Raw genomic sequence first — 113,376 nt, forward strand, 5'->3', positions numbered from 1 at the left:
ACCTTCGGGTGAGCCGGGGTTCGGCGTATGGCGGAGTCTTTCGGCTCCGGGATTGTCGGCCCGCGTGCTCCCCGCTAAGCTGAAAGCAATCAGACAACAAGCGTTATCAGAATGGGTGGGGTCATGACGCAATCCGATGAGCGGATGTCGCGGGTGGAGATGGACAACATCGACAGCAGCTTCTTCGCGCGTTCCCTGCTCTCGATGGGGCAGACGATGAGCACGACGAACGTCATCATGCAGCTCGCCAATCCGGCGGTCGGCTACGGTGTCGCGCACAGCAAGGTCGAGAACGGGCGGCTCGACAAACATCCGGTCAAACGCGCACGGACCACCGCGTCGTATCTGGCGGTCGCGATTCTCGGCAACGCCGACGACCGGCGCCGGTACCGGCACGCCGTCAACCGCCAGCACGCGCAGGTGCGCTCCGACGAGAACAGTCCCGTGGAGTACAACGCGATGAACACCGACCTGCAGCTCTGGGTCGCGGCGTGCCTCTACCTCGGGTGGGAGGACATCTACGAGCGTGTCCACGGACCGCTGCAGGGCGCGGATCGCGAGAAGTTCTACCAGCAGGGCAAGGTCTGCGGGACGACGCTGCAGATGCCGGCCGAGGCGTGGCCCGCCACGCGCGACGAGTTCACCACCTACTGGGACGACCAGGTCTCGCGCATCGAGATCAGCGACGAGATCCGGGACTTCCTCCTCGACATCGCCAATTTCGGTTACGCGCCGGAACGCATCCAGGAGAAGTACGGTCCGGTCAAACTGCGGCGGACCATCGGCTATCTGCCGCAGCCGTTCCGCGACGCACTCCGGGTCGAGTGGACCGACGAGGATCAGGCGTGGTTCGACGGCTACGTCGGCCGGTTGGTGGAGAAAGAGCGTCGCACTCCGCTGTGGGTGTCGCAGTTGGGTTTCCGGCTCCTGCTGGCCGATGTCCGGCTTCGGGTCAAGATGGGGCGGCCGCTCGTCTAGGAGGCGCCGGCGCCGCTCCGGCGCGCGGCCAGGAAGGCGAGTGTTCCGGCGCCCAGGCACGCAACGGCGCCGACCGCGAGACCGACGCGCGCGCCGAATGTCTCGATGATCGGGCCGACGATCGGACCACCGATCGGCGTCGAGCCCATGAACGCCACCGACCACAGCGCCATGACCCGGCCCCGCATCCGCGGTTCGGAATTGAGCTGCAGGGTCGCGTTTCCCGTCGACATGAAGGTGACACTCAACCAGCCGACCCCGAAGAGTGCGCAGATCGCCGTCGGGAGGTTCGGGGCGAGTGCGGTCGCCGCGACGGCGACCCCGAAGCCGAAGGCCGCCAGCGTGAGTGGGCGCAGTCCGGTGTTCCCGCGAGCCGCGACCACGAGTCCGCCGACGACCGCACCCACTCCCATCGCCGACGTCATGAAACCGAGGGCTTGCGGCCCGCCGTCGAACACGAAGTCCGCGGCGGCGGGCAGCGTGACCGGGAAGTTGTACGTCAGGGTGCCGACGAGCGCCATCGTGGCGAGCGGGATCCACAGCACAGGACGACTCCGCACGTATCGAAGACCCTCGCGCAGCTGGCCTTTGGCGCGCGGAACCGGTGATTCGGCGGTGATCTTCGACGAGTCGAGCGCAAGCAGCGACGCGACCACGGCGATGAAGCTGACCGCGTTGATCGCGAAGCACAGACCGGAACCGACGAGGGCCAGGATCACCCCGGCCACCGCCGGGCCCACGGCGCGAGCGGCGTTCACCATGACCGAGTTGAGGGTGACCGCGTTGCGGATGAGGTCCTTGCCGACGATCTGATGGATGAACGCCTGTCGCGCCGGCTGTTCGAAGGCGTGGCCGAGCCCGAGCATCACCGCCAGCACGCCGACGTGCCAGACCTGCACCACCCCGGTGAGGGTGACGGCGGCGAGCGCCGCGGCCAGCAGCCCCATCATCGACTGCAGGACGATGAGCAGGCGTCGGCGGTCGACGCGATCGGCGATAACGCCCGCGTACGGCCCGAAGAGCAGAACCGGTAGCGCCTGCAGAGCGACGATGAGTCCCAGGACGGACGCCGATCCGCTGAGCGTCAGCACGAGCCACGCCTGCGCCGTCGCCTGCATCCACGAACCCGTCATCGAGACGGCCATGCCGGCGTAGAACAGGCGGTAGTTGGGGATGCGCAACGACGCGAACATGCTCGTCCGGTCGGCGTCGTCAGGGCGACGACCGCCCGGTTCGCGCTCCCGCGGCACGTCTCCGATCTCGGGAACACGGTCGTCGGTCATCGACGACCATCGTAGGCGCGTGCGCCTCCACCCAGGGGCCCGCCTCCAGTAGGGTCGGCGGGATGACGCAGACGGTGATCGTGTCGGGCGGGACGGGCGGCCTGGGGTCGGCGGTCACCCGCACGTTGCTCGACGACGGATGGCGCGTGGTGGTGCCCGGGCGCACCGAAGCCGGGTTGTTCCGCCTCCCGGAATCGGACCGGCTGGTCGGTGTGCACGCCGACCTCTTCGACGAGGAGTCGGTCGCCGAGGTCGTGGCGATCGCCGCGAGCGACGCGTCGGCGCCGGTGACCGCGGTGGTGAACCTGGTGGGCGGGTTCGCGATGGGGGAGCGGGTCGACGCGACGCCGGTCGACGAGTTCGAGCGACTGCTCCGGCTCAACCTGCGGCCGCTGTATCTGCTGTCCGCGGCGGCCATTCCGAGGATCATCGAGGCCGGCGGCGGGTCGATCGTCGGGGTGTCGGCGAAGGCGGCGTTCGCACCCTTCTCCGGTGCGGCCGGGTACATCACGTCGAAAGCTGCGGTGTGGGCGTTCATCAGTGCGCTCGCCGCCGAGTACAAGTCCGACGGCATCCGGGCCAATGCGATCCTGCCGTCGGTGATCGACACCCCGGGCAACCGCGCTAGTCAGCCGGATTCGTCGCGGGCGGGCTGGGTGTCGCCGGAATCGATCGCGCAGACGATCTCGTTCCTGGTCTCCGACGCCTCGAGTGCGATCACCGGCGCGCAGGTCCCGGTGCCGGGCGTCGGCTGAGTTCCACGCGATCAGCGGATCGGACGCACAGTCGACGGGTTGTGAAAGCTGTTGGGGTGCTGATGATCAGGTGCCGGTGGTCGCGCGACCCGGCCGCGCGTGCACATAGGCTTCGACGACGGTGCGCATCACCGGTTTTCCGTCACCGTTGCGCAGCTCCGCCGACGAGGTGACCAGAGCGCGGGCACGGTCGTCGAACTCGATCGCGTCGATGACAGTCGATCCGGTGAGGGTGTCGCCGGGGCGGACGGGACGCAGGAACTCCACGTCGCCCAGTCGCTTGCCCGCGATCACCCGCCAATTATTCAGCACGCCGGTGACATTGAGCCTCTGGTAGATCGACATCGTGTGCAACCCACTGGCGATCAGCCCGCCGTAGGGGCCGCGTTCGGCAACGGCCTTGTCCACGTGAAAGTCCTGCGGATCCCATGCGCGGGCGAAGTCGAGCAGTTCGTCTTCGCTGACGTGATGCGTGCCGAACTCGAAGATCTGGCCCACGGACAGGTCATCGGCCCACAAGCGGTCCGATGCGTCGCTCACCTCAGGTCTGCCGCGATCTTCGGCCAGGTGGTCTCGAGGTCGCGTTCCCAGTAACCCCAGGAGTGGGTGCCGCTCGGCCGGAAGGTGACCTCGTGCGGCACCTTGAGCGCCCGCATGCGCGACACCATCTGCTTGGTGCACTCGTTGACCGCGGCCTCGATGATGCCGCCGATGACCATCTGGTTGGCCAATGTCAGCGGATCGCCGGCGACCAGCGGTGCCTCGAGCCGGTCGAACTGTCCGGGCATGCCGGTGCCGCTGGTCATGTAGACCTTGGTGCCGCGCAGCTTGTCCGCGTGGATGTACGGGTCGTTGTCCCGCCACCCGGCCGAATTGACCGGTCCCCACATGTTGTTCAGGTTGCCCTGCCCGCGGTCGGCGACGACCATCCGGATGTAGGCCTGTCCCACCGGGTCGCTGGTACGCGCGCACCCGCTGTAGGCGGCGGCTGACCGGTAGAGCTTCGGTGCGGCGATCGCGAGGTTGAGCACCGACGTCCCGGCCATCGAGATCCCGGCGATCGCGTTGACCTTGGTGGTGTCGAATTCCTTGTCCACCAGCGGCGGGAGCTCCTTGGTGAGGAACGTCGTCCACTTGTTGCGGCCGAGTACCGGATCGTCGTGCTGCCAGTCGGTGTAGTAGGAGAACGCGCCGCCGATCGGTGTGACGACGTTGACCTCTTTGTCGGAGAAGAACTTCGCATACTGGGTCTTGGCCGCCCAGGTAGCCGAGTCCTCGCCGCCGCCGGCGCCGTTGAGCAGGTAGAGCGTGGGGCGCGGCTTGGTGGTGTCCTTGGGGCGCAACACGTTGACGGGGATGAGTTTGCGCATCGCCGCCGAGTAGACGATGAGTGTCGACTGCTGGGCGGAGTCGTGGACCACGGTGTCGATGCGAGCGCGATCGGGATCGGGGGTGGGCTCGGCCAGCGCGGCCGGAGCCCATCCGGCGGTCGCGACCGCAACGGCACATCCGACGACGCACAGTCGTCGCAACCAGGAGGATCGCACCACTAGCCCCTTCTGTTAACAGAATTCTCAGACGTAACAAAGGTAGCCGAGTTCGAGTGGCGCTCCCAAGTCGAGAAGGTGCTCGTCACCCAGTTGTGACGTCACGTTCGAGGGGAGAACCCGATTACTTGACGCGATCCTTGAGCAGGAGCCGGACGGTGAGTTCGAGCCGGTTCGTGACGTCGGTCGCCGACGCGCGACGGGTCAGCCACTGCACCAGGTTCGACATCCACACATCGGAGAGGACGCGCGCGATCGCGAGATCTTCCTCGGTGGGTTCGCCGTCGTCGACGATCGCTCCGGCGAGGAGCCGGTCGATGATCCCGGCGACCTGGTCGACCTCGGCGGTCGCCGACGCGTCGGCGAACATGAACGCACGCGTCATCGCCTCGGTGAGGAGCGGATCGCGCTGCATGGCGAAGGTGATCATGTCCAGGACGTGACGGAGGCGGTCGATCGCGGTGTCGCCGCGCAACTGCGAACGATCGACCTTCGACTCGACTCGCTCGAACTCGCGGGCGAGCGCGGTGACGAGAAGGTGGACCTTCGACGGGAAGTAGCGGTACAGCGTCCCGACGGCGACGTCGGCCTTGTCGGCGACGGTGCGCATCTGCACGGCGTCGTATCCGCCCTTGGACGCCAGCGCGAGGGTGGCGTCGAGGATGCGGCGGCGGCGTTCGCGCTGCGCGGTGGAGCCGGCTTCGGGCGAGGCGGCCGACGCCGCAGCCCCGTTGGGGGCGTCGACCGCGGCGTTGCCGGGTGCAGAACGGGCCATGTGCTCTCGAACATCCTCACGTGATCAAACGTCTCAATGGGTGGATCGTGGGTGGCTACCCGATCCAAGTACACCCATGGCATATTAGAACAGGTTCTAATTATTCGTCACAACTCGACATACAGGGATTGCCAGTGACAATCGCCACGTCTTCCGAGCAGATCGCGGTCCGTGACAGCATCGCGTCCTGGGCGCGCTCCACCAGTGTGACCGACATCGTGCGGTCCGACCTCGACAAGCCGAGCGACCAGTGGACCGGTCTATTTTCGCAGATCGCCGATCTGGGCGTGTTCGCCGCAGCGGTCCCCGAGGCGTCCGACGGTCTCGGTGCGAGTTTCCTCGACGTGGCCGCCATGCTCGAGCAGTGCGGGGTCGATCTCGTCCCCGGCCCGCTCGGTCCGACGGTGACCGCGGCGATCGCGCTGGCGGTTCGCCGTTCAGATTCGGCGAAGGGTGACGACGACCCGGGTGCCGCGCTGTTGGCGGAGGTGCTGGCCGGATCGGTGCCGGTGGTGACGCCCGCGACGAGCCACGCCGGGACGGGTCTCGTCCTGGCCGACGGCGAACTCGACCTCGGGCTCGTCGCCGGCTACGTCGAGGGCTGTGCCGTGCTGGTCGAATTCGGGACCGACGATCGGGAACGGTCCTGGTGGATCATCCCGCCGGGTGCGGGAGTCGCCGACGTCACGCCGCAGACCCCGCTCGACGGAACCGCGTCGGTCAGCCACGTGACCCTGTCCGGGGTCGCCGTCGAGGACCTCGTCGAACTGGGCGACGGGACGTTCGTCGCGGGCCTCTTGTCGGCGACGCTGGCCGCCTATCAGAGCGGCGTCACCCGGTGGGCCCTCGACGCCGCCGTCGACTACGCGAAGGTCCGCACCCAGTTCGGCGTGCCGATCGGATCGTTCCAGGCGATCAAGCACATCTGCGCCGAGATGCTGTGCCGCAGCGAACGCGTCACCGCGGTCGCGTGGGATGTCGCCGGCGCGGTCGACGACGTGCTCGCGGCCGGGACGGGGGACGAGCTCGCTCCGGCGCTCGAGCAACTCGAGATCAGCAGGCTGGCGGCCGACGTCGTGGTGGGCCGCGACCCGGTCGCCAACACCAAGGACTGCGTTCAGGTCCTCGGCGGCATCGGGTTCACCTTCGAGCACGACGCTCACCTGTATCTGCGCGCCGCACTCGCCGCGCAGGCGTCGCTCGCGAACGCGTCGTCGCACGCCGCCACCCTCGCCCGGCGCGGGCTCGCGGGGGCGCGACGGCGCTTCCGTCTGGACCTCTCGCAGGTCGAGGACCGGCGCGACGAGGTCCGCACCACCGTCGCGAGGATCGCCGACGCCGAACCCGACGATCGTCGCCGTCTCCTCGCCGAGACCGGCTACCTGACCCCGCATTGGCCTGCACCGCACGGTCTGGGGGCGGATGCTGCGATGCAGCTGCTGATCGACACCGAGCTCGAGGCGGCCGGGATCGACCGGCCCGACCTGGTGATCGGCGCATGGGCGATCCCGACGATCCTGGAACACGGCACCGACGCGCAGCGCGAGCGGTTCGTCGCCCCGACGCTGGCCGGCGACATCGTGTGGTGCCAGCTGTTCTCCGAACCCGAGGCCGGCTCGGACCTGGCCGCGTTGCGCACACGGGCGGAACGGGTCGACGGTGGCTGGCGCCTGGACGGCCAGAAGATCTGGACCTCGCAGGCGCACAACGCCCGGTGGGCGATCTGCCTCGCGCGCACCGATCCCGAAGCGCCGAAGAACAAGGGCATCACCTACTTCCTCGTCGACATGGGTTCGCCGGGCATCGACATCCGGCCGCTGCGCGAGCTCTCCGGGCGGGCCAACTTCAACGAGGTCTTCCTCGACGGTGTGGTCGTGCCGGATGACTGTGTCGTCGGCGAGATCAACGGCGGCTGGCGGCTGGCCCGCACCACCCTCGCGAACGAGCGGGTGGCGATGGGCGGTACCGGCCTCGGCAAGGAGATGGAGTCGCTGCTCTCGCAGGTGCGGTCGATGGATCGGGAGCTGACCGCCGAGGAGCTAGCGTCGCTCGGCACCCAGCTCGCCGACGCCCACGTCGGCCGGGTCCTCGACGCGAGGGCGGCGACCAGGCAACTGGCCGGGCTCGACCCCGGTGCGTTGTCGAGCGTGCGCAAGCTGATCGGCGTCGAACATCGCCAATCGGTACCCGATCTCGCGCTGCGGCTCCTGGGGGTCGCGGGTCTGGCGGCGACCGAGGCGTCCGATGCGGTCCTGCAGAACCGCTGCCTCTCGATCGCGGGCGGCACCACTCAGATCCTGCGCACGGCCGCGGCGGAACGCATTCTCGGTTTGCCGCGGTAACCGGCTGCGGCGAAAGTGCCGAAACCGCAGATAAGCGCCGATTCCGACACCCTTGCGCGCGGACTCTGATACAACTAGAACAGGTTCTAGTTCTTGACGGGTTCATGGTGAGGGAGGCACAGGGTGGACTTTGCCCTGGACGGCACGGCGATCGCGGTTCGCGATGTCGCCGAGGACGTGTTCGCGCGACGACAGCCCGACTGGGAGTCGACGTTCGGTGGGCGTCATTCCGGTGGGACGGCAGCGGCCGAGCAGGAGGCGACCCGCGGCGGGTTCGAGGCCGATGGCTGGCAGGCGCTCGTCGACGCCGGACTGCTCGCCCTGCCCCTGCCGGCCTCGCTCGACGGTGACGAGGTCGACGAGTCGGGTCTGCTCCCGTTGTTCCGCCGGATGGGCCGGGCCGCGGCGGTGACGCCGGCGCTCGGATCGCTGACCGCGGCGCTAGTGTTCGCCAGGGCCGACGCCCAGGACGGCGAGGGATCGGTGTGGTCGCGGTTCGGGGGTTCGCTCACCGGCGGCAGTTGGGTGTCGGTGGCGATCGGCGAACACGGCGACGCCCTGACGGCGCATCCGCGGACCTCGGTCCGTGACGGGCGGCTCACCGGCACGAAGGTCGGCGTCCTGCACGCCGACGGTGCCTCGCTGTTCCTGGTGGCCGCCGATGCCGGTGTCGTCGCCGTCTCGCCCGCCGCCGACGGGGTCACCATCACGCGCACGCCGACCTCGAGCGGCTGGGGTGAGTACACGGTGGCCTTCGACGACGTACCCGTCGACGACGCCGACATCGTGGTCCGCGACCTCGCGATCCTCCGTGATCGCTACCGCCTGGCGCTGTGCGCCTACGCCGACGGCCTGGTCGCCGGCGCCACCCGACTGACCGCCGACCACGTCTCCACGCGCGAGCAGTTCGGCAAGCCGATCGCCTTGTTCCAGGCGGTGGGCCAGCAGCTCGCCGACATCTACGTCGTCGGCCGGTCGATGGAACTCGCGACCACCTCGGCGGCCTGGCGGTTGTCCGAAGGTCTGGACGCCGCAACCGATCTCGCGATCGCCGCCTACTGGCTGGCCGAGGAGGTCCCGCCGACCACGCGGACGATGACCCACCTGCACGGCGGCATCGGCGTCGACATCACCTATCCGCTTCACCGCTACTTCTCGCTCACCAAAGACCTCGCGCGTCTGGTGGGCGGAGCGCACGTGCGGCTCGACGAGCTCGCCGACATCACCGACGTCCCCGCCGACGACACCCGTATCGCAGAGGTGCCCGATGTTCATTGATCTCACCCCCGAACAGCGCGCGCTGCGCGCGGAACTGCGCGAGTACTTCGCCGACCTCGTCACTCCCGACGAGGCAGCGGTGATGCTGACCGAACGCCACGGCCCGACCTACCGCAAGGTCATCAAGCGGATGGGTGACGACGGCTGGTTGGGCGTCGGCTGGCCGACGGAGTTCGGCGGCAAGGGTTTCGGTGAGATCGAACAGCAGATCTTCACCAACGAGGCCGTGCGCGCCGACGTCCCGCTGCCGGCGGTGACGCTGCAGACCGTCGGGCCGACGCTGCAGGTCCACGGCACCGAGGAGCAGAAGCAGAAGTTCCTGCCCGCGATCCTGGCCGGTGATGTGCACTTCGCCATCGGGTACACCGAACCCGAGGCCGGCACCGACCTGGCGTCGTTGACCACCACCGCCGTCCGCGACGGCGACCACTATGTGGTCAACGGCCAGAAGATCTTCACGACCGGCGGTCACGACGCCGACTACATCTGGCTCGCCGTCCGCACCGATCGGGATGCTCCCAAGCACAAGGGCATCTCGATCCTCATCGTCGACACCTCCGACCCCGGTTTCACGTGGACGCCGATCATCACCGCCGACGGCGCGCACCACGTGAATGCCACCTACTACCAGGATGTTCGGGTTCCGGTGTCGATGCGGGTCGGCGAGGAGGGGGGCGGGTGGAAGCTGATCACCACCCAGCTCAATCACGAGCGCGTCATGCTCGGCCCCGCCGGTCGTATCGACGGACTCGCGGCCCGGGTGCGTGCCTGGGCGCAGCGGCCGGGCCCCGACGGGACGGTCATCGCCAAGCATCCCGACGTCCGTCGCGCGCTCGCGACCATCGACGCCTACGGCCGCATCAACGAGTTGCTTAACTGGCAGGTGGCCGCGACAGGTGAGGCCATCTCGATGGCCGACGCGGCGGCCACCAAGGTGTTCTCGACCGAACGCATCCAGACCGTCTGCCGGATGGTCGACGAGATCATCGGGCGCTACGGCGATTTCGCCGATCCGGAGACCGCGGCGCTGGTGAACTGGCTCGACGTCCAGGAGAAGCGTCACGTCGTCATCACGTTCGGCGGTGGCGTCAACGAGGTCATGCGCGACATGATCGCGACCGCCGGCCTCGGACTCCCGCGGGCCAAGCGGTGAGCGCGCCCGAGCTCGCCCGCGACGGCGTCGCCGGAGACGAGGCGATCCGAGCCGCCGCGCAGGAGATCATCGACGCCGGACCGAGCGCACCGGTCGCCGGGCGGGACCCGATCAATCAGCCCATGATCAACAACTGGGTCGAGGCGATGGGCGACACGAACCCCGTCTACACCGACGACGCGGCGGCCCGGGATGCCGGCCATCCCGGCATCGTCGCGCCGCCCGCGATGGCGCAGGTGTGGACGATGCGCGGCCTTCACGGGGTGCGGACCGCGGACGATCCGCTGGGTCGCGCGAGCGAACTCTTCGACGAGGCCGGCTTCACCTCGGTGGTGGCCACCAACTGCGACACCGTCTATCACCGCTACACCCGCCCGGGCGAGGAGGTCGCGCTGTCGGCCGAACTCGTCGAGGTCGTCGGGCCGAAGAACACCGCGCTCGGCGAGGGCTGGTTCTTCACCACCCGCAACGTCTGGTCGGTCGGCGGAGACGACGGGGCGCGTGAGGTCGTCGCCGAGATGCGGTTCCGCATCCTGAAGTTCCGCCCCGCCGCACGCGCTGCCGCCGAGCCGGTTTCCGACGCCGGGGTGCCCGACGATCTCGACCCGGCTCGCTTGCTCAAGCCGAGCGCGTCGAGAGACACCGCCTTCTTCTGGGAGGGCGTCGCCGCCCACGAGTTGCGCATCCAGCGCGACGGCGACGGTGCACTGCGGCATCCGCCGGTCCCGGCGACCTGGAAGCCGCGCGAGGCCGACGGAACCGTCCCGCCAACGGATTACGTGGTCGCGGCCGGTACCGGCACCGTCTACAGCTATGTCGTGCATCGAGCGCCGAAGGTGCCCGGGCGGCGGTTGCCGTTCGTCGTGGCCCTCGTCGAACTCGACGAGGGAATCCGTATGCTCGGTGAGCTCCGGGGCGTCGAACCGGAGGAGGTGGCCATCGGCATGCCGGTGCGCGCCACCTATCTGGATTTTCCGGCCGATGACGAGGCCGGGACCCCGGCCTGGACCCTGCACGCGTGGGAGCCGGCCGTGCCTACCGAAGGGGAGCCCGCATGACGAGCGTTGCCACCGACCCCGCTGCCGTCGGAACGACGCTGCCGGCGTTGACGATCGAGGCGACCCCGACGTTCGTCGTGGCGACCGCGCTCGCCACACGCGACTTCCAGGACGTGCACCATGATCGCGATCTCGCGCAGGCGAAGGGGTCCAAGGACATCTTCGTCAACATCCTCACCGACACCGGGCTGGTCGAGCGGTTCGTGACCGATTGGGCTGGCCCGACCGCCCGAATCCGCTCCATCGCGCTGAAACTCGGTGTGCCCTGGTACGCCTACGACACGGTCACCTTCACCGGCGAGGTCACCGCGGTCGACGCCGGGGTCATCACCGTCGCCGTGACCGGGACGAATTCGCTGGGCAAGCACGTCATCTCGACCGTCACGCTCACGATCGGTGCGACCGAACCCGACACGGTCGGTTCGCCCGCGGGTCGAGGGGAGGGACTCTGATGGGATCACTGTCCGGTCAGGCGGTCATCGCCGGCATCGGTGCCACGGAGTTCTCCAAGGATTCCGGGCGCAGCGAACTCCGGCTCGCCGCGGAGGCGGTGTCGGCGGCGATCGCCGACGCCGGTCTCACACCCGCCGACGTCGACGGTCTCGTCACGTTCACGATGGACACCAACAGCGAGATCTCCGTCGCCCGGGCAGTGGGGATCGGGGATCTGACCTACTTCTCGCGGATCCACTACGGCGGTGGTGCGGCGTGTGCCACGGTGCAGCAGGCCGCGATGGCGGTGGCCACGGGTGTCGCCGACGTCGTGGTGGCCTACCGCGCATTCAACGAACGGTCGGGACTGCGCTTCGGGCAGGTCAATTCGGCGGTGGCGAACCAGGAGAACTCCTCGGGTACTGAGAACGCCTTCACCTATCCGCACGGGTTGTCGACACCGGCCGCGTTCGTCGCGATGATCGCGCAGCGCTACATGCACGACTTCGGTGCCACCAGTGAGGATTTCGGGCGGATCGCCGTCGTCGACCGCAAACACGCGGCGGTGAACCCGGACGCGTTCTTCTACGACAAGCCGATCACCCTGGAAGACCACCAGAACTCGCGGTACATCGCCGAGCCGCTGCACCTCCTCGACTGCTGCCAGGAATCCGACGGCGGTGTCGCGCTGGTGATCGTGTCCCCGGAACGCGCGAAAGACCTGCCGCACAAGCCCGCCGTGATCGCGGCCGCCGCGGCCGGCAGTGCTGCCGACCAGTACATCATGACCAGCTATTACCGGGACGAGCTCGCCGGTCTGCCGGAGATGGGGCTCGTCGGCCGGCAGCTGTGGTCGCAGTCGGGTCTGAACCCCGACGACATGGACATGGCGATCCTCTACGACCACTTCACCCCGTACACACTCCTGCAGCTCGAGGAGCTGGGATTCTGCGGTCGGGGCGAGGCCAAGGACTTCGTCCGGGAACCGGGTGCCCTCGAGGTGGGTGGCCGGTTGCCGCTGAACACGCACGGCGGCCAGCTGGGCGAGGCCTACATCCACGGCATGAACGGGATCGCCGAAGGGGTCCGGCAGATCCGCGGGACCTCGGGCAACCAGGTCGAGGCGGCCGAGAAGGTCGTCGTGACCGCCGGAACCGGCGTTCCCACAAGTGGATTGGTGCTGACCGCATGACAGCTGCCGATCCGACGCACTTGCACTCGAATTCACTCCGTATGACCAAGGAGCGCGCACGATGAAGTTCAACCTCGCGAATGTCTTCGAGACCGTCGCCGACTCGGTGCCCGAGCGGATCGCGCTCAGCTACCAGGGTCGCCAGATCAGCTATGCCGAACTCGACACCCTCTCCAATCAGGTGGCGCATCTGTTCGCCGGCGCGGGGATCGGTGCGTTCGACAACGTCGCGCTGTTCCTGAAGAACAGCATCGAACACGTGACTAGCCTGCTGGGACTGCTGAAGGTGCGCGCGGTCCCGGTCAACGTGAACTACCGCTACACCAACGCCGAACTGCAGTACATCTTCGACAACTCCGACTCCCGCGCGATCATCGTCGAACTGCCGGAGCACCAGCGCAGCGTCGCCGCGCTGCTCGGCGAGACCCCCACCGTGCGAACGGTGTTCGTCATCGGCGACATCGTCGAGGAACTCCGTGCGGCGGTCGCCGACCTGCCCGACGGGCGCGTCGTGGAGATCGTGTCGTTCGCCGACGCGGAGTCCAAGCCGGACGGCCGGGACTTCGAGCCGCGCACCGGCGAAGAGCTCTACCTGCTCTACACCGGCGGTACCACCGGGTACCCGAAGGGTGTCATGTGGCAGCACGACGACTTCTTCCGCAAGCCGCTGTCGGGGGGCAACCCGTACGGCGAGGCCCGCAAGGATCTCGCGGAGATCGGCACGGCGGTCAAGGATTTCCCGCCGATCGCGTTCCTGCTCGCGGCTCCGCTCATGCACGGCGCGGCGTCGTACTCGTTGTTCACGTTCTTCACCCTCGGTGGCCGGCTGGTCATCCAGCGCGACTTCGACCCCGAGGCGATCGTGACCGAGATCGAGAAGGAGAAGGTCAACATCGTCCTCATCGTCGGCGACGCCATGGGCATGCCGCTCGTCGAGGAGCTCGAGAGGCGCAAGGACTCCGTCGATCTGTCGTCGATGTTCTCGATCACCTCCGGCGGCGCGATCTGGTCTCAGCACGTGCGGGACCGGATGCTCGCGGTGAAACCGGATCTGGTGCTGCGCGACAACTTCGGCGCCTCGGAGTCGGGTAACGACGGCGAGATCATGATGGACGAGAACGGGAATCTGAAGGTCCCGCCGACGGACCGGATGATGGTCGTCGACGAACGGCACAACAAGATCGAGCCCGGCTCGGGCGAGGTCGGTTACATCGCGCGCATCGGCAACGTCCCGCTCGGCTACTACAAGGACGAGGAGAAGACGGCGAAGACCTTTCCGACGCTGGCCGACGGCACCCGGATCTCGATCCTGGGCGACATGGGCACCGTGGAGGCCGACGGTTCGATCGTGTTCCTCGGACGTGGTTCGCAGTGCATCAACACCGGCGGCGAGAAGGTCTACGCCGAGGAGGTCGAGGCGGTGCTGCACGCGCATCCGGCGATCGCCGACGCACTCGTCGTCCCGGTTCCCGACGAGAAGTACGGCCAGCGGGTCGCGGCGGTGGTCAACGTCGCCGACGGGGTCGACGAGCCCTCGTTGGAGGAGATCCAGGACCACTGCCGGGAGACCCTCGCCCGCTACAAGGTGCCCCGCACGGTCGTCTTCGTCGACGAGGTCAAGCGGACCCCGGCCGGCAAGGCCGACTACCGCTGGGCCAAGGCCGCGGCCGCAGCGAACGAGGCCGCCCCGGTCTGATCAGCCCTCGAGTGCCAGGCGCACTCCGAGCCCGATCAACGCGACTCCGCCGATCGCTTCGACGCGACGGCGGATTCGTGCGCTCTGCAGCCATCCGGCGATACGGCCCGCGGCGCCCACCAGCACGGTGAAGTACGCGGCGGTCAGCGCGATGTAGATGGCCCCCAACCCTAGGGTCGTCCATCCCGTCGAGTAGCCGTCCGGCACGAAGCCTGGCAAGAGACTGATGAACAGGATGCCGATCTTCGGGTTGAGGATGTTGGTGAGCAGGCCGGCGGTGAAACCGGAGAACAGCAGTCCCGCCTTCCGGCCCGCGGGCGGCTCGACCACGTCCTGCGATGCCGCGAGATCAGGTGCGGCGCGCAGCAGCGCGCGGACCGAGCTGATACCCATCCACACGAGGTAGCATGCCCCGACGATCTTGAGGATCTCGTAACCGGTCTCGCTGGCCTGCAGCAATGCCGACAGGCCCAGGACCGCGGCGGTGACCCAGACCATCAGTCCGCACACGATGCCGGCGGCGGTCCGGAAGGCTTCGCCGCGTCCACCACGGACCACTCCGCGCAGGACCACCAGGGTGTCCGGACCCGGCAGCAGCACGATCAGCGTCGCGGTGACGATGAAGGACAGGAGCGCGGCGAGCATGAAGGTCATGGTAGGAACCGGGGCGCGGGCGAGCGCGCCGGGGCCGGTGGCCCCCACTGCTGGTCGAGCACCGTCGACTGAGCTGCAGCGAGGCCGCGTCCCGTTCTGCTGGCCGAGCAGCGTCGACCGAGCGCAGCGAGGCCGCGGCGTCCCGTTCTGCTGGCCGAGCAGCGTCGACCGAGCGCAGCGAGGCCGCCGCGTCCGTCGAGGTCACCTGGGTCAAGCCACGGACGTCAGCCGCACCACCGCCCACAGTGCGACCACCGCGACGACGAGCGTGGCGGGAACGGTGAGTGCGCCGAGGCGTAGGTACTCGCGGGAGGTCGGGGCGCCCGTGCCCCCGCCGGAGCCGTCGCGGTGCATGATGTCGCGCCACAGCAGGTTGGCCAGCGACCCGAAGTAGGCGAGGTTGGGTCCGAGGTTGACGCCGAGGAGCATCGCCAGGACCAGGCCGGGCTCGTGGGCGACGAGCGGGATGAGCAGCAGGGTGGCGGGCAGGTTGTTCACCAGGTTGGCGAGGACCGCGGCCAGCGCGGCGACCGCGAGCAGCGCGAGGAGTGATGAGTCATCCGGGATGAGGTTGCCGATCCAGTCGCCGATCGGGCCGGTTCGCACCGGGAGGATGACGACACCGAGCACGGCGACGAATCCGAGGAACGGGATGTTCAGGGCCTGCACCGTCTCCCACACAGTGGGCAGCGGTGCGTCGAGCAACCGCGGCACCGTGAAGGCGACCGCGCCCACGCCGGCCACCGCGGCCAACGGGACGCCCAGCGGTTCGGTCACGACGAAGGCGAGCAGCAGCAAGCCGAGCATCACCAGCATGAGGGTGGGGCGGGGCGGCGCATCCACCGGAGCCGGATCGCCGGCGGTCGAATCGGCTGCCGGGGCAGCGCGCGCGAGCGAGTCGGCGAAGTACATCCGGAAGATGAGGTATTCGACGACGATCGCGGCGATCCAGGGTGCCAGCATGACGCCGGTGAAGCCGAGGAAGGTCAGCCCGGTCGCGGAGAACGCCAGGAGGTTGGTCAGGTTCGACACCGGCATGAGGGTCGACGCGGTGTTGGCCAGGTGGGCGTTCGCGAACGCGACCGGGGTCACCGGCGCCCCGATCCGCCGCGCGGTGGCGACGGCGACCGGCGTCAGCAGGACGATCGTGGTGTCGATACTGAGGACCGCGGTCGTCGTCGCCGCGGCCAGGAAGACGATGCGCAACAACCGATGTGGCGAGGCCCGACTCCACCGGGCCAGGAGGGCGCCGATCCAGGTGAAGACCCCGGCGCGGGCACAGGCGTCGGCGATCACCAGCATCGCGGCCAGGAAGCCGATGGTCGGCGCCATCGTGGCGATATCGTCGGCGGCCTGCTCGACGTCGGCCAGGCCGAGCGCGAGGAGCAGCGCGGCGACCGGTGCGGCCACCACAACGGCCGGAACACGCTGGGCGACAACGGTCGCGACGATCACCACGAGCAGGGCGGCGACTCCGACCAGGGTGCCGGCGATGCTGTCCGCGGTGAGTACCACCGGGACAGGCTACTCAGTCGCGGGCGTAGGTGTCGTCGCGGTCCTGGTCGGGGTCGGACTCGATGGTCGGCGGCACCTCGACGATGCGTCGCGGCGTGAGCCACAGCAGCGCGACCGAACTGACGAGCATGATCCCGCCCAGGACGAGGCAGGCGTACTCGAACGGCACGTAGAACGCCTCTTGACTGCCGTCGGCGATCTTCTCCGCGAGCGATGCGGCCTGACCGGACAACCGGTCCACGACGACCGTCGCCTCGGCGAGGGATCGCTCGATCAGCGTCCCGGCCTGGTCGGCCTGGGCGACCATGGCCTGGCCGCCGGCGGTGTCGCCGGTGGCGATGCGCTGCTCACCGGCGGCGGTCAGTTGATCGCGGGCCAGTTGTGCGGTCTCGCCGATGCGCGACTGGTATCCCGCGGCGACGATGCTGCCCGCGATCGCGATACCGATCGCCGCGCCGATCTCCCGGGCGGTGTCGTTCACGGCCGAGCCGACGCCCTGGTTGTCGAGCGGGGTGTTGGACATGATGGCCGTCGTGGCGGGCGCCGACGCCAGACCGATCCCGACCGCTATCAATGCGACCACGCCGGCGAGCGTCCAATACGTCTCGTACCGGAACGATCCGAGGAGGATCAGCCCGACGCCGGACAGCAGGGCGCCGGCGGCGATGACGAACTTGAGCGAATCCAGTCGTACGGCAAGCCAGTTCGCGATGAGCGTGGTGAGGCCGACGCCGGCCACGAACGGCATCAGCGCGACCGCCGACTGCAGCGGGGTGTAATCGAAGACCAGCTGCAGCAACTGCAGCAGCAGGTAGAACATGCCGAACGAGGCGAGGAACTGGACCGCGACCGACAGCGCCCCGGACCCGAAGGCGCGGTTGCCGAGCAACCGGACGTCGAACAGCGGCGACGTCGAACGCAGTTCCACGGCGACGAACCCGCCCGCGAGCAGGACGCCGCCCACGATGCAGATCAGGACAACGGGATCCGCCCAGCCCCGATGAGGTGCCTCGAGCAGACCGAGGACGACGCCGGTGATGGCCAGGACCGAACAGACGGTCCCCGGGATGTCGAAGCGACCGGGGTCGCTGTCCTTGGAGGTGCCGATCGTCAGGCACAGCGCGGCCGCGACGGCTGACGCCGCGGCGAAGGTGATGAAGATCGAGTGCCAGGAGAAGAACTCCAGGAGAAGCCCGGTGACCAGGAAGCCGGCGATGGCGCCGCCGCCGGCGATCGCCGACCAGATGCTGATCCCGACCGCGCGTTGACCTTCCGGCATCCCGGACGTGATGAGGGACAACGTGGTGGGCATGATCAGCGCCGCAGCGGCGCCGGCGAGACACCGCGCCAGGATCAGTTGGGTCGGGCCGTCCACCCAGATCGCGACCAGGGACGCGAGACCGAACAGCAGGAGACCCACGATCAGGACCTCGCGGCGCCCCAAGCGATCGCCGATCGCGCCCGCCGGGAGCAGGAGCGCCGCGAGCGCCAGGGTGTAGCCGTCGACGATCCAGGTCATCTGACCGGCGTCGGCGCCGGTGTCGATCGCGATGTCGGGGAGGGCGGTGTTGAGGGCGGCCATCGCCGCGACGACCATGCTGACCGACAGGCAGGCGACCAGAACCAGCCAGGCGGATTTCGCATCGAGGCGGATGGCGGACGGTAATCTCATTCGGCGTCCTGCACTTTCGGGGTCGGCATGCGGAACCGGTTCGGTCGGCACGTTCGCCGCCACCGCGGTGTTGCGGTTTCGTTATCGCGACACGCTATGTGGGCGCCGACGCTACTCGAGTAACTTGTGACACATTTATCACTGCAGTATCGATACCGGGCGAACGCGAGACCGCGCCGGTCCCCGTTGGCCCCGGACAACCGAAAGTGGTGACAGGTCATGGCCTCACCCCGAATCGCACGAACCCCCGCCGCTGCTACTCCCGCTGCCGCGACCGCGACCGCGGCCGCATCGCCCGACGTCGCCCCGAACGGGACCGAGATCTCGCCCGCCCGCGTCCATGTGTGGCGTGTGCTGTCGATGCTCGCCGCACTCATCGGCGTCGTCGTGGCACTCGTGGCCATCGCGTCGTCAGCGGTCTGACCGACCCTCTGGGGAGGTCGATGCGACCGCCGACGACGCGCGCGCCGACTCCTAGGCGGCGTGCCGCTCGATGGCGGCACCCAGACGCGGCAGTGCCGCGATCACGTACTTCTTCCCCTTGCCGCGCAGCGAGTTGTACGCCTTCGCGAGTGCGGGCTTGGCGGTCTCGGCCTGCTGGTCGGTCACCGACAGCAGGGCCTCGGCCGCGGCATCTCCGTTGGCCGAGAGGTGATCGCCGAAGGCGACACCGGCAGGCTTGGAGTCCCAGAACGGCGCCAGCGCCTTCAGGAAGTCCTCGGCCATCTGATCGGTGGCGCTGCGCACAACACCGGGCTTCACCTTCTGCACCGCGGAGTAGGCGGTCTTCACAGCGGCGCCGCTCAGACCCGACTGGTCGGCCACCTCGGCGTCGATGACACCGACGAGGTCGGTCACCAGTGCACTGCGGTTGTCGGCGAGTAGGGGCGTCAGCGAATCGCTCATGGGCGTCTCCTCGGGGATATGCGACGTGGAACCTGCGGGCCGCCTCGCGGTCCGCGTGTGTAGCGTACTGGCCCCACGCGACCGCGTCTCCGGGCTGCGGCCCCGCCGTCGCGACGGCGGTTCTACTGGCGACGTTCGCAGACCACATTGCCGAGGGCCTTCGCGCCGTCGCGTTCGACGACGGTCGCGGTGGCCAGCAACCGGGAGCCGTCCTCCCAGACCTCGACCGCGAGGGTCTCGCCCGGGAACACCACGCCCGCGAACGACGCCGAGTAGTCGGCGACCGCGGTCACGTCGCCGCCGAGGACCTCGTCGACGATCACGCGGCAGACCGTGCCGTACGTGCACAGGCCGTGCAGGATCGGCCGGGGAAAGCCTGCGCGGGAAGCGAATCCGGGGTCGGAGTGCAGCGGGTTGCGGTCTCCGCACAAGCGGTAGAGCAGTGCCTGCTGGGGGAGCGTCGAAACGGTGAGGCGATGATCCGGCGCGCGGTCGGGGTAGTCGACCTTGGCCGACGAACCGCGTTCGCCGCCGAACCCGCCCTCGCCCTTCGCGAAGATCGATGAGCGGGACGTCCAGAGGGTCTGCCCGCCGTCGTCGGTGGTCACCGACTCCTGCACGATCACCGCGGCCGAACCCTTGTCCTGGATCTCGGCGATCCGGGTGCGGGTGGTCGCCTTGCCGGCGGCCGGCAGCGGCCGGTAGGCGGTCACCTGCTGGCTGCCGTGGACGACCTTCGCGAGGTCGATGTCGATGCCGGGGAACGAGACCTTCGGGGGCTCGGTGGTGTGGAACCCGGCGGCCACGGTGGCGAAGGTGGGCAGCACCTTAGGCGTCGCGTCGTGGATGTACTCGAGCCCGGTGGTGTCCATCGGGTCCGCAGCGGCACCCACCGCGAGGTTGTAGAGGGCGGCGTCGGAGGCCGACCATTCGAAACTCACCTCGGGCAGTTCGGCACCGAGGGCGACGGAGAGGTCGATGGGCATCGGGTCAGGCTCCTGTCGATGTCGGGGTGGCGGCCTTGGCGGCGATGTCGGTGGCGGCCAGGTATCCGAAGACCATGGCCGGACCGATCGTCGCGCCCGGGCCGGCGTACGTGTGCCCCATGACCGGCGCGCTGGTGTTGCCCGCCGCGTAGAGACCCTCGATGACGGAGCCGTCGGCCCGCAGTGCGCGACCCGAGGCGTCGGCGTTGATCCCGCCCTTGGTGCCGAGATCGCCCGGGACCATCTTGACCGCGTAGAACGGACCCTTGCTGACCTCGCCGAGGCTCGGGTTGGGCTTGTTGGTGATGTCGCCGTAGTAGTGGTCGTAACCGCTTGTGCCACGGCCGAAGTCTTCGTCGACACCCTTGCGAGCAAAGCCGTTGAACCGCTCGGTGGTCGCGGTGAGCGCGTCGGCCGGGACGCCGATCTTGTCGGCGAGTTCGCAGATGCTGTCGGCCTTCACGACGACGCCCGACTCGAACCACTTCTTGGGCAACGGCTGTCGCGCGTTGATCCCGGCGAAGAGGTAGCGGTTTCGGCACCGCTGGTCGAAGATGAGCCACGACGGCACGTTCTCGCCGGGGCCCTCGCCCTGGCCGAACTCGCCGCCGTACATCTGGTGTACCGCTTCGACATACGGCAGCGACTCGTTCATGTAGCGCTGCCCGCGCGTGTTCACCATGAAGGTGCCCGGTACCGCCCGCTCCGACAGCGCGAACCACGGACCGCGTGGCAGCGGGATCGTCGGACCCCACCAGGCGTCGTCCATGAGCGACACCGCGGCGCCGATCTTGAGGCCGGCGTTGATGCCGTCGCCGGTGTTGCTGGGGGCGCCGGTGGTCCACTCGGAGCCGATCGGGTCGCGCTGGTACTTCTTGCGCATCTCGTCGTTGTGCTCGAATCCGCCGCAGGCGAGGATCACGCCGTGGCGGGCCCGGATCTCGACGCGCTTGCCGTCGGATTCGGCGATCACGCCGACCACGCGGCCGTCTTCGGTGATGAGGTCGGCGAGGCCGGTGTTCAGCCGGACCGGGACGCCCGCCTCGCGGACGCCGAGAAGGAGCTCGGCCGCGAGTGCTGCGCCCATGGCGATGAGCTTCTTGCCGCGGCTGCGCGCCCAGAAGAACCGGCTGCCGACCTTCGCCATCCGCAGCGGACCGCGCCAGTGACGCAGGCCGGTGTTGAGCCAGCGGTAGTCCGACTGCAGAACGACCATGTTCAGCGGCGCCTTGGTGTACTGCGGGTGCAGCGTCTTCAGGTCGTCACCGAGGCGGCGCGCGTCGAACGGGCGCGGCTCGATCGACCGTCCGGCGAGCCGGCCGCCGGGCGCCTCCGGGTAGTAGTCGGAGTAGTTCTTGACCCACTCGAGGTCGAGGGGGGCGTGCGCCATCAGGAAGTCCAGCGCCTCGGGTCCGCGGTCGATGTAGGCGTCGATGCGGTCGGCGGGCGCGTGTTCGCCGATGATCGCGTGGACGTACTCGCGGGCCTTGTCCGGGGTGTCGGTCACGCCGTCGCGGCGGAGGACCGAGTTGTTCGGGATCCAGACCCCGCCCCCCGAGCGCGACGTCGAGCCGCCCCAGTACGGCGATTTCTCGATCAGGACCGTCGACAAGCCCTTCTGAGCTGCGGTGATCGCCGCGCTCAGGCCCGCAGCTCCGGCCCCGACGACGACGACGTCGAAGGTCTCGGGTCCAGGGGTCTCGGGTTGGGTACTGGTCTGTTCTGGTTCGGTCGAGCCGGCCATGGGGTCCCCTTCGTGCGCGCAGCTGGAACGTGTTCTACCTGAATTAGAACACGTTGCAGAAATGGGGCGCCAGGGGTGCTCCCGTTCCCGTCGACTGTGCGTCTGAACTCGTTCACTGTGCGTCTGTTCTCGTCGACTGTGCGACGGGATCGGACGCGCCGGTGATCACGTGCCACGGGTCGAGGCCGTCGTCGAGCATGCGCGCCGCCAACTGCTCAGACCAGTCGTGCTCGGTCCCGTACCGGTCGCGCCAGGTCCACAACGCCGTGGTGAACCGGCCGAGGGAATGTTCGGCGGTGAACCCGATGGCCCCGTGGATCTGATGGGCCGCGGCCGCGACGTCGTGTGCGTGGCGCGACGTGACGATCTTCGCGGCGGCGATCGCGTCACGGGCCGTAACGATGTCTTCCGACGCCGCGGCGGTCGCCGCTCGTGCGGCGGTCTCCATCAGCGTGGTCTGCGCGGCCATCTGCGCGAGCCTCTGCTGAATGGCCTGGAACCTGCCCAGCGGCCGGCCGAACTGGACCCGCTCGGCGGCGTAGCGGACCGTGCGGTTGCGGACTGCCCGCGCTGCGGCTGCCAAGGCGACCGCGTAGACGAGTGCCCCACGCGTACGCAGATCGTCGACCGTGACCGGCGACGGGGCGGAGAACGTGACCTCGGCATCGTCGAAGACGATGTCGCTGTAGTCCAACCCCATCAAGTCAGTGCCAGGCTCGACCCGAAGCCCAGCTTCGCGACGATCGACGACCGCGATCACCGCGCCGTCGGTGGTCGAGGCCAGGATCACGATGACGTCGGCCGACGCGGCGTACGGGACTCCGATCGCGGTGCCGCTGAGTCGGATTCGCTCGTCATCTCCTCGGACGGTTGCCTCGTCGACGACCGCGACGGTCGCGCTCAGCCCGTCGAGTACGTGATCGACGCGTCCCGCGAGCCACGCAGCCAGCAATGCGTGTTCGACATACGGGGTGATCGCGCCGGCCTCGGTGAGAGTGTCGAGGACGGCAAGAGCGTCGCCGAGCTCGGCGCCCTGACCTCCTGCCGGCTCCGGGACGTCGAGAGCGGTGAACCCGGCGTCGACGAGGGCCATCCACAACGTGAGGTCGGCTTCGGTGGCCGGGGTCCGCAGGTCGACGGGAAACCGTGTCACCATCGCGGCCGTCGCCGCAGCGAGTTCTGCTGCCAGTTCGGTCATCGCATCCCCAGTCCGCGCGCGACGATGCCGCGCAAGATCTCGTTGGTTCCCCCACGCAGGGTGAAAGCCGGTGTGTGCAGGACTGATTGAGCCAGCAGGCGGTCGAAGTCCGACCCGCCGGTGCGCCGCGGGGTCGCGCCGGACGCGTCCCGGATCGCGGTGACGAGGTCTCCTTCGAAGGTCGAACCGAGGTCCTTGACCATCGCCGCCAGTACGTCGGGTTTGCCGCCGGATTGAAGTTCACGCGCCACCTGCATCGACATCTGGCGCAGCGCCCAGGCCTGTGCGGTCAGCTCGCCCAGTGTTTTTCGCTGCTGCGGCGTCGCGCCGTGCTGTCGAAGCAGGTCGGTCCAGGTGCGGAGCAACGGCAGCGTGGAGAGGTAGCGTTCCGGCCCCGACCGTTCGAAGGCCAACTCGCTCATCACCTGTCGCCATCCCTCTCCGCGCACGCCGAGCAGTGCCGAGGAGTCGACGACGGCGTCGTGGAAGATCACCTCGTTGAAGTGCGCGTCGCCGTCGATGCTCGCGAGTGGACGGATCTCGATGTCGGGGTGCGGGAGGTCGACGACGAACTGCGACAGTCCCTGCTGGCGGTCCTCGGTGGTGCCGTCGGTGCGTGCGAGGAGCACCATGGCGTGCGCGATGTGAGCACCGGTGGTCCAGACCTTGGTGCCGCTGATGGTCCACGAGTCCCCGTTGTCGGTGGCCCGGGTGCGGACCGCGGCCAGATCGGAGCCGGCGTCGGGTTCGCTCATCCCGATCGCGAAGAACATCGTGCCCGCCGAGATCCGCGGGATGTAGTGCAGCCTTTGCGCCTGCGTCCCGTTGGCGAGGATGCCGGGGGCCATCTGCCGATCGGCGATCCAGTGCGCCGCGACCGGTGCGCCGTGCGCGAGGAGTTCCTCGGTGATCACGAAACGCTCGACCGGCGTACGACCCTGCCCTCCGTACTCGACGGGCATGGTCGTACCCAGCCAGCCCCGATCGCCGAGTCGTCGACTGAAGTCGGGATCGAAACCCGTCATCCAGCTGTCGACGTCGGGACGGAAAGCGCCCTCGGCGAGTTCGGTCCGGAGGAACTCGCGCACCTCGGACCGCAGGGCGCGCAGGACGTCGTCGGAAACATCCACGGCTTCCTGGCTCATGACCGGCCGGGACCGCGGGACGACCAGTTCTGCCCCTTGCGGGCCATCGACCACATCTGCATGCCACGCTCGATCTCGATCGCCGAATCCCAGGTCACCGCCGGCGGGCCCAGTTCGAGTCGTACACTGGCCATCACCCGGCGCGTCAGCTCCGGGTCGCGCGAGGCGGGTCCGGTCAGATCGGCGACGATCGCCGGGATGTCCGGAACCGGTGCGGCCGCGTACGCCAGGCCACGTTCGACCGCCTGCGCACCGGACAGCGACTGACCGCAGACGGCGAGCGCGATCGTGTCGGCCCGCCCCACCGCACGGTTCAGCAGGGTGAGGTGCCCGCCCCCGGGATGGATGCCGCGGGCGAGGAATCCGCTGTCGAGGACGGCGTCGGGCGTGGTGACGAGCAGGTCGACGGCGAGCGCGAGGTTGAGGCCCGCCCCCACGGCCCCGCCGACGACGACCCCGACCGTGGGGACCGGCAGGGACCCGACCCGGACGAACGCGCGGTAGACCGCGGACAGCTGCGCCACCGATTCCGGTGCCGCCGGATCGGCCGACGCGCCGGCCAGGATCCGCGTGTCGGCCCCGCTGCAGAAGTACGAACCGGCTGCGTCGACGACGACCGCGCCGATGTTGTCGTCCGCGGTGACCCGGTCGCAGAACTCCTCGATCGCCGCGGCAATCTCGAGGGTGATGGCGTTCTTGCGGCGTGGGTTGTTGAGCGTCAGCCGTCCCACGCCGTCGTCGAAGGAGGTCAGAACGGCCTCGCCGGTGTCGTCGGTGTCCGGCGAGACTGGATTCGGGGACTCGGAACTCATGACGAGAACCGTAGTCGTCCGGTGCGCGCGTGATGGCCGATCTCGGTCACGCCTCGGAATGCGCGACGATCGGACCGAGGACTGCCCGCAGACTGCAACGTGTTCTAAACTAGAACACGTTCACATGCGGAAGGCGAGGGCACGATGACGGTTGAGCAGGGGATTCGCGAGCAGATCGCTGCAGATCTGGCGCGGGCGGAGGCGTCGGCGACCGCCATCGACCGCCCCACCGACGCCCATCCCGACCTCGATGTGGTCGACGCGTACGAGATCCAGCTGATCAACATCCGCAAGCGGCTCGACGCCGGCGCGAAGGTTGCGGGGCACAAGGTCGGCCTGGCCTCTGAGGCCATGCAGAAGATGATGGGCGTCGACGAACCGGATTACGGCCATCTGCTCGACGACATGCAGTACTTCGAGCACACCCCGATCGATGCCAAGAAGCTCTGCTTCCCGCGCGTCGAGGTCGAGGTCGGTTTCATCTTGGGCGAGGACCTGCCGGGCGAGGGCTGCACCAATGAGGACGTGATCGACGCGGTCGCGTGGGTGGTGCCCTCGATCGAGCTGATCGACTCGCGGATCAAGGACTGGCAGATCACCCTGTGCGACACGATCGCCGACAACGCGTCGTCGTGTGGCTGGATTCTCGGTCAGCAACGCGTCCCGATCTCCGAGATCGACACCGGTGACATCGAGGCGACGCTGACGCGCAACGGCGAGATCGTCGCGAAGGGCAACTCGTCTGCGGTGCTCGGTCATCCGCTCAATGCCGTGAGTTGGCTCGCGCGCAAGGTCGAGGGCTTCGGGGTGCGTCTGCGCAAAGGTGACGTCATCCTCCCGGGCACCGCGACGCGGGCGATCGACATCTCGTCGGGTGATCACTTCGTGGCCGATTTCGCCGGTCTGGGCAGCGTCACCCTCGACTTCACCTGACCCGACGTGTCCCTCGATTCCACCGAGTCCTGAACAACTTTCACACCGAGCAAGAGGAGGAACCCGTGGCAGCCAAGCTGACCGCAGCGATCATCGGGTCGGGCAACATCGGCACCGACCTGATGTACAAGCTGGAGCGCTCCGAGGTGATCGAGCCGCGCTGGATGGTCGGCATCGATGCCGCCTCCGAGGGTATGAAGCGTGCGGCCGATCATGGCCTCATCACGATGAGTGGTGGTGCCGACGAACTGCTGGCGTCCTCGGAACGCCCGGATCTGATCTTCGAGGCGACCTCGGCCTATGTGCACCGCGAGTACGCGCCGAAGTACGAAGAGGCGGGCATCATCGCCGTCGATCTCACCCCGGCCGCCGTCGGCCCCGCGGTGGTGCCGCCGGCCAATCTCCGCGAGCATCTCGATGCGCCGAACACCAACATGATCACGTGCGGCGGTCAGGCGACCATCCCGATGGTGCATGCGGTGAGTTCGGTTGTGCCGGTGCCGTATGCCGAGATCGTCGCGTCGGTCGCCTCGGTGTCGGCCGGGCCGGGCACCCGCGCGAACATCGACGAGTTCACCGCGACGACGTCGGCAGGTGTGGAGACGATCGGCGGCGCGCAGCGCGGCAAGGCGATCATCATCCTGAATCCGGCCGACCCGCCGATGATCATGCGCGACACCATCTTCTGTGCCATCCCCGAGGATGCGGACACCGATGCGATCGCCGAGTCGATCCACCGCCGGGAGAAGGAGATCCAGGCCTATGTGCCGGGATACCGGTTGCTGCAGGATCCCCAGTTCGACCCGCCGAGCGTCCTGAACGGCGGGCACGCCCGGGTGTCGATCTTCGTCGAGGTCGAGGGTGCGGGGGACTTCCTCCCGCCGTACGCCGGGAACCTGGACATCATGACCGCTGCCGCCACGAAGGTCGGCGAAGAGATCGCGAAAACCAAGTTGGGAGTCCCCGCATGAGCACCAATGTGGTTCTGACACCGCGCGACCCGAAGCTGATGGCGAACGCGCGCAAGTACTCTGACACCCTCGACATCCGCATCACGGACTCGTCGCTGCGTGACGGCAGCCACCACAAACGTCACCAGTTCACCGAGGACGAGGTGCGTGCGATCGTCGGCGCGCTCGACGAGGCCGGTGTGCCGGTCATCGAGGTGACCCACGGTGACGGTCTGGGCGGGTCGTCGTTCAACTACGGTTTCTCCAAAACCCCTGAGCAGCAGCTGATCAAGGCCGCCGCGGAGACGGCGAAGCGAGCCAAGATCGCCTTCCTGATGCTGCCGGGGCTGGGCACCAAGGACGACATCCGCGCGGCGCAGGACAACGGCGGTCAGATCTGCCGCATCGCGACGCATTGCACCGAGGCCGATGTCTCGATCCAGCACTTCGGGCTCGCGCGCGATCTCGGTCTGGAGACCGTCGGGTTCCTGATGATGAGCCACAGCCAGCCGCCGGAGGTCATCGCCAAGCAGGCCCGCATCATGGCCGATGCCGGGTGTCAGTGTGTGTACGTCGTCGACTCCGCCGGTGCGCTCGTCCTCGAGGACGTGACCGTTCGGGTCCAGGCCCTGGTGGCCGAACTCGGCAACGACGCGCAGGTCGGGTTCCACGGGCACGAGAACCTCGACATCGCGGTTGCCAACTCGGTCAACGCGATTCGAGCGGGTGCCCAGCAGATCGACGGCTCGATCCGGCGTTTCGGCGCGGGGGCCGGCAACACGCCCACCGAGGCCTTCGTGGGTGTGTGCGACAAGCTCGGCATCACCACGGGCGTCGATTTCATGAAGATCGCCGACGCCGCACAGGATGTCGTCCGACCGGCGATGCCGTCGGAGTGCCTCGTCGACCGCTCGGCCATGATGATGGGCTACGCCGGCTGTTACAGCTCGTTCCTCAAGCACGCCGAGGGCCACGCCGAACGCTACGGCGTCTCGGCCGCGGAGATCCTCCTCGAGGCGGGTAGCCGCAAGCTGGTCGGCGGCCAGGAGGACCAGCTCATCGACATCGCCCTCGAGCTCAAGAAGAAGCAGGACGCGAACGCCGGGGTCTGAGCAGCGATCCGCTGGGCCGCTTGCCGGTTGCCGCTCAGCTTCGGCTGATATGCGCGAGGAAGTCGCGCGCGGCGCCGGCACTCGGTTGCGGGCCCGACAACCAGACCGCGCGTAGCGGCCGGGCGAGGTCGAGGTCGGCTATCGGGACGTGGGTGAGCCGGTGACCGAGGTCGTCGGCCACCGAGAGGTCACTGAGGACCGCCGGACCGGCTCCTGCGATGACCGCCGCCCGCACCGACGCCGTCGTGGACAGTTCCAGGACGGGTGGCGCGGCCTCGCGTCCGGGGCCGAGGGTCCTGGTCAGGGCGCGCTCGAGAAACTCCCGGGTGCCCGAGCCCTCCTCACGCGTCACCAATGGAGTGCGGGCGAGATCGGCGGCCGTGACCGGCCGCCGCAGCCGCGTCCACGGATGACCCGGTGGTACGACGAGGATCAGCTTGTCGCGCGCGACGGCCCGGCTGCGCAGACCGGTCTGGACGCGGGACCCTTCCACGAAGCCGAGTTCGATGTCGCCGGCACGGATTAGGTCGTACACGTGATCGGAGTTGGTCGCGGTGAACGACACCTTGGGGGCGGGCTGATGCTGGGCGGCGAACGTGACGAGCCAGCGGGGCAGGAGGTGCTCGGCGACGGTCAGGCTGGCGGCCAGGCGCAGCTGATCACGTCGTTCGAGGCGTAGGGCGGCCAGACCGGCGTCGAATTCGCCGGCCAGGGTCAGCAGGCGGTCGGCCCATTCGGCGACGAGTCGTCCGGACTGGGTCGGCACCGAACCGCGCGGCGTGCGCGTCAGCAGGGCGACGCCGAGCTGCGTCTCCATGGCGCGGATGCGCGCCGACACCGCCTGCTGGGTGACGCCGAGTTGGGTCGCGGCGGCGTTGAGGCTGCCCGTCCCGACCACCGCCTGCAGGGTCTCGAGGGACGCGAGGTCGGGCATCCGCGGACTCAGCACCATCGCTCGAGGGTACAAGCGCCGGTGGTACCCGGGATACAAACGGCGGTTGTATCCTGCCAAGGATTCGGGTCCTACCGGCGTCGTGGGTTTCGCGGGAACGTGATGGACATGACCACGACCACTGCCTCCGCCGGACTCGCAGCACCGGACCTCGGGACCGCAACAGCCCGCGCGGTGGGGCGGCGTCGCGCCTCCTACGTGCCGCCCAACTGGTTCGCCGCGGTGATGGGCACGGGGATCATCGCGATCGCCGCGCACAGCCTGCCCTGGCAGCCCACGGGTCTGGCTGAGGTGGCAACCGTTTTCTGGCTGTTGGCCTGCGCGGTGTTCGGCGTCGTGCTGGTCGCCACGGTCCGGCACTGGGTCCGCGACCCGGAGGTCGCCCGCGGTCATCACGCCCACCCCGTCGTCGCCCACTTCTACGGTGCGGTGCCGATGGCGATCATGACGGTCGGGACCAGCACGATGGTCGTCGGAGCGACGGTGATCGGCCGGGATCTGGCGCTGGGGATCGACCTCGTGTGCTGGGTCGTCGGCACGATCGGCGGGGTCGTCACCGCGGTGGTCATCCCGTATCGGCATCTCATCGTCGGCCGCTCGTCGGTCGGCGACGCGTTCGGCGGCTGGCTGATGCCCGTCGTCCCCCCGATGGTCTCGGCGTCGGCGGCCGCGGTGCTCACCCCGCAGTTGTCCGCTGGTTGGGCGTCGCATGTGGTGATGGGGATCGGTTGCGCGATGTTCGTGCTGGCCGCGCTCGCCTCGCTCCCCATTCTGTGGGTGCTGGCGTCGCGGCTGCGCACCGGCGACGTCGGCGCCGCGCACATGGTCCCCACCTGGTGGATCGTCCTCGGACCGCTCGGCCAATCGGTCACCGCGGCGTGCCTGCTGGCCCACGTCGCACCCCATGTCGTCGACGCGCCCATGGCTGAGACCTTGCATTCGTTTACGGTCGGTTATGGCCTCACCGTCTGGGTGGCGGCAACCCTGTGGATCGCCGTCGCAACACGGCTCACCGCGCGGACCCTGAGGTCGGGAATGCCGTTCGCGATGACCTGGTGGGCGTTCACCTTCCCCCTCGGCACCTACGTCACGGGTTCGAGTGCGCTGGCCCTCACCGTCGGTGGGACGGTCTTCGAGGTCGTGGCCGTCGCCGGATTCACGGTCCTCGTCCTGGCATGGAGCGGCGTGGCGGTCCGCACGATTCGCGGGGTCGTCACCGGCGAACTCCTCCGGGCACCCGGGGTGCGGTGAGGAGCCGCATCCGCAAACCCACCCCTTTTCCGTAAACCCACCACGCTCGGACCGGGTGGGTTTACGGAAAACGGGTGGGTTTGTCGGAAGGGCGGGGCTACGAGATCCCGGCAGTAGCGGGTTGCGGAGTGTGCGCGGGCGGGTGTGCCGTCTCGCCAGGTGGGGACCTCGTCGAGGTAGCTCTGCACGGAGGCGGGAGGGACGGCCGAATCGTGTGCCGACATGCGAATCCTGTTCTACGCCGACGAGTTCCACGCGATATGACGGTGAATCGTGTCTGTGGAAGTCGGACGCTACAGGGTGCCGTCGGCCATCGCGTTGCGGCGGGATGAACGTTTGACGCCGCCGATGACCTGCGCGGTAGGACTCGGTGCGCACCGAGCCCTACCGCGGCCGCGCGTCACATGCCGGCGGGCGGATGTCCCAGACAGATCAGGGCGCCCATCGGATCCTTGATCGCGGCCAGCGTCCCGTACGGGGTGTCCTCGCCGGCCATGAGGATCTCCGCGCCCAGCGATTCGGCCTGCTTCACCGTGGCGGCGACATCGTCGACGGTGATGTAGACCTGCCAGAACGACGGCACCCCGGCCGGGAAGAGCTTGACCGAGTCCATGATCCCCGCGTACGACGCCTCACCGTAGAAGATCTGGCCGTAGCTGTCGGGGCCGACGGCGTCCGGGTCGCCACCGGTGCCGACCTCCTCGATGCGCGCGCCGAGCACGGTCCGGTAGAACTCGACGGACTTGGCGTAGTCCATGCTTTGACACTCGAACCAGTAGGGCGTGCCGTGCTCGCCGAACTCGGTGTACCCCTTGTGATTCTTCGGTTGCCAGAATCCGATCGCCGCCCCCGCGGTGTCGAAGGCCATCAACATCGTGCCCTCCTCGCCGATGGCCATCGGCGGCACCATGATCGAGCCCCCGGCCGACTCGACGGCCTTCACCGTGGCGTCGGCATCCTCGGTGTGGAGGTACACCGTCCAGATGTCGGGCGGCCCGGCGCCTTCCATCACCGGGCTCAGCCCGGCCACCCGCTTGCCGTTCTTGTGGAAGTTGCGATAACCGCCCATCTTCTCGTCGGGGGCCTCGGCCTCCCAGCCGAAGATCGCGCCGTAGAACTCCTCGGCCTTCGCGGTGTCACTGCTCATCAGGTCGAACCAGATCGGTGCCCCGGAGGGGGCTGCATACTCGGCCATTGCTGGGTCCTCTTCCTTGCTCCGCGTGAACTGGTGGACGACTGCCCGTCGGAACTTCTGACTGACAGGGTCGCGCAAACTCATCGGTCGCGGACGGCGTTGCGCAGAGTCCGACTCATATCCACCGACGTCGGCTCATGGCACCCTGATCGGATGACCAAGCATGAAGGGACGGGCGAACGACTCCGCGGCCTCGCGTGGCCGACGATGCTGGCGGGTGGTCTGCTGCTGGTGCTCCTGGCACAGGTGCAGTGGGGCAGTACCGATGAGGGCGTGGAGCCGTCGATTACCGGGTTGGGACGCGTCACGATCCTGGGCGCCAGCGACGACGATGTCGCGTTCTTCTTCGAGGACAACACCGGCCGCCCGGGCCTGAGCGTGGTGGTGCTCGGTGCCGTGATCGCGGTGGTCGCCGCCCTCGGCTGGTGGCGCCCACGTCTGCGCCCGTCCGCCATCGGCCTCATCGGGCTGGCGTCGGTCATCGTGCTCGTCGTCGGCATCCGCACGCTGAGCGACCCCGCCGCGCATCTGTTCTCCGACCGCGTGTCCGAGGCGCTCGACGCCGACCTCCCCGACATGCAGGCGGGTTACGGACTGATCGGGACCGTCGTGGTCGCGATCCTGCTCCTCGTCGTCGTCGGATTCTGGGTGCTGAGCACCGTATGGCCGCGTGCGGGTGCCGCCGACCGAGTCGAGATCAACCGAACCGACGAATCGTCTTGATGTAGCCCATGTCCTTCAGCTTCGTGAATCCGATGGGGACGCCGTTGGGGCCGTAGGCGTTGAACACCCGACCGGCGCCCGCGTAGATGCCGACGTGCCCGGCGTCGCGACCGAAGATGATGATGTCGCCCGGTGCGAGGGCGCGAAACGGGATCGCGTGTCCGACCTTCGCCTGCTGCTGGCTGGTCCGGGGGAGCTGGACGCCGGTCGTGTAGAACGCCCACCGCACCAGCCCGGAGCAGTCCCACGAATGCGGGCCGACGCCGGCCCACTTGTACGGCTTGCCGATCTGGGTGATCGCCGCCCCGAGCGCGTTGAGGCCGACGGTGGTCGGGATCGGCAGATAGATCGGGACCGAACCGGAGGAATCCGACGACCCCGCGCCCGCGGCGTGACCGGTGTCGAGGAGTGGGGAGCCGGCAAGGGGAACGCCGACCGACAACGCGGCAGTGAGTGCGATGGTGCAGGTCACGCGCCTGGCGCGCGTCATCGAAACGGACATGACGACAGCTTGGCCGAGGCGGAACGACGTGTCGTCGGTCGTTCCCCAGGTGTGACGAACGTGTGACCGGTGTGATGCCTGGGACTTGTGTTATCTAATGGTGCTGCAATTCCGGTTAACCGATCACCAGTAGCCGTCGGGATCGGTGGCGGGCGACTCGGCCGGGATGATGCCCTCGGTGACCCCGTGGTCGATGCTGGCCGACAACCGGGCGCACGTCGGCATCATCGCTCCGGGCAGCAGCGGGCCGTTCCCGTCGTCGCCGCCGGCGGGCATCTGCTCGAGGCCGAGGCAGCGGTCCCGGGCGTCGGCGTTCCACTGCACGCTGGTGTGGAATGAACTGGTCTTCTTCACCAGCACGCAGGCGTGGCATGCCCGGCACTCGATCTCGCGCATCCCGCCCTGCAGGTAGTGCTCGCGGTCGCGGCGGGTGGCCTCGTGAACCCGGGCGAGCCGGTCCGGATCGTTCTGGAAGTCGGGCGCCTTCGCCCAACGGTCGGAACCCCCGGGAGCCCCTGCCATCCGAACCCCTGCCGCCCGGGTCACGTCAGACCTCGGCCTTCTCCGTGGATTCCGACGCCGTGGATTCCGCAGCCTTCTCGGCCTCCTGGCGGCGCAGGTTCTCCTGGATCTCCTCGTTCCAGCTCTCGAGGGCCTTGGAGGTGTCGATCTCGTACTCGAACCGGCCGGTCATCTCGTCGGTGACGTCGGCCTTGTCGACGTAGAACTGGTCGTACCAGCGGCGGAGCTGGTAGACCGGGCCGTCCTCCTCGACGAGGAGCGGGTTGTCGATCCGGGTCTTGTTCTTCCAGATCTCGACGTCCTGCAGGAAGCCCACCTCGACGCCGGCGCTGATCTTGGTGGCCATCTTCGACGCCTGTTCGGCGGTCAGGCCGTCCGGGACCTTGGCCATCACGCCGTACATCAGGACGAAGGAGTTCTCGTCGATCGGGTAGTGGCAGTTGGTGAGGATGGTCTCGACCGCGTAGCCGCCGTAGTACTGGATCATCGGGTTCAACATGTACGACGGGCCGTAATACGCCGCGATCGATTCGAGGCGGCTGTCGCCGTAATTGGTGCCGAGGGTGACGTCGGGCCGGCCGTGCGAATTCATGTACTGCGCGGCGATCTCACCCTCGAAGACGTTCTTGAAGTAATCCGGAAGAGCGAAATGCACGTAGTAGAAGTGCGCCATGTCGACGACGTTGTCGATGATCTCGCGACAGTTGGACCCCTCGATGACGATGCGGTTCCAGGTCCAGGGCGTCCACTCGTCGGACCCGAATTCCTCGAGTTCGGGGATGATGCACTCCTCCGGGGGCGGATTGCCCTCAGGATCGTTGTAGACGAAGATCTGGCCGTTGCGGACCATCGACGGCCACGAACGGGTCTTCGCGAGCTTCGGGTTGCGCTTGGCGTAGGGCACGCCGGCGCAGCGTCCGTTGCCCTTCCACAGCCAGCCGTGGAACGGGCACGCCACGTTGTCGCCCGAGAGCTTGCCCTGGGAGAGGTCACCGCCCATGTGCCGGCAGAACGCGTCGAGCACGTTCACCTCGCCCTTGGTGTCGACCCAGACCACCAGCTTGGTGCCGAAGATCGTGACGGAGTGGGGCTTGCCGTCGTCGAACTCCTCGTGCAGGCCGAGGCAGTGCCAGCCGCGCGCGAACCGGGTGGGCGGCGCACCCGTGTCGATCTCCCGGATACCCACATCGGCCCCGTCGGAGGCGACGGCTGCGCTCGGCGCGCCGGGGCTGCTCGGGGTCATCGTCTCGGGTCCTGAAGACATGTGCCCTCTCCTGTCTGTGGCTGGTGTCGCGTCGAAGAACTGTACCCAATACTAGAACACGTTTCAGATTTGTCAGCCCGATCGTCGTCCCGAACGCCGATCGGGCCTGTACATGGGCATAAAGTCCGAGTCCTCGACAGAAATGAGAACGTGTTCTAATCTCGAACTCGATGGGTACAGCGGCCGGCTCGTCCGGCCGAGGAGAGACGAGTAGGAGCAGGCGAGATGCCAGCACAACGGAGCGAAGCCGCCGAGCAGGTCCTGGAGAAGATCAACGTCCTGCTCCCGGAACTCGAGCAGCGTGCGCAGTCGACCGAGGATCTGCGTCGAATCCCCGACGAGACCGTCTCGAGCCTCGAGACCGCCGGCTTCTTCCGGCTGTTGCAGCCCGAGCAGTGGGGTGGCTACCAGGTCGACCCGGTCACCTTCTACGAAGCGGTCCGCCGGATCGCGTCGGCCTGCGGGTCCACCGGCTGGGTGTCGGGCATCATCGGCGTCCACAACTGGCACCTCGCCCTCTTCGACCAGCAGGCGCAGGAAGACGTGTGGGGTTCGGACACCAATGTCCGGATCTCGTCGTCGTACGCGCCGATGGGCATGGGTGAGGTCGTCGACGGCGGCTACAAGGTCAACGGTTCGTGGGCGTGGTCGTCGGGTTGCGAGACTGCTGACTGGGTCTTTGTCGGGGGTCCGGTCATCAAGAACGGCAAGCCCGTCGACTTCGTCAGCTTCCTGATCCCGCGTGAGGACTACACGATCAAGGACGTGTGGAACGTCGTCGGTCTGCGCGGCACCGGGTCCAACACCATCGAGGTCAAGGACGTGTTCGTGCCCCGGCACCGCATGCTCAGCATGCGCACGATGTCGATGGGGCAGAGCCCGGGCCTGGAGCGCAACACCGCGCCGGTCTACAAGATGCCCTGGGGCACCATCCATCCCAGCACCATCGCGACGCCGATCGTCGGCATGGCCTACGGCGCCTACCGCGCCCACGTCGAGCACCAGGGCAAGCGGGTCCGGGCCGCCTACGCGGGCGAGAAGGCCAAGGAGGATCCGTTCGCCAAGGTCCGGATCGCCGAGGCCGCCAGCGACATCGACGCCGCGTGGCGCCAGCTGTCGGGCAACCTGCAGGCCGAGTACGACCTCATCCTCGCCGGCGAGGAGGTCCCGATGGAACTGCGGCTGTCCGCTCGACGCGACCAGGTGCGTGCGACCGGACGTGCGATCGCCGCGATCGACCGGCTCTTCGAGAACTCGGGCGCCCACGCGCTCGAGAACGGGACACCGATCCAGCGCTTCTGGCGCGACGCCCACGCCGGCCGCGTGCACGCCGCGAACGACCCGGAGCGCGCCTACGTCGCATTCGGCAACGGCGAGTTCGGGATTCCCATCGGCGACACGATGGTGTGACCCTTCGTGACGCTCGCAAGCTCGCTCCTCAGGGAGCAAAGACAAAGTCTCGCAACGTGCCTCACCAGGCCCTTCGTGGCTCGTCGCTTGCGCTCCTCGCACCTCAGGGGGCAGGGGGGATTGGGCCCAGCAGGTGTGTGTGCCGCTGAGGAGCCCGGAGCTTGCGGAGGGCACGCCCCTCCGCTCCCTGAGGAGCCCGGAGCTTGCGAAGGGCACCCCTCTCCGCTCCCTGAGGAGCCCGGAGCTTGCGGAGGGCGTCACGAAGGGTCCGGCCAGCACCGTCGGCAAGAGCACAAAGAGGAGTAGCAGATGAGTGACAGTCCGATCCGCTCGTTGGGGTACATGAGGATCGAGGCCACCGACATCGAGGCGTGGCGCACCTACGGCCTCAAGGTTCTCGGCATGATCGAGGGCTCCGGTCTCACCGACGGTGCCCTGTATCTCCGGATGGACGATTTCCCGGCCCGTCTGGTCATCGTGCCGTCCGAGCACGACCGGCTCGCCTGCGCGGGCTGGGAGGTCGCGAATGCCGCTGAGTTGCAGAATGTCCGGGATCGGCTGTCGCGTGCGGGTGTGGTCTTCCGTGAGGGCAAGGACGAGGAGGTCGCCGACCGTCGGGTCGCCGAGATGATCGTCTTCGACGACCCGGCGGACAACACCCTCGAGGTCTTCCACGGCGCTGCACTCGAGCACCGCCGCGTCGTCAGCCCGTACGGGCATCGCTTCGTCACCGAGGAGCAGGGCCTGGGGCACGTCGTGCTGACCTGCTCCGACGACAAGGCCGCGCTCGAGTTCTACCGGGACGTACTGGGATTCAAGCTCCGCGACTCGATGCGTCTGCCGCCGCAGGTGGTCGGCCGCGAAGAGGGCGACGAGGTGCCGTGGTTGCGGTTCCTCGGCTGCAACCCCCGACATCATTCGCTGGCGTTCCTGCCGATCCCGAACAGCACCGGCATCGTCCACCTGATGGTGGAGGTGGAGAACGCCGACGACGTGGGTCTGTGCCTGGACCGGGCGTTGCGCAAGAAGGTGCCGATGTCGGCGACGCTCGGCCGACACGTCAACGACCTCATGCTGTCCTTCTACATGAAGACGCCGGGCGGCTTCGACATCGAATTCGGTTGTGAGGGGCGCACGGTGAAGGACGACGAGTGGATCGCCCGGGAGAGCACGGCAGTGAGTCTGTGGGGGCATGACTTCAGCGTCGGGTTCAAGGGCTGAGATGCCCTTGTCCGAGATGCCCTCCGGCGCCGCGACCCAGCAGTCCACGCGTTCGCCCTACGGGTCCGCCGACTTCGACTCCCGTCAGTTCCGAACGGCGATGGGCCAGTTCTGTACCGGGGTCACCGTCATCACGACCCTCGACGACGCGGCTAAGCCGGTCGGGTTCGCGTGCCAGTCGTTCGCCGCGTTGTCGCTCGACCCGCCGCTGGTCCTCTTCTGCCCGATGAAGACCTCCCGGAGCTGGAAGGTCATCGAGAAGACGGGCAAGTTCTGCGTGAACGTCCTGTCGAACCGCCAGCAGGACGTCAGCGCCGCCTTCGGCGCCCCCGGCGACGACAAGTTCGCGAACGTCACCTGGGACCCGTCACCGGCCGGCCTCCCCGTCATCCGGCACAGCCTGACCTGGGTCGAATGCGACGTGGAGACCGTCACCGACGGCGGCGACCATCACATCGTCATCGGCCGCGCACTGACTCTCGGAGAAGTGCTGCAGGACAAGCCGTTGCTGTTCTACCGTGGCGGCTACCTGTCGACCGAACACCCGCGGGTCACGCCCGCACAGGCAGAGTTGGAAAACTTCCTCACGTGGACGGGTGGGGACACCTGGCTATGACCGTCGACGACGCGACGAGCACCGAGACAGCGACGACCGAGACATCGTCAACCGAAACAACGAGTGACGCACCGCCGCTGGTCACTCAGCCCCTCCTGGATGCGATCGCGGAGGCCGAGACGCTGGTCGCATCGGCCGATTTCGCCGAGACCGACCAAGATCTCGCCGAAGGCTACGACTACCTCGCGGGGAGTATCGCCGCCATCGTCCAGCTGGTGCGCGCCCGGTCCATCTCCCACCCGAACTTCGTGACGTCCACCGGGCCGTCGACGAAGATGGGCCTGGACAATCCGGACACGCTCTACTATCACGCAGACGTCGAGCCCACCGGGACCTACCGGGTACGCGGGCGGCGCGGTACGACAACCGATCTCAGCTTCCAGGTCCTGCGCGGCGACTACACGGCCTCGTCGGTACCGGGCGGCGAGGATGCGTTCGACGACCGGCGGCTGACGATCGCCGACGACGGGTCGTTCGAGCTGACCTTCGGCCCACCCATCCCGGATGCGCCGGACGACTACTTCCCGCTCGGGGAGGGCGCGTCGATGCTCGCGGTGCGCGAGGTCTACTCCGACTGGTCCGAACGCAAGGGGTCGATCACCATCGAACGGGTCGACACCGTCGGGACCGCGCCGCCGGAGCCGGACCTGGCCCGGGTGTCCCGCCGGTACGCGACGGCCGGCAAGATGCTGACGGCTCGCATCAACACGTGGTTCAACTTCCCGAAGTGGTTCTACCTCGACGAGCCGGTCAACACGTTCACCGAACCGCGGCAGACCCCGGGCGGCCTCAGTACGCAGTTCTCCTCCGTCGGACACTTCCGGTTGGGGCCCGACGAGGCGATGGTGATCACCATTCCGCGGTCCGACGCCCCGTACCAGGGATTCCAGCTCGGCAGTATGTGGTACATCTCGCTGGACTACGTCAACCACCAGACCAGCCTGAACTCCGCTCAGGCGCAGGTGGATCCGGACGGCATGATCCGCATGGTGGTGTCCCACCGCGACCCGGGCGTCGCGAACTGGATCGAGACGACCGGCCGGTCGACGGGCATCCTGCAGTTCCGCTGGCAGCGCAGTGATTCGCCGATCGGCCCGGACCTGGGCCCGACCGCACAGGTCGTCGCGTTCGACGCGGTCGCCGACCATCTGCCGCACCTCGAGCACAACAGGATCGACGCCGACGGCTGGGCGGAGCGGATCGCGGCACGTCAGCGCGGGTTCGCCGAGAGGATGCTGGGATGAGCGCACAGGGGGGGCTGCTCGCCGACAAGGTCGTCGTGGTCTCGGGTGTCGGTCCGGGACTCGGGCGGTCGATCTGTCTGCGCGCCGCTGCGGAGGGGGCGCGGGTCGTCCTCGCCGCCCGCACGGAATCGCGTCTGAAAGAGGTCGCCGCCGAGATCGACGCCGCCGGCGGGACGAGTCTCGTCGTGCCGGCCGACATCACCGATGACGCCGCCGTCGACAGCCTGGTCGCCACCACCGTCGCCGAGTTCGGCCGGGCCGATGTACTGGTCAACAACGCCTTCGCCCTCCCGTCGATGAAACCGTTGTCCCGCACCGACTTCGATCAGATCGCGAGCAGCATCGACGTCACCGTGCTGGGCACGTTGCGGGTCATCCGAGCGTTCACCGACGCGCTGGCCGAGGCCGGCGGCTCGATCGTGAACATCAACTCGATGGTCATCCGTCATTCCGAACCCCGTTACGGCAGTTACAAGATCGCGAAGTCGGCGCTGCTGGCGATGTCGCAGTCGCTGGCCTCCGAACTCGGCGACAAGGGGATTCGCATCAACTCGGTCGCACCGGGTTACATCTGGGACGACCAGCTGAAGTGGTACTTCGGCGAGGTCGCCAAGAAATACGGGATCTCGCCCGACGACGTCTACGAGCAGACGGCGTCGAAGTCCGACCTCAAGCGATTGCCGGAGCCGGACGAGATCGCCGACGCCGTCGTGTTCCTCGCCTCGCCGATGGCGCGCGCCATCACCGGGCACACCCTGGACGTGAATTGCGGTGAATACCATGACTAGTGCGGCACGCACCGACGTCGGCACGATAGAGGACCTGCATTCCTCGGCCACTCGCGCCACCGGCCTCGACGACTTCGGGGACACCGACTACCTGGAGCCCCTGGGCATCCTGCTCGAGTCGTACCGGTCCGAGGCGGGACTGACCGAGATGGGCAGCAAGATGTTCCGCTTCTTCCTCAAGGGCGCGTTGGTCGCCCGGTTGCTCAGCGAGGCGTCGTGGAAGGCGAACCCGGGGTACGCCGACGTCGAGGTGACGCGGCCGATCTTCGTGACCGGCCTGCCGCGCACGGGAACGACTGCGCTGCACCGACTCCTGGCCGCCGATCCGGCGCACCAGGGCGTCGAGATGTGGCTCGCCGAGTTCCCGCAGCCCCGGCCGCCGCGCGACACCTGGTCCGACAACCCCGTCTACCAGCAGATCCAGGCCGGGTTCGAGCAACATCACGTCGAGAATCCCGAGTTCATGGGGTTGCACTACATGGACGCCGGCGAGGTCGAGGAGTGCTGGCAGCTGCTCCGCCAGAGCGTCATGTCGATCTCGTACGAATCCCTCGCGCACATCCCGACCTACTCGAGGTGGCTCGCCCAACAGGACTGGACGCCGGCGTATCTCCGACACCGCAAGAACCTGCAGCTGATCGGGCTCAACGATCCCGGCAAGCGGTGGGTGCTCAAGAACCCCAGCCATCTGTTCGCGCTCGACGCGCTCATGGCGGCGTACCCGGATGCCCTGGTGATCCAGACGCACCGGCCGCCCAGCACTCTCATCGCGTCGATGTGCAGCTTGGCCGAACACGCCACCCCGGGATGGTCGACGACGTTCACCGGCGAGCAGGTGGGCCAGGACCAGCTCGAGCTGTGGTCGCGCGGACTCCGTGAGTTCTCCACCGCACGGAAGCGGTACGACCCGGCCCAGTTCCTCGACATCGACTTCACCGATCTGCGCAACGACCCGATGGGCACCGTCGAGCGGGTGTACGCGGCGCTGGACACCCCGATGTCGGAGGATGCGCGCGCGGCGGTGACCGCGCTCGACGAGGAGAGCCGGTCGGGTGCGCGCAAACCGCAGCACCGATACCAGCTCGCCGATTACGGACTCGACGAGGCAACGGTCGAGGCGGCCTTCGCCGTCTGACCCACCGGCCGCCCGTCGGTCGTTCTACAGTGCATCGCATGGCAGAACCGGAGAACCGACAGTCGGCAGAGGGACTGAGCCGGCTCATCGCATTCGCCGACGCGGTGGTCGCGATCGCGCTGACCCTGCTGGTGCTCCCGCTCGTCGACATCGCCAACGACCTGCGCGAGGATTCGTCGGTCGCGGACGTGGTGTCCGACAACTCGATCGAACTGGTCAGCTTCATCATCAGTTTCGGCGTCATCTGGATCCTGTGGCGCCAGCACCAGCAGACGATGGAGTACTTCCGCGCCTACGACCGCACGCTGATCAACCTCCACTTCATCTGGTTACTCACGATCGTGGCGCTGCCCTTCGCGACGGCCCTCATCGACGGCGCCCACATCGAGCAGGCCAACATCCTCTACATCGGTGTGCTGGCCGTCTCGGTGGGCTCGCTCATCGCGATCGCCGAATGGGGTCGTCGGCACCGAGAACTGCTCGCCGACGACGACGCGACCGACCGATGGGTTGCCTCATCGAGCGGAGTCGCCACGTTCATCATCCTCGCGGTCGCACTGGGCGTCGCGATCGTGTTCCCGCGCAGCGGAAATCTGCCGCTGTTCCTACTGCTGCTGACCGACCCGGTCGAGCGGCTGCTCGCCCGGTGGCGGCCGCGGCGACACTGAGGTCGGTCAGCGCAGTGCGCGGGCCGCTTCGGTAACCGCGGTGTGCGGGGCACCGAACATCTGCGACGTGGCCTGTGCGCGTTTGAAATAGAGCTGGATGTCGTGCTCCCAGGTGATGCCGATGCCGCCGTGCAGCTGGATGGCCTCGCCCGCGACACGACGATTGGCATCGGAGCAGTACACGTGGGCGGCCAGCGCCAGGTCGGCGGTGTCCGGGTCGTCGGCGGCGAGGGCGGCCACGGCGGCGCGGGAGATCGACCGCGCCGTCTCGACCAGCACGTACATGTCGGCCATCCGATGCTTGAGGGCCTGGAACGAGCCGATGGTGCGCCCGAACTGCTTGCGGGACTTGGTGTACTCGACCGTGAGGTCGAGCGCTCGCTGCGCGCCCCCGACCTGCTCGGCGGACAGCAGGGCCCACGCGAGCGCGCGGAGCCGGGACGCGAGATCGTCCGGCGCCGGGATCGCCGCGGACGCGACCTCGTCGAAGCGCACCGAGGACAGCGCCCGGGTCGGGTCGAGGACGGGCATCGGCGACACCGAGACGCCGTCCGCATCGGCGGCCACCTCGTGCAGGGTCAGGTGCGTCCCCGGTTCGGCTGCGAGCACGAGGAGCACGTCGGCCGATTCGCCGTCGACGACGAAGTGGGCTGTCCCGGTGAGGAGTCCGGCATCGGCGCGCACACCGGGTGCCTGCCAGCCGCGTTCACCGGCCCAGCACACCGCCGCGGTCCGCTCGCCTGCGGCCAGGGCGGGCAGAAGTCGCGACGACGCGTCGTCGTCACCCGCGAGCAGGATCGTGCCGGTGGCGAGTGCGGAGCCGAGCGCGGGGACGGGACTCAGTGCGGCGCCCAGTTCTTCGAGCACCGCGGCCGACTCCATCCATGACGCCCCGGCACCGCCGAATCGCTCGGGGACAGCCAGCGCGGCGACGCCGATCTCGGTGCACAGCGTCTGCCACAGGTTCGAGTCGATGCGCCCCGTGGCGGACATGGCCGTGCGGACCGTCGTCGAATCGCCCCGGCGACGCAGGAGATCCCGCACCGCCTCGACGAGTGCCTCCCGTTCCTCCGCGCCGATGGCCGGGCTTTCGATGCCGGTACTGACGGTCACAGCGTCTCCAGGATGCGTTGGCGGTGTACGGCAGGGGAGCCCCAGGCGTTGAGCAGCGCCCGGGTCTTGGTGATGTACAGCGAGATGTCGTGCTCGGCGGTATACCCGATCGCCCCCATCACCTGCAGCGAGCGGCGGGCCGACAGGTCGGCGGCCTCGGCGGCCGAGACCTTCGCCGCCGAGATGTCGCGCGAGACGTCGGTGCCCTCCGGCACCTGGCCGTCGACGCCGAGGGCGGCCGCGTGAACGAGGGGGCGGGCCATCTCGATGGCGATCGCCACGTCGGCCAGATGATGTTTGACGGCCTGGAACGACCCGATCGGTCGGCCGAACTGCTTGCGCGACTGCGCGTAGTCCGAGGCGATGGACAGCATCGCCTGACCCAGGCCGAGCAGCTGAGCAGCCGTGGCCAGTGCGCCCGCGTCCGCGGCGTCGGACGCATCGACCCCGGTGGCCAGGACGTCGCCGGCGGTGACCCGCGACAACGTCCGGGTGCTGTCGACCGAGGGCTCGGTGCTCTGCACGGTGGCCCGCGAGAGCACTCCGTCCTCGACGAGGTAGACATCGGCGGAGGCGGTGTCGGCGGCCAACGGTTGGAGCGGTCCGATCGCGCAGGTCGCCAGCCGCCCCTCGGCGAGGTCGCTGAGCGGGCCCGACACGTCGGCGTCGTGCAGCAGGATCGGCAACACGGCGACGCTCTCGACGATCGGGCCCGGGGCACAGTGGCGTCCGAGTTGCTCGACGGCGACGACCATCTCGACGGCCCCGGCGCTGCTGCCGCCGTGTGACTCGTCGATCAGGAGTCCGCTGATGCCCGCGTCGGCCAGCTGTGAGTAGACCTTGGCGACGGCCGCGCGGTCACCGGCCGCCCAGGCGCGCGTGGCGGTCGGCATGTCGGCCTTGCCCAGCATGGCGTCCACCGTCGAGGCGAGGTCGGTGTGGATGTCGGAGAGTCGGAAGTCCATGATGATCACCGATCTCCACGGGGAAGGCCGAGCAGGCGCTCGGCGATGACATTGCGCTGGATCTCGTTGGTACCCGCGTAGATCGGCCCGGACAACGAGAAGAGGTAGCCGTCGGTCCACCGGTCGTCGAGCTCGGCGGCCGGGCCCTGCAGGTCGAGGGCGGTCTCGTGAGCGGCGATGTCCCACTGCGACCAGAACACCTTGTTGATCGACGACTCCATGCCGAGCGAACCACCGGCCGCGAGACGACTCACCGTCTGATACGTGGACAGCTCGTAGGCTCGTGACCCGATCCACGCATCCGCCACGCGCGCATCGGTGTTCGCCGTCGACGGGACGTCGTCCCGGTTCGACCGCCACAGTTCGACGAGGCGGTCGGTGGTGGCCAGGAACCGGCCGGGCGCGCGCAGCGACAGCCCGCGTTCGTTGGCGGCGGTGCTCATCGCGACCCGCCACCCGTTGTCCACCTCGCCGATGACACCTGACTCGCCCGGATTCGACGGATCGTCGGGGACGAAGACGTTCTCCAAGAACAGCTCTGCGAACCCGGCCTCGCCGTCGAGCTGTGCGATCGGCCGGACGGTCACGCCCTCGCTGCGCAGGTCGAACATGAAGTAGGTGAGACCTTTGTGGCGCTGCGCCTGTTTGTCGGTGCGGAACAGGCCGAAGGCGCGGTCGGCGAAGCTCGACCGCGAACTCCAGGTCTTCTGACCGTTGAGCAGCCAGCCGCCGTCGGTACGGACGGCGGTCGACCGCAGCGAGGCGAGGTCGCTCCCGGCCTCGGGTTCGCTCCACGCCTGACCCCAGATGTCGTCGGCGTTGGCCATCCGCGGCAGGATGCGTTCCAGCTGAGCAGGACTCGCGTGCTCGAACAGGGTGGGTGCGAGCAGGAAGATGCCGTTCTGGCTCACGCGTCCGGGAGCACCCGAACGGTAGTACTCCTCTTCGAAGATGACCCAGTGCAGCAGCGGGGCATCGCGGCCGCCGTATTCCTCCGGCCAGCTGACGACCGACATCCGGTCGGCGGCCATCGTCCGCTCCCATTCGCGGTGCGCCTCGAATCCCTCGGCGGTGTCCATCGACGGAAGCGGTTCGCGCGGAACATGATCGGCCAGCCAGGCGCGGACCTCGGCGCGGAAGGCGTCGGCGGCGTCGTCGAACAGCAGGTCCATGTCAGCTCCCCGATCCCGCGGCGGCGCCGGTCGACGCCGACGCCTTCATCGACTTCGCGTCCATCCCGCCGAGGGAGTCGCCACCCGCCTCGGAGTTCGCCGCGTGCGCGAAGTGGTGCCAGCCGAACACCGAATCCATCGAGTTGCGCAGTCCCATCTGGTCTTCGCAGATGTTGACGGCCTTCTTGCTCAGGAAGAGCCCCTGCATCGGCATGGCGACGGCCTTCTCGGCGATCTCGTTGACCTTGGTCTCGAGGGCGTCCCGGGGAACGACGTGGTTGACCATGCCCCAGTCGGCCGCCTGCGTCGCGGTGAAACGTTCACCGGTGAAGAGGATCTCCTTCGCCCGGCGCGGGCCGAGCACGAAGGCGTGGGCGAAGTACTCGACGCCGGGGATGCCCATGCGGGCGACCGGGTCCGAGAAGAACGCGTCATCGGAGGCGACGATGAAGTCGCAGATCCAGGCGAGCATGAGACCGCCGGCGATGCACGCGCCATGGACCTGGGCGATGAGGGGTTTGGGGATGTCGCGCCAGCGGCGGCACATCCCCATGTACACCTCCATCTCGCGGGCGAGACGCTGGTCGGCACCGGTCTTGTCGGTGTGGTCCCAGTGCAGGACGGCCGCGTTCTCGTAGTAGGTGTCGAAGTCGCGTTCGGGGGTGCCGATGTCGTGTCCGGCCGAGAAGTGCTTGCCGTTCGCCCGCAGCACGATCACCTTCACCGAGGCGTCGTCGACGGCCTTGCGGAACGCGGCGTCGAGCGAATAGGTCATCACCGAGTTCTGCGCGTTGCGGTACTCCGGGCGGTTCAGCGTCACATAGGCCACCGCGCCGTCGGGGCCGCCGGTCTCGTAGGCGACCGGTGAGGTATCCGGGCCCAGATCGTCGGGTCCGAGCGGAGGTGGGATGACGGCGTCACTCATGCCCCCGAGACTAACCTAGCAAGTGCTTGGTTGGTAGTCGGTGTGGGTGATCGCCGGGGTCAGAAGTGCGGTGTGGGGCGATAGGTGAGCTCCTGGATCCGGCCGTCGAGGAGGCGGCTGTCGTCGGCATCATCTCGGCGAACTCGCGAAACATGTTGGCGACGAACACCATTCGATGTTTCCTCTGCTGTTTAGCCCTAAAGAACACCATAACCCCTGCTCCCTGAGGTGTGAGGAGCGCAAGCGACGAGCCACGAAGGGCGGGCGAGCATCGAACATGGCCCTTCGTGGCTCGCTTCACTCGCACCTCAGGGAGCATGAACAGAACGCTCTCGAGCGTTGTCTGCCGGTCACATGTCGGGGCAGCGCAAGTTCCGTCGAAGTGGCGCCGTTGTGTCGGGCCGGCAGCGTTGCAGGTCTTGCGTGGACTACGAAAGAACACTCTTAAGCGTCCACATCTCTGCTCCCTGAGGTGCGAGCGAAGCGAGCCACGAAGGGCTCCGCAACCTGTCTCACCAGGCCCTTCGTGGCTCGTCGCTATCGCTCCTCACACCTCAGGGAGCAATGGGGTCGCTTCTTTCGGATTAGGGGGCGGTTGGGTGCCCCCGGAAGTCATCGGTGGCGGTCCGGCTCAGGGGATGACGATGCTCCCGCTGCAGCTCGTGGACGGCACGCTCCAGAGCGCGTTCCGGTTGACCGCGCTGAAGGTCACGTTCACCCGGCCCTTGCCGATCTGGTTGACGGGGATCACGAAGTAGTGGACGCCCTGGTACGGCGGGTTCACGCGGACGTTGCTGACCTTCGAGCCGCGCTTGCCGGTGGCCAGGTTGTGCCAGTCCAGGCGGGCCGAGGACTGGTAGCCGCCGGGAAAGTAGCTGGTGAAGTCGGCGGCGATGTAGGCGTTGCCGGCATACGTGCTCACGATCGTGCGTCGAGCCAGGAACGGGACGTCGACGACGTTCGGGCTCAGGCCCACGCAGGTCGACAGCGGATACTCGCGGGACACCGCGTTCGCGTCGCCGGTGGCCGCGACGCCGAGCCCGGCAGCCGAGGTCAGAGCGATGGCGGCGGCCAACCGGGTGATCGTCTTGGTGCTGGGCATATCTCGACTCCCTTGCTGGTGGCGACGGTGACGTGTCGTGATCACCGGCCAGTTTTCCGCAGGAAGTCCGTTTCGTGGGTATTTCCGGGCGCAGTGTTCATTCGTTCGGTCGACCCGCCCCTCAGCTGAGATGACTCGAGATCCCGTCGGCGGCAGCACGCGTGGCCTCGCCGAGTCGGCGCACTTCGTCCACGTCGAGGGTGGTGTTCGGGCAGACGACGATGGCCGCGACCACCCGACGGGCGGAGTCGAAGACGGGGGCGCCGATGGTGACCACGGGTACCCCCGTGCCGTCGGCCGCGCAGGCGTCGATCTCCTCGGGCAGGTAATCGATGACCGACAGCTCGGTGAGCAGGTCGCCGACCCGCGCGCGCAGGGTGTCCGACATGGTGTCGAGGGAGCTCAGGGCTTCGATCATCGCCACGTGGTCGTCGGTCATGCGCTCGATCGAGTAGCCGCGTTCGGCGACGACGTCGAGCACCATGCCCAGCCGGGTGCGGGTGGACTCGGCGGCCTGGCCGATCCAGTTCGACCGGGCGTCGTCCGGGTCGAAGGCGATGAACTCCCGACAGATCGGCGGGCGGAGCCGGATGCGGCTGCCGTTGCGCAACCAGGGATGCTGCGCGGTCTCCGGCGCGAGGTGGGGTGGAAAGGCGTGCGACGCCAGGCTCACCGCGTCCGCGGAGGTCCGCCGGGCGACGAAGCTCGGGACGGCGAACCGGTCGCAGAGATCCCGCGCTGCCGACGCCGCCCACCGTACGAGATGGTCGGCGCCGTCGGCGTTTCGGACGAGGCCGACGAAGGCCGGTCCGACGCCGAAGGTGCCTGCCGACGGGTCCCGGATCAGCCATCCGCAGTCGACGAGTTCCGAGACGACGGCGTGCGCGGTGGCGCGCGACATCGAGGTCTGACGGACGATCTCGGCCAGGGTCATCGACGGCTGCTCGGCGCCCGCGAGGAGCTCGACGATGCGGACGACCCGGGCGGTGGGCGGTGACGCCGCACGTGCCGGTTGACGCGCGGCAGAGAAGTCACCTACGGTTTGTGTCACATTGTCAACACTTAGTGTCGAATATTCGACATGTCAAGGGGGTTGCTCCGGTGGCCATCACCATCGATGCCGACGGCGAACGTCGTCTGGTTCGCTCCGAGTCCACAACCGGTGGTCGTCCGCACCATCGCGGGTACGAGCTCTCGCACCTCGCGGCGCTCGAGGCCGAATCGGTCCACATCTTCCGTGAGGTCGCCGCGACCTTCGAACGTCCGGTTCTGCTGTTCTCCGGCGGCAAGGACTCCGTGGTGATGTTCCATCTGGCGCGGAAGGCGTTCTGGCCGGCGCCGATCCCGTTCCCGCTCATGCACGTCGACACCGGGCACAACTTCGACGAGGTGATCGAGTACCGCGATCGCGTGGTCGCCGAGACCGGGGTTCGCCTTCTCGTCAGCTCGGTGCAGGACGACATCGATGCCGGGCGGGTCGTCGAGCAGACCGGCCCGGGTGCCAGCCGCAACCGGCTGCAGACCGCGGCGCTGTTGCGCGGGATCACCGAGAACCGTTTCGACGCCGTGTTCGGCGGGGCCCGGCGCGACGAGGAGAAGGCGCGGGCGAAGGAGCGCGTGTTCAGCTTCCGTGACGAGTTCGGCGCGTGGAATCCGCGCGAGCAGCGGCCCGAGCTGTGGCGGCTGTACAACGGACGGCACGCCAAGGGCGAGCACATCCGGGTCTTCCCGTTGTCGAACTGGACCGAACTCGACATCTGGCAGTACATCGCGGCGGAGGGCATCGATCTACCCGAGATCTACTACGCGCACCAGCGCGAGGTCATCCCGCGCGACGGCATGCTGCTCGCGAAAACCCGCTTCCTGCAGGAACTCCCGGGCGAGGAGGTGCGGACCGAGACGGTCCGGTTCCGCACGGTCGGCGACGCCACGTGCACCGGTTGTGTGCTGTCCGGCGCGGACGACGTGATGAAGGTGATCGAGGAGATCGAGGTCACCCGGTTGACCGAGCGGGGAGCCACGCGCGCCGACGACCGGATCTCCGAGTCGGGGATGGAAGACCGCAAGAAGGAAGGCTACTTCTGATGGGCGACCTCAACGCCGTCGGCGGCGCGACGGAGATGCTGCGTCTGGCGACCGCGGGCTCGGTGGACGACGGCAAGTCGACACTCATCGGCCGGCTGCTCTACGACTCGAAGGCGATCTTCACCGACCAGCTCGAATCGATCGAGCGCACCAGCGCCGAGCGCGGTGACGAGTACGCGAACCTCGCCCTGCTGACCGACGGGCTGCGTGCCGAACGCGAGCAGGGCATCACCATCGACGTCGCCTATCGGTACTTCGCCACGCCCAGGCGAAAGTTCATCATCGCCGACACGCCGGGCCACGTGCAGTACACGCGCAACATGGTGACCGGCGCCTCGACCGCCGATCTGGCGATGATCCTCATCGACGCGCGCAAGGGCGTGCTGGAACAGACGCGTCGGCATGCGTTCCTGTCGTCGTTGCTCGGCATCCCGCACCTGACGGTCTGCGTGAACAAGATGGACCTCGTCGACTGGTCGCAGGAGCGGTTCGACGAGATCTGCGCCGACTTCGTCGATTTCGCGACCAAGCTCAACGTCGTCGACCTGACGTTCATCCCGATGTCGGCGCTGCGGGGCGACAACGTCGTCGAACAGTCCGCGGCGATGCCGTGGTACGAGGGGCGTCCGCTGCTGAATCACCTCGAGCACGTCTACATCGCCTCCGACCGCAACCTGATCGACACCCGTCTGCCCGTCCAGTACGTGATCCGGCCGCAGCGCAGCGACGGCGCCGACCACCGCGCCTACGCGGGCACCGTCGCCGGCGGTGTACTCGCCAAGGGCGACGAGATCGTCGTCCTGCCCAGCGGTTTCAGCACCACCATCACCGAGATCTGGGCGCCCGGTGGCCAACCGGTCGACGAGGCCTTCGCGTCGATGGCCGTGTCCGTCGAACTCGCCGACGAGATCGACATCGTGCGCGGCGACATGCTGGCCCGCCCCAACAACCGGCCGTACGTGGGACGCGACCTGGACGCGATGGTGTGCTGGTTCGCCGACGACGCCGAACTGCGACCGGGCAACCGGTATCAGCTGCTCTGCGGAACCCGGTTGACCCGCGCGCAGGTCAACGGGCTCAACTATCGCCTCGACGTCAACTCGCTGCACCGCGACGAGGACGCGGAGGGATTGTCGCTCAACGAGATCGGGCGCGTCACCCTGCACACCCAGGAGCCGGTGACCTTCGACTCGTACCGGCGCAACCGCGACACGGGCAGCTTCATCCTGATCGACGAGGCGACCAACCGGACCGTCGGTGCGGGGATGATCACGGCGCCGGTGAGTCACGACAGTCATGTCGTCTGGCAGGCGACGAAGGTCGGGCGTGAGCACCGTGCGCACCGCGGCGCGACGATCTGGCTGACCGGTCTGTCCGGCTCCGGGAAATCGTCGCTGGCGGTCGAACTCGAGCGGCGCTTCGTCGCCGAGGGGCGTCCGGCGTACCTGATGGACGGGGACAACCTGCGGCACGGCCTGAACTCGGATCTGGGCTTCTCCGACGACGACCGCCGGGAGAACATCCGCCGGACCAGCGAGGTGGCGGCGCTGTTCGCCGATTCGGGTTCGGTGGCGATCGTCTCGCTCATCAGCCCGTTCGCCGAGGAACGGCAGCGGGCCCGGGAGATCCACGCCGAGCGCGGGCTGCCGTTCTACGAGATCTTCGTCGACACCCCGCTCGCCGAATGCGAACGACGCGACCCGAAGGGGCTGTACGACCGCGCGCGGCGGGGGGAGATCAGTCAGTTCACCGGCATCGACTCGCCCTACGAGCGTCCGTCCGACCCGGATCTGCACATCACCCCCGACGACGGCCCGCCGTCCGAGGTCGCCGACCTGGTGCTGCGTAACCTGGGTCTGTGAGCGCAGCCTCATAGCCGTCCGGCGCGAAGCGCCGCGTCCTGCCACCGGTATCCCGACCGAGAGGAAACCCCGTGACCGACGATCGTGCCCTGGCCGGTGAACTGGCCACCGCCGCAGGTGAACTCCTGCTCGACATTCGACGCTCCAGCGGCTTGACGGGCAAAGAGCTCGGTGAGGAGGGCGACCGGCGGTCCGACGAGTTCATCCTCGGGCGTCTCGCACAGGAGCGTCCGGACGACGCGGTGCTGTCCGAGGAGTCGGCCGACGACAAGTCGCGACTGTCGGCGTCGCGCGTGTGGATCATCGATCCGGTCGACGGCACGCGCGAGTACGGCACCTACGAACCCGGCGGGGGCCGCAGCGACTGGGCCGTGCACGTCGCGCTGTGGTCGGCCGATGACGGGCTGATCGCCGGTGCGGTCGCCCTGCCGGCCCTCGGGGTGACCTACCTCGACGACGGTTCCGCCGTCGAGCCCGTGGAAGGCCTGGCGTCCCGGCCCCGGACCGGGGTCCCGCGCGTCGTCGTGAGCAGTTCGCGCCCACCGGCCTTCGCCGACGAGGTGGCCGCGGCGATGGCCGGCGAGGTGCTGCCCATGGGGTCCGCCGGTGCCAAGGCGATGGCGGTGGTGCGCGGCGAGGCCGACGCCTATGTCCACGCCGGCGGCCAATACGAGTGGGATTCGGCCGCACCCGTCGCCGTCGCGAAGGCGAAGGGCCTGTGGTGCGGGCGGATCGACGGTTCGCCCCTCGTCTACAACAACGAGGACACCTACCTGCCCGACCTCGTCATCTGCCGGCCGGAATTCACCGAGGCGATCCTCACGGTCACCACCGAGGGTGCCGGCGGCTGACGTCCGAGCGCCTCAGTGCGTGACCACGACCTTGATCGCGACGATCACGGTCGCCACCAGCGTGACCGCGGCGGCACTGAGCAGCGTTGCCCGGCTGGGACGTTCGTTGTTGAGTCGGTCGATGACGAAGACCGTGCCGCCGATGCGGAGAAGGATCACGACCTCCGCGACGAGCTGGGCGGTCCGCGGCTCGAGCCAGCCGATCAGGCCGAGCAGGAGGATCGCGCACGGCAGGAGCGCCGAGGTCAGGATCGGCACCGAGTCGCGGAGATGAGCCAACACCTCCGACCGCGACGGCTGGACCTTGCCGTCGGAGACCCGGCGGGAGACCCCCTCGGCGAAGACGTGCGCGATGAAGGTCGACGCGGCGGTGCCCGCGAGGATCGCGATCCCGACGAAGTCGTCCTCGACGTGCAACGGGATGAGCACGGCGAGAATCAGGATGTTGCCGTAGATGTAGGCGCTGATCCGCGCAGCGGCGTGCCTGCGGTCGAGCGGGCTGTCCCGAGTGAACAGCGGCCCGTGCAGCAGGGCCCACGGACTGTTGCTCATAGCTGGTGAAACTATCAGCGCGGGAGGAGTTCGGCGACGACAGCGGCGATGGTGTCGTCGGGCCGCGTCAGGCAGACCGTCGCCGCCACCGTGGCCACCTGCTGGACATTGTCGGTCACGTCCAGATCGGTCAGGACCGCCGCCCGCCGGGCGTCGTCGAGTTCGCGGAACTCCGTGCACGTCATGGTCGACGCGGAGCCGGACCCGGCGTCGGAACCGGACTCGGAGACGCGCGACGGTGACGCACTGGCCCGGCTGCTGTCCGCAGATGTGGCGGAGCTGCTCGTCTCGGTGGCGCTCGTGGTCGGGACCGCGCTGTCGGATGAAGGCGCGGGCGCGGCGTCGTCGGACGAACACGCACCGATCGCCAGCATCATCATCGCGGCCATCGACAGGCCCGCGGCCAGCTCGGCGGGGCGGGATCGGCGGGCGGGAACAGACATCACGGAACTCCTCGGGAAGCGGTCCGGGTGGTGACCGGTGGTGCGGGATGGGATGGGGCGCGGTCAGCGCATGAGGCCGGAGAGCACGCCCGAGATGGCGGCCCGGACATCCGTGGTCTCGATGCGCATCAGGTCGTCCTGGCTGAGTGAATCGAAGTCGCCGGCGGTGCTGAGCCGGAACTCGCGCTCCTCCTCGGCCGCCTCGATGATGTTGCGGATGAAACGGCCGTTGCCGGCGAGATCGGTGGCGCGCCGCGCGGTGCCCTGATGCTCGCGGACGTCGTGGTACAGCGGAGCGCACGCCTGCTCGATCTCGAGCATCGCATCCCGGGTCAACGACGAATCACGTTTGCGCGCAATGAAATCGGCGATGCGGGCGAGCTCGTCAGGCGTGTAGGAGTCGAAGCGCACCCGGCGCGCGAAGCGCGACGCCAGTCCGTCGTTGGAGGCGAGGAACCGATCGATCTCGGCGTCGTAACCGGCGATGATCACGACCAGCCGGTCACGGTCGTCCTCCATCCGGGCCAACAGGGTGTCGACCGCCTCGCGACCGAACGCGTCGCCGCCGGACAGCCCCTGCTGGATGAGCGTGTACGCCTCGTCGATGAACAGGACGCCGTCCATCGCGGAGTCGATGAGCGCCGCGGTCTTGATGGCGGTGCTGCCGAGGTGTTCACCGACCATGTCGCGGCGGGTGGCCTCGACGACCTTGTCGGACTTGATGAAGCCGAGGCCGCAGTAGATCTTGGCGACGATGCGGGCCACGGTCGTCTTGCCGGTGCCGGGCGGTCCGGTGAAAGCCAGGTGCAGGCTGCGGGCCGACGTCGACAGCCCGCGGTCGGCGCGGACCTTCGCCAGGGTCGCGGTGGACTGCAGTTTGGCCACCTGCTGCTTGACCGACTCGAGCCCGATCTGTTCGGCCAGCTCCCGTTGCGCCTCGGTCACCAGCGAATTCTGTTCGGCGGGGTCCCCGGAGGTCGACGACACCAGGGACTCGGCGCGATCGGGCACCGACTTCGGGTCCCACCGGTCGGTGCGCTCGGCGATCTGCTCGGGCGTCGTGGGGGGCATCCGGTAGGAGGGCGACCGGATGGCGTCGGCCGCGCCGGTCAGCGACGGGTCCCGTGCGTAGGCCTGCTCGAACATCGACTTCGCCTTCTCCTCGTGGCCCTGCTCGCGCAGCGCGAGGCCGTAGACGAAGATCGCCTGCGTCGAACAGGACGGGATCGGGCCGTCGACCGCGTTCTGCAGGCGCCGCATGCCCTCGCCGTACATGCCGAGATGCACGCACGACGTCCCGGCCATGAAGTCGGCGACGGCCTGCATGTACGGGTCGTTCCACCGGTCGGACCTGGTCAGCGAGGTCAGGACGTCGGGCCAGCGCTGGGTGGCGAAGTGCAGGAACGCGCGGACGAAATCCACGATCGGCACGCGGTGCGCCGGGGGTACCTCGTCGAGGACCTCTTCCGCACCGGCGAAGTCCGCGCCGCGGACCAGACTGGCCGCGTAGGCCGCGGTCGCCTCGACGGCATTCGACGCCGGGAAGTCGATCAGCATCCCGGTGTACCAGCGCCCCGCGATCGTGCCGGGCGGGAGCCCGAGCCGGCGCTGCTCCGCGCCGATCGACCCGCGGGCACGATAGAGGCCCAGGAGGACCTCGTTGCTGCTGTCGCCGCAGGCCAGCCGGCCGATCCAGGCGTCGCCCAGGGCCGGGTCCCATTCGGTCGCACGGGTGAAGGCCTTGGCGGCCTGAGCGGGATTGTCGACCGGTTCCTGACCATCGACCGGGATGTTCAGGGACAGGACGCCGAGTTCGAAGAGTGCCCTCGCCTTGCGGACATCGGCCATCGTTTCCCCCTGTGTCGTCCCATCGGCGCACACCGACCCCGAACCGTTATCCCCGGGTACCACGACGACACACCCCGGGGGGCGGTCGCCGGAGACAGAGTATCGCTAGACCGGCGTGACATCCGTCGCAGATCTCCCAGGGCGCGCACCCGAGGCGCCCCGGCGGCCGCAACCGCCCGCGCACGCCTAGACTTGTCCGGGTGAGTGCCCAGGTGGATACCGTCTCAGCCGCTGCCCAGACCCCGGACCATCCGCAACCCTTCCGCGAACTCGGTCTCAAGGACGACGAGTACGCGCGCATCCGCGAGATCCTGGGTCGCCGGCCCACCGACGCGGAGCTCGCCATGTACTCGGTCATGTGGTCCGAGCACTGCAGCTACAAGTCGTCGAAAGTGCACCTGCGCTACTTCGGTGAGACCACCACCGACGAGATGCGCGCAAGCATGCTGGCCGGCATCGGCGAGAACGCCGGCGTCGTCGACATCGGTGACGGGTGGGCGGTGACCTTCAAGGTCGAATCGCACAACCACCCGAGCTATGTCGAGCCGTACCAGGGCGCCGCCACCGGAGTCGGTGGCATCGTGCGCGACATCATGGCCATGGGCGCACGCCCGATCGCGGTCATGGATCAGCTGCGCTTCGGCCCGGCCGACGCCCCGGACACCCGGCGCGTCGTCGACGGTGTGGTGCGCGGCGTGGGTGGCTACGGCAACTCCCTCGGCCTGCCCAATGTCGGCGGTGAGACCGTCTTCGACGCCAGCTACGCGGGCAACCCGCTCGTCAACGCGCTGTGCGCGGGCGTGCTGCGCACCGAGGACCTGCACCTGGCCTTCGCCTCGGGCGCGGGCAACAAGATCATCCTGTTCGGTGCGCGCACCGGTCTCGACGGCATCGGCGGTGTCTCGGTCCTGGCATCGGAGACCTTCGACGATTCCGAGGGCTCGGGTCCGAATCGCAAGAAGCTGCCCAGTGTCCAGGTCGGCGACCCGTTCACCGAGAAGGTGCTCATCGAGTGCTGCCTCGAGCTGTACCACGCCGGACTCGTCGTGGGCATCCAGGATCTCGGCGGTGCCGGATTGTCATGTGCCACGAGCGAACTCGCCGCGGCCGGCGACGGTGGCATGCACATCGACCTGGAGAAGGTGCCGATGCGCGCCGAGGGCATGACCCCGGCGGAGGTGCTCTCCAGCGAGTCGCAGGAACGCATGTGTGCCGTCGTGACCCCGGACAACGTCGAGAAATTCCTCGAGGTCTGCCGCAAGTGGGATGTGCTCGCGACCGTCATCGGCGAGGTCACCGACGGCGATCAGCTGGTCATCACCTGGCACGGTGAGACCGTCGTCGACGTGCCGCCGCGCACCGTCGCCCACGACGGTCCGGTGTACGAGCGTCCCGTCGCCCGGCCCGACTGGCAGGACACCGTCATCGCGTCGACCACCGAACCGCTGCAGCGCCCGAGCACACCCGACCAGCTGCGCGAGACGCTGCTGGCCATGCTCGCCTCGCCCGCGCTGTGCAGCCGCAAGTTCATCACCGACCAGTACGACCGCTACGTGCGCGGCAACACCGTCCTGGCCGAGCACGCCGATTCGGGGATGATCCGCATCGACGAGGAGTCCGGGCGAGGCATCGCACTGGCGACCGACGCGTCGGGCCGCTACACGTTCCTCGATCCCTACCGTGGCGCGCAGCTCGCGCTCGCCGAGGCCTACCGCAACGTCGCGGTGTCCGGGGCGACGCCGAAGGCCGTGACCAACTGCCTCAACTTCGGTTCCCCGGAGGACCCGGCGGTGATGTGGCAGTTCCAGCAGGCGGTCCGAGGGCTCGCCGACGGCTGCGCCCAGCTCGGCATCCCGGTCACCGGCGGCAACGTGAGCTTCTACAACCAGACGGGCGCGACGGCCATCCTGCCGACCCCGGTCGTGGGCGTCCTCGGTGTCATCGACGATGTGCACCGCCGCATCCCGACCGGCATCGGCACCGAACCCGGCGAGACACTCATCCTGCTCGGTGAGACCCGCGACGAATTCGACGGCTCGATCTGGGCCCAGGTCAGTCACGACCACCTCGGTGGCGTCCCGCCGCAGGTCGACCTCGAACGCGAACGTCTGCTCGCCGAGATCCTGTCCGCATCGTCCCGCGACGGATTGATCTCCGCGGCACACGATCTCAGCGAGGGTGGCCTCATCCAGACCGTCGTCGAGGCGGCCCTGGCCGGCGAGACCGGGTGCCGCGTCCTGCTGCCCGAGGACGCCGACCCGTTCGTCTGGCTGTTCTCCGAGTCGGCCGGGCGCGTGCTCGTGGCGGTCCCGCGCACCGAGGAATCGCGGTTCACCGCCATGCTCGACGCCCGTTCGATGCCGTGGACACGCATCGGTGTGGTCGACCAGGGCAGCGACGCCGTCGAGGTCCAGGACTACTTCTCGGTGCCCCTCGCCGAACTCCGTGAGGCGCACGAGGGCACCCTTCCGGGGTTGTTCGGCGACACGGTCTAGAGCACGGCCTAGTTGCATCACGCAACGGTCCGGCCTGCGAGGATTCCGTTGTATGTCAATGGAATCAATATCGTTTCCAGGCATGTCGCGCCCGGTGACGAACGGTTACGCTCCTGGAGTTCTCTGACCGAGTCGAAAGGGCGCAGATGAGCTACCCCAATGATCCGAACCAGCCGCCGAACTACGGCGCGGGTGGCTACGGACAGCAGCCGTACGGCGGGTTCCCGGGCGGGAACCCGGCCGGCCCGGAACCGGACAACAACCTCGTGTGGGCGATCCTGTCCACGGTGCTCTGCTGTCTACCGCTCGGGATCGTGTCGATCGTGAAGTCGACCTCGGTCAGCAAGCTGTGGGCCGCGGGCGACTACGCCGGTGCGCAGAAGGCGGCCGACGAGGCCAAGAAGTGGGCGATGTGGAGTGCCATCTCCGCCGTCATCATCTGGGTCCTGATCGTCATCGTCTACTTCGTCCTGTTCGCGCTGATCCTCGGTGCTTCAGCGTCGACGTCCACTTACTGAGCGTTTCGAGAGGGCCGTCCTCGGACGGGTGTCGGCCCTTTCGAAGCATCGGTACCTCGGTCCGGCGACGGTCGTCGCCGGGACCGGGATGGTCTGCGGGGCCGTGTGGTTCGCCGATCCGACGACACCGGGCGGTGCCCTGCCGGTCTGTCCGACCAAGCTGATCTTCGGGGTGACGTGTCCGGGGTGCGGGTCGCTACGGGCGATCTACTCGCTGCTGCACGGCGATGTCCCGGCGGCGCTGCACTACAACGCCGTCGGGGTGCTCGCAATGGGATTGCTGCTCTTCGCCTTCGGCGCCTATTGCCTGCGACTGTGGACCGGCCGCCGGGTTCGCAGCTGGCAGCACCTCCGCTACTCCGGGGTCGTCGTGTTGGTGGTCGTGCTGGCCTGGTTCGTCGTCCGCAACATCCCTGTCGAACCGTTCTGGTCACTGCACGTCTGAGCGTCGGCTGCTGCCGCGGATCCAGCGCACCAGCCGCGAACCGGAATCACGTGCGGGGGCATCGAGGTCGAGCGTCGCCAGGGCCTCGGGATCATCGGTCGTGATCTGGTCGACCCGTAACTCCAGCAGTCGCCTGATGTCCGGGATGACGCGCGGTCCGACCCGCGTCACCGTGTACCCGTCGACGAGCCGACCGCGCTCGTGGAACGCGCCGATCAGGTCGTGGCCGCGGTGGTCGGCCGCCAGTATCAGCCGGTTCTCCAGGTACACCATCTCGGCCTCCGGCGATGCCGCCACCGCGCGGTCGACGAAGCCGTCGAAGTCCCCGGAGCGGATCGCCGCGTCGGCGGCACCGTGATGGCAAGGGTCGTAACCGATCCGGATGCCCGGTGCGGCCGAGGTCAACGTGTCGACCGCCGCGGCGTCGCCGCACGACAAGATGTAGTGCCGAGCGTGGGATGCGACACTGCGGGCGAACACCGCCACGGCCTCGGGATCGAGCGCGGCGTCGTCCTCCTTGAAGTCGAGCTGGAGGGACGCGGTGGGCGCGATGTCGACGCCGTCGAAGAGTTCGGTCAGGTCCTCGAGCAGGAGGACGTGCTCGTCGACGGGCCGGCCGCGGTTGTCCCGCAGGGACAGTTCCCGCAGATACGACGCCGGGAGCGCCGACACCGCGCCGGTGCCTGTGGTGGCGTGGTCGACCGTGCGGTCGTGCAGGACGGCGAAACCGCGCTCGGCGTGGATCACCAGATCGATCTCGATACTCGCGCCGAGCCGCATGCCCTCGACGATCCGGGTCGCGGTGAACGCCGTGTCGTCGGCGCGCCGCCGGCCCCGGTGCCACTTGAGCATCGTCCGATGGCCGTCGTGGTCGATGTGGATCGGGGCGGCGGGGTCCGGGGGCGACGTGGCGGTCACAGCTCCCGACTCTAGCGAGGCGCATCTCGCCGAATCGGCACGGCGAAGTGGAACGTGTTCTAGTTTGGATCGCATGACATTGCGCGTGGTCGAGTGGTCGACCGGAACCGTCGGACGACATGCCATCGCCGGGATCGACGCCCGGCCCGACCTCGAACTCGTGGGTGTGTGGGTGTCCGACCCCGCCAAGGTCGGCAAGGACGCCGGCGAACTCGCCGGGCTCGACCGTGAGCTGGGTGTCGCGGCGACCGGCGACCGCGACGCGCTGATCGCCCTGAAACCCGACTGCATCGTGCACACCGCGATGACCGACGACCGCGTGCTGGAGTCGATCGAGGATCTGATCTTCTTCGTGGAGAACGGGATCAACGTGGTGTCGAGCGGACCGGTGGTCCTGCAGTTCCCGCATGGCATCCTGCCCGACTCGCTGCTGGATCGGATCGCCGCCGCGGGTGCGGCGGGTGGCGCGAGCCTCCACGTCAACGGCATCGACCCGGGTTTCGCGAATGACGCACTGCCGCTGGCGATGACGAGTCTCTCCCAGCGCATCGACGAGATCCGCTGTCAGGAGATCGCCGACTACTCGACCTACTACCAGCCGGTCGTCATGCGAGACCTGTTCGGCTTCGGGCAACCACTGGACACCACGCCGCTCCTGTTCTCCCCGGGCATCCTGTCGATGGGGTGGGGGAGTGTCGTGCGACAGATCGCCGCCGGACTCGACCTCGTGCTCGACGAACCTCTCGTGGAACGCGTCGAGCGGGTCGAGGCCGACCGCGACTACTCGACGGTGTCCGTCGAGATCCCCAAGGGCACGATGGCCGCGGTCCGCTTCGAGGTCGCCGGTCAGGTCGACGGCGTGGATCGCATTGTGCTGGAGCATTACACGCGCACCCACCCCGACCAGTGCCCGGACTGGCCGACCCCGAACGAGGGCGACGGCTGCTACCGCATCGCCATCTCCGGCGAACCGGAGATGACGGTCGAGTTCGGGCACCACGGTGAAAACGGCGACCACAACGTGTCCGGAATGATCGTCACCGCGATGAGACTGGTCAATTCCGTTGCGGCGGTGGTCGATGCGAAACCCGGCCTGGTAACCGCGCTCGACCTCCCGCTCGTGACGGGCCGGGGGCTCTGCGCGCAGAAGTAGCCGCACTCGGCGACGGCGGGCGATGTGATCCGCAAGCGCGAGTCATCGAGTGGCGAGTAACTCCATGAGGTGCGCTTCGACGAGGGACGGCCGGGGTGTGAGTGGTCCTGGGCGGGGTGGTCGGACGTCGATGACGTGGCTGGTTTTCAACCATGATCGGCGCGCGTCATGTGGGCGTGGCTCATCGCCGGACGTGGTGCGTCCGTGGATCTCTCGCCGAACCTGTTCCAGGTGGGCCTGCAACCGCTTGGGTATGTCGGGTCGGCGGTTGATGTGTTCGGGGTTGGGTGGTGCGCCGGGTTCGGCGTTGAGTCGCCAGGCGCAGCGGCCTTCGTCCGGTCCGTCGCGTACTACCCGGGTGGTGTATCGGCCGGGTTGGTCACCGACCATGCGGTTGTGTCGCGGGCAGGCGGGTGCGAGGTCGTCGATGTCGGTGAGACCGCCTTTTGCCCAGTCCTTCTGGGCGTGGTGGAGTTCGACGTGGGTGGCGGGTTGGTCGCAGCCGGGTGCCGAGCACACTTCCCCGTCGGGGCGGGCGAAGGAGACGAGGCGTTGTTCGCGGGTCGCGAGGCGTTTGCCGCGCCCGAAATGTAGGGGGACGGTGGTGGCGTCTTTGAAGATCGCCAACCACGGCTGGACCTCACCGGCCATCGCGATCAGGTCCCGGATGGGCAGCAGGGTTCCGGTGGCGGTGGTGGCGAGTCCGGCTTCGCGGATGAGGTCGTTGAGGTCGGTCTTGATGATCAGTTGCACGGGCAGGCCTCGGTGCGACGTGCCGAGTGTCCCGTCGGCGAAGCCCGCGGCCAGGGCGGCGTCGAGCGCATCATGATTCGTCTGGGCGAGAGTGCGACCGTCGCGGTCGACTGCCGCGGCCAGGGCGTCAGGGTCGGCGGCACCGGCCGGTCCGCTGGGCGAGTCGGGGTCGTCGGGGTTGTTGAGTCCGGGTTTGCCCCACACGGCGAACATCATCGACAACCGGGCGTGGAGTTCGGGAGTCAGCGTGCCCGAGATCTTCGCGGTGCCATCGGCGCGTTGCCGACCGATCCACAGGCCGCGGCGCCTCTTGCGTTCCGAATCGTCGGCCAGAGTGCCGTCAGGATCGAGATGAGCTAGCAACCGCGCACCGAGTTGAGTGATGTCAGCCGGGGTGTGGTCGGCGGCGATCTCGGCCATCTGCCGCTCAGCCGCGACCTTCACATCGTGGTCAGTTCCATGAGGGATCTGGTCGAGGACATCGAGGACGGCCTGCACATGCGCAGAGCCGACAGAACCTTGTGCGAAAGCCTCAGCGAGGCACGGATGTTCAGGTGGTAGGACCTCGCCGCCGAGGCTGGTGCGGTGGGCGGTGGCGTCCATCTGCTTGCGACGCCGCATCGGGTTCGAGACTCGTAGCCGGTGTGTCATGAATTGCATGAGGGTTCGGCACCCCGTCTTGCGGGGCAGGTCGCGGGCCTCGACCTGATCGATCTGCCGGTCTCCGGCGACGGTCAGACGCGCGATGGCGCGTTCGGTCTCCGCGGCCACCTCGGCCAGTTCGGCATCGGTACACGGCGACAAATCCACCGACTGCAGTTTGTCCAGGGTGCGATGCAGATCAGCCACCAACTCGACCACCCGGGGAGCCGGCACGGACGCGTCGTCGGTGTGTGTGATGCCGGACATGACGGTGACCTCCCCCCGAGAACCGTTGCAGCGAATGTACGTTCGAGTGTACACGAGTCCGGCGGGTCTAGCCACGAAAACAATTGCCCGGCAATATGAATCAGAGTCATTGCGTTGCGGGAACTTGTCGGTGGGCGCCGGTAGGATCTCGCGGGACGACGACCACGTTGTCTGGGTCGGGCGGCATCATCGCCACGACGGCAGGCCGCGCCTCGAGTTGAGCGCGCAGTTCCTGCCGTCTGTGTGACTACTCGACGCCGCCCGTCGACGCGGGGACCCTGATGCTGCAGTCGCAGCACGAATGTCGTTTCCAGCGGAGTTGCTCGGCCGCGACGATAGCATTCTGGGCGGCGAGTGCTCGACGATCAGCCCTGGCGCGCCTTGAATCTGGGGTTGCCCTTGTTGATCACGTAGATGCGCCCCTTGCGCTTGACCACTTGTGAACCGGGTTGGTTCTTCAACGACCGGATGGATGCACGGACCTTCAACGGAGCCTCCTTAATGGAAATTGTTTCCATTAAAGCAGGTCCGTCGACGAGCGCCGAGGCGGGTGTCAGACCTCCCAGGTGTGCACCGGCTCGCCCTCGTGCATCTGGGTCACGTAGTCGCGGAGCATCCCGTGCAGCGCCTGTGTCCGGCTCTCGCCCGCGCGTTCGCGGGCCGCGACCGCCTGGCGTTGCCAGACCGATCCCGTCTGGCGGGAGATGCAGCGGCCCTCGATGACCGACAGGTAGCGCTTGCGGGCCTTGTTGGAGACGCCGAACCGCTGCAAACCGTCCTCGGCGAGCACGAGCAGCCGGCGCAGGACGAGTTCGTCGGGTCGCACCCAGCCGACGTCGGGCCAGTAGAGCTGCGACTCCATGCCGGTGCGGGCGCCGGACTGCAGGTTCTCGGCGGCGGCGTTGAACGACATCCGCGACCACAGCGGCCGGTCGGATTCGACGAGGCCCCGGACGACGCCGTAGTAGAACGCGGCGTTGGCCATCGTGTCGACGACCGTGGGACCGGCGGGCAGCACGCGGTTCTCGACGCGCAGGTGGGCCTGTCCCTCGTGGATGTCGTAGACCGGACGGTTCCAGCGGTAGACGGTCCCGTTGTGCAGACGCAGTTCGTCGAGGGTGGGGATGCGTCCGTCGTCGAGCTCGGCGAGCGGGTCGGTGTCGGTGCAGACGGGGAGGAGTGCGGGGAAATAGCGCGTGTTCTCCTCGAAGAGGTCGAAGATCGTGTTGATCCACCGCTCTCCGAACCACACTCGCGGCCGGACACCCTGGTTCTTCAGCTCCAGCGGCCGGGTGTCGGTGGCCTGTTCGAAGACCGGGATGCGGCTCTCGTGCCACAACGCGGTCTCGGCGAGGAAGGGCGAGTTCCCGGCCAGGGCGACCTGCACCCCGGCGATGGCCTGTGCCGCATTCCAGTGCGAGGCGAAGTCTTCCGGCGCCACCCGCAGGTGCAGCTGTAGTGAGGTGCAGGCCGCTTCGGGCAGGATCGAATCGGTCGAGGTGCGCAGGTGCTCGGTGTGGTGTCCATCGGTCAGCGGGACACCGGTGATGTCGATCTCGAGATCCTCGCCGCGGGCGGCGAAGATCTGCTCGTTCAGCAGGTCGTAGCGCGGGTTCGCCGAGATCCAGTGATGCGCGAAGTGTTCGGACTTCAGTGTCGGCAACATGCCGATCATGACCAGGTGGCTCGACGTCTGTGCGGCCCGCTGCTCGGCCCGGTTGAGCGACGTCCGCAGCGCCTGCTCGAGCGAGATCGTGTCGTCGGTCGTGAACGGTCGCGGCGAGACGTTGATCTCGATGTTGAACTGGCCGAGTTCGGTCTGATAGTCCGGATCGGCGATCGCCTCGAGGACGGCGGCGTTCGCCATCGCGGGCTGCATGGACTCGTCGACGAGGTTCAGTTCGACCTCCATGCCGAGCAACGGCTTCGGCGGACGGCCCTGATCGGTGAACAGCCCGTCGGCGAGCATCCGCGCGATCGCTTCCGTGCCGCGACCCACCTGACGCCGGAAACGAACCCGGTCCTCGCCGGTGAACTGCTGTTTGGACACCTCGGCTCCCATGCGGTCAATACTGCCCGATCCGCATCGGCGCGAACCCTCTTGCGAAGATGGCCGGGTGCCACCACGCAGGCGAGTGGACCCCGCCGAGGTCCGGGCCGCGGTGCTGGCCGTCTCGGACTGGCTCGTCGACCCGACCGTGCCGACCCCGGGACGCGCCGCCCTCGCCGACGCCGTCCGTCGATCGGCCCGGACACTCGAGCAGCTCGCCCCCGGGAACTCGGTCGAGGTCCGGGTGCCCCCGTTCGTCGCGGTCCAGTGCATCGAAGGTCCCCGTCACACCCGCGGAACGCCGCCGAACGTCGTCGAGATGGCGCCGCGGACCTGGCTGCTCCTCGTCACCGGTGTCCTCACCTACGACGACGCCCTCGCCGCGCGCCTGGTGGATGCGTCCGGGCATCGCGCGGCACTCATCGCCGACCTGCTGCCGCTCATCCCGATCGGCCCGCCGGGCGACCGGGAGTAGGAGTGTGATGCATCACTCGACCGGGGCGTCGGGAATGACCCGCCGGTCGACACCGCTGGAAGATTCGCATCGGGAGCCGACCGACCCGTAAACTCACGCATGTCTCCCAGCCCACTCGACGGACCGATTCGCAGCCCCAGGGAGCTAGTCGATGCCTGATCATTCGATCGCCCACAAGAACCTGCTCGCTGCCACGACGCCGGCGGGCGGATGCTCCGCACGCGGCTCGGGTGCGATCAATCCGGCCCCGCTGGACGATCTCGAGAACGAACCGCGTGAGGAATGCGGTGTCTTCGGTGTCTGGGCGCCCGGCGAGGACGTCGCCAAGCTGAGTTACTACGGCCTCTACGCCCTGCAGCACCGCGGCCAGGAAGCCGCGGGCATCGCCGTCGGCGACGGCAGCCAGGTGGTCGTGTTCAAGGACCTCGGACTCGTCAGCCAGGTCTTCGACGAGCAGACCCTGGGTGCGATGAGCGGGCATGTGGCGATCGGCCACTGCCGGTACTCCACCACCGGCTCGACGACCTGGGAGAACTCGCAGCCGATCTTCCGCACCACCGACGCCGGGACCGGCGTCGCCCTGGGCCACAACGGCAACCTGGTCAACACCGCGGACCTCGCGGCGCGTGCACGCGAGCAGGGGATCAAGAGTTCGGCGGCGACGTCGGACTCCGATGTCGTCGGTGCGCTCCTCGCGCACGGCGCCGCGGACAGCTCTATCGAGCAGGCCGCGATGGAACTGCTGCCCACCCTCAAGGGCGCGTTCTGCCTGACCTTCATGGATGAGCACACGCTCTACGCCGCGCGCGATCCGCACGGTGTGCGCCCGCTCTCACTCGGCCGCCTCGACCGCGGCTGGGTCGTCGCCTCGGAGACCGCCGCCCTCGACATCGTGGGGGCGTCGTTCGTCCGCGACATCGAGCCGGGCGAGCTGCTGGCCATCGACGCCGACGGCGTGCGCAGCACGCGCTTCGCCGAGCCGACCCCCAGCGGCTGCGTCTTCGAATACGTCTATCTCGCCCGTCCCGACTCGGTCATCCACGGTCGTTCGGTGCATTCGACCCGCGTCGAGATCGGTCGCCGACTCGCCAAGGAACACCCCGCCGACGGTGACCTGGTCATCCCGGTACCGGAGTCGGGCGTGCCGGCGGCCGTCGGGTTCGCCCAGGAATCCGGGATTCCGTACGGCCAGGGACTGATGAAGAACGCCTACGTCGGCCGTACCTTCATCCAGCCGTCGCAGACGATCCGCCAGCTCGGTATCCGCCTGAAGCTCAATCCGTTACGCGAGGTGATCCGCGGCAAACGGCTCGTCGTCGTCGACGACTCGATCGTGCGCGGCAACACCCAGCGCGCGCTCATCCGGATGCTGCGCGAGGCCGGTGCCGCCGAGGTGCACGTCCGCATCGCGTCGAGCCCGGTCCGGTGGCCGTGCTTCTACGGGATCGACTTCGCGTCCCCGGCGGAACTGATCGCCAACGGCATGGAGTCCGAGGCCGGAATGGTCGAGGGGGTCCGGCAGGCCATCGGTGCCGATTCGCTGGGGTACATCAGCATCGACGAGATGATCAACTCCACCGGGCAGGCCGCGTCGAGCCTGTGCGCTGCGTGCTTCGACGGCAAGTACCCGATCGAGCTGCCCAAGGAAACCTCGATGGGCAAGGCGGTCCTCGAACAGATGCTGGCGAGCGCGGCCGGCGACCGCTCGGTGGACCCGCTGACCCAGCCGAACGACAACGTCAGCGCGGTCATGCGGCCCTGATTTCGTGCCGTAGGCCCTCCGGTACCGTATGACCCGTCGGCGAACACGCCGGAAACAACGTTCGACCGAGATTTTCTGGAACGGGAGTGCTGCGGTGATGACGGAGCGGGATGCTGCTGCCGACGAGACGGCCGGGAGCTCGACACCGGCGTCGTATGCGGCGGCCGGGGTCGACATCGACGCCGGTGAGCGGGCTGTGGAACTCATCGCGCCCCATGCCAAGCGTGCGTCTCGTCCGGAGGTTCTCGGCGGGATCGGCGGTTTCTCCGGTCTGTTCGCACTCAAGGGCAACTATCGGGAGCCGGTCCTGGCCGCTGCCAGCGACGGCGTCGGCACCAAGCTCGCCGTTGCGCAGGCCATCGACAAGCACGACACCGTCGGCCGCGATCTCGTCGCAATGTGTGTCGACGACCTGGTCGTCTGCGGCGCCGAGCCGCTGTTCCTGCAGGACTACATCGCGGTCGGCAAGGTGGTCCCCGAAACGGTGGCCCAGATCGTCGCCGGCATCGCCGACGGTTGTGTCGAAGCCGGTTGCGCCCTGCTCGGCGGCGAGACCGCCGAACACCCCGGCCTGATGCAGGACAACCACTACGACATGTCCGCCACCGCGGTCGGTGTCGTCGAAGCCGACAACGTGCTCACCCCGGACCGCGTCCGCGCCGGTGACGTCGTCATCGGCATGGGGTCGTCGGGATTGCACTCCAACGGGTATTCGCTCGCCCGCAAGGTGCTGCTCGAGTGGGGTCACATGGACCTGTTCGGTCACGTCGAGGAGTTCGGTCGCACCCTGGGCGAGGAGCTGCTCGAGCCGACCCGGATCTATGCCCGCGACTGCCTGGCCCTGATCGCCGAGGCTGACGTGCGTACATTCGCGCACATCACCGGCGGCGGCCTCGCCGAGAACCTTGCGCGTGTGATCCCGAACGGGCTGGTGGCCGAGCTCGAGCGCAACACGTGGACGCCGGCCCCGATCTTCGCGCTCATCGGTCAGCGCGGCCGGGTCGAACAGCTCGAGATGGAACGCACCTTCAACATGGGCGTCGGCATGGTGGCGGTCGTCGCGCCGGAGGACACCGACCGCGCGCAGGCCGTGCTGACGGCACGGCACGTCGACAACTGGGTCCTCGGCACCGTCAAACGCGCGAGTGACCGCTCGGACAACGACACTCGCGTCACCCTGCTCGGGGAGCACCCGCGCTTCTAGCGATCGGTGAATCCGCAACTCTCGCAGAGACATTGGAGCGGGGGAGCAGCTGCACACACAACATCGACGCCCGCCGGAGGGGATTCCCTCGGCGGGCGTCGGTGTCTGTTCATGACGGGATCACCCCGGAACGTGCGCATGAGCACGCACCACCCATCAGAAACGGGTGGTGCGTACGAAATCATGGTCCCGCGTCGCCGTGGGTCCGCTCATGCGGAGAAAATGTGGGGTGATCCCGGGCGTCGAGAGATCAACACCCGAAGAGTGTGCGCGTCAAGCGCGTCGCCACTCCTCTTCGTCCACCCAGTCGTCCACCGGATCCGGTCGTTCTACAACCGGATCGCCCTGTCCGGAGAGCTCACGCTGCAAGCTTTCCAGGTCGGTGTTCGGAGTGGAGTACTTCAGCTGACGTGCAACCTTCGTCTGCTTTGCCTTTGCCCGGCCGCGGCCCATATGGGACCCCCTCGCACAATGACGGGGCGGCCAAACAATTGGCGGCCCCGTTCTCTTGAAGTAATTCTGTCGTGGGGACCAGTCTAGCGCGCCTCTAGGATTTGTGTTGTCCACCCTGTGTTGCCGCGCCGACGCGTCTTTCCGACTTGTTCACCATCTTGGTCGCCTCGCGGCGGACCTTCGCGGGTAGATCGTCCTGCGCGAGCAACGACCGGATCGCCTCGACGTCACCGCCGGCGAGCAGATCACGTGATCGCACACCGTGACCGGGGCGGTGGACGACGGTGATCCGATCGCCCTGCGCCACCGTGCCGTTGCGGACAACGCGCAGGTAGGTGCCGAAATCTGCCTGCGCCAGGAACCGCTTCATCCACCGTGGCTCGCCCGCCCACACCGCGAAGGTCTTGCAGGGGACACGAGGGATGGTCACCTCGAGGACCAGCCCGTCGGTGCCGACTTCCCATCGCTCCCCGACGACCGCATCGGTGACCGCCATCCCGTCGATGCGCAGGTTCTCCCCGAACCATCCGTAAGGAAGCTCACGTCCGAGCTCGTCGGCCCATCGGCGCGCCTCGGGATCGGCGTAGGCGTACACCGCCTGATCGACGCCGCCGTGGTGTCGCTTGTTACCCACGTGGTCGTCGACGAGACCGAGTTCGTCGACGTCGAGGCGCCCTCTGCGGGGCCGCTTGTCGATGGCGGAGGGGCCGATGCCCTCGAGGATCACGTCGTCGCCGGCCGCGCACACGGCCAGCACCACACCCGTGCTCAACCGTTGCGTCCCGGCGCCGCCGAACCGCTGCGGAGTCGTTCCACGGCCGCGCGTCCCGCCTGGACCCGATCGTCGTCGCGGATCGAATCCGGATCGATCCGCGCGCTGACGGCGGACTCGGCCCCGACCGACAACTCCACGTCGGCGCCGACGTTGCGCTTGACGAGTGCCAGCGCGATGGGACCCCACTCATGGTGGTCGACGACCGTGCCCACCCGGCCGACGGTTCGTCCGCCGGCGGTGACCGGGTCGCCGGGGACGGGTCGCTCGTCGACGCTCCCGTCCAGATGCAGCAGGACCAGCCGTCGAGGCGACTTGCCGAGGTTGTGTACGCGGGCGACGGTCTCCTGGCCGCGGTAGCAACCCTTGTCCAGGTGGACCGCGCCGAACTCGTCCGGACCGCCGATCCAGTCGACCTCGTGCGGGATCGTGCGTTCGTCGGTGTCGGCGCCGAGCCGGGGTCGGCGGGCGGCCACGCGCAGGGCTTCGAAAGCCCAGCTGCCGGCCATTCGCGCGCCGGCCTCGGACAGCGTGTCCCACCAGCGGGTCAGCACGTACTCGGGCACCACGAGGTCGACGACCGGCAGGTCCCGGTCCTCGCCGAGCGGGGGCATGCGCCGCCAGAAGCCGAGCGGTTCGTCCTCGTGGTGCGACTCGGGCAACCCGCCCGCCTGGTACACGACGGCGTCCGCGCCGATCTCCAGGAGATCAGCGACCGGACCGTCGAGGGCCCCGGGCCCGATCAGCGTCAGGACCTTCATGTCCGCACGCGCGGCGGGTTCGGCCTTGGCCCAGAACACCATCTTGGTCAGGAAGTCGAGCAGCGGTCCGCCGCGGGAACCCTCGGTGTCGATCCACGCCACGCCGTCGATGTCGGTGAGGACGAAATGCTCTTCGACACGACCGTTGAGGTCGAGAGAGAGGTCTTCGGCGCTCGACCGGTCGGCGAGGGTGGCGATGTGCTGGCTGCTGATGGTGTGCAGCCAGGTCAGGCGTTCGGCGCCGGCGATCTCGAGAACGGCGCGGTCGGACCTGTCGACGATGATCACGCCACGTTGTGCGGCTCGTTGTTCGCCGAGGGGGTCGCCGTAGTGCCACGCGGTGTCGGCGGAGAGGAGGTCGCCGGGGCCGGGCACCGCCCCGCCCTCGGAATGCCTGGTCAGGATGGGTGAGCGGCTCACGCGTCGATTCTACGGGTCGATTCGGCGCGGGGCTGCGACGCATGACAACCTTCTATCCATGGCGGATTCGATCCTTGTCTCCCTCGACGGCACCCGACACGATGCCGACGCTCCCTTCCTCCACGCCGACGACCTGGCCGCGGTGCGCGGTGACGGCATCTTCGAGACGCTTCTCGTGCGCGGCGGCCGGGCGCGATGCGTCCGACTGCATCTCGAGCGACTGGCCCGGAGTGCGGCCGCGATGGAACTCGACAAGCCCGATCTCGACGAGTGGCGGGCGGTGATCGAGACCGCGACGCAGGCGTGGACGGAGAAGCACGGGTCGTCGGGTGAGGCACTGCTGCGGCTCGTCTACTCCCGCGGACGCGAGCACGGTTCGGCGCCGACCGCGTACGTCACCGTCGACGCGGTGCCCGACCGGGTGTCGGCGGCGCGTGCGGACGGTGTCCGGGTGGTCACCCTCGCTCGCGGCTTCTCGATCGACCTCGCCGCCACGGCGCCCTGGCAGCTCCTCGGCGCGAAGACCCTCAGCTACGCCACGAACATGGCGGCCCTGCGCCACGCGTCGGCCGAGGGCTTCGACGACGTGATCTTCGTCAGCAGCGAGGGCGCCGTCCTCGAAGGGCCCCGAGCCACGGTCGTCGCCGTGTACTCCGACACCCTGGTCACACCGCCGACCGAGATCGGGATTCTCGAATCGACCACCGTGCGTGCGGTTTTCGATGTCGCGGAACAGGAGGGTTGGACGACCAAGACCGACGTCCTACGGCCCGAGGATCTGGTGGCGGCCGACTCGGTCTGGCTGGTGAGCAGCGTGACCCTCGCGGCGCGGGTCACCCATCTCAACCGGTACGTGATGCCGGTCGCCGCGGACGCCGCGAAGTTCACCGATCTGGTCGACCGGGCCATCTCGGTGGACGACAATTGATCCCGGTCACCCCCACCTGATCTCGTCCGCCTGGGGCACACACCCGCGTGGGTGAGAGGGAAGACACCGCTTCGAACTGGTCGGCGGGACCTTTGGCGCTTGTAAGGGCCCGGTGACCAGGCGTAACGTCGCGCCTACGACCTACTACTACCGCTAGTAGTAGGTACCCGGCAGGTTTCGACCTTGCCCCCGCAGCCCGGGGGCCGGCAACTCGATTCGAGGCGATATGGACGCTCTGGACGTCTCCAGATGGCAATTCGGGATCACGACCGTCTACCACTTCATCCTGGTGCCGTTGACGATCGGCCTCGCGCCGATGATCGCGGTGATGCAGACGGTGTGGCATGTCACCGGCAACGAGCAGTGGCTGCGCGCCACGAAGTTCTTCGGCAAGCTCTTCCTGATCAACTTCGCGCTCGGTGTCGCGACCGGCATCGTCCAGGAGTTCCAGTTCGGCATGAACTGGAGCGAGTACAGCCGGTTCGTCGCCGATGTCTTCGGCGCGCCACTGGCCCTGGAGGGTCTCGTCGCCTTCTTCCTCGAATCGACGTTCATCGGGCTCTGGATCTTCGGCTGGGACCGCCTGCCGCGCCGCGTGCACCTGGCCTGTATCTGGTTGGCCGCAATCGGCGTGAACGCGTCGGCGTATTTCATCATCGCCGCGAACTCGTGGATGCAGCACCCCGTCGGCGTCACATGGGATGACGAACGCGGCCGGCCTGCCATGAACGACTTCGTCGCGGTGCTCACCAACAACACCACCCTGGCGGCCTTCCCGCACGTCATCGCCGGCGCCTTCCTCACCGCCGGCACCTTCGTCGCGGCCATCGGCATCTGGTGGATGGCGCGGAACTCATGGCGGGCCAGGAAGATCCGCGAGGCCGCGGACACCGGTGACCTGGCCGAGATCCCGGACAGCACCTCGCCGAGCCACGTCGACGCCACACCCGAGGACCTCGAGAAGGACGCCCGCGACCTCTGGCGGCCGGTCACGAGACTCGCGTTGTGGATCACCATCGTCTCCGGTGTCGCGCTGTTCATCACCGGGGACCTCCAGGCGCAGATCATGTTCAAACAGCAGCCGATGAAGATGGCGTCCGCGGAGTCGCTGTGCGAGACCGAGACGGGTCCGGGTTTCTCGGTCCTGTCGATCGGGCGCCAGAACAACTGCGAGAACATCGAACACGTCATCGAGATCCCGAAGATGCTGTCGTTCCTCGCGAACCATGACTTCGACTCCACCCTGCAGGGCGTGGAGGAACTGCAGGAGCAGTACACTCGGGCCTTCGCCGGACAGCCGAACGTGCCGGCGAACCAGAACTTCGCACCCAACCTGTTCGTGACCTACTGGGGCTTCCGGGCGATGATCACCTGGGCGCTCGGCTCGGTGGTCGTGGCCTTGGGCGGACTGTGGTTCACGCGCCGTAAGCGGGTGGTCGAATCCAGACGCTTCGGCTTCATCGCCCTGTTGATGATCCCGACGCCGTTCCTGGCCAACAGTTCCGGCTGGATCTTCACCGAGATGGGACGCCAGCCGTGGGTCGTGGCGCCCAACTGGGAGGACGACCTCGACCCGCTCCGGATCAGCATGCTGGTGCAGAACGGTGTCTCCAACCATTCGGCGAGCACCGTGCTCGTCACGCTGATCGGGTTCACGCTGCTCTACGGCGCCCTCGGCGTCGTGTGGTTCATGCTGCAGCGGCGCTATGTCATCGAGGGTCCGGCCGCACACGATGCGCGACCGCCGGGCCACACCGACGACGAGTCCGATTCCGATGAACCCAAACAGCTCTCGTTCGCATACTAGAGGAGCGTGCTCATGAGTCTCGAAGAAATCTGGTTCCTGGTCATCGCGTTCCTGTTCGTCGGGTATTTCGTCCTGGAGGGCTTCGATTTCGGCGTCGGCATGCTGATGCCGATCCTCGGTTCGAGTCACACCGGTGGCGACGACAAGGTCGCCGCCGACGATCCCGAAGCCGACCCCGACAAACGTCGCCGCGCGCTCCTCAACACCATCGGCCCGGTCTGGGACGGCAACGAGGTCTGGCTCATCACCGCGGGTGCGGCGTTGTTCGCGGCCTTCGGCGGTTGGTACGCAACCATGTTCAGTGCGTTCTACCTTCCGCTGTTCCTCATCCTCATCGGGCTCATCGTGCGGGTCTGCGCGATCGAGTGGCGGGGCAAGATCAACAACCCCCGCTGGCGCGTGTGGTGCGACGTCGGAATCGGGCTGGGTTCGTGGATTCCGGCGATCCTGTGGGGTGTGGCGTTCGCCAACATCGTGCGCGGGCTCCCGATCGACGCCGACGCCCAGTACACGGGTGGGTTCTTCAACCTCCTCAACCCGTATGCCCTGCTCGGCGGCGCCACGACCCTGCTCGCGTTCCTCACCCACGGGGCGGTGTTCATCTCGCTGAAGACCTCCGGTGTGCTGCAGGAGGATTCGGCTCGCTACGCTGCCCGGCTGGCCTGGCCGACACTGATCGTGGCCGCCGTGTTCCTGCTGTGGACCCAGTTCGCCTACGGCAGCTCGTGGACCTGGATTCCGGTGCTCATCGCCGCCGTCGCCGCGGTGGGCATGGTGGCCGCCACCCAGATCCGCCGCGAGGGTTACGCATTCATGTTCACCTGCATCGCGATCGCCGGCACGGTCGCCACGCTGTTCGCCGTGCTCTTCCCGAACACGATTCCGTCGACCCTGAATCCGCAGTGGAACCTCACCATCGAGAACACGTCGTCGAGCGATTACACCCTTACGATCATGACGTGGGCGGCCGTGCTCATCACCCCGGTGGTGATGGGCTACCAGGCCTGGACCTATTGGGTGTTCCGAAAGCGACTGTCGGTCGCGCACATCCCGGACCCGGCCGGACTTCCGTCGTTGCGAATCCCGAGCAAGTGAGACGCACCGCCCGGCCTCCGCTCGACCCCCGGCTGCTGCGGTATTCGCCGACGACGCGGCGGTATGTCGGGGTCACCGCGGCGTTCGCGGTGGCCGAGATGGTGGCGATCATCGTGGTGGCCGCGATGGTGGCGTCGATCGTCTCGGAACTGATCGTGTCGCCCGGGGCGCGGTCGTTCGCCGCGCAGGGCGTTCACCTGACCGTGCTGGCCGCAGCACTGGCGGCCCGGGCCGCGATGGCCTACGGACACGACCGATACGCGCACCGCGCCGCCGAGCGTGCGATCGCGGAGATGCGTGCTCAGGCCCTCGATGTCCTCACCGATCCGGCCCGCACGTCGCCGCGATCGCTGACGGCGATCCGCGAACACGCAAGCACTGTCCTCCTGCGCGGGCTGGACGCCCTCGGGCCGTATCTGTCGGGCTACCTGCCGGCCCTGGTGGCTGCGGCGGTTCTGACGCCGACCGTCACGGTGGTCATCGCGTTCGCCGACTGGCCGTCGGCGCTCATCATCCTCGTCACCCTGCCCCTCATCCCGCTGTTCATGGTGCTCGTCGGACTGATGACGCGGGATCGCACCACACGCAAGCTGGCGACGATGAGCCGGCTGAGTGCCCAGCTTCTCGACCTCATCGCCGGATTGCCGACGTTGCGCGCACTGAACCGGGCGGGCGCCCCGGCGGTTCGGGTCGGTGAACTCGGTGAAGCCCACCGCCGCAGCACGATGAGTTCGCTGCGGGTCGCGTTCCTGTCGGGCGCCGTCCTCGAGTTACTGGCCACGCTCTGCGTCGCACTGGTCGCCGTGGGGATCGGTCTCCGTCTCGTCTATGGCGAGATGTCCTTGTACGCGGGCGTTTTCGCGTTGATCCTGGCGCCGGAGGCCTACCTGCCGCTGCGTCGGGTCGGCATGCAGTTCCACAATTCCACCGACGGCCTCACCGCAGCCGAGCAGGTCCTCGAGCTCATCACACGGCCGTCTGACGCGGCCGCGCCGTCCGCCACCGGGAATCGCGGGGTCAGCGTCGCCGGCGAACCGATCACCGTGCTCGACGTCGGCATCCACGGGCGCGACGGATGGGCACCGGAGCGCCTCCGCACGACGATCGAACCCGGGGCGCTGACCGTGTTCGCCGGACCGAACGGGTCGGGCAAGTCGACGATGCTGGCGGCGATGATGGGCCTGCTCGCTCCGGACGCGGGATCGGTGCTGATCGGGTCCACCCCGGTCGGTCAGGCCGATCCGGCGGCGCTGCACGAACAGATCGCCTGGCTGCCCCAGCAACCGGTGATCGTGCCGGGCACGGTCGCCGAGAACCTGGAGCTGTTCGGCGCGCTGGACCGCGACGCCTTCGAATCGGTGTCCGCGGCAACAGGCTTCGCCGCAGTCCTGGGTGGACTGCCGGGCCGGTTCGGCACGGTGCTGGGAACCGGCGGGGTCGGGCTCTCCGCGGGACAACGGCAACGCCTCGCCCTGACCCGAGTCCTCGCCTCGCCGGCGCCGCTGCTGCTGCTCGACGAACCGACCGCCCACCTCGACGAGGCGTCCGAGCGCGACGTGTTCGCCGCACTCCGCGATCGCGCTCGGGCCGGGGACACCGTCGTCGTGGTGGCGCACCGGGGAGTCGCCCGCGAGTACGCGGACCGGGTGGTGGACTTCCCGGCGGCCACCGGCACAGCAGCCGCGGGCACGGCCGAGGAGGTGGACCATGCGCGGTGATCCGTTGATCCGGGCACTGGGCTTCCTCGGCCTGCGCCGGCGTCCCGCGCTCACCGCGCTCGCGCTCGGTGTCGGCGGCTCGCTCTCGGCCCTCTTCCTGGCGGCGCTGTCGGCCTGGCTCATCACCCGTGCGTGGCAGATGCCGCCGGTGCTGTACCTGTCGGTCGCGATCACCGCGGTCCGGGCGCTGGGTATCTCGCGCGGAGTGTTCCGCTATCTGGAACGGCTGGCGACCCACGATCTCGCCCTGCAGGCCATGGCCACCGCGCGGCAGCGCGTGTACACGGCGTTGGCGTCGGGCGCACCGGGTTATTCGGTCACGTTGCGGCGGAGTGAACTGCTCAACCGGACCGGTGACGACGTCGACGAGATCGGCAACGCCCTCATCCGCGGCCTCATCCCGATCGGCATCGGTGCCACGACATCGCTTGCGGCAGTGGTGGTGATGGCGCTGGTCTCGGTGCCCGCGGCCGTGGTGCTCGCACTCGCGCTGGCCGTCAGCGGCGGTGTGGCGCCGTGGCTGGCCGCACGCGGTGGTGCCCGGTCGATCCGCGACGGCGCGCAGGCCGCGTCCGAGGCCACGGAGGCCGCCACGACGGCGCTGTGGCACGCGCCCGAACTCGTCGTCGCGCGTCGGCGTCGCGACGTGCTGGCCGCGTCCGCATCCGCCGACCGGCGGCATCTCGACGCCACGGACCGGGGTATCCGGTGGCAGGCATCCGCCGCGGCGGCGACCCCGCTGGCATTGGGTGCGTCGCTGATCGCGGCATGCGTCATCGCCGTCGAATTGGCCTCGGCGACTTCGGGTTCGCTCGCCGGGGTGAGTTCGGGGGCGGGATTGACGCCGATGATCCTCGGTGTGCTCGTCCTCCTGCCGCTGTCGGCCTTCGAATCCACCGCGCCGCTCACCGAGGCCGGGCTGCAGATCGAGCGGAGCCGACAGAGTGCGGCCAGGCTCATGGCGCTGGTGGACGGGGCGCACGCCGACGGAACAGGCGACGTAGCCGACGCCGAGGTGTATCGGTCTCCGGTGCGTCTGACGACCACGGGGTTGCGCTGGGGACACCGAGGTCGGGAGATCCTCGGTCCCGCGGCGGGCGTGGATCTCGACCTGCGACCTGGTTCGCGTCTGGTGGTCACCGGCCCGAGCGGGGCGGGGAAGTCGACGCTGCTCCTCACCCTCGCAGGTTTGTTGCCGCCGATGGCCGGGGACGTCGAGGCGGTCGATGTCGGCGACGGTTCGATCGTCGGGTTACGTTCGGCGGGATGCTATTTTGCCGAGGAGGCACACATCTTCTCGACGTCGGTCCGCGAGAACCTGCGCGTCGCCCGCGGTGACATCACCGACGAGGAGATCGATGCCGCGCTGGCGGCCGCCGGGCTGCACCGCTGGGCCGCAGCACTTCCCGACGGTCTGGACACCGTCCTCACCGGTGGGGCCGATGCGATGAGCGGCGGGCAGCGGCGGCGACTGTTGCTCGCCCGCGCACTGCTGCATCCCGCGCCGGTCGTCCTGCTCGACGAACCGACCGAGCATCTCGACGAGGCGGACTCCGACGAGCTGTTGCGGCGCCTCCTGGGGATCGAACGGGACCTGTTCGGGCCCGACCGCATCGTCGTCGTGGTGACCCACCAGCGCCCGGTCGACACTGGTGCGGTAGCGGTGCTCGAGTTGGCGGGCGGGCCCCTTTCTGCTCCCTGAGGTGCGAGCGACGCGAGCCACGAAGGGCTCCGCAGCGTGCCTCACCAGGCCCTTCGTGGCTCGTCGCTATCGCTCCTCGCACCTCAGGGAGCAATAGTCAGCGGCTCTCTGCCTGTGGGCGGGCACGAAACAAGAACCGGGGCCGGACGTACACGTCGTCCGGCCCCGGTTCCCCCCTGTGAGAGGCGGGAGGTCTAACCCGTGGACACCTCGTATCCCATCGGCAGCATCGTCGACTTGTGCTCGAGGAAGGACTCGAGACCTTCTCGGCCGTTCTCACGGCCGATGCCCGAGTTCTTGTAACCGCCGAACGGTGACTCGGGATCGATGGCGTACCAATTGATCCCGAAGGTGCCGGTGCGGATCTTGGTGGAGATCTCGATACCGCGCTCGACGTCGTTCGTCCACACCGTGCCGGCGAGTCCGTAGCTCGAGTCGTTGGCGATGGCGATGGCCTCGTCGACGTCGTCGTAGGCGATCACCGACAGCACGGGCCCGAAGATCTCCTCCTGCGCGATGGCCATGTCGTTGGTGACGCCGGTGAAGATCGTGGGGGTGAGGAAGTAACCGGAGTCGAGTCCGGCGGGCCGCTCGCTCTCGAGAACCGCCGTGGCGCCGGCCTTCTTGCCGAGTTCGACATACTCCTCGACCTTGTTCCGCTGGTTCTCGGTGATCAGCGGTCCGAGCTGGGCCTCCGGATCGGACGGCAGCCCGACCTTCATCGCCTTCGCGGCCTCGACCATCGCGGCCACGATCTCGTCCTGTCGGCTGCGCGGCACCAGGATTCGCGTCTGCGCGACGCATGCCTGGCCCGTGTTGAACAGGCCGAGGAACGTCAGCATGAAGGCGTTCGCGGCGAGGTCGACGTCGTCGAGGACGATGGCGGCCGACTTGCCGCCCAGCTCGAGCGAACACCGCTTGAGGGTCTGGGCGCAGGCGGCGCCGATCGCCTTGCCGGCCGCGGTCGAACCGGTGAAGGTGATCTTGTCGACGTCGGGATGCGCGACGAGCGCCTGCCCGGTCTCGGTGCCACCGGTGACCACCGAGATCGCCTCGGCGGGAACGCCCGCCTCGATGAACAGCTGCGCGACGTAGTTGCCGGTCATGGGGGTCTCGGGTGCGGGTTTGAGCACCACCGAGCAGCCTGCGGCCAGCGCGGCACCCATCTTGTTGCAGGTGATGAACAGCGGGACGTTCCAGGCACAGATCGCGCCGACGACGCCCACCGGTTCGCGGGTGATCCTGGTGGTGCCGAACAGGCCGGTGCGGTATTCCTCCCACTGGTAGTCACGGGCCGCGTTGGCGTAGGCGCGCAGGACACCGGTGCCGGGGAGCTGTTGGAGGGTGCTGATCGCGCTCGGCGGCGCGCCCATCTCGGCGGATACGAGCGCGGTGATCTCGTCGCCCCGCTCGTCGATCAGATCGGCGACCTTCGCGATGATGTCGGCGCGCTGTGCGGGCGGCGTCGAACTCCAGACCCCGGAGTCGAAGGCCGCGCGCGCCGCGCGGACCGCGGCGTCGACGTCGGTGGCATCGGCGAGCGGTACCGAACCGACGCGCTCACCGGTGGCGGGGGAGTGGACCTCGAGGGTCTCGGTGGAATGGGGATCGGCCCATCGGCCGCCGATGAGCAACTGGGGTTGATCGCCCCCGCCGATGAGGGTGGCGGGTTGGGACTCCACGGTCTCGGTCATTACGCGTGTGCTCCTCAGAGGACGGGGCCCTGCCCGGGCGAGGGCGGCCGACAGCCGCCGATGGACAGGTGTGAACTACGGCACACGCAATACTAGAACACGTTCTAACTCTGATGCCAGGGGTGGTCGTCAGGAACTGCCGAAGGCCACCCGGGCCTCCATCCCCTGCAGCACGTCGTGGAGGATCTCGATCTGGTCGGACGGGTCCTCGGCCTCGAGGAGTCGTTGCTGGTCATGCGGTTGTCCCGCCGTCTGCGCCGCCCACCGGTGGATGGGCGAGAGGTCTGCGGCCCGGGGATCGGAGTCGATGAGCGCGAAGGCGGCGATGATCGGCTCGGGGTCCTCGCCGGCGGCGCGGAACTTTCGCCGGATCAGCTCGCGGTGTCGTTCGGCGAGGTCGCGCAGACGGGCCAGATCGGAGCGGCTCGGGGTCCGTTCGGGCAACACCGTGATGCGGGCGCGGGGATATGGATCGTCGGGCAGCCACTCCTCGACCCGGAACCGGCGACGGCCGATTGCGGTCAGCGCCGCGCGGCCGTCCGGCAGCCGGCCGGTGATCTCGGCGTGTGCCAAGGTGCCGACCCGGCAGCGTGATTCGCCGCCGCCGACCTCGGAACCGCGCTCGATGAGTACCACGCCGAATCTGACCGTGGGCGGGTCGGTCGAGGTGTCGGCATGGTCGTCCAGCATCTGCCGATAGCGTGGCTCGAAGATGCGCAACGGCAGTTCCGCGCTCGGCACCAGGGCGGTGCCGAGCGGGAACATCGGCGCGACGAGCGTTTCGCCCGCCGCCGGTTCAGAGGTCAGGGCGTGCTCGTCTCAGGACTTGGGTCGCGCGTCGAGCACGACCTCGAACTCGAGCAGATCCGCACCCGAGGCGACCGGCTTCGCGCGCTCACCGGAGTGCGCCTCGCGGGCCGGACCCGCCGACCAGGCCTGGAAGTCCTCTTCGGACTCCCACTCGGTGACGACGAAGTAGCGGTCGTCACCCTTGACCGGACGCAGCAACTGGAATCCGAGGAACCCCTTGGACCCGTCGACCGAGTGGGCGCGATTGGCGAACCGCTTCTCCAGTTCGGGGCCCGCGCCCTCGGGGACGGAGATGGCATTGATCTTCACAACAGACATGCGTCCACCATAGGCGCTGCGCGCGGGCGGTCGTCTGGGGAACGACGACACGGCGGTCGGGCCCCGTGCCGGTCGTCGGTGGCACTGCGGTTCTGCGACTACAGTTCTGGCATGTTCGACGGTGAGGTTCCGCAGGAGACCGGACTTCGCGACCACGGTGGTCCCGAAGTCGCGGACAACGCGAACGGATCGTCGGCCACAGTCGAGCGCGCGGCGCCGCCCATCGTGTTGCTGCACGGCCTGATGGGCCGCGGACGGACATGGCGCCGCCAGGTCCCGTGGCTGCGCCGGTACGGCCGGGTGTTCACCTACGACGCCGCCCTCCACACCGGCGCCGACGCCGAAGAACCCTGCGACGACGGCGAACTCGCGACGGAGCGGTTCGTCGCCGATCTCGCGGAGGTCCTCACCTGGATCGACCGCGGGCCTGCGGTCCTCATCGGGCATTCGATGGGAGCCCTGCACGCCTGGTGCGCGGCGGCGGAGTACCCCGAACTCGTCTCGGCGCTGGTCGTCGAGGACATGGCCCCCGACTTCCGCGGCCGGACCACCACGAGCTGGACCCCGTGGTTCGAGTCCTGGCCGGACCGATTCGCCTCCGAGGCCGAAGCCGTCGAGACGTTCGGGCCGGTGGCCGGCCGCTACTTCTTCGAGGCCTTCGACGACGGCCGGTTACACGGTCGGATTCCGTTGTGGGCCGCGATCGCCGAGGAATGGGGCCGACGCGACTTCTGGACGCAATGGCGTTCGGTCGGCGTGCCGGCGCTGCTGATCGAGGCCGAGCACGGAGTGACCCCGCCGGGGCAGATGCGGACGATGTGCGCGGTCAACGACCACGCCCGGTACCTCCGCGTGCCGGATGCCGGACATCTGATCCACGACGACGCGCCACATGTGTATCGCGGTGCGGTGGAGGCATTCCTGTCCGGCCTCGACCGCTGAGACCGCTGCGCAACGTAATTCGGGGCGTACACGACGAATCGTGTACGCCCCGAGGAGGAACGGGTGGCGTCAGGCGGGGTCGGCCGGCGCGATGGGCGCGCCGTTGAGCCGGCGCCAGCAGTGCACCAGGAACAGCTGGGCCACCGGAGCCGCGACGATGAGTCCCACGTAGCAGAGGAGCACGCCGACGAGGTTGATGGCGTAGGTGACCAGCAGGGTCAGGATCGAGTCGCCGACCTTCGACTTGGTCAGCTCGAAGGACGCCTTCATCGCGTTGATCGGCGACAGGCTCTTGTCGATGGTCGCGACCACCGAGAACATCAGGAAGAACATCGCGATGATGCCCGGGATGATGCACAGCGCGTAGCCGATACCCGTGATGAGGCCGACGAGGATCGCGGTGCCGATGACCGGCCCGAAGCGGATCGGGGTCAGGAACGACTTCGCCGTCACCGGTTCGCCGTTGGCCACCCGGACCGCGCCGGAGATGATGCTCGCCTGGATGTACAGCAGGCCCAGGATGAAAACGAGGTACACCAGGCCGAGGAGGATCCCGCCACCAAGGCCGAGTGACGTCTCCTCGTAGTAGAAGCCATTGCCATAGTCGACGGTCTCGGTGGTGCCGAAGAGCGAGACCGCGGAGAACCCCACCGCGATGAGTGCCGCGCCCAAGAGGAACACCGCGAGGCCCGGCAGGATCATGGCGCCGACGTTGTTCTTGAACTTGCCGAAGGCCCACGAGAACGCGGTGCCCACGTCGATCTTGCCCGAATCTCCCGGCGCGCCGTAGGGTTCCGGGGCTCCGGGATAGGCCCCGGCGTCGCCGTACTGCGGCCCGCCCGGAGGCGGTGGAGGCGGGGCCTGGCCGTACTGCGGCTGCGGCGGCGGCTGCTGGCCGTACGGCGGTTGCTGGGGAGGCTGCTGCCCGTACTGCGGCGGCTGCTGCCCGTACTGTGGCGGCTGCTGCCCGGGGAAGCCGCCCGGTTGCTGCGGGTCCGGCGGCGGGACAGGGGGATACGGCGGCTGACTCATGGATCGGGACATTAGCAACGATCCGGGCGTGGTGGGAGACTATCTCCGAACGATCAAACGACTGGTCAATGAACCCGGCACGGATTATGAGGTCTGTCGGCACCGGCTCGAGCGGAGTTCCGGTACAACCGTCTCGGTGCCGTTCGGCGAAGTCCCGGCGGAGCTATGCCTCGCCGGCGAGGCAGTAGCGTCCGCTCGCGGTGATCTCCACGAGCCCGTCGACAAGCAGCGAATCCAGGGCCCGGTCACGCTGGGCGGTGTCGGAGGTCCACACGACGTCGAGCGCGGCGCGGTCGACGGCATCGCTCGTGTTGCGTAGGACATCGAGGAGCAGACCGCGCACCTGACGGTCGGTGCCGGCGAACTTCTGCACCCGGCGTGGCGGTCCGGCGTGCGCCGGCCGGCCGAGGTCGACCCAGGTGCAACCGTCGACGAGAGGGCACTTGTCGCACTTGGGGTTTCGGGCCGTGCAGACGAGCGCGCCGAGTTCCATCAGCGCCGCCGAGAAGCGTGGCGCCGACGCGGCGTAGGTGCCGTCGTCGGACCGGGGGAGCAGCGCCTGCGCGTCGGCGAGATCCCGCCGCGACGGATTCGCCGGTTGTTCGCGCCCGTGAACCGCGCGGACGATGACCCGCCGGACGTTGGTGTCGACCACCGGCACGGCCTGTCCATAGGCGAAGCAGGCGACCGCCCGTGCGGTGTAGTCCCCGATACCGGGCAGTCCCAGCATGGTCTCGACATCCTCGGGAACCCGATCGCCGTGGTCGGCGGCAAGCACCTTGGCGCACTCGTGAAGGCGGAGCGCGCGTCGGGGGTAGCCGAGCTTGCCCCACGCCCGCAGGACCTCCCCGGCCGGTTCGACCGCCATCGCCGAGGGGACCGGCCACCGCCGGACCCACTCCCGCCAGGGTTCGACCACCCGGGACACCGGCGTCTGCTGCAGCATGATCTCGCTGATGAGGATCTGCCAGCCGCTACACGACGGGTCACGCCACGGAAGATCCCGTTCATGCATATCGAACCAACCGAGCAGATGGCCCGATGGCACACTATTGGGCATGACCGCAACGACACCACGGCAGGCCTGGCGCATCCTGCGCGACGGCAACAACCGATTTGTGACAGGTGAGTCTCAGCATCCCAGCCAGGGTATCGAGGACCGGGCGCGACTCGCCGGGGGCCAGCACCCGCACGTCGCACTCTTCGGTTGCGCCGACTCCCGCCTGGCGGCCGAGATCATCTTCGACCAGGGCCTCGGCGACATGTTCGTCGTCCGCACGGCCGGTCAGGTCATCGACTCGGCGGTCCTCGGTTCGCTCGAGTACGCCGTCGAGGTGTTGCAGGTGCCGCTCATCGTGATCCTCGGGCACGACAGCTGCGGCGCGGTGAAGGCCACCCTCGACGCGCTCGACGACAACCAGATCCCCGGCGGTTACATCCGCGACGTCGTGGAACGGGTCACCCCCAGCATCCTCGCCGGCCGTAGCGAGGGCCTGACACGAGTCGACGAGTTCGAGGCCCGCCATGTGGTGGAGACAGGGCAGCTGCTCATGCAGCGCAGCCGGATCATCGCCGACCGGATCAGTACCGGCCGCCTGGCGATCGTCGGCCTGACCTACCAACTCAGCGAGGGTCAGGTCAACGTCCAGGGCGTGTACGGGGACATCGGTGAACGCCCTGCACCCACCGCGGTGGCGGCCGAGTCCGCCTGACGTCGACCCTTCGAGACGGCCCCTCCTCAAGCTCCGGGGCCTCCTCAGGGGGCATGGGCGACGGCCCCTCCGCAAGCTCCGGGGCCTCCTCAGGGGGCATGGGCGACGGCCCCTCCGCACGCTCCGGGGCCTCCTCAGGGAGCGGGGGGTGGCGTCTAGACCTGAAGGCGAACTCTAGACTTTGCCTGCTCGGGACCGCTTTCCCGCTGCGACACGCCGCACGTGATGAACCAGAAGTCAAGACCCGGCCGTTAGCGTTGTGGTCGTGATCGAACCCCAGGGCCCGCTGCCACCCGAGATCTACTGGCGACGCCGCGTCGTCGCCGCGGGTGGTGCGCTGGTCGTGGTCGGTCTGGTCGTAGCACTGATCGTGTGGATGACGTCGGGAAGCGGGGATCCGCAGAACACCGCAGCCACCGCGAGCGTGTCGTCGAGCTCATCGGCGTCGTCGACGACATCCGCGCCGCCCGCGTCGGAACCGCAGGCGGGTGGCGCCTCCGGTGAACCGGATGCGGGGGGCGGCGCCGGCGGCGGGGCGGGTGCTCCGGCGGGGCCGCCCGCGGGGTCCGCGACCCCGGTCGAATCGGCAAGTCCAGCAGGCGTTCCCGGAGCGGCCGGCGGGCCGGCCCTGTGCCCGGATCAGGCGATCTCGGTGGTCCTCTACACCGACAAGCCCACCTACACGATCGGACAGAACCCGGTGTTCACCATCGTGACCACCAACGCGGGACTGTCCGAGTGCACCCGCGACGTCGGCAAGGCCGTGCAGAACGTCATCGTCCGCACCCTGGACGGCACCCGGACGCTGTGGTCGGCGCGCGACTGCTCGCCGCTGAACACCGTCAACAACGTGGTGCTCAAGCCTGCGCAGCAGGTGAAGGACACGATCACCTGGTCGGGCACCACCAGCAGCCCCGGTTGCGAGCGCCCGCGGACCCAGGTGCCCGCCGGCTCCTACTCCGCCATCGGCAAGATCGGCGAACGCGAATCGTTCCCGATCACGTTCAACATGGTCGCGCCGGCCCAACAGCCCTGAGCGACGGTCACGTTCGCCGGGCCAGGCGACTAGTCGTAGCGCTCGATGCTGGTCTCGGCCAGGCGGGTACCGCGAACTATTCGTTCGCTAGGTAAAGTACCGACTCGTTGAGTATCAATGATGAGATCTCCTACCTCGGTCTCGTCTGGCGGGGAGGTCTCTCATCCGAGTCGGATTCAAGGCGTTCATGCGTCGCTGTGTGGTTGCCGCGGGCGTTGCGGTGACGTGCGCATCATCAACGCTGGTGTGGGGCAGCGGGCCCGCAGTGGCATCCGACCCGGAGATGCTCAGGGCTGACGCGGGTTGCGTCTGGAGAACGCCGGCCGAGCGCGCTCAGAACCTACAGACATGTACCTTCGACTCGACTGCGCTCGGGCGAGAGGCCACGGTCCAGATCCGAGCCGCAGACACACGAGAGCGCCAGGCAGGGCGCGGAATCTACTTCCTGGACGGATTGGGGTCGAATCCGGAGTTCAGTACGTGGACAGCGGAGCCTGAAACCGTCGCTGCCTACGATTCCGTCAACACTCTCGTCTTTCCGGCCGGTGGTGCAGGTGAGTGGATGACAGACTGGGAGAAAGCGCCCACCGGTCAGTCGATTCCGCCGCAATGGAGCTCGTTCATCGGGGTCGAACTGCCGAAGTATCTGCAGCGGAACTTCGATGTGCCGAGATCGGGCAACGGCATCGTCGGGGTATCGATGTCCGCGGGTCCGGCGATCGTCCTTGCGCTGGACCATCCAACGGTGTTCAAAGTGGCCCGTTCCTACTCCGGCTACTATCCGACTGACAACCCGCTCGGGTGGTTGGGAATACCTGCCATCCAGCGTGAGCGTGCCGACATCGAGAACGGACGCACCGCGATGTGGGGAGACCCTGAGGCGCCGGGTAACCGCTGGGCACAGAACGACGTCCTGTCCCGTATCGGCGAAGTCGCGCGAACTCGCCAGACCGTGATTGTTTCCTCCGGGAACGGAATTCCGACCAGCAATGAACTCCGCGAAGCCAACCAGGTCCTTCAGGAACGATTGGCTGCTGATCCCGGATCGGGTCCGAAGCTCGTGCAGCAGGCGGCAACCGCGCTAGCTCTGGGAGTTGCGCTGGAGTCTGGCGCTATGTTCTCGACGGTGGCCCTCCAGGCCGTATCGACACGTCTCGGACTGCCGATCTCGTTCAACTATCGGAACGGCGGACACAACTGGTATGCGTGGTCGGCGGACGCGAACGATGACGCGCAGATGATCGAACGAGCACTGCTGTCCAACTAGCGGCCTCGCGGCCGTTGCCGTGATCGAGGTACCAGTCGCCCGAATACGCGCGATCAGTCGTAGCGCTCGATGCTGGTCTCGGCCAGGCGGGACAGTCCCTCACGGATGTGGCGGGCCCAGATGCTGCCGATACCCTCGACCGCCTGCAGATCGGCCGACGAGCTCGCGAGCAGCGCCTGTAGGGTCCCGAAGCTGCGCACGAGCCGGTCCACGTGGGCGAACTGCAGCCGCGAGATCCGGGCGAGCAGACGGTAACCGCGGGGACTCATCGCCGTGTCCTGGGCCTCGATCGTCGTCGGGTACCCGAAGGCCCCGGCGAGCAGGGTGAGGTCGAGAAGGTCTGCGTCGCTGAGGTTCTCGACGACCTCGAGCGCCTGGCGGACATCCTCGGCGGTCGCCGGCTCGGGGCTGGCGTAGTAGTCGCGGACGAGCAGTTCGCGCATGGTGTCGTTGTCGCTGATCAGCTCCTCGAGCTGCAGGCTGACCTGCCGGCCGTTCACACCGAGTTCGAGGACGTACTCCTCGATCTCGGCCGACACACGACGGACCATCTCCATGCGCTGGGCGGTCGACATCGCGTCGCGCAGCAGCACGTAGTCCTCGATCTCCGCGCGCGACAGCGCCGAGATCACCTCGTCGAGCCGGGCCTTGTACCGCTCGAGGGTGGCCAGCGCGACGTTGGCGCGGGACAGGATCGGGTCCGGGCTCTCGACGACCCGGCGGGCGCCGTCGACGTAGACGCTCACGATCGACATCGACGCGCTCACCGAGATCACCGGATGCCCGGTCTGGATGGCGGTCCGCTCCGCCGCGCGGTGACGGGTGCCCGACTCCTCGGTCGGGATGGAGGGATCGGGGACCAGCTGGACGTTGGCCCGCACGATGCGCTTGCCGTCGGTGGAGAGCACGACTGCGCCGTCCATCTTGGCGAGCTCGCGCAGTCGCGTCGGCGCGAACTCCACGTCGAGGTGGAAACCGCCGTCGCAGATCTTCTCGACGTCGGAGTCGTGCCCCAGCACGATGAGGGCGCCGGTGCCGCCGCGCAGGATGCGTTCGAGGCCGTCACGAAGCGGCGTGCCGGGCGCGACGCGCGCCACCGTGTCGCGCGTCAGCTCGGATCTGACCACCTCGGCAACCATGACTTCCCTCCAGTGACCCGTCCGTCCCCGCGGGGACGGCGCCCACCCGCGCAAGGCCGGATGCCAGCGACATCGGCCGTTCTGATGGTGACTAGGGTACCGGGGTGTGAAGAGCAGCAGTTTCGTGGTGCCCGACGACCTGGACGAGGTGGAACGCCACCCGAAGGCGGCCAAGCCGGGCGAACCCGTCCGCATGCACAACCCGACCTGCTATGGCTGTGGACCGGACTCCCCGCAGGGCCTGCATCTGGTGGTGCATGCGGGTGAGGGGTTCACCGTCGACGCGTCGATGGAGGTCGAGACCCGGATGGAGGGCGGCCCCGGCGTCATCCACGGCGGCATCCTGAGCACCGCGTTCGACGAGGTGATGGGCACGATCCCGCTCCTGATCGGGCCCTCCGGGGTGACGGTGCATCTCGAGGTTGATTACATCCGGCCCATCCCGGTGGGCTCGACGCTGCAGTTCACCGGCACCTTGCTGGGCCGACAGCGCCGCAAGATCTTCACCGAGGCGGTCGCCCACATCGGTAATCCGGACGAGCCGGTGGCCAGCGCACACGCGATCTTCGTGACGATCGATGTGCGGAAGCACTTCGCCGCCCATGTCGAGAAGAGCGCCCGGGCGGAGGAGTACAAACGCCGGATGTACCCCTAGGCGCAGCGGCCAGGGGGACGGGTCAGAAGGGCGCGTCCACCGGATCGGCGTCGCGGAGACCGACGGCGTCGCCGAGGTTCGCCACACGCAGGATCCGGATGCCCGTCGGCAGTTCCTCGTCGGTGGCCGCGGGGATGATCGCCTCCCGGAAGCCGAGTCGCTTCGCCTCTGCGAGTCGGCGCGCGACGGCCGAGACACGACGGACCTCACCGCCGAGCCCGACCTCGCCGACGACCACCGTCGACTGCGGGATCGGCTGGTTCTTCACCGTGGAGTACACGGCGAGCGCGATCGCGAGATCGGCGGCCGGCTCGGTCACGCGCATGCCGCCCACCGTGGAGAGATACACCTCGCTCTTCGCGATCTGTTTCAGACCCCCGCGTGCCTGCAGTACCGCGAGCACCATCGAGACGCGGTTCATGTCCAGGCCGGAGACCGCCCGGCGCGGAATGTTCATCTCGGTGCCGTTCGCCAGCGCCTGGACCTCGCCCACCAGTGCGCGTTTGCCGTCCATGGTCACCAGGGTCGCGCTGCCGCTCACATCCGAATCACGTTGATGCAGAAAGATTCCGGAGGGATCCGGGACCTGATGGATGCCGTCGTCGCGCTGTTCGAAACACCCCACCTCGTCGGCCGCACCGAACCGGTTCTTGACACCGCGGACCATGCGTAGCGTCGAGTGCCGGTCACCCTCGAACGCGAGTACGACGTCGACGAGGTGCTCCAGCGACCGCGGCCCGGCGACCGCGCCCTCCTTGGTGACGTGGCCGACGAGGATGACCGCGACCCCGCGGTTCTTGGCGAGCGAGACCAGTGCGGTCGTGACCGCCCGGATCTGGGTCACGCCGCCGGTGACGCCGTCGGCCCCGGAGGCGACGAGGGTCTGTACCGAGTCGACGATCATGAGTGACGGCGCGACGGAATCGACGTGGCCGAGGATCGTCGCGAGGTCGGTCTCGGCGGCCAGGTAGACGTTCGGGTGCACCGCGCCGGTGCGCTCGGCCCGCATGCGGACCTGCCCGGCAGATTCCTCGCCGGTGATGTAGAGCGCCGTGCGGTCCTGTGCCGCCCAGTGTTTGACGGCTTCGAGCAGCAGCGTCGACTTGCCGACGCCGGGCTCACCGGCCAGCAGGATGACCGAGCCCGGGACGACGCCGCGGCCCAGCACCCGGTCGAGCTCGCCGATGCCCGTGGGGATCGCGGCGGACGATTCGGCGTCGACCTCGGTGATGCGCAGAGCGGGGCTCGACGGTGCGACCGCCGCGGTCGAGCGCGCCGACGGTGCCGGCCCGGCCACCTCGCCGATGGTGCCCCATTCGCCGCACTCGGGGCAGCGGCCCACCCACTTGGGCACCTGATGGCCACACGCGGTGCAGCGGAAGGACGTCTTGGTTCTGGCCACCCGGTCAGCCTAGGGGGCGGGGCCGACAGAACGAGCGAGGCCCGGCGTGTGCCGGGCCTCGCTCGTGGAAGTGGTTCGACCGGTGGTCAGTGGCCGCCTTCGCCGTGACCCTCGCCGTCGGCGCCGTGTTCGCCGGTGCCGGCCCCGGAGCCCTCTTCGCCGTGGCCCTCGTCGCCGTGATGCTGGTTGTAGAACGTCGGCTCGGCGTTACGTGCCACGTCCTGGCGCTCGAGCTCGGCGCCGCCGTCGACCGGGGCGTCGACGGTGGTCTGGCCGGCATCGACCCAGCGGCCGTCGGCCTCGCGCTTCTCGAACACGAACGTCAGCTCGGTCGTCAGACCCGCCGCGACTGTGTCACCGGTGTTGTCGAGCTCGACGCTGAGGCGCTTCTCGAACTCGGGGTTGGCGCCGACCGGGGTGCCGCCGCGCAGCGCCCCGTTGGGCGGGATGACGCGGTCATCGGCCTCAGCGCCCTCGATGAAGGTGACCTGCCCCTCCTCGGGGTTGATCCCCTTGAGGCGGTAGTAGACCAGCGGATCGGAGTTGGCGATGACGAACGCCAGCTCGAACGGTCCGCCGTCGCCGAAGACCGTCGATGCGTCGTTCTCGGGGTAGAGGATCTGCACGTCGCGGAGCTCGAGTTCGTCGTAGTTGACGTTCGCGCCGTTGATCGCGGGCAGCTGATTGGCGGTCTGCGAGATCTGACCCGCACCGCAGCCGGTGGTGCCGAAGGCGACGGCGATGCCGATCGCGGCAACCGCGGTCACCATGCGAGATGGCCGAACCGCCGACCGCCGCGCGGAAAGTGATAGCACTGACACCCGATCCTCCCAGGTCAAACGAAGCCGACATGCAGCGCGCGAAACCCTGCACTACGCAGCGTAGTGGGCGCGGTGCGGAAAAGTCCGGCCGGGTACCCGATTGGTCTGTCGCCGTCGCCGGCGCCACGGCCCCGCAGCGGTCGCCGGGTGGTCGAGCCCACGTCGTCCCAGGGGTCGGCGGGCGGTGCCGGGGAGCCCGGTCGACACCGTGGTGGGGCGTACCCCGCGCCAGGCCGACGGGGAGCTCCGGTGGGGTAGCCCACCCTCACCGCGCACCCCTCGCGACCTCGCAAGAGCCTGTCATGAAACCTGTTCACCGCGTTGACCTGCACCGTTGGGTGGGTGCCTCGGAACGCCCGTGCTAGACTGGCTTCACTCGAAAGGGGCAAGGAACATTGAATTTCAAAGTTGGCGACACCGTCGTTTACCCCCATCACGGTGCTGCCCGGGTCGAAGACATCGTGACCCGGACCATCAAGGGTGAGCAGATCGAATACCTTGTTCTCAAGGTTGCCGACGGTGACATGACCGTTCAGATTCCCTCGACGAAGCTCGAGTACGTGGGCGTTCGCGACGTCGTCGGGCAGGAAGGTCTCGATCAGGTCTTCCAGGTTCTGCGGGCCCCGCACACCGAGGAGCCGACCAACTGGGCGCGCCGGTTCAAGGCGAACCAGGAGAAGCTGATCTCGGGCGACATCATCAAGGTCGCCGAGATCGTCCGCGACCTCTGGCGTCGCGAACAGGATCGTGGGTTGTCGGCCGGTGAGAAGCGGATGCTGACCCGAGCCCGTCGCGTTCTGGTCGACGAGTTGTCACTCGCCCAGAACACCGACGACGAGAAGGCCACCAGCATGCTGGACGAGGTCCTCGCCGCCGCTTCCTGACCGCCGGTCGCACCTGGTTCAGGACTCTTCGTGACCCCTACGCCGGAGCTTTCCGGCGCAGAAGTCTGTGTCATCATCCCGGCCGCCGGGTCGGGAACCCGGCTCGGTGAGCCGGTGCCCAAGGCCTTCGTGGACGTGGGTGGACGGACGATTCTCGAGCGATGCGTCGACAACATCCCCGCCTCGCTGGGGGCGACCGTGGTCGTCGTGGTGCCCGCCGACCTCGTCGAGCGGGCATCGGCGTTGCTGACCGGCGTGCGCGTCGTCGCCGGTGGCGCTCACCGATCGGATTCGGTGCGCGCCGGCATCGCCGCCGCCGGTGGCGCCGGCATCCTGCTCGTGCACGACGCCGCGCGACCACTCACCCCCGCGCGGGTGTTCACCGACGTCGTCGCCGCGATCCGCGCCGGGCATCAGGCGGTCGTCCCCGCCGTTCCCGTCGTCGACACCCTCAAACAGGTCGAGCCCGGCCCGGCCGGTCTCGAACGCGTGACGCGGACCGTCGACCGCGAGGAGTTGCGCGCCGTGCAGACCCCTCAGGGTTTCGCCCGTGACGCCCTCCTCCGCGCGCACGCCGATGACGCCGGTATCGCGACCGACGACGCCGGCCTCGTCGAGAGATGCGGAATCGATGTCCACCTCGTCCCTGGAGACCCGCTTGCCATGAAGATCACCACGCCCTGGGACCTGCGTATCGTGCGCGACATGGTCGGTGGGCGATGAGGGTCGGCATCGGTACCGATGCCCATCGCGTCGACGCGTCCGCCGAGTGCTGGATGGTCGGTCTGTATTTTCCCGACGAACCGGGGTGTGAAGGCCACTCCGACGGCGACGTCGGCGCCCACGCGCTGTGCGATGCGGTGCTGTCGGCGGCGGGTCTGGGTGACGTGGGTTCCGTGTTCGGCACCGGTCGCCCGGAGTGGGAGGGTGTCTCGGGAGTCCAGATGCTCTCGCACGTACGGACTCTCATCGAGACCGACGGGCTCCGCGTGGTGAACGCGGCCGTACAGGTGGTGGGCAATCGGCCCAAGATCGGACCGCGCCGTGCGGAGGCGCAGCAGGTGCTGTCCGACGTGCTGGGCGGCCCGGTGTCGGTGTCGGCGACAACGACCGACGGCCTGGGCATGACCGGCCGCGGCGAGGGGATCGCCGCGGTGGCCACCGCGCTGCTGGACGCCGCGGGCTAATTCCCCGAGCTCAGCAGGATGTCGCAGGCCCGGCCGGTGGCCTCGGCCGGCGGGGTGAGACGCGCGGCGAGACCGGCCGCGCCCGCCGCCACCGCGGGATCGGTGAGGGGGGCCAGATCGTCCGGGCCGAACCGGGCGAGACGGTTGCCCGCTCCGGCGCCGGCTCTGCGCAGGGCGGCCGCCCACATCGGCTGATCGGCGCTCAACCACGCGACCACCGACGGGATCCCGGCGCGCGCCACGGCCGCCGTGGTGCCGGCGCCACCGTGGTGAACGGCACCGCCGCACTGCGGCAACAGGAGCTCGTGGTCGACGGGCCCATCGATGTGCAGCAGCCGGTCGTGGTGTGGCAGCGGGTGTTCGGTGTGCCCGATGACGCGCAGGCCGCGGGCGAGCAGAGTGGACACGATGGCGGTGATCTGCTCGCTGCTGATCTTCATGCTGCCGAAACCGACATACATCGGCGGTTCGCCTCCGCCGATCCAGTCCAGCGCGGCGGCCGTCGCGTCGTTCCCGGCCGCCATCGCACTCCGGGACGCGCTGTCGGGCAACAGGAATCCGACCAGCGGACGCTGCGCGCCCCACTCCTCGTCGAGACCGGGGAAGAGCGCGGCGTCGTAGGCCTGGATCTCCGGCACGCCCCGCGCGCGGAGCCGGCTTCCGAGTGGGCCTTTCGCGACCGGTAGGTCGAGTTCGTGGCGGAGTCGACGGTCCGCCCCGCGCACCGTCAGCCAATAGGTGCGGTCGGCGAGCAGCCACATCGCTCGCGAGACGGGCCGGGGGTAGCGGCGGTAGCGGACGTCGAGGCTCGCGTTGGGCCGCAGCGGACAGAAGTGCAACGGCACGAACGGGATTCCACGACTCTGTGCGATCGCCTCGCCGCGGTCCTGGGCGAGCGGACCGGTCACGAGCAGATCCGAGGAGTCGGCGAGCTCGCGCATCACGCGCTCGGAGGTCGCGCGCCCGTGTTCGGCGACCTCGCCGAGTGCACGCAGACGTACGCGCGGGTTCTTCGATTTGAGGCGTTCTTTCACCAGAGGGCTCGCGAGGAGCTCGGCGGTCGACGGTGCCAGCACCTCGGTCGGCAGACCCGTCGCGGCGGTCATGTCGACCAGATCCTCCGGTACGGCCAGACGTACCCCGTGTCCGCGCCGGGTGAGCTCGGCGCCGAGCGCGATCGCCGGCTGGATGTCACCCCGGCTGCCGTGGACCGCGAATGCGAACCTCATGCGCCCCAGGGCTTTCCCGAGATCCCCCAGGCGGCGAGCTCGTCGTCGACGAGGGACCGCAGGGACGCGGCGTCGGGGATGCGGACCGGGTCGAGGGAACTGACGCTGAACATCACGTGGCCGTCGTTGATCGCGAGCCAGCCGCTGACACCGCCCTTGCGGTCGCGCAACCGCACCGGGTCGCCGGTCGCGGTGATGGCCCGGATCGACAGTGCACCAGCGGTTCCGGTGCCGAGCGTCGCGAACTCGTCGGGGGCCTGGCCGACGTTCGACGCCAGGCACAGCGGTGTGGTCACCTTGGACGCCAGGCGCCGCGTGATCGACGGGCTCAGCGCCTGCAACACGACGGCTCGTTGCGCGACGGCGCCCGAGTTTGCGGCGAGTCTGCCGTAGGCGTCCTTGCATGCGGTGCGCACCGCGGTGAGGTCGTCGTAGCGCCCGGGGACGACCTCCACGAAAGCCGTTGCGCCCGAGCTGGCGTTGGCCCGCCGGTCGTCGAGCGTGCGGGAGGAGACCGGCAGCGAGACCGGGACGACGTCCCCTTCCGACACGCGACCGCTGCGCTCGAGGATGCCGACCATCAGGGCGGCGAAGAGACTGTTGTCGGTGCCCCCGCGGGACTTCGCCGCCCCGGCGTAGTCCGCCTGCGGGATCAGGACCGTGACATTCGGCGCGGTCTCGGCGCTCGAGACGTCGGTGTCGGGTGTGGTCCGGCCGGTCACCCGCACGGGGGAGGGCGGCGGGGTGGACCGGCTCGCCCGCCAGATCCGCGCCGCGGTCGTGCCCGCGGTCCACAGCAGGTCCGCCGCATCGCGGACGTCGGAGACGAGGCCGGGTTCGGCGCCGGGCACGTAGTCGAGGCCGTGGATGGCCTCGATGACCGCGACCGCTCCGGTGCCGCCGTCGGCGATGACATGGGAGATGATCAGCGAGACCAGCACCGAGTCGTCGGCGGCCGCGCGGGCGACGACGAGCCGCCACGCCGGCCCGTTCTCGAAGTCGAGCGGGGCGTCCGCCTGTGCCCGCCCCCAGGCCTCCTCGTCGCCGGCCGGTACCGGTTCGGTCTGCACCGAGACCGCGCCTGCCTCCGGGGTGTACCGCCAGTACGCGCGGCCGGGTCCACGGTGTCGGGTGACGAGCCTGCTCAGGCGCCCATAACGCAACTTCTGGCCGAGTGCGGTGATGGTGTCGACGTCGACCGTGCCCGGGAACCGCCAGAGTGTCTGGTTCACGACGGGGAGGCCGAGGACGACGTCCATCCGGACGAACAGGTCGTCGTCTGCGGTCAGGCGGTCGACGGCCTCCGGTGCCGACGTGCGGTCGGGGCGGACCAGGGATGCAAAATTCATGCTTGCCTTGCCGTTGGTTGATCGGGTCAGGTGATTGCCGGTACGGACTCCGCACTCTTCACCGCAGGACGCGCACACTACCGGACGCCTCTCCGGGAGACACGAGAGGGAAATCGCGGTTCGGTAGGGGTTCTGACGATGAGATCTTTCACACCGAGTCAGGGACCAAAGGGCGACTCCCGCGCGCCCAGCGGTCATTGCTACGGCAGAAAAGCGCTCCGGCGACCTCAAAACTAAGGGTCAGAGCCATACGAGCACGTTAGTCGGACCTACGGACGTTCGAGTTCAGGTTGTCGGCCGACTCTTGCCACCGCATAGCCTCGCATTCATTTTGCTCGCCAAACTATCAATCAAGGCGGATCCGGGTTACTGTCTTGACCGTTGATAAGGGCGTCCTAACCACGTTGGTGCGATCGGCTGTGGTGTCTGGGTCTGCGGTGGTGTCGTTGAGGACGTCCACCGAGGTGCTCGAACGCGTGGCGAACACGGAGGAAGTTGTGGAATACACCGAGCTGACCGACTATTCGATGCCCGGCGGCACCGTCACCGCCTGGGAGCCGCAGGTCGACGCCACCGAGTGGCAGACGGACTCCCGACAGCTGTCCTACATGCACCTCGAACACGCCCGCCGGGCGGTCCGCGAGGGGTCGGAGTGGTACAGCCAGTGGATCGGCACCGCCTTCCGGATCGAGCATCCGCTCGACCGGGAAGCTCTCTCCCGCACCATCATCGCGTGGTATCGCCGGCACGAGGCCTTTCGGACCTCGGTACGCGTCCACGAACCGGAGCATCCGCAGGGCGACCTGACCCGGATCACCATCTCGGCCGATTCGATCACCGTCCGCCAGCGCGACTTCGGGTCGGACCTGGCTGCCGACGAGGTCTCCGGCCTGGTCACCGACTACTTCAATCGCACGGTCACGCCGTTGAGCTGGCCGCACTGCATCGCCGTGACCGTGGAGCCGACCGGTGACGACACCGGATTCCTGCTCGTGTTCGCGGCCGACCACACCGTGATGGACGCCTACACCCAGGTGTTCGCCATCCGCGAGCTCACCGCGCTCTACGCCGCCGAGGTGACCGGTGAACCCCACGCGCTGAACCAGTTCGGCAGCTACCTCGACTTCAGCGACGCCGAGCGTCGACTCGGTGAGCAGATCGACGCGAACAACGTCGCGGTCAGTCAGTGGCGGGACTTCTTCGACGACACCCCGACCGCCGTGCAGCCCGAACCCGTCCCACGTTTCCCGCGGTTCGAGGTGCCGGCCGGTTCGCCGCGCACCATCGTGTCGGAACGCTTGCCGGACAACGGGTTCCAGGCGACCTTGTCGCACTGGCTGCTCGACGCCGCGGACACCAAGCGCTTCGACGCGGTGTGCAAGGGTGCCGGATCGTCGATGGCGGCGGGGATCTACACCGCGCTGTCCATGACCTCGGCCGCGCTGTCGGGCAGTGCGGATCTGCGATTCATCGGCCCGGTGCACACCCGTAACGCCATCGAGTGGGGCGAAGCCGTCGGCTGGTTCGTCGGCATCATCCCCGTCGCGATCCGGCCCGGCCGGCCGGCGAAGTTCACCGACGCGCTGACGGCCGTGGCGGCGACCTCCGCGCAGTACAAGAGCGTGGGTGCGGCCCCGTTCGCGCCGGTGGCCGAACTCATCGGCGGCGACGTGACGCCGCCCGGCTTCGTGGTGTCCTACATCGACCTCCGTCATGCCGAGGGTGCGGCCGACTGGACACCTCGCCAGGCGCGCGTGCTGCGCAGCGCGACGCGCGACGCCGACGAGGTCTACTTCTGGATCAACCGGATTCCGACCGGGCTCAACGTGTCCGCGCGATTCCCCGCCGACGAGAACGCCGCCGCCGTCGAGGTCTTCCTCTCCACGTTCCGCGAGATCCTGACGACGATCGTCGCCGACGGTGACTGCGAGTACACCTACCGTGCGGTCGAATCCGTGCCGGCCGGAGCGCACACCGGAGGGTCGACGGCCGCACTCGGCAGCTGATGACCGGCGCCGTGCGGACCGTCTTCGCCACGCCCCGGTTCGGTGCGCCGGGCTCGGTGGTGGTCCCGCTGCGCGACCACCTGATCGGCGGTCGGACCGTCGAGTGGGAACTGCGCGACGCCGATCGAGTGGGCCGTGCCGCGCAGCAGTGGGGGAGCGGGGTCTCGTTCCTGCAGTCCGACCACCTGGCGACGATGGGCGACAAGCGGCGTCGCGGCGAGGTGCACACCGGATTCCTGCTCGCCGCCATGCGTTTCGACACCGTCCTCGACGAGGGCGCGATGGCCGCGGCGCTCACCGACTTCGTGCGTCGGCACGAAGAACTGCGCGCGCACTACCGCCCCGGACCGGACGGTCCCCAGCGGTGGGTGGCGCCGCCCGAGGAGTACGTGATCGAGGTCGCCGACACCGAATCCGTCATCGTGGCCGGGGCCGATCTCGGCACCTGGGTCGGGCGTCGGGCGTCGGAAAAGGCTCGCGCGGAACTGGTTCCGGGGTCCTGGTGGGCGGCGACCGTCGACGACGGCGGTTTCACCTTCTTCGTGGCCACGGATCACGCGCACGGCGACGGATATTCGTCGGTGCTCGCACTGACCGAGATCACCGCGCTCTACCGTGCACACTGCGCGGGGAGGACACCCACACCGCCGGCGCCGGGCGCGTTCGGCGAAGCCGTGCTCGCCGAACGGTCCGCGGCGGCCGCGCTCCCGCCCGACGACGAGCGGGTGGCGATGTGGCGAGAGGTGTTGCTGGCCAACGACGGTCGCGCACCGCGGTGCCCGCTCGACCTGGGCCTCACCGACGACGCCCCGGCCCCGGCGGTCGCGGTGGAGCAGTGGTTGCTCGATCCGGATGCGCTCGCGCGCTGCGACGCCCGACTGGACCGGACCGGCGAGGGATTCGCCGGTCTCCTGTACGCCACCCTGGCGGTGCGTCACCGCGAGATCACCGGGGAGTCGCGGTTCTTCGTCTCCACGGTGCTCGCCACCCGCGACGCCGGGACCGCGTGGACCCAGGGCTGGCTGTGCAACTTCGCCCCGATCGCAGTGGAGCTCCCCGCCGAGCCGACGCCCTTCGACGACGTGGTGCGCGCGGCCGGACGTAGCGTGCGCGCCGCGCGCCGCGCGAGTTCGGCGCCCGCACACGGGGTCCTGGCGTTGCTGGCCGCCGAAGGCGTCTTCCGGGGCCTGGACGGCAGCCCGTACATGGTGTCCTACACCGATCTGGCGCGACTACCGATCGGCGACGACCCGGCCCTGACGACGATGCAGACCTCGAGTGGCGTCGGCCCCACGCGCAACGCCAACCTGTGGTTCACGCGGACCCCCGCGGGCCTCGTCGTCCGGTGTCATCTCCCCGACAACGACGTGGCACGCACATCGGTCGCCGACCACCTCGCACGTGTCGGCGGCATCCTCGACGACTATGCGAGCGGGAGGCCGCAGCGGTGAAGCTCTCGAGTTCGGAGACCTGGGAGGTCGAGCCGGGGGAACTGATCCGATGGCTTCCGCTACCCGGCGGCTGCGCGGCGTCGTCGAGCGCGCCGGTGTCGGAGAACGAGCGATTCCACCTGGACTCGATCGCGCAGGGGCAACCCGGCTGGATCGCGCTCACGCTCGACTTCCCCGAGCGGCTCGAGCTCGCGCGCCTTGGCGAGGTGGTGTCCACCGTCATCGCGCGGCACGACGTCCTGCGCAGCCACTACGTGGCGACCGACACCGGATACCAGCGAGTGCTGCACGGCGGCGTCGACGTCAAGGAGGACTCGCACGAACCCGACGCCGGGCTCGGGCCCGCGGAGTTCGCGGCCGAACTGGCCGGACGGATCACCGCCACGTGCAACCCGTTCGAGCCGGTGCCGCACTTCCTGGCCGCCGTCCGCAGAGCGTCGAGCACGACCCTCGTCTGCGGGTTCGACCACTGCTACGTCGACGCGCGCTCGATGGCGCTGCTGTCCTCCGAGATCTGCGATCTGCTCGCCGGCGCGGCCCTCGCTCCCGCGGAGTCCGGGCTGGACGCGCTGCGTCGGGTCGCGGGCGACGAGGCGGCGGTGCCCCCCGACGACCCCCGACTGGGCGAGTGGGGACGATTCCTGGCCGCGACCGACTGGCAGGTCCCGGAGTTCCCCGTCGACCTCGGTGTCCCGGCGGGCGAATCCGTGGAGATGCGCACGATCGTCGAGACCCTCCTGCCGGGCGATAAGGCGCGGGCATTCAGTTCGGCGGTCCACCGACACGGCGGGCGGACGTACCCCGCGGTGCTCACCTGCGCGGCAATGGCCGTCAAGTCGCTCGGCGGGCCCGACGAGCTCGCCACCGTGGTGCCCACCGGCACCGGCGCGGGCCCCGGCTGTGTGGGCTGGTCGGTGGGCAACGCGCCCCTGCGGATCACCGGCGGCGACGATCTGTTCGGGGCGGCGGAGATCAACACGGTCCGGCTCGCCGCCGCCCTGCCGCTGGCCGAGATCGGGCTGACCCCGGTCTACCTCGCCTTCGGCAACCGGCTCCGTCAGCGCCGGTCGGACGTCTTCATGATGTCCTACGTCGACTACACGCGACTGCCGGGTCCGCATCGGGGGGTACGGGCCGAACAGGTCTCCAGTGCCAAACCGACCGACACCGCGCAATGGTGGTTCTGGCGCGATGCGGACGGGATCCACGTCCGCGTGCGGCATCCCGCCACCGAGCGGGCAGTCGCAGTCCTGTCCGCGACCATCGCGGAGATGAGGGCGACCGCCGCCGCCGTCGCCGCGGAGCCGGCCGGCCCGGTCGGCGTCCCCGGTGAGGGTGCGTGAGGTGCGCGCACCTGCGGCTCGGGCCGTCGGTGGCCAGGTCAGGGTCCGGTAGGATTGCCGGTCGTGACCCTGCGCCTGTATGACACCGACTCCCGAGAGGTGCGCGACTTCGTGCCGCTGCACCCAGGCCAGGCGTCGGTGTACCTGTGCGGGGCGACGGTCCAGGGAGTTCCGCACATCGGGCACGTCCGCAGCGGTATCGCCTTCGACATCCTGCGGCGCTGGCTGACCCACCAGGGCCTCGACGTGCTGTTCGTGCGCAACGTGACCGACATCGACGACAAGATCCTGCGGAAGGCCGCGGACGCGGGACGGCCGTGGTGGGAATGGGCGGCCACCCACGAGCGTGCGTTCGACGACGCCTACCGCGCGCTGGGGGTCCTGCCGCCGTCGGCCGAGCCGCGGGCCACGGGGTTCGTCACCCAGATGATCGAATACATGGAGCGACTGATCGACCGCGGGCACGCCTACGTCGCCGACGGCAACGTGTACTTCGACGTCCTGAGCCTGCCGGAGTACGGGTCGCTGTCCGGACACCGGCTCGACGACGTGCATCAGGGCGAGAGCGCGGGGACCGGCAAACGCGATCCCCGCGACTTCACCCTGTGGAAGGCGGCCAAGCCCGACGAGCCGTCCTGGCCGACGCCCTGGGGCCCCGGCCGTCCCGGCTGGCACCTCGAGTGCTCGGCGATGGCCACCTCGCTGCTCGGCGCTGAGTTCGACATCCACTGCGGCGGAATGGATCTCATCTTCCCGCACCACGAGAACGAGATCGCGCAGGCACACGGTGCGGGAGATGCGTTCGCGCGCTACTGGTTACACAACGGCTGGGTCACCATGGGTGGCGAGAAGATGAGCAAGTCGCTGGGCAACGTGGTGTCGATCCCCGCGATGCTGCAACGGGTCCGGGCGGTCGAGCTCCGCTACTACCTCGGCAGCGCGCACTACCGGTCGATGCTGGAGTACTCGTCTGGCGCGCTCACCGAGGCCGCCGCCGGCTATCGGCGCGTCGAGTCGTTCGTGGCCCGGGTCGGCGCGCGCGTGGGCGAGGTGGTCGTCGGGGATGTCGACCCCGAGTTCGCCGCCGCGCTCGACGACGACCTCGGCGTCCCGGCCGCACTCGCGGTCGTGCACAACGTGGTTCGGCAGGGCAACACCGCGTTGGAGTCCGGTGACGGAGCCGCCGCGCTGGCGGCGGCATCCACGGTCCGCGCGATGATGGGGATTCTGGGCGTCGACCCGCTGGACGACCGGTGGGCGGGTGCCGCCGACGAGTCGGCCACCACCTCCGCACTCGACGTGCTGGTACAGGCGGAATTGCAGCGACGCGCCGACGCGCGCGTCGCCAAGGACTGGGCGACCGCGGACGCGGTGCGGGATCGGCTGGCGCAGGCCGGTATCGAGGTCACCGACACCCCCGACGGTGCGCAATGGGCATTGAAGGGTGAGGCGTGATGGCAGGGAACTCCAAGCGCAGAGGCGCGATTCGCAAGGACGGCACCAAGAAGGGGCAGACCGTCGGCTCGGGTGGTCAGCGTCGCCGCGGCCTCGAGGCCCGTGGCGCGACACCGAAAGCGGTTGACCGGCCGTATCATCCGGCCCACAAGCGAGCCAAGGCGGCGTCGAAGTCGGCGGCCGGCCGCGGCGGGGCGCGGGCCCGGGACGAAGGCCCCGAGTATGTCCTCGGCCGCAATCCGGTCGTGGAATGCCTGCGCGCCGGCGTGCCGGCCACCGCGCTGTACATCGCCACCAACTCCGAGCCCGACGAGCGGGTCGCCGAGGCGGTGAAGATCGCCGGTGACTCGGCGATCTCCATCCTCGAGGTCGGCAAACCCGAACTCGATCGCCTGTCCACCAACGGAATGCACCAGGGCATCGCGCTGCAGGTGCCGGAGTTCGAGTACACCCACCCGGACGACCTGATGGCGGAGGCCAAGGCCAGCGGCACCCCGCCGCTGCTCGTCGCCCTCGACAACATCACCGATCCGCGCAACCTGGGCGCGGTGATCCGCTCGGTCGCGGCCTTCGGCGGGCACGGCGTGGTCATCCCCGCACGACGCAGCGCGAGCGTGACGGCCGTCGCCTGGCGGACCAGTGCCGGTGCCGCGGCGCGCCTACCGGTCGCCCGCGCCACCAATCTGACGCGCACACTGAAGGATTGGGCCGACGCCGGGGCGCAACTGGTCGGTCTCGACGCAGACGGTGACGTCACCCTCGACGACTACGACGGCAGCGGCCCCACCGTGATCGTGGTCGGTTCGGAGGGCAAGGGGCTCTCTCGCCTCGTCCGCGAGAGCTGCGACTCGATCCTGTCCATCCCGATGGCCGGCGACGTCGAGAGCCTCAACGCCTCGGTCGCCGCCGGTGTGGTCCTCGCCGAGTTCGCCCGCCAGCGACGCCGCTAGCAGCATCCCTGCCGGTCAGGCCGGTGGCGCGCCGATGACGATTCCGGCGGCGGTGAGTGCGTCGCGCACGGCCTGCGCGTGTCCGACCGCGCCCGGGGTGTCGCCATGGAGGCAGACCGATCCGGCGTCGACGTCGATCAGGGTTCCGTCGATCGCGCCGATCCGGCCCGTCGTGACGAGTTCGACCACCCGTCGCGCGATCTCGGCGCTGTCCGACAACACCGCGCCGTCGGTTCCGCGCGGCACGAGGGTGCCCTCCGGGGTGTAGGCGCGGTCGGCGAACGCCTCGGAGATGGTGTCGAGTCCCGCCCGTCGGGCGCGTGACAGCACCTCCGATCCCGGTAGCCCCATGACCGCCAATCCGGCGTCGACATCGCGGACCGCGGTGACCACGGCCTCGGCCTGCTGCTCGTGATGGACGATGGTGTTGTACAGCGCGCCATGCGGTTTGACGTAGGTGACGGCCCCGCCGACCGATCGGGCGAGGGCGTCGAGCGCGCCGATCTGGTACACCAGGTCGGCGACGAGGTCCGGAGTCGTCATCTCCATGAACCGGCGCCCGAAGCCGCTGCGATCGGGGTAGGACACCTGGGCGCCGATCCGGACCCCGGCGTCGACCGCGGCCCGGCAGGTGGCGAGCAACTGCGCGGGGGTGCCGGCGTGAAAGCCGCACGCCACGTTGGCGCTGGTGACGATCCCCAGCATCGCCGCGTCGTCACCGATGCCCTCACCGAGGTCGGCGTTGAGGTCGATGCGTGCCGCGCCGGAACCCATGAGCGCATCGTAGTGGTGGCCGACCAGCGGGGACCGCCCGATCGGTGTGTGCGCGGCGGCGGGTAGACGAAGTCGTCGTTTTCGTCTACGGTGGTGGGTATGGCATTACTCGACAGTAAAGTGACCACCCGTAACGGCGTGGTCGAGGGCGCCCGGGGGAAGCGGCTGCGCAAGGGGACCATCAGCTGGCGAGGCATCCCGTTCGCGGCACCGCCGGTGGCCCATCGCCGGTTCCGTGCACCGGAGCCCGCCCACGACTGGCCCGGCGTCCGCGACTGCACCAAGGTGGCCAAGGCGGCCATCCAGGAGAAGCGGTTCACGGCCATCGCCCCGGGCAAGTTCGCGCCGATGGCCGAGGACTGCCTCACGCTGAACGTCTACTCGCCCGACGTCGCGTCGTCGACTCCACGACCGGTGATGGTGTTCATCCACGGCGGTGCGTTCATCCTCGGCACGGCCGCCACCCCGCTCTACGACGGCGCCTTCCTCGCGCGTGCCCAGGACGTCGTCGTCGTCACCATCCAGTACCGGTTCGGTCCGTTCGGCTTCCTCGACCTCGGTCAGTTCGCCACCGAGGACCGTCCGTTCGACTCCAACGTCGGACTGCGTGACCAGATCGCGGCCCTGCAGTGGGTCCAGGACAACATCGAGGCGTTCGGCGGCGACGCGGCGAACGTCACGATCTTCGGCGAAAGCGCCGGCGGGTTGTCGGTGCTCTCGCTGCTGTCCGCCCCGTCGACGACCGGTCTCTATCACCAGGCCATCGCGCAGAGTCCCGCCCCGGAACTGATCGTCGAGCAGGACGCGGCGAAGATCTACGCGGACGAGTTCGTCCGGCTGTTGCGCGACCCGCAACGTCGGGCGACCTCTCTCGAACGGGACGAGCCGCCGGTCGACACGGTCCACGCCCAGCGTCTGCTCACCTCGCCCAACCCGGCGTTGCTGCTGGCGGCGGGGAACCGGCTGATGCGATTCGCCACCAAGACCGCCGGCGGTGCGATCCCGTTCGCGCCCGTCGTCGACGGCGATCTGCTGCCGCGGTCGCCGCTCGCCGCCGCCGCGGGTGGGCTCACGCAGCCGGTGCCGCTCGTGATCGGCAGCAACCGCGACGAGGGCAAGCTGTTCGCCAAACTCTGGAACGTCCTGCCCGACGCCGAACGCGCCCTGATGCGCGTCGAGGACGAAGAGGTCCGGCGCGAGATCGCCTCGCACTACGAGGACGGGGACCGGGATCGCATCCGGCTGGCCGGCGACTCGATCTTCTGGGCACCGATGAGCGCCTTCGCCGACGGGCACAGCGCCGTCGCCCCGACCTACGTGTACCGCTACGACTACCAGACGAAGGTGCTCGAGGCCACGGGCTTCGGGGCCACGCACGCCACCGAGCTGTTCAGCGTGTTCGGTGCCTACCGGGCCCCGATGGGTGCCGGTCTCGCCCTCGCCGACTGGCCCGCCACCGGCCGGGTCACCAAGAACGTCCAGACCCGCTGGGGCGGGTTCGCCCGCACCGGCGACCCCGGTTTCGGCTGGCCCGCCTACACCACCGCCGACCGCAAGGTCCTCGTCCTCGACGACCCCGACCACGTCGAGGCCGACCCGGACACCCTGCGGCGCCAGGCGTGGTACCGGGTGCATTCGCCGGCCTAGGCGGCCGTCGTGCACAACGAGAGAACACCCCTCAGCATCCACATCTCTGCTCCCTGAGGTGCGAGCGAAGCGAGCCACGAAGGGCTTCGCAACGTGTCTCACCAGGCCCTTCGTGGCTCGTCGCTTACGCTCCTCACACCTCAGGGAGCAAAGGGGCAGTCGCTGACGCTCCTCGCACCTCAGTAACTGCGGCCTGGCGGCCGTCGTGGACCACGAAAGAACAGTGAGCGTCCACATCTATGCTCCCTGAGGTGCGAGCGCAGCGAGCCACGAAGGGCTCCGAGACGCGTCTCACCAGGCCCTTCGAGGCTCGTCGCTATCGCTCCTCACACCTCAAGGATCAAAGGGGCAATCGCTGACGCTCCTCACACCTCAGGGGGCAATGGGTATGTCGTTCTCTCGGATCAGGGAGCAGGGGCAGGTCGTGCTTTCGGTCGGGGAGCGGGTCAGCCGAACTCCCAGACCGACGGGGGGTCGGCGGCCAGGAACGACAGGACCAGCGGGTTGAACAGCTCGGGCGATTCGACGGGCAGGATGTGGGTGCCCGGGATCACGGCCAGCCGGGCCGCCGGCAGCGTCCGCGACAGCTCGAGCGCGTGCTCGAGGCGGACGAGCCCGCGATCGCCGACCACCACCAGCGTCGGTAACTCGACGCCGGTGAATTCGCTGACCTCGCACTCCGGTTCGGCGGCGAGCATCCGGACCGCCTTGTCGAAGACCGTCTCGAAATGCTCGGGCCCGTCCGGTGACGTGGTGTCGTAGTAGATGCGCAGGTAGTCCATCGTCACCGGGTCGCGGCGAGACACCCGGGAGATGAACTCGTCGGCCATCCGGCCGGCACGGTTCAGGTATCCGCCGACGAACACCAGCCGATGGACGAGGTCCGGGCGGTCCCGGGCGACGAGCAGGGCGACGGTGCCGCCGTCGGCCCATCCCACCAGATTGGCAGGCCGGCGCACGACGGTCTCGAGATAGACGATCGTGCGTGCCACGATCCGGTCGAGGTGGAACTCGCCGGGGAGGTCGGGACTGTGACCGTGACCGGGCCGTTCGGGTACGAACACCTGCTGACCGGCGTCGAGGAAGGCGGGGATCTGCGTTCCCCACGTCGACGCCGACGCGAACAGCCCGTGGAGCAGGACCATCGGCGGGCCGTATGACTCGCCGGCGGTGAAGTGCCAGATCGTCGCGTCGGCGATGTCCACGTAGACGCCGCCGTCGACGCGTTCGCCGGCGTGAACCTGTCGCATCGCGCTCCCTCGAATCTCGCCGGACGTGTCGACCTGCAGGACATGGTCGCAGAGTCGGGTGCCGGTTCGGGGCATCGTTGGCGAATCGAGATGGCACGGATGACTCGCACCGGGCGGCCCACCGGTCCGATCGCGTGAAAATATGTGCCGAGCCGTGTCGTGGGATAGGTTTCCTTCGGGGCGTTTGAGGGTCGGGACGGGGGTCACTCGAAGGGTGACGAATGCACGTGTCCTGGAAAACCCGCGGCGAGTCGCGTTGTCGACGTAGCCGTGGGCCGGCGTTGTTGCTGGTGGGCCTGCTGTTGGCCGGCATCGCCTCGATCGGGGCGCCGTCGACACCGGCCGCGCAGGCGGCGCCGGGGGATCCGCCTGCGCCGCTGAACCTTCGCGATCTCGGTTCGTCGCCGACCATCGCGTTCCCGGGACAGCAGGGCGAGGTGAGTCTGTCCCTCGCGGTACCGCCGGATCTCGCCCCCACCGAATTGCGCGGCGTCACGCAGTATCCCGCTTTCGTCACCGGCGGCAACATCGACGTCCTGCAGGAAGGCCGGCTGATCTCGCGGACGCCGATCAATCCGGCTGTGAATTCGCCGATCTCGCTGTCGCTACGCGGCGTGCGGGTCGAACGCAACGCCGCCGACATCGTCCTGCGGACCTATCTGCGCACGGCCGGATCGTGTCTGTTCGACCCCGATTCGGGGTTGCGCATCCAGAATGCGACCGTCACATACGGTGGCCGGGAAGCCGCGCCGAACAGCGTCGCCGAGTTCCTGCCGCCGGTCCTGCGCAAGCTGACCATCTTCGTCCCCGACGACGTGCGGCCCGCCGAGGGCGCTGCGGCCGTGTCGCTCGCGACCGCCGTGATCGCGAATTACGGTGCGGCGACAGTGGAGATCGAGACGGACTCGCTGCCGCGCGGCGATGCCGCACCCGACGAGGAGATCGAACCGCTCGAACGGCAGATCGTCATCAACTCGGCTCTGCCCGACGGACTCAGCCTGGGGCCGGGTGCAGGCTGGCCGGTGTTGCGGATAGGCGGCAGTGAGGACGACCTGGAGACCCAGGTCGAGTTCCTCACCTCTGATCTCTCGTCGATCGCCGTCAGCTCCGCGGCCGTGGCCGGACCGCCCTTCGCCGCACCGCAACTCGCGCCGGAGGTCACCACGCTCGCCGAACTGGGCGTGGGGGATCAGCGCGTCTCGGCGACCGGCTGGCCGACCATCTCGTTCGGGGTCGACCAGACGCGCCTGGGACGGCCGTCTCAGAACGTGCGAATGCAGCTGAAGGGCACCTACACCCCGATGGGCGGCCAGATCGCGGTGTCCGTCGGGGACCGGGTCATCGCCTCCTGGCCCGCCGACTCCTCCGGCAGCTACAACTCCTGGGTCGACATCCCCGGCGATCTGCTGACGCGCTTCACCGAGGTCACCGTCACCTACAACCACGGCGACGTCGGTGAACAGTGCGGTGCGGGAGTGCGGAGTTCGCTGAGCCTGGACTCGTCCTTTGAGGTGCGATCCGAGGTCGCCGACCCGCCGACACCATCCGGGTTCGCCTCGTTGCCGCAGGCGTTGATGCCGCGGAACTCGTTGGCCTGGACCCGCGGTGACGTCGCCGACGTCGCCCGCGCGGTGGCACTGATGTCGGGCCTGCAGCGACTGTCGGCGGTGCGTCTCGGAGTCGACGTCGTACCGCTCGACGACGCCATGTCGGCCTCGGCCCCCGCGGTCGTCATCGCCGCGGACGGCCAGGGATTGCCCGAGCTGTCGCTGCCGGTGACCGCCGACGGCGGCACGGTCTCGCTGCTCAATCCGGACGGTCGGCGTGCCGAGGTGCTGCTGTCGCCGACCGTGCGCTTCGGTTCGCTGCAGGTGGCCCGTGATGCCGGCCGGTCGGTGTTGGTCGCGACCTCGACGAACGACGCCGCTGATCTCGACGCCCTGCTCGACTGGCTGGCCGCCGATCCCGATCGCTGGCCGTCGCTGAACGGCGACGCCTTGTTGCAGGTGTCCGGCCAGGAGCCGGTGCTCGTGGTCGATGACGATGCGCAGCAGCCGGAGTCGTCGACCGGCGACACGTCGTGGGTGGCGTTCGCGGTCGTCGGGGTCGGCATCGTCGTGGTGGCGGCCGTCGCGGCGACCCTCATCCTGCGCCGTCGACGGCAACGGACCGCCGAGAGCTGACCGGCGTGCCCGAGGCTCCCGCGACGACCACGGCCCAGAACCCGGAACCGTCGACCCCGGATCCGGGGTCGGCCGGCACGACGAGTGCGGTCGCCACGCTCGTCGGCGTCGTCACGCGCCGCAAGCCCGAGACGCCGCACCCCGCATTCGTCGATGACCCGGAGTGGCTGGTGGCGGCCCGGTGGCTGTTCCTGATCGGGTGCACGGCCCTGGGGTTCTGGAACACGATCGTCGCGATCGTCGACGAGTTGATGGCGCAGACGCTCATCCTCTACGTCCCGGTGCTGGTCGTCCTCGCGCTGATCGCCGTCATCGGGGTGTCGTGGCGCACCGTCGACGAACTGCCGATCTACGACCGGCAGACCGACGTCATCGTCGGCATCGTGGTGCTGATCCTCGCGCTGGCGATGAAGTATCTGGTCAACCCGCGCTATGCGCGCGCGTACCTCACCACCCACATGGATCTGCTCGCCCTGTGGTTGTTCGTCTTCGGCGCCGCGGTTCTGCTCTTCGGGCTGCGTCCGGTCGCCCGCTACCGGTGGGTGTGGCTGCTGTTGGTGCTCATCTTCCCGCCGCCGGTCCGCGCCGTCGTGCTGATCATGGGTGGGACGTCGCTCGCCGCCGGTTTCGTGGTGGTGCTGATGGCCGTCGCCGCGACCGCGATCGCGGTGGGTCGGACCTGGCGCCGAAAATTGGTCGCGGCGCTGCTGGCCGGTGCGGTGGGCCTGGTCGCGCTGTTCGTGCTCGACGCGCTCGGCGCGCCCCGGAACATCGTCGTGCCCTATCCGGGCCTGATCGCGGCCCTCGCGACGTCGGCCTACATGCTGGTCGACTATCGGCGGCGCGGCGGCCGGCAGTGGTCGCCGCCCGAGGCCGGCCGGATCAGTCCGCCGAAAGTCCCGTTCGTGGGCCGGCCGGGTCTGGTGGTGCTGCTCGTGGCGGTCCTGCTGGCGCTGTGCCCCACCCCGCCGGTGGGTAGCAACTACCAGAGCAATCGCTATCCGCAGCTCGGTATCGGTGAGCCGCTCGTGGTCCCGGTCGGCTGGCGGCAGGAGTCCCTGGGTGTCTACGGGTGGGTGTCACGCCTCTACGGGCCGGGGTCCGTGCTGATCCGCCAGGTCCTGGTGCAGACCCGCGGCAATCGCGCCTACGACAAGTTCGCGCGTCCCCGGCGGGTGGTCGTCGACAGCGTCGACAGCAGGCGGCCACTCGTCCTCGACGTCTACCCGGACATCTTCCGCTACGACCTGTCCAGCGAACGCACGAGCCTTCCGATCGAGGTGGACCTGTCGAACGGGGTCCGGGGTCGGGTGTGGAGTGTCGTGGACGACGAGCGCTACCTGACCTACACGGTGCTGTCCTGGCGGTGGAACAACGGCAACCGCACCCAGCAGGTCATGCTGTGGGCGGTCGACAACCACGAGCCCGAGGCCTACTTCCCGGAGCCGCGCATCACGATCCTCGCGAACATGAACTCACTGATGACGATCCTGCTGCGGGGCAACTCGGTCCTGCTGGACACCGACCCGCAACTCAAGGACGAGGCCCTGCTCATCGGCTTGGCCGGGGAGCTCATCCGGGCCCAGCTCGGGGCCGCTCGGGGGGCCGGTGCATGAGCATCGACGAGGCCGGCCCCGGGCACGCCGCAGCCGCCGACAAGCCGGGGGTCGCGCGCAGCACGAGACCGACGCGTCCGGTGGCCGAACTGCTCGCCGACCCGGACTACCGGGCGCAGGCCCTCGAAGACGCCGTCAACCGTCTCCGCAACGCCGACGAGGACATGTCGGCCTCGGTGGCCTTCAGCCGGATTCAGAAGATCATCGGGTTCACGCTGCTCGGCATCATCGCCGTCGCGATGGTGATCGAACCGGTCGGGACCTGCGCCACCCTGGTCTCGATCGCCACGATCGGATACGTGGTGACCCTCGCCGACCGCCTGGTGATCTTCCGGCGGGGGCTGGTCAACGGTGCCATCCGCGTCTCCGACGAGGACGCCCGGTCCATACCCGACGACGAGTTGCCCGCCTACACCGTGTTCGTCCCGGCCTACGGCGAGCCGGAGGTGGTGGGTCAACTGGTGGCCGCGATGGAGACGATCGAGTACCCACGGGACAAGCTCCAGGTCCTGCTGCTGCTGGAAGAGGACGACGAGCCGACGATCGAGGCGGCGCGCGGGGTGGAGGAGAACGGGATCGTCACGGTCGTCCTGACACCCCCGGCGCAGCCGCGGACCAAACCGAAGGCCTGCAACTACGGCATGCACTTCGCGACCGGCGACATCGTCACCATCTTCGACGCCGAGGACAAACCCGACCCGCTGCAGCTGCGTCGGGCGGTGTACGTGCTGAACAACTCCGGCGACGAGTCGGTGGTCTGCGTGCAGGGCAAGCTCAGCTTCCACAACGTGCGCGACAACATGCTGACCGAGTGGTTCACGGCCGACTACGGCATCTGGTTCGGCTTCCTGCTGCCGGGCATGATGGTCAGCCGCGCGCCGATCCCGTTGGGCGGCACGTCGAATCACTTCTGCCGCGATGTTCTCGACACGATCGGCGCCTGGGACCCCTACAACGTGACCGAGGACGCCGACCTCGGGGTCCGCATCGCCGACCACGGATACCGCACCCTGGTGCTCGACTCGGTCACGATGGAAGAGGCCAATGTCGATGCCATCAACTGGGTCCGCCAGCGCTCCCGTTGGTACAAGGGCTACATGCAGACGTGGCTCGTCCACATGCGGCACCCGGTCAAGCTCTGGCACATCCTCGGGCCCGTCGCGTTCGTGCGCTTCACGCTGCTGATCGCCGGAACCCCGGTGATCGCCTGCCTGAACATGGTGTTCTGGCTGATCCTGGCGCTGTGGATCGGCGGACAGCCACCGGTCGTCGCCGAGCTGTTCCCCGGACCCATCTACTACCTGTCGCTGATCTCGCTGCTGCTGGGCAACGGGGCGGCGCTGTACATGAACCTCGTCGCGATCCGCGAGGACGATCGCAGCGAACTGCTCGGTTCGGCCCTTCTCATCCCGCTGTACTGGCTGATGATGAGTGTCGCCGCCATCAAGGGCATGTGGCAGATCCTGGTCAATCCGTCGTACTGGGAGAAGACCTTTCACGGTCTGTCGACGAGCAGTTCGCCGGACACCGATCCCGACGGGCAGGAGCCGACGTGACCCGCCGTGTCCCGGCCTCGGTGCTCATCTTCCTCGCGACGTGGATCCCGTACCTCGTCATCGGGGTCTACCTCGTCAGCGAGGTGCACCTGTTCTTCGGCGACGCGCTCTCGAGGGTGCAGTCGGCACAGAGCGTACTGTTCAGTCGGACACCGCATCTCGCGGCGATCGGATTCATCTTCACCCCGCTGACCGCCATCGTCCAGCTGCCGCTGACCGCGCTCACCCCGTGGTTCCCGGAGATGACGACGCAGGCGCTCTCGGCGGTGATCATGTCGTCGGCGTTCATGGCCGGATCGGTGGTGCAGGCGTCGGGGATCGCGCGCGACCAGGGCCTGCGTCCGCTCGTGGCAGGCACTTTCACGATCTTCTACGCAATCAATCCGATGATCGTCCTCTATGCCGCGAACGGGATGAGCGAGGCGCCGTACCTCTTCTTCTTGGCCTGGGCCACCCGTCGTCTGATCCGGTGGGTCTCCTCAGACGACGTCCACGAGCTCGTGGTGGCCGGGATCGCGCTCGGCCTGTCCTATCTCACCCGCTACGACGGCGGTGCCGCCGCATTGGCCGCGGCCTTCGTGGTCGGATGGGTGACCTACACACGCCGCGACCGCCGAAAACGGGTGTCGCGCACGCTCCTCGACATCACCCTGGTGGTGGCGCCCAGCGCCCTGGCCTTCCTCGCCTGGGCGGCGGCGGGCTGGCTCATCACGGGTGACGCGTTCGCGCAGTTCACCTCTGAATACGGCAACGCCGCGATCATCGCGCAGTCCGGCGGTAGCGGGTCGTCGACGACCGGGGATGCGATCGGGTTCTCCCTCACCGAGATCTTCATCCTCGCGCCACTGCTTCCGATACTCATTCTCGGAGTCATCGGGGTCCGTGCCCGACGTCATCGGCTTGCGGCGATGTTGCCCGCACTGCTGATCGTGGCCGTGCTGGCGTTTCAGGTCTTCGGTTACTCACGCGGTTCGACGTTCGGCTTTCTTCGGTTCTACATGACCGTGGTCCTGCTCGCCGCGGTCATCGCCCTGTTGTCTGTGCCCCTACGGCAGCAGGTTCCGATGCGTCGCGAGGGCAGGCATTCGGACATTTTGCCGCCCCGCCCCTATGCCTCGCGTTGGAGTAACAAGATCGCCGCGACGATCGTGATCGTCGTGGTCGCCACCGCGATCCCGGTCACCGCCGCCGGGATGACGTCACCCAAGTACGCGCCGCAGGAGTTCGCACTCGGATCGGTGGTCGATCCGCGCCCGGACTCGGTGGACCAGAAGTACCTCGGCGAGCAGCGCATCGTGCGGTCGTTCTCCACCGAGCGGGCGCTGGCGCAGTATCTCGACGGTCTGGACCTGCCCGACGGCGCGGTGTTGTGCGACACCGTGTACGGCTTCGCGGTGGTGGTCCAGTCCGAGCGGCCGCGCCAGTTCGTCATCCCGTCGGATCGCGACTTCGCGCAGCTGCTCAACGACCCGGTCGGCGGCGGTGTGCGCTACTTCCTCACCGTCCCACCGGAAGGTCGGGGACTCTCCGACGCGGTCAACCAGCGGTATCCGACCATCTACGAGAACGGCGCCCAGATCGGGGTTCTCGTCATCGAGGCGCGCAACCAGGGCGCGGATCTGCCGGACTGGCGGCTGTATCAGCTGGTGTGAGCCCGAGCGGGCCGTCGCACGCGATCAGGAGGCGTTCTCGCGCACCACATTCCAGGCCGGGTCATGCAACCCGATGTCGTACGTGCACTGCGCGCCGCGCGGGTCCGGCACGAAGGACCACAGCAGCGCGCCGGCGACCCCGGCGTCGCGGTGGCGCGCGATGATGGTCTCGAACTGTTCGGCCCGGTTCGCGATCGAGACACATGAGCCGGCGTGTATCCCGATCTCGTTGACCACGAGCGGTTTTCCGAGCTCGCGAGCCTGCGCCAGTCGTGCGCGCAGATTGCTGCCCGCGGGCCCCGATTCGGGATCGACATCGGAGCGGTAGTCGTGAAAGTCGAGCACGTCCACGCCGGCCGAGCCCAGGACCTCGGCATAACCCGCGCCCGCGAGGCCGCACTGGTCGCCGCCCACCACTCCCGAGAAGATCGGACGGTCGGCGTCGTAGGCCCGGAGATGGGCGCCGGCGCGGTCGAAGAACGCGCGCAACACGGCCGTGGCATCGTCGGGACACGTTCGCGCCTCCCAGTCGCACGAGGCCGGACCGCATTCGCTCGCCTCGGGCTCCCCGACGAGTTCCCAGCCGGCGATCGACGGCTCGTCGTGCCAGCGGGTCACCGCGATCTCGACCCACTCCGCGTACGTCAGCCCGCCGACGATCTCCTGGCTCTGCCAACCGTCGACATAGAAGTCGCGTTCCTTGAACCGCTCGTCCTCGCAGTCGCCCGAGCCTCCGGTGAGGACCGGCAGGACCATCTGGTGATGCCGGGCCGCGGCCTGGAAGACCCGGTCGATCGGCCCGAAATCGATGAGCCCGCTGCGCTTGTCGACGGCGAAGACCGAGTACAGGTTGAAGCGGGTCAGCGCGCGGGGCGGGAGTCTGTCGAAGTACCCGTCGGCGTCGACCTGGGCGCCGCAGCCGCGGTTGACCGACCAGTCGGTGCTGAGCTGATACGCATTGAAACCCGCGGGCCACCAGGGTTTTCCGTCGAGCACCAGGCCGGTGGGCGTGGTCGAGGCCCGATGCGACTGGGTGATCTGGGGAGGTCCCGGATCGGGGGTGCGCGCACACCCCGCGAGGCACAGCACGACGACGGCGATCGCGGTGACGAACAACCCGACCGCCCGCTTGTGCGTGCGCCGGCGGACCACA

Annotated in this window: 102 protein-coding genes (1 of these 102 only partly in view); 55 read left to right on the plus strand and 47 right to left on the minus strand. The window is 68.6% G+C overall.

Annotated features, from left to right (window positions below; all coding sequences use genetic code 11):
• Positions 1–111 precede the first annotated feature (111 nt).
• Positions 112–978 carry an oxygenase MpaB family protein gene (locus tag ACFUEJ_RS02135; protein WP_388027306.1) on the plus strand — a complete coding sequence of 289 codons (867 nt, stop codon included), beginning with the start codon at positions 112–114 and terminating at the stop codon, positions 976–978.
• Here the strand turns inward: ACFUEJ_RS02135 and ACFUEJ_RS02140 are convergent.
• On the minus strand, positions 975–2,261 hold the full coding sequence (locus ACFUEJ_RS02140) for an MFS transporter (RefSeq protein WP_388027308.1): 1,287 nt from the start codon (positions 2,259–2,261) through the stop codon (positions 975–977). The genes ACFUEJ_RS02135 and ACFUEJ_RS02140 overlap by 4 nt on opposite strands.
• 62 nt (positions 2,262–2,323) lie before the next feature.
• Here ACFUEJ_RS02140 and ACFUEJ_RS02145 point away from each other — a divergent pair, with 62 nt between their 5' ends.
• Positions 2,324–3,016 carry an SDR family NAD(P)-dependent oxidoreductase gene (locus tag ACFUEJ_RS02145; RefSeq protein ID WP_388027311.1) on the plus strand — a complete coding sequence of 231 codons (693 nt, stop codon included), beginning with the start codon at positions 2,324–2,326 and terminating at the stop codon, positions 3,014–3,016.
• A 66-nt stretch (positions 3,017–3,082) separates the two neighbouring features.
• On the opposite strand, the gene ACFUEJ_RS02150 is transcribed toward ACFUEJ_RS02145, so the two are convergent.
• The 3 genes from ACFUEJ_RS02150 to kstR all read right to left on the minus strand — a co-directional run bounded on the left by ACFUEJ_RS02150 (position 3,083) and on the right by kstR (position 5,338).
• On the minus strand, positions 3,083–3,556 hold the full coding sequence (locus ACFUEJ_RS02150) for a MaoC/PaaZ C-terminal domain-containing protein (RefSeq protein WP_078111659.1): 474 nt from the start codon (positions 3,554–3,556) through the stop codon (positions 3,083–3,085).
• Positions 3,553–4,563, minus strand: a complete 1,011-nt coding sequence (locus ACFUEJ_RS02155) for an alpha/beta hydrolase family protein (protein WP_058251408.1) — start codon at positions 4,561–4,563, stop codon at positions 3,553–3,555. Before ACFUEJ_RS02155 ends, ACFUEJ_RS02150 begins: the two co-directional genes overlap by 4 nt.
• Positions 4,564–4,687: 124 nt before the next feature.
• The gene (kstR, locus tag ACFUEJ_RS02160; protein ID WP_058251190.1) at positions 4,688–5,338 is read right to left on the minus strand and encodes a cholesterol catabolism transcriptional regulator KstR; all 651 of its coding nucleotides are present in this window, start codon (positions 5,336–5,338) and stop codon (positions 4,688–4,690) included.
• A gap of 134 nt (positions 5,339–5,472) precedes the next feature.
• Here kstR and ACFUEJ_RS02165 point away from each other — a divergent pair, with 134 nt between their 5' ends.
• The 7 genes from ACFUEJ_RS02165 (at position 5,473) to ACFUEJ_RS02195 (ending at position 14,489) form a co-directional block, all read left to right on the plus strand.
• Entirely contained in the window at positions 5,473–7,680 is a 2,208-nt protein-coding gene (locus tag ACFUEJ_RS02165; RefSeq protein ID WP_058251189.1) for an acyl-CoA dehydrogenase, read from the plus strand.
• Positions 7,681–7,803: 123 nt separating this feature from the next.
• Positions 7,804–8,958, plus strand: a complete 1,155-nt coding sequence (locus ACFUEJ_RS02170; protein ID WP_058251188.1) for an acyl-CoA dehydrogenase family protein — start codon at positions 7,804–7,806, stop codon at positions 8,956–8,958.
• A complete protein-coding gene (locus ACFUEJ_RS02175) occupies positions 8,948–10,111 on the plus strand; it encodes an acyl-CoA dehydrogenase family protein (protein ID WP_058251187.1) in 1,164 nt (387 codons plus the stop codon). The genes ACFUEJ_RS02170 and ACFUEJ_RS02175 overlap by 11 nt, the downstream gene beginning before the upstream one ends.
• The gene (locus ACFUEJ_RS02180; RefSeq protein ID WP_058251186.1) at positions 10,108–11,169 is read left to right on the plus strand and encodes a bifunctional MaoC family dehydratase N-terminal/OB-fold nucleic acid binding domain-containing protein; all 1,062 of its coding nucleotides are present in this window, start codon (positions 10,108–10,110) and stop codon (positions 11,167–11,169) included. The genes ACFUEJ_RS02175 and ACFUEJ_RS02180 overlap by 4 nt, the downstream gene beginning before the upstream one ends.
• Positions 11,166–11,621, plus strand: coding sequence for a MaoC family dehydratase (locus tag ACFUEJ_RS02185; protein ID WP_058251185.1), 456 nt, complete (start codon positions 11,166–11,168; stop codon positions 11,619–11,621). Before ACFUEJ_RS02180 ends, ACFUEJ_RS02185 begins: the two co-directional genes overlap by 4 nt.
• Positions 11,621–12,793, plus strand: coding sequence for a lipid-transfer protein (locus tag ACFUEJ_RS02190; RefSeq protein ID WP_058251184.1), 1,173 nt, complete (start codon positions 11,621–11,623; stop codon positions 12,791–12,793). The genes ACFUEJ_RS02185 and ACFUEJ_RS02190 overlap by 1 nt, the downstream gene beginning before the upstream one ends.
• A 61-nt stretch (positions 12,794–12,854) precedes the next feature.
• Positions 12,855–14,489 carry an acyl-CoA synthetase gene (locus ACFUEJ_RS02195; protein WP_058251183.1) on the plus strand — a complete coding sequence of 545 codons (1,635 nt, stop codon included), beginning with the start codon at positions 12,855–12,857 and terminating at the stop codon, positions 14,487–14,489.
• On the opposite strand, the gene ACFUEJ_RS02200 is transcribed toward ACFUEJ_RS02195, so the two are convergent.
• The 3 genes from ACFUEJ_RS02200 to ACFUEJ_RS02210 form a co-directional block, all read right to left on the minus strand.
• On the minus strand, positions 14,490–15,134 hold the full coding sequence (locus ACFUEJ_RS02200; RefSeq protein ID WP_058251407.1) for a LysE family translocator: 645 nt from the start codon (positions 15,132–15,134) through the stop codon (positions 14,490–14,492). It lies immediately after the preceding gene.
• A 219-nt stretch (positions 15,135–15,353) separates the two neighbouring features.
• Complete coding sequence (locus tag ACFUEJ_RS02205; RefSeq protein ID WP_058251182.1) at positions 15,354–16,658, minus strand: SLC13 family permease; 1,305 nt, start codon at positions 16,656–16,658, stop codon at positions 15,354–15,356.
• A gap of 13 nt (positions 16,659–16,671) precedes the next feature.
• Positions 16,672–18,330 (minus strand): MFS transporter, encoded by a 1,659-nt coding sequence (locus ACFUEJ_RS02210; RefSeq protein WP_388027319.1) that lies wholly within the window; start codon positions 18,328–18,330, stop codon positions 16,672–16,674.
• Positions 18,331–18,549: 219 nt separating this feature from the next.
• Between ACFUEJ_RS02210 and ACFUEJ_RS02215 the strand changes: the two genes are divergently transcribed.
• The gene (locus tag ACFUEJ_RS02215) at positions 18,550–18,753 is read left to right on the plus strand and encodes a hypothetical protein (protein ID WP_388027322.1); all 204 of its coding nucleotides are present in this window, start codon (positions 18,550–18,552) and stop codon (positions 18,751–18,753) included.
• A 51-nt stretch (positions 18,754–18,804) separates the two neighbouring features.
• On the opposite strand, the gene ACFUEJ_RS02220 is transcribed toward ACFUEJ_RS02215, so the two are convergent.
• The 6 genes from ACFUEJ_RS02220 to ACFUEJ_RS02245 form a co-directional block, all read right to left on the minus strand.
• Positions 18,805–19,236, minus strand: a complete 432-nt coding sequence (locus tag ACFUEJ_RS02220) for a DUF6918 family protein (protein ID WP_058251180.1) — start codon at positions 19,234–19,236, stop codon at positions 18,805–18,807.
• A 122-nt stretch (positions 19,237–19,358) separates the two neighbouring features.
• On the minus strand, positions 19,359–20,222 hold the full coding sequence (locus ACFUEJ_RS02225) for a MaoC/PaaZ C-terminal domain-containing protein (protein ID WP_388027325.1): 864 nt from the start codon (positions 20,220–20,222) through the stop codon (positions 19,359–19,361).
• 4 nt (positions 20,223–20,226) lie between these two features.
• A complete protein-coding gene (gene kstD / locus ACFUEJ_RS02230) occupies positions 20,227–21,966 on the minus strand; it encodes a 3-oxosteroid 1-dehydrogenase (protein ID WP_388027328.1) in 1,740 nt (579 codons plus the stop codon).
• A 112-nt stretch (positions 21,967–22,078) separates the two neighbouring features.
• On the minus strand, positions 22,079–23,164 hold the full coding sequence (locus ACFUEJ_RS02235) for an acyl-CoA dehydrogenase family protein (RefSeq protein WP_388027330.1): 1,086 nt from the start codon (positions 23,162–23,164) through the stop codon (positions 22,079–22,081).
• Complete coding sequence (locus ACFUEJ_RS02240; RefSeq protein ID WP_388027332.1) at positions 23,161–24,309, minus strand: acyl-CoA dehydrogenase family protein; 1,149 nt, start codon at positions 24,307–24,309, stop codon at positions 23,161–23,163. Before ACFUEJ_RS02240 ends, ACFUEJ_RS02235 begins: the two co-directional genes overlap by 4 nt.
• Positions 24,306–25,121 (minus strand): enoyl-CoA hydratase-related protein, encoded by an 816-nt coding sequence (locus tag ACFUEJ_RS02245; protein ID WP_388027334.1) that lies wholly within the window; start codon positions 25,119–25,121, stop codon positions 24,306–24,308. The genes ACFUEJ_RS02240 and ACFUEJ_RS02245 overlap by 4 nt, the downstream gene beginning before the upstream one ends.
• Before the next feature lie 144 nt (positions 25,122–25,265).
• Between ACFUEJ_RS02245 and ACFUEJ_RS02250 the strand changes: the two genes are divergently transcribed.
• From ACFUEJ_RS02250 to dmpG, 3 genes are all read left to right on the plus strand, one after another.
• On the plus strand, positions 25,266–26,054 hold the full coding sequence (locus ACFUEJ_RS02250; protein WP_277244217.1) for a 2-keto-4-pentenoate hydratase: 789 nt from the start codon (positions 25,266–25,268) through the stop codon (positions 26,052–26,054).
• A 65-nt stretch (positions 26,055–26,119) separates the two neighbouring features.
• Positions 26,120–27,025 carry an acetaldehyde dehydrogenase (acetylating) gene (locus ACFUEJ_RS02255; protein ID WP_086533665.1) on the plus strand — a complete coding sequence of 302 codons (906 nt, stop codon included), beginning with the start codon at positions 26,120–26,122 and terminating at the stop codon, positions 27,023–27,025.
• The gene (gene dmpG, locus ACFUEJ_RS02260) at positions 27,022–28,116 is read left to right on the plus strand and encodes a 4-hydroxy-2-oxovalerate aldolase (RefSeq protein WP_159370112.1); all 1,095 of its coding nucleotides are present in this window, start codon (positions 27,022–27,024) and stop codon (positions 28,114–28,116) included. Before ACFUEJ_RS02255 ends, dmpG begins: the two co-directional genes overlap by 4 nt.
• Positions 28,117–28,150: 34 nt before the next feature.
• On the opposite strand, the gene ACFUEJ_RS02265 is transcribed toward dmpG, so the two are convergent.
• Positions 28,151–29,068: a LysR family transcriptional regulator gene (locus ACFUEJ_RS02265; protein WP_226512530.1), complete on the minus strand. Its 918-nt coding sequence runs from the start codon at positions 29,066–29,068 to the stop codon at positions 28,151–28,153.
• A 102-nt stretch (positions 29,069–29,170) separates the two neighbouring features.
• Between ACFUEJ_RS02265 and ACFUEJ_RS02270 the strand changes: the two genes are divergently transcribed.
• Positions 29,171–30,319, plus strand: coding sequence for a TDT family transporter (locus tag ACFUEJ_RS02270; RefSeq protein ID WP_226512531.1), 1,149 nt, complete (start codon positions 29,171–29,173; stop codon positions 30,317–30,319).
• A 400-nt stretch (positions 30,320–30,719) separates the two neighbouring features.
• Here the strand turns inward: ACFUEJ_RS02270 and ACFUEJ_RS02275 are convergent, their stop codons facing one another.
• Positions 30,720–31,514 carry a VOC family protein gene (locus ACFUEJ_RS02275; protein WP_388027339.1) on the minus strand — a complete coding sequence of 265 codons (795 nt, stop codon included), beginning with the start codon at positions 31,512–31,514 and terminating at the stop codon, positions 30,720–30,722.
• Between the two features lie 153 nt (positions 31,515–31,667).
• Here ACFUEJ_RS02275 and ACFUEJ_RS02280 point away from each other — a divergent pair, with 153 nt between their 5' ends.
• Complete coding sequence (locus ACFUEJ_RS02280) at positions 31,668–32,237, plus strand: hypothetical protein (RefSeq protein ID WP_226512532.1); 570 nt, start codon at positions 31,668–31,670, stop codon at positions 32,235–32,237.
• Here the strand turns inward: ACFUEJ_RS02280 and ACFUEJ_RS02285 are convergent.
• From ACFUEJ_RS02285 to ACFUEJ_RS02295, 3 genes are all read right to left on the minus strand, one after another.
• Positions 32,212–32,739 carry a C40 family peptidase gene (locus ACFUEJ_RS02285; protein WP_388027342.1) on the minus strand — a complete coding sequence of 176 codons (528 nt, stop codon included), beginning with the start codon at positions 32,737–32,739 and terminating at the stop codon, positions 32,212–32,214. The two genes, ACFUEJ_RS02280 and ACFUEJ_RS02285, sit on opposite strands and share 26 nt — an antisense overlap.
• Before the next feature lie 123 nt (positions 32,740–32,862).
• Complete coding sequence (locus ACFUEJ_RS02290) at positions 32,863–33,261, minus strand: hypothetical protein (protein ID WP_388027344.1); 399 nt, start codon at positions 33,259–33,261, stop codon at positions 32,863–32,865.
• A 25-nt stretch (positions 33,262–33,286) separates the two neighbouring features.
• Positions 33,287–34,525, minus strand: coding sequence for a Rieske 2Fe-2S domain-containing protein (locus ACFUEJ_RS02295; RefSeq protein ID WP_226512533.1), 1,239 nt, complete (start codon positions 34,523–34,525; stop codon positions 33,287–33,289).
• Between the two features lie 225 nt (positions 34,526–34,750).
• On the opposite strand from ACFUEJ_RS02295, the gene hsaA reads away from it, so the two are divergent.
• The 7 genes from hsaA to ACFUEJ_RS02330 all read left to right on the plus strand — a co-directional run bounded on the left by hsaA (position 34,751) and on the right by ACFUEJ_RS02330 (position 41,607).
• A complete protein-coding gene (hsaA, locus tag ACFUEJ_RS02300) occupies positions 34,751–35,935 on the plus strand; it encodes a 3-hydroxy-9,10-secoandrosta-1,3,5(10)-triene-9,17-dione monooxygenase oxygenase subunit (RefSeq protein ID WP_065629140.1) in 1,185 nt (394 codons plus the stop codon).
• Between the two features lie 309 nt (positions 35,936–36,244).
• A complete protein-coding gene (hsaC, locus tag ACFUEJ_RS02305) occupies positions 36,245–37,156 on the plus strand; it encodes an iron-dependent extradiol dioxygenase HsaC (RefSeq protein ID WP_388027348.1) in 912 nt (303 codons plus the stop codon).
• Positions 37,157–37,172: 16 nt separating this feature from the next.
• Positions 37,173–37,772, plus strand: a complete 600-nt coding sequence (gene hsaB / locus ACFUEJ_RS02310; RefSeq protein ID WP_165630916.1) for a 3-hydroxy-9,10-secoandrosta-1,3,5(10)-triene-9,17-dione monooxygenase reductase subunit — start codon at positions 37,173–37,175, stop codon at positions 37,770–37,772.
• Positions 37,769–39,016 carry a hypothetical protein gene (locus tag ACFUEJ_RS02315; protein WP_159370118.1) on the plus strand — a complete coding sequence of 416 codons (1,248 nt, stop codon included), beginning with the start codon at positions 37,769–37,771 and terminating at the stop codon, positions 39,014–39,016. Before hsaB ends, ACFUEJ_RS02315 begins: the two co-directional genes overlap by 4 nt.
• Positions 39,013–39,804: an SDR family oxidoreductase gene (locus ACFUEJ_RS02320; RefSeq protein WP_159370119.1), complete on the plus strand. Its 792-nt coding sequence runs from the start codon at positions 39,013–39,015 to the stop codon at positions 39,802–39,804. Before ACFUEJ_RS02315 ends, ACFUEJ_RS02320 begins: the two co-directional genes overlap by 4 nt.
• The gene (locus ACFUEJ_RS02325; RefSeq protein ID WP_159370120.1) at positions 39,797–40,939 is read left to right on the plus strand and encodes a sulfotransferase; all 1,143 of its coding nucleotides are present in this window, start codon (positions 39,797–39,799) and stop codon (positions 40,937–40,939) included. Before ACFUEJ_RS02320 ends, ACFUEJ_RS02325 begins: the two co-directional genes overlap by 8 nt.
• Positions 40,940–40,977: 38 nt before the next feature.
• Positions 40,978–41,607, plus strand: a complete 630-nt coding sequence (locus ACFUEJ_RS02330) for a TMEM175 family protein (RefSeq protein ID WP_165630563.1) — start codon at positions 40,978–40,980, stop codon at positions 41,605–41,607.
• A 6-nt stretch (positions 41,608–41,613) separates the two neighbouring features.
• On the opposite strand, the gene ACFUEJ_RS02335 is transcribed toward ACFUEJ_RS02330, so the two are convergent.
• From ACFUEJ_RS02335 to ACFUEJ_RS02360, 6 genes are all read right to left on the minus strand, one after another.
• Positions 41,614–42,720 (minus strand): acyl-CoA dehydrogenase family protein, encoded by a 1,107-nt coding sequence (locus ACFUEJ_RS02335; protein WP_207624918.1) that lies wholly within the window; start codon positions 42,718–42,720, stop codon positions 41,614–41,616.
• Entirely contained in the window at positions 42,717–43,685 is a 969-nt protein-coding gene (locus ACFUEJ_RS02340; RefSeq protein WP_159371820.1) for an acyl-CoA dehydrogenase family protein, read from the minus strand. Before ACFUEJ_RS02340 ends, ACFUEJ_RS02335 begins: the two co-directional genes overlap by 4 nt.
• Before the next feature lie 5 nt (positions 43,686–43,690).
• The gene (locus ACFUEJ_RS02345; protein ID WP_239400093.1) at positions 43,691–44,857 is read right to left on the minus strand and encodes an acyl-CoA dehydrogenase family protein; all 1,167 of its coding nucleotides are present in this window, start codon (positions 44,855–44,857) and stop codon (positions 43,691–43,693) included.
• A gap of 1 nt (position 44,858) precedes the next feature.
• A complete protein-coding gene (locus ACFUEJ_RS02350) occupies positions 44,859–45,782 on the minus strand; it encodes an enoyl-CoA hydratase (protein ID WP_065629146.1) in 924 nt (307 codons plus the stop codon).
• 631 nt (positions 45,783–46,413) lie between these two features.
• Positions 46,414–46,884: a hypothetical protein gene (locus tag ACFUEJ_RS02355; protein ID WP_159370124.1), complete on the minus strand. Its 471-nt coding sequence runs from the start codon at positions 46,882–46,884 to the stop codon at positions 46,414–46,416.
• A gap of 121 nt (positions 46,885–47,005) precedes the next feature.
• Positions 47,006–47,935, minus strand: a complete 930-nt coding sequence (locus ACFUEJ_RS02360) for a helix-turn-helix domain-containing protein (protein ID WP_388027357.1) — start codon at positions 47,933–47,935, stop codon at positions 47,006–47,008.
• Between the two features lie 86 nt (positions 47,936–48,021).
• Between ACFUEJ_RS02360 and cysD the strand changes: the two genes are divergently transcribed.
• From cysD to ACFUEJ_RS02375, 3 genes are all read left to right on the plus strand, one after another.
• Positions 48,022–48,969, plus strand: a complete 948-nt coding sequence (gene cysD / locus ACFUEJ_RS02365) for a sulfate adenylyltransferase subunit CysD (protein WP_388027552.1) — start codon at positions 48,022–48,024, stop codon at positions 48,967–48,969.
• Positions 48,969–50,831: an adenylyl-sulfate kinase gene (gene cysC / locus ACFUEJ_RS02370; protein ID WP_226512541.1), complete on the plus strand. Its 1,863-nt coding sequence runs from the start codon at positions 48,969–48,971 to the stop codon at positions 50,829–50,831. The genes cysD and cysC overlap by 1 nt, the downstream gene beginning before the upstream one ends.
• A 71-nt stretch (positions 50,832–50,902) precedes the next feature.
• Positions 50,903–51,682, plus strand: a complete 780-nt coding sequence (locus ACFUEJ_RS02375; protein WP_388027361.1) for a 3'(2'),5'-bisphosphate nucleotidase CysQ — start codon at positions 50,903–50,905, stop codon at positions 51,680–51,682.
• A 12-nt stretch (positions 51,683–51,694) separates the two neighbouring features.
• Here the strand turns inward: ACFUEJ_RS02375 and ACFUEJ_RS02380 are convergent, their stop codons facing one another.
• From ACFUEJ_RS02380 to eccA, 3 genes are all read right to left on the minus strand, one after another.
• Positions 51,695–52,234, minus strand: coding sequence for a hypothetical protein (locus tag ACFUEJ_RS02380; protein WP_388027364.1), 540 nt, complete (start codon positions 52,232–52,234; stop codon positions 51,695–51,697).
• Between the two features lie 14 nt (positions 52,235–52,248).
• On the minus strand, positions 52,249–52,677 hold the full coding sequence (locus tag ACFUEJ_RS02385; protein ID WP_388027366.1) for a hypothetical protein: 429 nt from the start codon (positions 52,675–52,677) through the stop codon (positions 52,249–52,251).
• A gap of 63 nt (positions 52,678–52,740) precedes the next feature.
• Complete coding sequence (eccA, locus tag ACFUEJ_RS02390; RefSeq protein ID WP_388027369.1) at positions 52,741–54,525, minus strand: type VII secretion AAA-ATPase EccA; 1,785 nt, start codon at positions 54,523–54,525, stop codon at positions 52,741–52,743.
• Positions 54,526–54,725: 200 nt separating this feature from the next.
• On the opposite strand from eccA, the gene purL reads away from it, so the two are divergent.
• The 3 genes from purL (at position 54,726) to ACFUEJ_RS02405 (ending at position 57,983) form a co-directional block, all read left to right on the plus strand.
• Complete coding sequence (gene purL, locus ACFUEJ_RS02395) at positions 54,726–57,020, plus strand: phosphoribosylformylglycinamidine synthase subunit PurL (RefSeq protein ID WP_175401056.1); 2,295 nt, start codon at positions 54,726–54,728, stop codon at positions 57,018–57,020.
• A 146-nt stretch (positions 57,021–57,166) separates the two neighbouring features.
• Complete coding sequence (locus ACFUEJ_RS02400) at positions 57,167–57,538, plus strand: CD225/dispanin family protein (protein WP_065629153.1); 372 nt, start codon at positions 57,167–57,169, stop codon at positions 57,536–57,538.
• 88 nt (positions 57,539–57,626) lie between these two features.
• Positions 57,627–57,983 (plus strand): DUF2752 domain-containing protein, encoded by a 357-nt coding sequence (locus ACFUEJ_RS02405; RefSeq protein WP_205334158.1) that lies wholly within the window; start codon positions 57,627–57,629, stop codon positions 57,981–57,983.
• On the opposite strand, the gene ACFUEJ_RS02410 is transcribed toward ACFUEJ_RS02405, so the two are convergent.
• Positions 57,969–58,835 (minus strand): glycerophosphodiester phosphodiesterase, encoded by an 867-nt coding sequence (locus tag ACFUEJ_RS02410; protein WP_388027555.1) that lies wholly within the window; start codon positions 58,833–58,835, stop codon positions 57,969–57,971. The two genes, ACFUEJ_RS02405 and ACFUEJ_RS02410, sit on opposite strands and share 15 nt — an antisense overlap.
• Before the next feature lie 139 nt (positions 58,836–58,974).
• Between ACFUEJ_RS02410 and ACFUEJ_RS02415 the strand changes: the two genes are divergently transcribed.
• Positions 58,975–60,054, plus strand: coding sequence for a diacylglycerol kinase (locus ACFUEJ_RS02415; protein ID WP_388027373.1), 1,080 nt, complete (start codon positions 58,975–58,977; stop codon positions 60,052–60,054).
• Positions 60,055–60,096: 42 nt separating this feature from the next.
• On the opposite strand, the gene ACFUEJ_RS02420 is transcribed toward ACFUEJ_RS02415, so the two are convergent.
• The 3 genes from ACFUEJ_RS02420 to ACFUEJ_RS02430 all read right to left on the minus strand — a co-directional run bounded on the left by ACFUEJ_RS02420 (position 60,097) and on the right by ACFUEJ_RS02430 (position 63,778).
• Positions 60,097–61,716 carry a DUF222 domain-containing protein gene (locus ACFUEJ_RS02420; RefSeq protein ID WP_388027375.1) on the minus strand — a complete coding sequence of 540 codons (1,620 nt, stop codon included), beginning with the start codon at positions 61,714–61,716 and terminating at the stop codon, positions 60,097–60,099.
• Positions 61,717–62,081: 365 nt separating this feature from the next.
• Positions 62,082–62,204, minus strand: a complete 123-nt coding sequence (ykgO, locus tag ACFUEJ_RS02425; RefSeq protein WP_033205406.1) for a type B 50S ribosomal protein L36 — start codon at positions 62,202–62,204, stop codon at positions 62,082–62,084.
• A gap of 65 nt (positions 62,205–62,269) precedes the next feature.
• Positions 62,270–63,778: a glutamate--cysteine ligase gene (locus ACFUEJ_RS02430; RefSeq protein WP_388027377.1), complete on the minus strand. Its 1,509-nt coding sequence runs from the start codon at positions 63,776–63,778 to the stop codon at positions 62,270–62,272.
• Positions 63,779–63,833: 55 nt separating this feature from the next.
• Here ACFUEJ_RS02430 and ACFUEJ_RS02435 point away from each other — a divergent pair, with 55 nt between their 5' ends.
• The 3 genes from ACFUEJ_RS02435 to purM all read left to right on the plus strand — a co-directional run bounded on the left by ACFUEJ_RS02435 (position 63,834) and on the right by purM (position 67,207).
• Positions 63,834–64,241 carry a sterol carrier family protein gene (locus ACFUEJ_RS02435; protein WP_388027378.1) on the plus strand — a complete coding sequence of 136 codons (408 nt, stop codon included), beginning with the start codon at positions 63,834–63,836 and terminating at the stop codon, positions 64,239–64,241.
• A 151-nt stretch (positions 64,242–64,392) separates the two neighbouring features.
• Positions 64,393–66,003 (plus strand): amidophosphoribosyltransferase, encoded by a 1,611-nt coding sequence (gene purF, locus ACFUEJ_RS02440; protein WP_388027380.1) that lies wholly within the window; start codon positions 64,393–64,395, stop codon positions 66,001–66,003.
• A gap of 97 nt (positions 66,004–66,100) precedes the next feature.
• Positions 66,101–67,207 carry a phosphoribosylformylglycinamidine cyclo-ligase gene (gene purM, locus ACFUEJ_RS02445; protein WP_388027383.1) on the plus strand — a complete coding sequence of 369 codons (1,107 nt, stop codon included), beginning with the start codon at positions 66,101–66,103 and terminating at the stop codon, positions 67,205–67,207.
• A gap of 273 nt (positions 67,208–67,480) precedes the next feature.
• Here the strand turns inward: purM and ACFUEJ_RS02450 are convergent, their stop codons facing one another.
• From ACFUEJ_RS02450 to ACFUEJ_RS02460, 3 genes are all read right to left on the minus strand, one after another.
• Positions 67,481–67,660, minus strand: a complete 180-nt coding sequence (locus tag ACFUEJ_RS02450; protein ID WP_010842099.1) for a DUF3073 domain-containing protein — start codon at positions 67,658–67,660, stop codon at positions 67,481–67,483.
• Positions 67,661–67,754: 94 nt separating this feature from the next.
• The gene (locus ACFUEJ_RS02455) at positions 67,755–68,432 is read right to left on the minus strand and encodes an MOSC domain-containing protein (protein ID WP_254661149.1); all 678 of its coding nucleotides are present in this window, start codon (positions 68,430–68,432) and stop codon (positions 67,755–67,757) included.
• Positions 68,429–69,613, minus strand: a complete 1,185-nt coding sequence (locus ACFUEJ_RS02460) for a folate-binding protein YgfZ (RefSeq protein ID WP_065629160.1) — start codon at positions 69,611–69,613, stop codon at positions 68,429–68,431. Before ACFUEJ_RS02460 ends, ACFUEJ_RS02455 begins: the two co-directional genes overlap by 4 nt.
• Positions 69,614–69,671: 58 nt before the next feature.
• On the opposite strand from ACFUEJ_RS02460, the gene ACFUEJ_RS02465 reads away from it, so the two are divergent.
• The 5 genes from ACFUEJ_RS02465 (at position 69,672) to cydC (ending at position 76,863) form a co-directional block, all read left to right on the plus strand.
• Entirely contained in the window at positions 69,672–70,541 is an 870-nt protein-coding gene (locus ACFUEJ_RS02465; RefSeq protein ID WP_277244191.1) for an aminodeoxychorismate lyase, read from the plus strand.
• Positions 70,542–70,767: 226 nt separating this feature from the next.
• Positions 70,768–72,348, plus strand: a complete 1,581-nt coding sequence (locus tag ACFUEJ_RS02470; RefSeq protein ID WP_311277865.1) for a cytochrome ubiquinol oxidase subunit I — start codon at positions 70,768–70,770, stop codon at positions 72,346–72,348.
• Between the two features lie 12 nt (positions 72,349–72,360).
• Complete coding sequence (gene cydB, locus ACFUEJ_RS02475) at positions 72,361–73,443, plus strand: cytochrome d ubiquinol oxidase subunit II (protein ID WP_065629163.1); 1,083 nt, start codon at positions 72,361–72,363, stop codon at positions 73,441–73,443.
• Complete coding sequence (cydD, locus tag ACFUEJ_RS02480; RefSeq protein ID WP_311277864.1) at positions 73,440–75,161, plus strand: thiol reductant ABC exporter subunit CydD; 1,722 nt, start codon at positions 73,440–73,442, stop codon at positions 75,159–75,161. The genes cydB and cydD overlap by 4 nt, the downstream gene beginning before the upstream one ends.
• On the plus strand, positions 75,151–76,863 hold the full coding sequence (cydC, locus tag ACFUEJ_RS02485) for a thiol reductant ABC exporter subunit CydC (RefSeq protein WP_388027390.1): 1,713 nt from the start codon (positions 75,151–75,153) through the stop codon (positions 76,861–76,863). The genes cydD and cydC overlap by 11 nt, the downstream gene beginning before the upstream one ends.
• A gap of 194 nt (positions 76,864–77,057) precedes the next feature.
• On the opposite strand, the gene ACFUEJ_RS02490 is transcribed toward cydC, so the two are convergent.
• From ACFUEJ_RS02490 to ACFUEJ_RS02500, 3 genes are all read right to left on the minus strand, one after another.
• Positions 77,058–78,557, minus strand: coding sequence for an aldehyde dehydrogenase (locus tag ACFUEJ_RS02490; protein ID WP_311277862.1), 1,500 nt, complete (start codon positions 78,555–78,557; stop codon positions 77,058–77,060).
• Positions 78,558–78,686: 129 nt separating this feature from the next.
• Positions 78,687–79,322: an LON peptidase substrate-binding domain-containing protein gene (locus ACFUEJ_RS02495; RefSeq protein WP_176455922.1), complete on the minus strand. Its 636-nt coding sequence runs from the start codon at positions 79,320–79,322 to the stop codon at positions 78,687–78,689.
• 54 nt (positions 79,323–79,376) lie between these two features.
• Positions 79,377–79,685, minus strand: coding sequence for an antibiotic biosynthesis monooxygenase (locus tag ACFUEJ_RS02500; RefSeq protein WP_035717146.1), 309 nt, complete (start codon positions 79,683–79,685; stop codon positions 79,377–79,379).
• A gap of 111 nt (positions 79,686–79,796) precedes the next feature.
• Between ACFUEJ_RS02500 and ACFUEJ_RS02505 the strand changes: the two genes are divergently transcribed.
• Positions 79,797–80,627 (plus strand): alpha/beta fold hydrolase, encoded by an 831-nt coding sequence (locus tag ACFUEJ_RS02505; protein ID WP_388027394.1) that lies wholly within the window; start codon positions 79,797–79,799, stop codon positions 80,625–80,627.
• Positions 80,628–80,696: 69 nt separating this feature from the next.
• On the opposite strand, the gene ACFUEJ_RS02510 is transcribed toward ACFUEJ_RS02505, so the two are convergent.
• Both ACFUEJ_RS02510 and ACFUEJ_RS02515 read right to left on the minus strand, forming a co-directional pair.
• Complete coding sequence (locus tag ACFUEJ_RS02510; protein ID WP_058252602.1) at positions 80,697–81,659, minus strand: hypothetical protein; 963 nt, start codon at positions 81,657–81,659, stop codon at positions 80,697–80,699.
• A 163-nt stretch (positions 81,660–81,822) separates the two neighbouring features.
• On the minus strand, positions 81,823–82,719 hold the full coding sequence (locus tag ACFUEJ_RS02515; RefSeq protein ID WP_388027396.1) for an A/G-specific adenine glycosylase: 897 nt from the start codon (positions 82,717–82,719) through the stop codon (positions 81,823–81,825).
• Between ACFUEJ_RS02515 and ACFUEJ_RS02520 the strand changes: the two genes are divergently transcribed.
• From ACFUEJ_RS02520 to ACFUEJ_RS02530, 3 genes are all read left to right on the plus strand, one after another.
• On the plus strand, positions 82,718–83,371 hold the full coding sequence (locus ACFUEJ_RS02520; RefSeq protein ID WP_058252604.1) for a carbonic anhydrase: 654 nt from the start codon (positions 82,718–82,720) through the stop codon (positions 83,369–83,371). The genes ACFUEJ_RS02515 and ACFUEJ_RS02520 overlap by 2 nt on opposite strands.
• 265 nt (positions 83,372–83,636) lie before the next feature.
• Positions 83,637–84,407 (plus strand): hypothetical protein, encoded by a 771-nt coding sequence (locus ACFUEJ_RS02525; RefSeq protein WP_058252679.1) that lies wholly within the window; start codon positions 83,637–83,639, stop codon positions 84,405–84,407.
• A 283-nt stretch (positions 84,408–84,690) separates the two neighbouring features.
• The gene (locus tag ACFUEJ_RS02530; protein ID WP_083229482.1) at positions 84,691–85,674 is read left to right on the plus strand and encodes an alpha/beta hydrolase family protein; all 984 of its coding nucleotides are present in this window, start codon (positions 84,691–84,693) and stop codon (positions 85,672–85,674) included.
• Positions 85,675–85,727: 53 nt separating this feature from the next.
• Here the strand turns inward: ACFUEJ_RS02530 and disA are convergent, their stop codons facing one another.
• Positions 85,728–86,813, minus strand: coding sequence for a DNA integrity scanning diadenylate cyclase DisA (disA, locus tag ACFUEJ_RS02535; protein ID WP_055475230.1), 1,086 nt, complete (start codon positions 86,811–86,813; stop codon positions 85,728–85,730).
• A 106-nt stretch (positions 86,814–86,919) separates the two neighbouring features.
• Here disA and ACFUEJ_RS02540 point away from each other — a divergent pair, with 106 nt between their 5' ends.
• The gene (locus ACFUEJ_RS02540) at positions 86,920–87,468 is read left to right on the plus strand and encodes a PaaI family thioesterase (RefSeq protein WP_055475229.1); all 549 of its coding nucleotides are present in this window, start codon (positions 86,920–86,922) and stop codon (positions 87,466–87,468) included.
• 22 nt (positions 87,469–87,490) lie between these two features.
• Here the strand turns inward: ACFUEJ_RS02540 and radA are convergent, their stop codons facing one another.
• Positions 87,491–88,870: a DNA repair protein RadA gene (radA, locus tag ACFUEJ_RS02545; protein WP_055475228.1), complete on the minus strand. Its 1,380-nt coding sequence runs from the start codon at positions 88,868–88,870 to the stop codon at positions 87,491–87,493.
• 86 nt (positions 88,871–88,956) lie between these two features.
• Positions 88,957–89,640, minus strand: a complete 684-nt coding sequence (locus ACFUEJ_RS02550) for a hypothetical protein (protein ID WP_388027401.1) — start codon at positions 89,638–89,640, stop codon at positions 88,957–88,959.
• Between the two features lie 446 nt (positions 89,641–90,086).
• On the opposite strand from ACFUEJ_RS02550, the gene ACFUEJ_RS02555 reads away from it, so the two are divergent.
• Genes ACFUEJ_RS02555 through ispF form a run of 3 tightly spaced genes read left to right on the plus strand, consistent with a single transcriptional unit; the run spans position 90,087 to position 91,762 of the window.
• Positions 90,087–90,575 carry a CarD family transcriptional regulator gene (locus ACFUEJ_RS02555; RefSeq protein WP_004020903.1) on the plus strand — a complete coding sequence of 163 codons (489 nt, stop codon included), beginning with the start codon at positions 90,087–90,089 and terminating at the stop codon, positions 90,573–90,575.
• Positions 90,576–90,605: 30 nt separating this feature from the next.
• Positions 90,606–91,298 carry a 2-C-methyl-D-erythritol 4-phosphate cytidylyltransferase gene (gene ispD / locus ACFUEJ_RS02560; protein WP_388027408.1) on the plus strand — a complete coding sequence of 231 codons (693 nt, stop codon included), beginning with the start codon at positions 90,606–90,608 and terminating at the stop codon, positions 91,296–91,298.
• Positions 91,295–91,762, plus strand: coding sequence for a 2-C-methyl-D-erythritol 2,4-cyclodiphosphate synthase (gene ispF, locus ACFUEJ_RS02565; RefSeq protein WP_388027410.1), 468 nt, complete (start codon positions 91,295–91,297; stop codon positions 91,760–91,762). The genes ispD and ispF overlap by 4 nt, the downstream gene beginning before the upstream one ends.
• Here the strand turns inward: ispF and ACFUEJ_RS02570 are convergent.
• Together ACFUEJ_RS02570 and ACFUEJ_RS02575 are read right to left on the minus strand one after the other, a co-directional pair.
• A complete protein-coding gene (locus tag ACFUEJ_RS02570; protein WP_388027413.1) occupies positions 91,759–92,991 on the minus strand; it encodes a nucleotide disphospho-sugar-binding domain-containing protein in 1,233 nt (410 codons plus the stop codon). The two genes, ispF and ACFUEJ_RS02570, sit on opposite strands and share 4 nt — an antisense overlap.
• The gene (locus tag ACFUEJ_RS02575) at positions 92,988–94,340 is read right to left on the minus strand and encodes a hypothetical protein (RefSeq protein WP_311277855.1); all 1,353 of its coding nucleotides are present in this window, start codon (positions 94,338–94,340) and stop codon (positions 92,988–92,990) included. The genes ACFUEJ_RS02570 and ACFUEJ_RS02575 overlap by 4 nt, the downstream gene beginning before the upstream one ends.
• Positions 94,341–94,837: 497 nt before the next feature.
• Between ACFUEJ_RS02575 and ACFUEJ_RS02580 the strand changes: the two genes are divergently transcribed.
• The 5 genes from ACFUEJ_RS02580 to rlmB all read left to right on the plus strand — a co-directional run bounded on the left by ACFUEJ_RS02580 (position 94,838) and on the right by rlmB (position 101,545).
• Positions 94,838–96,346, plus strand: coding sequence for a condensation domain-containing protein (locus tag ACFUEJ_RS02580; RefSeq protein ID WP_068972229.1), 1,509 nt, complete (start codon positions 94,838–94,840; stop codon positions 96,344–96,346).
• Positions 96,346–97,797: an acyltransferase gene (locus ACFUEJ_RS02585; protein WP_068972203.1), complete on the plus strand. Its 1,452-nt coding sequence runs from the start codon at positions 96,346–96,348 to the stop codon at positions 97,795–97,797. The genes ACFUEJ_RS02580 and ACFUEJ_RS02585 overlap by 1 nt, the downstream gene beginning before the upstream one ends.
• Positions 97,794–99,140, plus strand: a complete 1,347-nt coding sequence (locus ACFUEJ_RS02590; protein ID WP_068972202.1) for a condensation protein — start codon at positions 97,794–97,796, stop codon at positions 99,138–99,140. The genes ACFUEJ_RS02585 and ACFUEJ_RS02590 overlap by 4 nt, the downstream gene beginning before the upstream one ends.
• Before the next feature lie 63 nt (positions 99,141–99,203).
• Positions 99,204–100,595 carry a cysteine--tRNA ligase gene (gene cysS, locus ACFUEJ_RS02595; RefSeq protein ID WP_065629179.1) on the plus strand — a complete coding sequence of 464 codons (1,392 nt, stop codon included), beginning with the start codon at positions 99,204–99,206 and terminating at the stop codon, positions 100,593–100,595.
• Entirely contained in the window at positions 100,595–101,545 is a 951-nt protein-coding gene (gene rlmB, locus ACFUEJ_RS02600; protein WP_068972201.1) for a 23S rRNA (guanosine(2251)-2'-O)-methyltransferase RlmB, read from the plus strand. The genes cysS and rlmB overlap by 1 nt, the downstream gene beginning before the upstream one ends.
• 15 nt (positions 101,546–101,560) lie before the next feature.
• Here rlmB and ACFUEJ_RS02605 read toward each other — a convergent pair whose 3' ends face one another.
• Entirely contained in the window at positions 101,561–102,319 is a 759-nt protein-coding gene (locus ACFUEJ_RS02605) for a LamB/YcsF family protein (protein ID WP_055475217.1), read from the minus strand.
• Between the two features lie 99 nt (positions 102,320–102,418).
• On the opposite strand from ACFUEJ_RS02605, the gene ACFUEJ_RS02610 reads away from it, so the two are divergent.
• The gene (locus ACFUEJ_RS02610) at positions 102,419–103,966 is read left to right on the plus strand and encodes a carboxylesterase/lipase family protein (RefSeq protein WP_388027417.1); all 1,548 of its coding nucleotides are present in this window, start codon (positions 102,419–102,421) and stop codon (positions 103,964–103,966) included.
• Positions 103,967–104,412: 446 nt separating this feature from the next.
• Here the strand turns inward: ACFUEJ_RS02610 and ACFUEJ_RS02615 are convergent, their stop codons facing one another.
• Positions 104,413–105,216, minus strand: a complete 804-nt coding sequence (locus ACFUEJ_RS02615; RefSeq protein WP_226512555.1) for an alpha/beta fold hydrolase — start codon at positions 105,214–105,216, stop codon at positions 104,413–104,415.
• Between the two features lie 221 nt (positions 105,217–105,437).
• On the opposite strand from ACFUEJ_RS02615, the gene ACFUEJ_RS02620 reads away from it, so the two are divergent.
• Genes ACFUEJ_RS02620 through ACFUEJ_RS02635 form a run of 4 tightly spaced genes read left to right on the plus strand, consistent with a single transcriptional unit; the run spans position 105,438 to position 112,223 of the window.
• The gene (locus tag ACFUEJ_RS02620; RefSeq protein WP_388027419.1) at positions 105,438–107,399 is read left to right on the plus strand and encodes an LPXTG cell wall anchor domain-containing protein; all 1,962 of its coding nucleotides are present in this window, start codon (positions 105,438–105,440) and stop codon (positions 107,397–107,399) included.
• Positions 107,400–107,404: 5 nt separating this feature from the next.
• A complete protein-coding gene (locus ACFUEJ_RS02625) occupies positions 107,405–109,015 on the plus strand; it encodes a hypothetical protein (RefSeq protein WP_068972198.1) in 1,611 nt (536 codons plus the stop codon).
• Positions 109,012–110,571, plus strand: a complete 1,560-nt coding sequence (locus ACFUEJ_RS02630) for a glycosyltransferase (protein WP_388027423.1) — start codon at positions 109,012–109,014, stop codon at positions 110,569–110,571. The genes ACFUEJ_RS02625 and ACFUEJ_RS02630 overlap by 4 nt, the downstream gene beginning before the upstream one ends.
• A complete protein-coding gene (locus ACFUEJ_RS02635; protein WP_388027425.1) occupies positions 110,568–112,223 on the plus strand; it encodes an ABC transporter in 1,656 nt (551 codons plus the stop codon). The genes ACFUEJ_RS02630 and ACFUEJ_RS02635 overlap by 4 nt, the downstream gene beginning before the upstream one ends.
• Positions 112,224–112,247: 24 nt before the next feature.
• Here ACFUEJ_RS02635 and ACFUEJ_RS02640 read toward each other — a convergent pair whose 3' ends face one another.
• Positions 112,248–113,376 carry the 3' portion of a beta-mannosidase gene (locus ACFUEJ_RS02640; protein ID WP_388027428.1) on the minus strand. 20 nt of this gene lie beyond the right edge of the window, so 1,129 of the gene's 1,149 nt are visible here — the last part of the coding sequence; its start codon lies beyond the right edge, outside the window; it ends in the stop codon at positions 112,248–112,250.

The organism is Gordonia sp. NPDC057258 (assembly GCF_042668985.1).
GTDB lineage: Bacteria > Actinomycetota > Actinomycetes > Mycobacteriales > Mycobacteriaceae > Gordonia > Gordonia hongkongensis.

What these genes read in the sequence shown, in the direction of transcription:
- ACFUEJ_RS02135 (WP_388027306.1), top strand. Translation starts at nt 112, where the DNA reads ATGGGTGGGGTCATGACGCAATCCGATGAGCGGATGTCGCGGGTGGAG.
- ACFUEJ_RS02140 (WP_388027308.1), bottom strand. Translation starts at nt 2,261, where the DNA reads ATGACCGACGACCGTGTTCCCGAGATCGGAGACGTGCCGCGGGAGCGC.
- ACFUEJ_RS02145 (WP_388027311.1), top strand. Translation starts at nt 2,324, where the DNA reads ATGACGCAGACGGTGATCGTGTCGGGCGGGACGGGCGGCCTGGGGTCG.
- kstR (WP_058251190.1), bottom strand. Translation starts at nt 5,338, where the DNA reads ATGGCCCGTTCTGCACCCGGCAACGCCGCGGTCGACGCCCCCAACGGG.
- ACFUEJ_RS02175 (WP_058251187.1), top strand. Translation starts at nt 8,948, where the DNA reads ATGTTCATTGATCTCACCCCCGAACAGCGCGCGCTGCGCGCGGAACTG.
- ACFUEJ_RS02185 (WP_058251185.1), top strand. Translation starts at nt 11,166, where the DNA reads ATGACGAGCGTTGCCACCGACCCCGCTGCCGTCGGAACGACGCTGCCG.
- ACFUEJ_RS02190 (WP_058251184.1), top strand. Translation starts at nt 11,621, where the DNA reads ATGGGATCACTGTCCGGTCAGGCGGTCATCGCCGGCATCGGTGCCACG.
- ACFUEJ_RS02195 (WP_058251183.1), top strand. Translation starts at nt 12,855, where the DNA reads ATGAAGTTCAACCTCGCGAATGTCTTCGAGACCGTCGCCGACTCGGTG.
- ACFUEJ_RS02200 (WP_058251407.1), bottom strand. Translation starts at nt 15,134, where the DNA reads ATGCTCGCCGCGCTCCTGTCCTTCATCGTCACCGCGACGCTGATCGTG.
- ACFUEJ_RS02210 (WP_388027319.1), bottom strand. Translation starts at nt 18,330, where the DNA reads ATGAGATTACCGTCCGCCATCCGCCTCGATGCGAAATCCGCCTGGCTG.
- ACFUEJ_RS02215 (WP_388027322.1), top strand. Translation starts at nt 18,550, where the DNA reads ATGGCCTCACCCCGAATCGCACGAACCCCCGCCGCTGCTACTCCCGCT.
- ACFUEJ_RS02220 (WP_058251180.1), bottom strand. Translation starts at nt 19,236, where the DNA reads ATGAGCGATTCGCTGACGCCCCTACTCGCCGACAACCGCAGTGCACTG.
- ACFUEJ_RS02225 (WP_388027325.1), bottom strand. Translation starts at nt 20,222, where the DNA reads ATGCCCATCGACCTCTCCGTCGCCCTCGGTGCCGAACTGCCCGAGGTG.
- kstD (WP_388027328.1), bottom strand. Translation starts at nt 21,966, where the DNA reads ATGGCCGGCTCGACCGAACCAGAACAGACCAGTACCCAACCCGAGACC.
- ACFUEJ_RS02235 (WP_388027330.1), bottom strand. Translation starts at nt 23,164, where the DNA reads ATGACCGAACTGGCAGCAGAACTCGCTGCGGCGACGGCCGCGATGGTG.
- ACFUEJ_RS02240 (WP_388027332.1), bottom strand. Translation starts at nt 24,309, where the DNA reads ATGAGCCAGGAAGCCGTGGATGTTTCCGACGACGTCCTGCGCGCCCTG.
- ACFUEJ_RS02245 (WP_388027334.1), bottom strand. Translation starts at nt 25,121, where the DNA reads ATGAGTTCCGAGTCCCCGAATCCAGTCTCGCCGGACACCGACGACACC.
- ACFUEJ_RS02250 (WP_277244217.1), top strand. Translation starts at nt 25,266, where the DNA reads ATGACGGTTGAGCAGGGGATTCGCGAGCAGATCGCTGCAGATCTGGCG.
- dmpG (WP_159370112.1), top strand. Translation starts at nt 27,022, where the DNA reads ATGAGCACCAATGTGGTTCTGACACCGCGCGACCCGAAGCTGATGGCG.
- ACFUEJ_RS02265 (WP_226512530.1), bottom strand. Translation starts at nt 29,068, where the DNA reads ATGGTGCTGAGTCCGCGGATGCCCGACCTCGCGTCCCTCGAGACCCTG.
- ACFUEJ_RS02270 (WP_226512531.1), top strand. Translation starts at nt 29,171, where the DNA reads ATGGACATGACCACGACCACTGCCTCCGCCGGACTCGCAGCACCGGAC.
- ACFUEJ_RS02275 (WP_388027339.1), bottom strand. Translation starts at nt 31,514, where the DNA reads ATGGCCGAGTATGCAGCCCCCTCCGGGGCACCGATCTGGTTCGACCTG.
- ACFUEJ_RS02280 (WP_226512532.1), top strand. Translation starts at nt 31,668, where the DNA reads ATGACCAAGCATGAAGGGACGGGCGAACGACTCCGCGGCCTCGCGTGG.
- ACFUEJ_RS02285 (WP_388027342.1), bottom strand. Translation starts at nt 32,739, where the DNA reads ATGTCCGTTTCGATGACGCGCGCCAGGCGCGTGACCTGCACCATCGCA.
- ACFUEJ_RS02290 (WP_388027344.1), bottom strand. Translation starts at nt 33,261, where the DNA reads ATGGCAGGGGCTCCCGGGGGTTCCGACCGTTGGGCGAAGGCGCCCGAC.
- ACFUEJ_RS02295 (WP_226512533.1), bottom strand. Translation starts at nt 34,525, where the DNA reads ATGTCTTCAGGACCCGAGACGATGACCCCGAGCAGCCCCGGCGCGCCG.
- hsaA (WP_065629140.1), top strand. Translation starts at nt 34,751, where the DNA reads ATGCCAGCACAACGGAGCGAAGCCGCCGAGCAGGTCCTGGAGAAGATC.
- hsaC (WP_388027348.1), top strand. Translation starts at nt 36,245, where the DNA reads ATGAGTGACAGTCCGATCCGCTCGTTGGGGTACATGAGGATCGAGGCC.
- hsaB (WP_165630916.1), top strand. Translation starts at nt 37,173, where the DNA reads ATGCCCTCCGGCGCCGCGACCCAGCAGTCCACGCGTTCGCCCTACGGG.
- ACFUEJ_RS02315 (WP_159370118.1), top strand. Translation starts at nt 37,769, where the DNA reads ATGACCGTCGACGACGCGACGAGCACCGAGACAGCGACGACCGAGACA.
- ACFUEJ_RS02320 (WP_159370119.1), top strand. Translation starts at nt 39,013, where the DNA reads ATGAGCGCACAGGGGGGGCTGCTCGCCGACAAGGTCGTCGTGGTCTCG.
- ACFUEJ_RS02325 (WP_159370120.1), top strand. Translation starts at nt 39,797, where the DNA reads ATGACTAGTGCGGCACGCACCGACGTCGGCACGATAGAGGACCTGCAT.
- ACFUEJ_RS02330 (WP_165630563.1), top strand. Translation starts at nt 40,978, where the DNA reads ATGGCAGAACCGGAGAACCGACAGTCGGCAGAGGGACTGAGCCGGCTC.
- ACFUEJ_RS02340 (WP_159371820.1), bottom strand. Translation starts at nt 43,685, where the DNA reads ATGGACTTCCGACTCTCCGACATCCACACCGACCTCGCCTCGACGGTG.
- ACFUEJ_RS02345 (WP_239400093.1), bottom strand. Translation starts at nt 44,857, where the DNA reads ATGGACCTGCTGTTCGACGACGCCGCCGACGCCTTCCGCGCCGAGGTC.
- ACFUEJ_RS02350 (WP_065629146.1), bottom strand. Translation starts at nt 45,782, where the DNA reads ATGAGTGACGCCGTCATCCCACCTCCGCTCGGACCCGACGATCTGGGC.
- ACFUEJ_RS02355 (WP_159370124.1), bottom strand. Translation starts at nt 46,884, where the DNA reads ATGCCCAGCACCAAGACGATCACCCGGTTGGCCGCCGCCATCGCTCTG.
- cysC (WP_226512541.1), top strand. Translation starts at nt 48,969, where the DNA reads ATGGGCGACCTCAACGCCGTCGGCGGCGCGACGGAGATGCTGCGTCTG.
- ACFUEJ_RS02380 (WP_388027364.1), bottom strand. Translation starts at nt 52,234, where the DNA reads ATGAGCAACAGTCCGTGGGCCCTGCTGCACGGGCCGCTGTTCACTCGG.
- ACFUEJ_RS02385 (WP_388027366.1), bottom strand. Translation starts at nt 52,677, where the DNA reads ATGTCTGTTCCCGCCCGCCGATCCCGCCCCGCCGAGCTGGCCGCGGGC.
- eccA (WP_388027369.1), bottom strand. Translation starts at nt 54,525, where the DNA reads ATGGCCGATGTCCGCAAGGCGAGGGCACTCTTCGAACTCGGCGTCCTG.
- ACFUEJ_RS02400 (WP_065629153.1), top strand. Translation starts at nt 57,167, where the DNA reads ATGAGCTACCCCAATGATCCGAACCAGCCGCCGAACTACGGCGCGGGT.
- ACFUEJ_RS02405 (WP_205334158.1), top strand. Translation starts at nt 57,627, where the DNA reads ATGGTCTGCGGGGCCGTGTGGTTCGCCGATCCGACGACACCGGGCGGT.
- ACFUEJ_RS02410 (WP_388027555.1), bottom strand. Translation starts at nt 58,835, where the DNA reads ATGCTCAAGTGGCACCGGGGCCGGCGGCGCGCCGACGACACGGCGTTC.
- ACFUEJ_RS02415 (WP_388027373.1), top strand. Translation starts at nt 58,975, where the DNA reads ATGACATTGCGCGTGGTCGAGTGGTCGACCGGAACCGTCGGACGACAT.
- ACFUEJ_RS02420 (WP_388027375.1), bottom strand. Translation starts at nt 61,716, where the DNA reads ATGTCCGGCATCACACACACCGACGACGCGTCCGTGCCGGCTCCCCGG.
- ACFUEJ_RS02430 (WP_388027377.1), bottom strand. Translation starts at nt 63,778, where the DNA reads ATGGGAGCCGAGGTGTCCAAACAGCAGTTCACCGGCGAGGACCGGGTT.
- purF (WP_388027380.1), top strand. Translation starts at nt 64,393, where the DNA reads ATGCCTGATCATTCGATCGCCCACAAGAACCTGCTCGCTGCCACGACG.
- purM (WP_388027383.1), top strand. Translation starts at nt 66,101, where the DNA reads ATGACGGAGCGGGATGCTGCTGCCGACGAGACGGCCGGGAGCTCGACA.
- ACFUEJ_RS02450 (WP_010842099.1), bottom strand. Translation starts at nt 67,660, where the DNA reads ATGGGCCGCGGCCGGGCAAAGGCAAAGCAGACGAAGGTTGCACGTCAG.
- ACFUEJ_RS02465 (WP_277244191.1), top strand. Translation starts at nt 69,672, where the DNA reads ATGGCGGATTCGATCCTTGTCTCCCTCGACGGCACCCGACACGATGCC.
- ACFUEJ_RS02470 (WP_311277865.1), top strand. Translation starts at nt 70,768, where the DNA reads ATGGACGCTCTGGACGTCTCCAGATGGCAATTCGGGATCACGACCGTC.
- cydB (WP_065629163.1), top strand. Translation starts at nt 72,361, where the DNA reads ATGAGTCTCGAAGAAATCTGGTTCCTGGTCATCGCGTTCCTGTTCGTC.
- cydC (WP_388027390.1), top strand. Translation starts at nt 75,151, where the DNA reads ATGCGCGGTGATCCGTTGATCCGGGCACTGGGCTTCCTCGGCCTGCGC.
- ACFUEJ_RS02490 (WP_311277862.1), bottom strand. Translation starts at nt 78,557, where the DNA reads ATGACCGAGACCGTGGAGTCCCAACCCGCCACCCTCATCGGCGGGGGC.
- ACFUEJ_RS02495 (WP_176455922.1), bottom strand. Translation starts at nt 79,322, where the DNA reads ATGTTCCCGCTCGGCACCGCCCTGGTGCCGAGCGCGGAACTGCCGTTG.
- ACFUEJ_RS02500 (WP_035717146.1), bottom strand. Translation starts at nt 79,685, where the DNA reads ATGTCTGTTGTGAAGATCAATGCCATCTCCGTCCCCGAGGGCGCGGGC.
- ACFUEJ_RS02505 (WP_388027394.1), top strand. Translation starts at nt 79,797, where the DNA reads ATGTTCGACGGTGAGGTTCCGCAGGAGACCGGACTTCGCGACCACGGT.
- ACFUEJ_RS02510 (WP_058252602.1), bottom strand. Translation starts at nt 81,659, where the DNA reads ATGAGTCAGCCGCCGTATCCCCCTGTCCCGCCGCCGGACCCGCAGCAA.
- ACFUEJ_RS02520 (WP_058252604.1), top strand. Translation starts at nt 82,718, where the DNA reads ATGACCGCAACGACACCACGGCAGGCCTGGCGCATCCTGCGCGACGGC.
- ACFUEJ_RS02515 (WP_388027396.1), bottom strand. Translation starts at nt 82,719, where the DNA reads ATGCCCAATAGTGTGCCATCGGGCCATCTGCTCGGTTGGTTCGATATG.
- ACFUEJ_RS02530 (WP_083229482.1), top strand. Translation starts at nt 84,691, where the DNA reads ATGCTCAGGGCTGACGCGGGTTGCGTCTGGAGAACGCCGGCCGAGCGC.
- disA (WP_055475230.1), bottom strand. Translation starts at nt 86,813, where the DNA reads ATGGTTGCCGAGGTGGTCAGATCCGAGCTGACGCGCGACACGGTGGCG.
- ACFUEJ_RS02550 (WP_388027401.1), bottom strand. Translation starts at nt 89,640, where the DNA reads ATGGTGACCGCGGTTGCCGCGATCGGCATCGCCGTCGCCTTCGGCACC.
- ispF (WP_388027410.1), top strand. Translation starts at nt 91,295, where the DNA reads ATGAGGGTCGGCATCGGTACCGATGCCCATCGCGTCGACGCGTCCGCC.
- ACFUEJ_RS02570 (WP_388027413.1), bottom strand. Translation starts at nt 92,991, where the DNA reads ATGAGGTTCGCATTCGCGGTCCACGGCAGCCGGGGTGACATCCAGCCG.
- ACFUEJ_RS02575 (WP_311277855.1), bottom strand. Translation starts at nt 94,340, where the DNA reads ATGAATTTTGCATCCCTGGTCCGCCCCGACCGCACGTCGGCACCGGAG.
- ACFUEJ_RS02585 (WP_068972203.1), top strand. Translation starts at nt 96,346, where the DNA reads ATGACCGGCGCCGTGCGGACCGTCTTCGCCACGCCCCGGTTCGGTGCG.
- rlmB (WP_068972201.1), top strand. Translation starts at nt 100,595, where the DNA reads ATGGCAGGGAACTCCAAGCGCAGAGGCGCGATTCGCAAGGACGGCACC.
- ACFUEJ_RS02605 (WP_055475217.1), bottom strand. Translation starts at nt 102,319, where the DNA reads ATGGGTTCCGGCGCGGCACGCATCGACCTCAACGCCGACCTCGGTGAG.
- ACFUEJ_RS02610 (WP_388027417.1), top strand. Translation starts at nt 102,419, where the DNA reads ATGGCATTACTCGACAGTAAAGTGACCACCCGTAACGGCGTGGTCGAG.
- ACFUEJ_RS02615 (WP_226512555.1), bottom strand. Translation starts at nt 105,216, where the DNA reads ATGCGACAGGTTCACGCCGGCGAACGCGTCGACGGCGGCGTCTACGTG.
- ACFUEJ_RS02620 (WP_388027419.1), top strand. Translation starts at nt 105,438, where the DNA reads ATGCACGTGTCCTGGAAAACCCGCGGCGAGTCGCGTTGTCGACGTAGC.
- ACFUEJ_RS02630 (WP_388027423.1), top strand. Translation starts at nt 109,012, where the DNA reads ATGAGCATCGACGAGGCCGGCCCCGGGCACGCCGCAGCCGCCGACAAG.